The sequence below is a fragment of the Xanthomonas hortorum genome (assembly GCF_024339125.1).
In the GTDB taxonomy this organism is placed as follows: domain Bacteria; phylum Pseudomonadota; class Gammaproteobacteria; order Xanthomonadales; family Xanthomonadaceae; genus Xanthomonas; species Xanthomonas hortorum.
This window is the reverse complement of the sequence record NZ_CP101417.1, coordinates 2,338,667-2,454,009: the sequence shown is the minus strand read 5'-3', so window position 1 is coordinate 2,454,009 and position 115,343 is coordinate 2,338,667. Positions and strand designations below refer to the sequence as shown.

Here is a 115,343-nt window from a genome sequence, read left to right as displayed (position 1 = left end):
CGGCCGAGCGCGATGGCTACCGTCCGCCGATCAAGCTGGGCGTGCTGCTGCCGCTCAGCGGCAATTTGGCGACCGCCTCGGCGCCGGTGCGCGACGGCCTGCTGGCCGGTTACTACGCCGAAACCCGCCGCCGCCCGGAACTGCGCTTCTTCGATACCGCCGGCACCGCCGCCGGCGCCAATGCCGCCTACGACAAGGCCGTGAGCGCCGGTGTGGACTACGTAGTCGGCCCGTTGGGTCGCGACGAAGTCAGCGCGGTGTTCGCACGCGGCCAACTGGCGGTGCCGGTGCTGGCACTCAACCGCCCCACCGACAACAAGGCACCGCCCAGCGGCAGCGCCGGGTTCTCGCTGGCGCCGGAAGACGACGGCATCATGGCGGCCGAGTACCTGCTTTCGCGCGAGCGCCGCAACGTGCTGATCGTCGGCACCAGCGACGACAACGGCAAGCGCACCATCAAGGCCTTCCGCGACCGCTTCACCGAACGTGGCGGCAGCGTGGCCGGCAGCATCAGCGTGGCCGAAGTACCGGGCGATATCGGCGCGCAGCTGCGCAATTACGGCACTGCCGATGCGGTATTCCTGGCAGTGCGTGGCAATACGGCGCGGGCGCTGGCGCCGCAATTGGCCTTGAGCGGATTCGCCAGCAAATCGCGTGTGGGCACCTCGCAGTTGGTGGCCGGCACCGGCAAGGTCGAAGACGACCTGGCGCTGGACGGCATCATCTACCCGAGCGAAACCTGGACCGCCCTGGGCGTGTCCGGCCTGCCGGCCTCCACCCAGGTCGCCAGCACGCTGCCCAGCGCACGCGGGCCGGGCGCACGCCTGTTCGCATTCGGCTACGACGCCTGGAAGATCAGCGCGTATCTGGAAAAGCTGGCCACCGGCGCCGACGGCGGCCTGCGCGGCGCCACCGGCACCTTGCATCTGGATGGCTTCGGCAACGTGTTGCGTACACCGGCGTGGTCCACCTTCAACGGTGGCCGCCCGGTGCCGATCGCCGACGGCCGCTGACGCCATGCCGGCAGCACGTCAGCAACGTGGTGCGGCGGTGGAAGCATTGGCACGCGCGCTGCTGGAGCAGGCCGGCCTGCGGCTGGTCGTGGCCAATGCCAACTACCGCGGCGGCGAACTCGATCTGGTGATGCGCGACGGGCAAGCGCTGGTGTTTGTGGAAGTACGTTATCGGCGCGACAACCGCTTCGGCGGCGGCGCGGCATCGGTGGACCGGCGCAAGCGCCGCAAACTGGTGCTGGCCGCGCAAGTGTTTCTTGCCTATCACCCGGCACTGGCAAGCTTGCCGTGCCGCTTCGATGTGGTCGAAGCCAGCGGCGAGCCGCCGGTGCTGAACTGGATCCGTGACGCCTTCCGCGCCGACGACTGCTGACAACGACCCACGCGCGATGCCCACCATCCTCACCCACGCTGCGGTGCCGCTGGCGCTCTGGTGCGCCAGCGAACGCGGCCACCTCTCGTCACGTTTGCTCGGTGCCGGCATCGTGGCGGCGATGTTGCCGGATGCCGATGTGCTGGCGTTTGCGCTGCACATCCCGTATGCAGATGTGTTCGGCCATCGCGGTGCCAGCCACTCGTGGGTGTTCGCCACGGTGATTGCATTACTCGGTGGCATTGCGCATCGCGTGTTGCGTGCGGATGCGCTGCAGGCCGCAGCGTTCTTGTTTGCCTGCACCGCATCGCATCCTGTGCTGGATGCGATGACATCCGGCGGCCTCGGCGTTGCATTGACCTGGCCGTGGAGTGATGCGCGCTGGTTCGCGCCGTGGCGGCCGATTCGCGTGTCGCCATTCGCCAACGGTTTCTTCAATGCGCGCGGCCTCAGCGTCCTGCTCTCCGAGCTGCGCTGGGTCTGGCTGCCGCTCACCGTCGCAGTGCTGGGATGGAAATGCATCCAGCGCGCGACACCACAGGATCACCCGTCATGACCGATGTGCTTCCCACCGTGCTGGCCGAACTGCTGGCCGCACGACTTGGACCCGATGGCTGGTTGACCGGCGACGATGCGCGGCGGCGTTATGGCGAAGACGATTCGCGCCGCTGGGCATTGCCCGCCGCCGTCGCCTTGCCGCGCGATACCGATGAGGTGGTCGCCATCGTGCAGGCCTGCCGCGCGCATGGCGTGCCGATCGTGGCGCGTGGCGCGGGCACCGGCACCACCGGGGCCGCGGTGCCGTTTTCCGGCGGCGTGGTGGTGTCGATGGCGCGCATGAACCGCATCCTTGCGCTGCGTCCGGCGGATCGCTGCGCCATCGTGCAACCGGGCCTGCTCAATGGCGACTTGCAACAGGCATTGCAGCCGCACGGCTTGTTCTGGCCACCGGATCCGTCCAGTGCGGACATCTGCAGTGTCGGCGGTAATCTCGCCACCAATGCAGGCGGCCCGCGCGCAGTGAAATACGGCGCCACCCGCGACAACGTGCTCGGTTTGGTGGCAGTGACCGGCACCGGCGAGGTGATCCGTTGCGGCGGTGCGTATACCAAGAATTCTACCGGCTACGACCTCACGCATTTGCTGGTCGGCAGCGAAGGCACCTTGGCCATCATCGTCGAAGCGACGTTGAAGCTGACGCCGCGCGCAATCACACAAGCCGGTTTGCGCGCGCTGTATCGCGATGCGGCCACCGCTGCAGCCGCGGTGTCGCGCATCATGGCGCAACCGACCACGCCGACGATGCTGGAATTCATGGATGCCAGCGCAATCGCACTGCTGCGCCGCAACGGCAGCGATGTGCCCGAGGCAGGCGCGATGTTGTTGATCGAAGCCGATGGCGATCACGACACCTTGCCTTATGCATTGCAGGCGTTGCACGACGCCGCCAACGGCGAGGGTGTGTTGAGCCTGGACGTGGCCGCCGATGGCAGCGCGCGCGACAAGTTGTGGGCCGCGCGACGCGCGCTGTCGCCGGCATTGCGCACGATCAAGCCGGGCAAGATCAACGAAGACGTGGTGGTGCCGGTGTCGCGCATTCCCGAACTGGTGGCCGGTGTGGAAGCACTCGCTGCGGAATTCGCATTGCCCATCGTCGCCTTCGGCCACGCAGGCAACGGCAACCTGCACGTCAACATCATGTACGACCCGGCCGATGCCGACGAAGACGCACGCGCACACGCCGCATTGCCGCGCCTGTTCGCATTGGTGCTGGCGCTGGAAGGCACGCTCTCCGGCGAGCACGGCATCGGCGTGGCCAAGCGCGATTTCATGACACAGGCTTTCAGTGCACCGACACTGGCGGCGATGCGCGCGATCAAGGCCGCGCTGGATCCGGATGGGATTTTGAATCCGGGGAAAGTGCTGCCTTCTCTAGAAAGTTCTTCGTAGCTGTCTATAGCCCTGGCCGTGCTGACGTCGGGCGATCGTCGCTTGATTCAAAGCGGTTTCTCTGGCTAGCTTGGCTGCCAAGCGATTGCACTAGAGAATACCTATGATCGCCACCAGAAAAAAAAACGATAGAGCCGCTTTCACACTGGGAACGGCCGCGCGATGGATAGCAACATCTGCATTGCTGTCGTTGGCAGGCTGTTCGTCGCCGGAGGCTGGCGCTGTCGCTTCAGGCCAGCCAAGCACTTCATCAACAAGAGCCAGTTCGGACTGCTCCCGCATTGCTGCAACCAAAGATCGACAAGCATGCCTGTTGGCCTTGCCGGAAGCTGACTGCAAGCTATTGGGCGCAACGTGCATCTCGTTACGTGAAACTCGTTCGATCAACGAAAAATTGACAAGAATCGAAAGGGAAATCCTCGACAAGGCGCGCGTGCGCTACGCCAGCTATGCCACTGACGATCCCGCTTATCTGGATGATCTGCAAAAGAATTTCAATGCTGCGTCTAAAGCCTGGCGCACTTATCGAGATGCCTATTGCCAGGCCGAGCCATTGGTGCAGGGCATGTCTCGCAATGAACAAGATGCCCTGACTGCAGACTGCAGCATAAACGCCACTCGGCTACGTATCGAGCAACTGGAACAGTTGATAAAAGCCATTCCTTAGGGGACGAAGATGACACAAGGATACCGCTACGACGCGTTAAGTCGTCAAAGCTTCGAAGTGCTTGCATACAACGCTGTGGGCCGTGCCAGCGAAGTGAATCTTGGCGCCGCGTACGCCTTGCAACACAGCACCGGAAATTCAGGCTGGTCTGTAGGCATTATGCAGTGGGACTTCGGTCAGCCTGGGCGGGGAGCTGCCGCCGAGGAGATGCTTCGCCACTATGCAGAGTGGGCCCCGCCTCAACAGCAGTTCAACCACGTAGAGCAAACGAACCTTCTGCAGCGCCTGCAGACCCCTGGACAAGTAGGTAATGACCTTTCGACCGCAGAGCAGGATCGACTCAATGAGTTCCTCAGGTCAGACGACGGCCGGACATTTGTTCAAGGCCTGAACGATCAGCAGGTGGACCGAAAATGGGAAGCTGTTGGCCAGCCCCTTTCGCAGATAATTTGGCTGCAGGATCTCAATAGGGATCATCCCGAGAGCGCTGCCGCAATTGTTGCCGTGACCAGCAAACTTTACAACCAAAACCAAGCCCGTGGAGCATTGCTTGTCGAAAGCCTCCAGCAATCGGATGGCATGACTGCGGATGCGGTGCGCGAATGGATCGGGAATCAAGGCATTAATGGGTTAAATCCCGCTGCCAGGGCAGCGATCGTGTCCGGGCGCGATGCGACGCTTCGGGGGGTTGGCCTCGTCAACGCATTGGAACTCGGACAAGGACAAGGTAGCGAGGAATGGCAATCTAAGGTCAGGGAAGCCGACAACCCGGCCTTGGCCCAAGGGTTCAACAATGAGCCTAGCTTGCAGTTGTTTGACGCGATGTTACGAGATCCGGTGAATGGCTCCCGCATCCTCGACCGGATGGATGAAAGAACGTCTGGTCCCATCCTGACAATTACAGGTAGAAATGAACTGGCTAGAGAAGAAATTTCTCAGGTGCGAGTTGACCGCGAAGGTAGCTTGTCTGTCACCAATCCTTCAGGGGAGATCCATACTTGGGAGGGCAGAGCGTGGTCTTCTGCACTTGAACCTACCGACCCTCATTATCACCAGGGCGCACACCCCTTTGGACCGCCTGCACCATTTGCCATTGACTCACCAGCTCTCCCACAAATATTTGGACAGTGCGTGGAACATGTTCATGCGCTAGACCGCTCGATGGGGCGGTTACCAGATGATCGGAGCGATCGAGCAGCCGCATGTCTGGCTACTGAAGCAATGGCAAATGGTCTCACGCGTGTGGACCACGTAATACTTAGTACGGCCACCCCATCTAGGCAGGCGGGTCAATATCTTTTTGCGGTACAGGGAGAGCCAAGCAACCCTGCGAGTATGCGAGCTCATGTGCCAACAGAGGTTGCGATCAATACACCAGTCGAAGTATCCATCCAGCATGGTCTGGATATTCATCGGGAGCAGTTAAGCAAGCAGCAGAGCATGCAACGTGAACAGGCACAAGAACAGGAGCGCCCAGGGCCAGTTATAGGATAGATGTCCGCATAATTTTTCAGGCAACCCTAGCTGCCACGTCATTCCAATCGCATTTCAAAAATCGAAGTTTATGCGCGATTTCGATGCCGCTTCTTAAATTTGGCGGGCGCCACATTGCAGCACGCTCAACGCGTCACACCGATAAAGCGCAAACCCACACCCGGCTCGGTCACGATGTACTGAGGATCGGCGGCATCGTCGTGCAGTTTCTGGCGCAGCTTGCCGACCAGGATGCGCAGGTAATGGGTGTCTTCTTCGTGGGTGGGGCCCCACACTTCGCGTAGCAGTTGCGGCTGGGTGACCACGCGGCCGGCGTGCTTGAGCAATAGCGCGAGCAAGGCGTATTCCTTGCGACTCAACGGTACCGCTTCGCCCGCCAGCGTGACCTCGCGCAGGCCTAGATGGATATGCAGGCGGCCGTCGTCGAACACGCTTTCTTCCACCGTGCTGCCGGCGCCGGCCTGGCGTAGCAGCGCGCGGATGCGTGCCATCAATTCCTGCACGCCGAACGGCTTGGTGACGTAGTCGTTGGCGCCGGCATCGAGCGCGGCCACCTTTTCGGTTTCGCCGGCGCGCACGGTGAGCATGATCACCGGTACGTTGGACCACTGGCGGATCTCGCGCAGCACTTCGTGGCCGTCGCGATCGGGCAGGCCGATGTCCAGCACCACCAATTCGGCGCCTTGCCCGGCCAGCAGGGCCAGGCCTTCTTCGGCGGTGCCGGCCTGCAGCACGCGATAGCCCTGTGCGCGCAGGCTGATGTCGAGAAAACGGCGGATCTGCGGCTCGTCGTCGACGATCAGCACGCGGGCGGGCGGGATGGCAGTGGGGTCAGTCGGCATCGGGGCGAGGTGGCGCGGCAGGAACGAGCAACGGCAGCGTAATGCGGATCGTGGTGCCGTGACCATCTGCGCCGGCCAGCGCCTCCACGCTGCCGCCATGCGCGCCGATCATGCCCTGGCAGATGGCAAGGCCCAGGCCGGTGCCATTGCGACCGCGGTCGCCACGCTCGACGCTGTAGAACATGTCGAAAATGCGTGCGCGCTCGTCTTCGGGAATGCCCGGTCCCTGGTCGCCGATATCGATCTGCAAGGCGCCGGCCTGCAGCCGCGCCTGCACAGTCACCGCGATGCCCGGTGGCGAAAATTTCGCCGCATTCTCCAGCACGTTGAAGATGGCCTGTTCCACCAGTGCCGGGTGCACCCAGATCGCCGGCAGGTCGGCGGCCAGATCCAGTTGCAGGCGCACCGCCGGCTGGTAGCGCTGCAGCCGGCGTGTGGCCGAGCCGAGCAGCTCGTCCACGCCGATCCAGTCGCGATTCAAGGTCAGCCCGGTGTGGCCGAGCCGGGTCATGTCGAGCAGGTTCTGGATGTAGCGATCCAGCCGCTCGCCTTCGAGCTGGATGGTGTCGAGCAGGCTGTGGCGGTCCTGCGCGTCCATCGCATCGCCGTAGTTGGCAAGGCTGCTGGCCGAGCCGATCATCGAGGCCAGCGGCGAGCGCAGATCGTGCGAGACAGACGACAGCAACGCCGAGCGCAGGCGCTCGGTTTCGCCACTGACGCGCGCGCCTTCCAGATCGGCGACCAGGCGCGTGCGCAACGCCGCCTGGCCGATGTCTTCCACCATCGCTTCGGCCAACCGGCGTTGCTCCAGGCCGGGCCGCTGTACGCTCTGGCGGAAGCGCAGCGCCGCCACACCCAGGCTGCCGCGCTCGTGCCGCACCGGCAGGCACCACCACTGCGCGCCGGCAAGCGTATCGGTGAAGCGGCCGGCCGGTTGACCGTGGCGCTGGGTCCACTCTGCCGCGCTGCGATCGAGCGTGCCGAAACTGGCGGGGGCGTCGCTTTCGCGTTGCTCCAGACGCAGCCAGGTTTCTGCGTCGAGCGCTGTCGCCAACGCGCGGCGTCCGGCTTCCAATACCTGCCCCAGATCGGCCGCGGTGCTGAGTTCGCGCGCCAGCGTCTGCAGTGCATTGGCATGCGTGTTGGCGGCGCGCAGTGCCAGCACCTGGCTACGCAGGCGCGAGGCCAGGCGCCCGGCCACCAGTGCGGCGATCAGGAACAGACACACCGTCACCACGCCCTGGCGCGCGCTGATATGCAGGGTGAAGCGCGGTTCGATGAAGAAGAAGTTGTAGGCGACAAAACTCAGCAACGCGGCAATCACCGCAGCGGCCATGCGCGTGCGCGAGGCCACCAGCACCACCGCCACGATGAACACCATCGACAGGTCGTCGATATCGGTCCAGCGCTGGATCACCCAGGCCACCGCAACGGCTGCAGCAGCCGCGATTGCCGCAAACGCCAGGTCGTAACGCTGCAGCCACTGGCGCGGATTGCGCCAACGCTGGCGTGCGCGTGCACGCGCATCGGCGGAGCTGACGATGACCAGTTCGTAATGCGCGCCACGCTGCAGCAATTGCTGGGTCAGCGTGCGGTTGAACATGCGCGCCAGCGGGCGCTCGCGGGTGCGCCCGAGCACAAGGGTGGACACGCCGTTTTGCGCGGCGAAATCCAGTAGCGCCTCGGCGACGTTGGCGCCGTGCAGCAACGCGGTGTCGCCACCTAACCGACGCGTCAGTGCGAACGCGCGGTCGATTTCCAGCTGCCACGCGGCATCGGCCACGGTGCGCGTCTGCACGGTGACCACCGTCCACGGCGCATCGCGGCGTTCCGACAATCGTCGCGCCACCCGCACCAGATAATCCGAGCTGCCACGCCCGTCGATGGCCACCACCACGCGGCGACGCAACGCAGCGGTGCCCGGCAATCCGCGCGCGGCCTGGGTGTCGCGCAGATCGCTGTCGACACGGTCGGCGGCAGTCTGCATTGCCAACTCGCGCAAGGCAGTTAGGTTGGATGGCGAAAAAAACGCCTGCAAGGCCTGTGTCGCCTGCTCGGGCAGATACACCTTGCCTTGCTGCAGCCGTTCGATCAGTTCGCGCGGCGGCAGATCCACCAGCACGATGTCGCGCAGGCGGTCGAACACCGCATCGGGCACCGTTTCGGACACGCGCACGCCGGTGATGCGCAGCACGATGTCGTTGAGGCTTTCCAGGTGCTGGATATTGACCGTGGTGTAGACGTCGATGCCTGCATCGAGCAGCTCGACGATGTCCTGCCAGCGCCGCTCGTGCCGGCTGCCCGGCACGTTGCGATGGGCCAGCTCGTCGATCAGGGCCAGCTTGGGCTTGCGCGCCAGCAGCGCGTCTAGATCGAATTCTTCCAGCACACGGCCCTGGTAACTGACGCGCGCGCGCGGTAGCAGCGGCAGGCCCTCCAGCAGCGCAGCGGTTTCGCTGCGGCCGTGGGTTTCGATCACACCGGCCACCACGTCCATGCCCTGCCGCAAGCGCTCGCGTGCGCGCGACAGCATGGCGTAGGTCTTGCCCACGCCGGGCGCCGCGCCCAGAAACACCGTCAGGCGCCCACCATGTTCGCGCTGCAGTTCGCCGATCAAGGCGTCGGCTTGTTGGGTACGGGCGTCGGGCATTGGGGCCGGGAGTGAGGCGTCGGGAGTGGGGATTTGTGGAGCCTACCGCGAGCGGATGGCTCTAGCGCTGTTGCCTTGCCCCATTCTCGATTCCCGACTTCCGATTCCCAGCCGCATCAAGCGCCAGATTCAGCGACAGAACATTCACTCGCGGCTGCCCAAGCAGACCGAACTGCGGGTGTTCGGTAGCGGCTTGCACCAGGGCGGCGACGCGTTGCTCCGGCCAGCCGCGTGCGTTGGCGACACGGCGCAGTTGCACCTGCACGGCGGCCGGGCTCAGGTGCGGGTCCAGGCCGCTGCCGGATTGGGTGAGCAACTCGCTGGGAACTGCCCCGGGCGCGATACCGTCACGTGCAGCAACTTCTGCACGCGTTGCCGCGATGCGTGCTTGCAGGTCGGGATTGGAACGCGCCTGGTTGCTGCCGGCGGCCGCAGTCGGGTCGTACTTGGCAGCCGAGAGGCGTGGCTGGAAATAACGCGCATCGGCGAACGGCTGGGCCACCAGCGCCGAGCCGACGACGCGCGCGTCCACACGCAACAACGAGCCGTGCGCCTGCGCAGGAAACAACGCGCCAGTGATGCCGGTGGCGATCAGCGAATAGCTCAAGCCCAGGCCGAGCAGGATGAACAACGCGAGCATCACCGAACCGCGTAGAGCGCCGTCGTCGCGCAACGGGAGCGACGTGGATAGGTTGGTATTTGAAGAAATCGTCATGACTCAGTTTCCTACAGCGGCGACAAGCGCCAGGTCGATCAACTTGATTGCGGCAAACGGCAGCAATATCCCGCCCACGCCATAGATCAGCATGTTCCGGCGCAACAAGGCCGTGGCGCTGGAGGGACGAAAGCGCACGCCTCGCAAGGCCAGCGGAATCAATGCCGGAATGATCAGCGCATTGAAGATCAGCGCCGCCAGCACCGCGTGGCGCGGGCTGGACAACTGCATCACGTTGAGCGCCGCCATCGAGGGAATCGCCGCAGCAAACAGGGCCGGCAGGATCGCGAAATACTTGGAGACGTCGTTGGCCAGCGAGAAGGTGGTCAGCGCACCGCGCGTGATCAGCTGCTGCTTGCCCACTTCGACCACCGCCAGCAATTTGGCCGGATCCGAATCCAGATCGACCATGTTGCCGGCTTCCTTGGCCGCCTGCGTGCCGGAGTTCATCGCCAGGCCCACATCGGCCTGGGCAAGCGCCGGTGCATCGTTGGTGCCGTCGCCCACCATCGCCACCAGCCGTCCACCGGCCTGCTCGGCACGGATGCGGGCCAGCTTGTCTTCCGGGCGTGCCTGGGCGATGTAATCGTCCACGCCGGCTTCGGCGGCGATCGCCGCGGCCGTGAGCGGGTTGTCGCCGGTGATCATCACGGTCTTGATGCCCATCGCACGCAGCTGCGCGAACTTTTCCTTGATGCCTTGCTTGACCACGTCGCTCAACTCGACCACGCCCAGTACATGCCGGCCTTCGGCAACCACCAGCGGCGTGGCACCGCCGCGTGCGACTTCTTCGATGCGCCCGTTCAATTCCGGCGACACCGTGACGCCCATTGCCTGCACATAGGCCACGATCGAGTCGCCCGCACCCTTGCGAATACTGCGCCCAGCGATATCGACGCCGGACATGCGCGTTTGCGCAGTGAACGCAATGAAATGCGCGCCGTCCGGTTCGACTGCGACCGCACCCTGCTGGCGCGCGAGTTTGACGATGGATTTACCTTCCGGCGTCGGGTCCGCCAGCGATGCCAGCATCGCTGCATCGCGCAGTTGCGCACGATCGATGCCGGCCAATGGATGAAACGCGGTGGCCTGCCGGTCGCCGTAGGTGATGGTGCCGGTCTTGTCGAGCAGCAACACGTCCACGTCGCCGGCCACTTCCACGGCCTTGCCGGATTTGGCCAGCACATTGGCCGACAGCGCGCGGTTCATGCCGGCGATCCCGATCGCCGGCAACAGCCCGCCGATGGTGGTCGGAATCAGGCACACCAGCAGTGCGATCAGCAGCAGCGGATCCAGCGTGACACCGACGAATCCAGCAATCGCCGGCAACGACGCCACCACGATCAGGAAGGTCAGCGTCATCGCCGCCAGCAACAAGGTGAGCGCGATTTCGTTCGGCGTCTTCTGCCGGTTGGCACCTTCCACCAAGGCGATCATGCGATCCAGAAAGCTGTGGCCCGGCTCGGCGGTGACCTTGAACACGATCTCGTCGGAGAGCACGCGCGTGCCGCCGATCACGCCACTGCGATCGGTGCCGGCCTCGCGCAACACCGGTGCCGATTCGCCGGTCACCGCCGCTTCGTTGATCGTTGCAACACCGCGCACGATTTCGCCATCGGCCGGGACGAATTCGCCCTCGGACACCATCACGTAATCGCCCGGGCGCAGCTCTGCCGCCGGCACACGCGTCTCGCGGCCACCGAGCGCGGTTTCCACGCGACGCGCCACCAGATCCTTGCGCGCACGCCGCAGCGATGCGGCCTGCCCACGCCCACGTGCTTCGGCGATGGCCTCGGCGAAATTGCCGAACAACACGGTGACAAACAGGATCGCCGTCACCGCCCAGCCGAAGCCGGCGTTGCCATGCCCGCTGGCGGTGATCACCGCCGCCAGCACCGTGCCGCCCATCACCACCGCCATCACCGGGCTGCGCAGCAGATGCTGCGGCGCCAACTTGAGGAAGGCGGCACGCATCGCCGCCATCAGCACGGCAGCATCGAACAACGCTGCGTCGCCGCGCTCGCGTTTTTCAGTCGTATCGATCGTAGACATTGCTCAAACTCTCAGGACGCCGCCAGGGCGAGGTGTTCAGCGATAGGACCCAGCACCAGTGCCGGCATGAACTGCAGCACGGTGAGCACCAGCACGATCGCCATCAGGGTCAACGCAAAGGTGGGGGTTTCGACCTGCAGGCTGCCGGCAGACTCCGGCGCGCGCCGCTTCACAGCCATGCGCGCCGCCACCATCAACGGCAGGATCAACGCCGGATACCGGCCCAGGACCAACACCACCGAGCAGCTCAGGTTCCACCAGTACGTCGCATCGCCCAGGCCTTCGAAACCCGACCCGTTGTTGGCGAAGGCCGAGGTGTACTCGTAGAACACCTGGCTGATGCCATGGAAACCGGGATTGGAATTTGCGGTGAAAGACGGCACTGCCAGCGCCACTGCCGTGAAGCCCAACACCACCAGCGGTTGCAACAGAATCAATAGCGCAAGCAATTGCACTTCGCGCGATTCGATCTTGCGGCCGAACAACTCCGGCGTGCGTCCGGTCATCAACCCAGCCAGAAATACGCTCAACAGCAGATACACCACGAACTGCTGCAAACCACAGCCGATACCGCCCCAGATCGCATTGATCAGCATGTTCACCAGCGTGACCAGGCCACTCAATGGCGCCAGCGAATCGTGCATCGCATTGACCGAGCCATTGGAAGTCTGCGTGGTCAACGCCGCCCACAACGCCGAGGCATCCGCGCCGATACGCACTTCCTTGCCTTCCATCAAGGCAGGCGAGTTCGCGCTGGCCGAATGCGCTTCGGACCACAGCAACAGTGCGGTGGACGCAGCCGACATCGTCAACATGGTGCCGAATACCAAGGCGGTGAGACGTTTGCGCCCGGTCAGATAGCCGACCATGAACACCACGCTCATCGGCAATAACACGATCGCCAACGTTTCGAGAAAATTGCTTAACGGCGTGGGGTTTTCCAGCGCCACCGAACTGTTAGGGCCGTACCAGCCGCCGCCGTTGGTGCCGAGTTGCTTGACCGCGACCATCGCGGCAACCGGGCCCACCGGAATGGTCTGCTTGGGCATGCTCGCACTGCTATCCAACGGTGTCGCAGTCGCCGCGCCCTGCAGCGTGGACGGCACACCTTGCCAGCCAAGCAGCACGGCCCACAGCAGGCACAGCGGCAACAAGACGCGCACGCTGGCGCGGATGACATCGGCCCAGTAGTTGCCAACGTCTGCTTCGGGCAGGGCCTCCAATCCGGAACTTGACTGCTGCCGGCCCTGGCGCGACATGACGATCTCCGGATCGTCCGGCCCGGCCATCCGTGGCGAGGTACTCGCCGGCGCGTTCGATGCCAGCGAGGCATTGGGCACGCTTGCGACAGCTCGCCCGCCGAACAAGGCACGCAAGGTCGCCACCGCCAACGCCAGGCCCATCATCGGCGTCACCACCTGCAGGCCGACGATGCCGGTCATCTGTGCCAGATACGACAACTGCGCCTGGCCCGAATAATGCTGCTGATTGGTGTTGGTGACGAACGACACCATGGTGTGCAGCGCGGTATCCCAGCGCATGTTGGGGATGCCGTCGGGGTTGAACGGCAGCCACGCCTGGGTCATGAACACCGCCCAGGTCAGCAGACCAACAACCAGGTTGCTGAGCAGGAACGCCACGGCATAGCCGCGCCACGACATGCCTTGCTGCGGACGGGTGCCGAGCAACGCATACAACGGCCGCTCGATCCAGCCGAACAGCGCATCGCCACGCATCGGGGCGCCACGCATCACCGCCGCCAGATAGCGGCCCAGGGGCCACGCCAGCACGATGGCCAGCGCGTAGACAAGGAAGGTTTCAATCATCGGAGCGCACTCGCATCAGAAGTCTTCGGGCCGCAGTACCACGTACAACAGGTACGCAGCGGCAACGAGCACGGCCACGCCGCACAACAGGGACAACCAGGCAGGCATGTCGGCTACTCCCCGAGACGCGCGCAACGCGGCGCGATGGATGCGATGTGCGACGGCGCATGCAGCGTGTGCATGCCAATAAGGCAAAACGCTGCCGCACCGTGCGCGCAGCGCCGATGGAGCAGACAGGTCAAGGGATGCATCGGGATCGTCCAGGGCGGAACCGCTCCGCCAACCTGCGCAGTGTCTTCCCGGCCTGCGTAAAGTCGCTATGGACCTACCAGGGCGGCGGCGTAAATTCCGCATAAATGCTGCGTGGCGATGGCATTTAATAACGCATCCACGCTTTTCAATCTTCTCAAGACAGCTGCGGTCACTGCCTTATCCACACTTTCCAAGCTCAGCTCAGGATGACCAGCTTTCGAATCATGGCGTTATGACGTTGTAGCAAAGCCTTGTTGGTCGAGGGCGCGGTGCCCTCGCCGCTCGCGGGACACGCCGCAAGTACGTCCATGTAGGCTCAGTGGCGGCATCCATGCCGCCACATGGTCCCGCAATCGGCGAGGGCACCGCACCAGGAAGTTTTCTGGCTGCTTTTTTAGAAGCCATCTGTTGTTCGGCTTTCGTTGGAAAACTGATCGGACTGCCCGTTGCCCGAACAGCGCAACTCACGCATTGCCTGCACTTTGCACACCGACCCTCTCGACTGGTCCTTGCCCGCCCACCGTCGCGGGACCTTACGCGGCATGGATGCCGCGTAAGAGCCTACACGGACGTACTTGCGGCGTGTCCCGCGACGGTGGGCGGGCAAGGGCCCTGCAGCCAGGCCACAGATCAGCCGCCCCGCAAATGATTTATCCACATCCTTCAACTACATCCAAGTAATCGGAATTTCAGGTTTCGAGCATCGCTTGGAAGTTATAAAGACAAAGAGTCCAACGTACGCCCTAAAAACTCACCTCACTGTTGCCGACCGAAACGCTACCGCAGCGGCACGTTCAACACCGATGGCGTTGCCACCGGCGAAGTAAACGTCACTGTGCCGCCGCCATCGCTTGCGTCGGTGTAACGCACGTCGCGCGTGTCGATCACCAACACCAGACGCTGCCCTGCCGGAATCTCCGCAGCGGCCGCTTGCAGCGACCAATCCAGCGTTACCGCACGACCCGGTGTGGCCCCTCGCAACGAATACGGCGCATGCGTGATCAGCTGCGCTACGCCTAGACCATCCATGCGATACAGATACGCGAACAAACTCACCTTCGACTGACTGGGCACCACGGTCACCCGTAGTGATGGGCTACCCGCCAACCGCCGCACACCGCTTGATGGCGCGCCAACCCACACTGCAGCGCCAGCACGATTCACTAACGGAATCGAAGTAGTCACCGGCAGGCCGATGCCCTGCAACAGACCACTGACCAGCACCACGCCCGAATCGGCCAACGTCGGCACATCGGTGGCGATGCGCGACTGCCAACCGCTGGCAGTGCCGCCGATCAAACCGCCGGTGGGGCTAAGCAGTCCTGCCGGTGCGGATAGCCCCAAGCGCGTGCTGCCCTGCTGCACCGACGCCCAGTCTGTGTATTCCAACCATTGCCCCGCACGCGGCGACAACCGCACCGGGGCCTCGGCATCCACCCCGTTACGCACTTGCTTGAGATGACGATCGAACCAACGCGTGGTCGCCGTATACACCTCGTTGGGCAGGCCCAACGCGCCCGGCAGTTCTGCCGTGGCGTGATCGCCCTGGCTGAGCAGCAACTGCTTGGGCCCGCGCAGCTGGTTGAAGAACGCGATGGTCTGATTCGGCGGGAACAAGCCATCGTTGAAGGCATTGCCCAGCAATACTGCGGTGCCACGCGCATTGAGCGCGGCCACATCGCTTGCAGGGCTCCGCGAGGCCGCCTGCGGCAGGAAGCCTTGCACCGCGCCGTCGTAATCGCCCACCGCAACCCGTGCGCCGATCTGCGCCAGATCCGGCCCGGGCCGCCCGGTCAACGCGCCGGCACCGACTAACAGCCCTACCCCTTGCTGGCTGACAGTGCGGTTGGAATACAGCGAGGCTTCCAGATCGGCCCAACCACTGAGCGCAGCCACCGCCTTGATGCGCGGGTCGCGCTCGGCCGCCAACAGACTGATGCCCGCCCCGTAGGAGATGCCCGACGCACCGATCGCGTTCGGGTTGGCCGGCGTATGCGCCAACGCCCAGTCGATCACAGCACTGACGTCTTCCACCGTGTCTGCGCCGGCAATGTCGATCTGCCCGGCCGAATCCCAAAAACCCCGCGAGGTGTAACTCACCACCACGTAGCCGTCGCTGGCCAGTTGGGTCGCACGCCCAAGGTATTCCAAGTTCGGCAACGACCAGCTGGCCGGCATTACGACCAGCGGAAACGGCCCGCTGCCCTGCCCTTGCGGCACCAGCACCAGCGCGCCCATCGGGGCGCCATCCCAGCCGGGAATGCGTTCGTAAGTCTTACTGAAAGCGCCCGCCACTGCTGACGCCGATGCCACCAGCAACGCCAGTGCGGCGATGCTCCCGATCCAAGGCTTGTTCATGCTGCTCTCTCCCACGCAAGGCCAGGCCGGAATGGCCCAGCGGCAACTGCCATGCATCCGTGGTTCGGGGGAGAACGTCGCGAACGTACCAGACGGTACGGTATGGCTCAAGGGCCGGGATTGGGGATTGGGGATTGGGGATTGGGGATTGGGGATTGGGGATTGGGGATTGGGGATTGGGGATTGGGGATTGGGGATTGGGGATTGGGGATTGGGGATTGGGGATTGGGGATTGGGGATTGGGATTGGGGATTGGGATTGGGGATTGGGGATTGGGGATTGGGGATTGGGGATTGGGGATTGGGCAGGCGGCAGGCGGCAGGCGGCAAATTTGGACCAGAAGAGTGGGCGGCATCGCTGCGTGCTTGTTGTGCTGCAGCCTGACTCGTGGCGCGTGCGCGCCGCACTTACGGGCCCGGCCCGCAAGTGGAAACAGCGTGCGCTTATCGTCTGGCTGATCCCGACCCGCAGACTTTGGCTGCGATGCAGCACGCCCGCGCAACGCCTCTTGCGCGAACAGCTCAGCCCACGAAGTGCTGATATCCGCGTTGCGGCGGCTGCCACGGGTTGCCGTCGGCGTCGTGGACCACCACGCCCGGCTTGGCGACGATCTGGCCGATGCGCGTGACCGCGACTCCGGCGAAGTCCATCGCCTGCACCACCGCGTCGCGGTGTTGCACGGCGGCGGTGAAGCACAGCTCGTAGTCGTCGCCGCCGCCGAGTTGCCAGCCGATGCAGTGCAGCGCGCTGATCCCGGCACTGCGTGGCATCGCCGGCAATGCCGCCAGCGCAAGTTGCGCGCCCACGCCGCTGCGTTCGCACAGATGTCCCAGATCGGCCAGCAGGCCGTCGGAGATGTCCACACAGGCATGCGCAAGCCCACGCAAGCGCAGCCCGGCCTGCACGCGCGGCTGCGGGCGCAGCAGGCGGCTGCGCCACTGCTCGTGCAACGGGTCTGTAGCCACACGGGTCACATCCAATTCCCCGGCTTGCCACAGCGACAACGCGGCCGCCGCCTCGCCCGGCGCGCCGGTCACCCAGACGTCGTCGCCCACACGCGCACCATCGCGACGCAGCGCCGCGCCCGGCGGCAGGCTGCCGATCGCGGTCACCGCACACGACAACGGCCCGCGCGTGGTGTCGCCACCGACCAAGGCGATGTCATGCGCATCGGCCAGCGCAAAGAATCCATCGGCAAACGCGTCGACCCATTCGGCATCGTCGTGCGGCAACGACAGCGACAAGGTGCACCAGCGCGGTTGTGCACCCATCGCTGCCAGATCGGAGAGATTGACCGCCAGCGTCTTCCAGCCCAGATCGTCGGCGCGCGTCTCGTGCGGAAAATGCACACCCGCGTTGAGCGTATCGGCGGTGATCGCCAGTTGCTCGCCGGGCGGCGGCTGCAGCAACGCCGCATCGTCGCCAATGCCCAACGGCACATCGGCACGCGCGGCGATGCGCGTGCGCAGGCGCGCAATCAGATCGAATTCAGGCATGGGGACGGGAATCGGGAGAAGGGAATCGGGAATCGCAAAGGCGCGTCAGGAGATGTCGGAAACGTTGCTCTTACGATTGCCCATTCCCGACTCCCCATTCCTGCGGCGCCTCAGGCGCCGCTCGCGCCCGACTCCACCTTGCGCCACTCCACCGACGCGCGATCCAGCACGCCGTTGACGTAAGTGTGGCCGTGCTCGGAGCCGAAGCGCTTGGCGGTTTCGATCGCTTCGTTGATCACCACGCGGTACGGCACGTCCTGCCGATACAGCAATTCGTAGGCAGCCAGCCGCAGCACCGCGCGCTCGATCGCGTCGACTTCTTCCACGCCGCGATCCAGATACGGGGTCAGCGCGGTGTCCAGCTCGGCACGGTTGGTCAGCACGCCTTCGACCAGGCTTTCGAAATACGCCAGATCGGCCACTTCGTGCGCCTGCTCATGCGCGAACTGTGAGATCACCTGCTTGGCGAACCCGCCGGAAATCTGCCACGCATACACTGCCTGCAAGGCACGTCGGCGTGCGCGCGAACGCAGCACCGGGTCGATGCCATCGCGACGGACGTGGCGGGCGTGTCCACCGGGCTTGCTCATGGCAACAACTCCATCAAATTGGTCAATTCCAGCGCCGCAAGTGCGCATTCTTCGCCCTTGTTGCCATGGCTGCCGCCAGCACGCGCCTCGGCATCTTCCACGCGCTCGACAGCGAGCACGCCGTTAAGCACCGGCACGCCGGTCTGCAACTGCACGCTCATCAGGCCTTCGGCACACAGGTCGGCCACGTGTTCGTAATGGCGGGTGTCGCCGCGGATCACACAGCCCAGCGCGATGATCGCCGCGTGCTGGCCGGATTGCGCCAGACGGTTGGCAGCGATCGGAATTTCCCAGGCGCCCGGCACGCGGACCACGTCAATGGCGTCCTCGCCGATGCCGTTGCCGGCCAGGCTCTGGCGCGCGCCGGTGACCAGCGCGTCGGTGATGCGGGCATTCCAACGGCTGGCGATGATCGCAAAGCGCGCGGTGGTGGGGCGGAGATCGCCTTCGTAGTGGGTCATGCGGGTCGGCAACTCGAGGGGGTAGGAAGTTTAACAGCTGCCGGGGCCTGGCCCGGCCGACGCGTGCAGGCCGGACCCGCCGAAGCAGACCCGGCCATGTGCCCCAGACGCGATGTTGGAAGCGGGCAGCAAAGGCTGGCGTAGCCGGCAGATGGCGCGGTCGATGCTCGAAACAGCAGGAACCGCTCGAACAACCCGGTTCCTGCGTAACGTGCGCACCCACCTGACGGCAGCTCACTGTCTGCCGTCAGCCACACTCAGGGCAGCGCAGCGGCCGGCACCGAACGCACGCCTTCGCCGGCATGGCATTCCAGATACTCCACCACCTCCAGCCCGAAACCGGCCAACCCCACCTGACGTCGCGGCGTGCCCAGCACGCGCAGCTTGCCCAGGCCCAGCTCGGCCAGGATCTGCGCGCCGGCCCCATTGCGCCGCCACTGGCTGACGTCCTTGGCGTTGGTTGCGGCTTCCGGTTGCTGGCGCAGCCGCGCCAACAACGATTCGCTATCGCGCGGCGCCGACAGCACCACCATCACGCCCTGCCCTTCGGCGGCGATCGCACGCAGCGCATCGGTGGCCGCCACGCCGAAGTCATCGCGCTGCCAGTGCAGCAGATCGGCCAGCGGGTTTTCCACCTGCACGCGCACCAGTGTCGGGGTGTGCGGATCGGCGTTGCCGCGCACCAGCGCAAAGTGCAGGTCGTGCGCTATGCGGTCGCGGTAGGTCACCAGCTTGAACGGCCCGAACTCGGTGGTGATCTCGCGTTCGTCCACACGCTCGACGGTGTGCTCGTTGGCCAGCCGGTAGGCGATCAGATCGGCGATCGAGCCCATCTTCAGCCCGTGCTCGCGCGCGAACACTTCCAGTTGCGGGCGGCGCGCCATGCTGCCGTCCGGGTTGAGCACTTCCACCAGCACACCGGCCGGTTCCAGCCCGGCCAGCATCGGCAGATCGCTGGCCGCTTCGGTATGGCCGGCGCGGGTCAGCACGCCGCCGGGCTGCGAGATCAGCGGAAAAATGTGACCCGGCTGGCTCAGATCCTGCGGCTTGGCATCCGGACGCACCGCGGTGCGCACCGTATGCGCGCGGTCGTAGGCGGAAATGCCGGTGGTCACGCCCTCGGCCGCCTCGATGCTGACGGTGAAGTTGGTCTGGAACTGCGCGGTGTTGTTGCGCACCATCGGCGCCAGGCCAAGCTGCGCGCAACGCTCGCGGGTCAGCGACAGACACACCAGCCCGCGCGCATGGGTCACCATGAAATTGATGTCCGAGGGCTTGACCAGCTCGGCCGCCATGATCAGATCGCCTTCGTTCTCACGGTCCTCGTCATCGACGATCACCACCATGCGTCCGGCGCGCAGCTCTTCGATCAATTCCGGAACGGGCGCGAAATTCATGCCGCACCCCGCGTGCCGAGCAGACGTTCGACATAGCGCGCCACCAGATCGATTTCCAGATTCACCGCCGCACCGACTGCGGTCTGCGCAAACGCCGTATTGGCCACCGTATGCGGAATCAAAGCGACTTCGAAACCGTCTTCGTCCACTTCATTGACGGTGAGGCTGACGCCATCGACGCAGATCGAGCCCTTCTTGGCGACATAGCGCAACACGGCTGCCGGCGCGGCAAAACGCCAGCGCTGCGCACGCGCATCGCCATGCACCGACTGCACCTGACCCAGACCATCCACATGCCCGCTGACCAGATGCCCGCCGAGGCGGTCGGTCGGGCGCATCGCGCGTTCCAGATTGAGCAGCGCGCCTTCCGGCAACGCGCCCAGCGTGGTCAGCGACAGGGTTTCGGTGGAGGCATCGGCCTGGAAGCTGCCGGCATCGAACGCAATCACGGTCAGGCACACGCCGTTGACCGCAATGCTCTCGCCCAATTGCACCGCTTCGAACGGCAGGCTGCCAGTAGCGAAGGTGAAACGCACATCGCCGCCTTGCGGCTGACGCGCAGCCAGATGGCCGACGCCTTCGATGATTCCGGTAAACATCAGCGCGCCTCCGTTTGCAGTGACAACGGAGCTAACGCAGTGCGGTGGAAAGTCGCGACCCAGCGCGACAGGTGATGCATGGACATAGTCGTTTCTCGCAAAAGTTGAGCGAAAAACGCCACAAGGCAAACAGGCGCGCGCGCAGCCGCAAGGCTGCGCGTTGGCCGTCTTCTTTCATCCGGACTATACCGTCGGCCCCGGCATCGCACCGGATCTGCTGACCTTGCGCTTCAAGAGTTTCGCGTGGATTCGCGTAACTCCGGTGCGCAAGCGCTCGCGGGCTCGCACGCTTGCGCATGCCTACCGCCGGTGGGGAATCGCACCCCGCCCTGAAGACGTTCGTGATTACCGGCGAACCGGCCAGCGCAGTCTAACAGGGCACCTTGGCGCGATGACTGAGCGTTAGTTAAGGCCGGCAGGACACTGCGTCATGTCAGGGAATCCCCCATAGCCAGGATTGTGAAGGATCTGTTAAATTGCGCCCCGCGACGGGAGACGTCGCTCTTTCCACCTCGCAACGGGGCGGAGACACGGACATCAATTCGGAGAGAACACCCAATGCGTCACACCCTGATTCTGGCTGCCCTGCTGGCCGCCACACCGCTTGCCGCGTCTGCTGAAGGCCTGAGCTACAGCTACGTCGAAGGCGGCTGGAACCGTACCGAAATCAACGTCAACGACGATTCGGACGACATCGATGGCGGCTACATTCGCGGCTCCTGGAAGATTGCCGAGCCGGTGTACGTGCTCGCTGGCTATCAGCGTGCCACCAAGGATTACAACCTCGGCGGCGGCTTCGAGATCGAAGGCACCCTGGAGCAGGCCACCTTGGGTATCGGCTACCGCCAGGAAATGACCGAGCGCGTCGAGTTCATCGCCGACATCAGCGTGCTGCGCAGCAAGGTCGAATCCGATCTGCGCCTGCGCGGCCGCTCGATCGACGATGCGTCCGACTCCACCAATCTGGGCTTTGCCAACCTGGGCCTCCGTGGCAAGCCCTCGCCGCGTACCGAAGCCTGGGTCAAGGCTGGCTACATCGACGGCAACGACGTCGACCAAGGCGAATTCGTCGGCACCCTGGGTGGCCAGGTCAACTTCACCCCGACCTGGGGCCTGGTTGCCGAAGCGCAGTTCATCGACGACGCCAACCAGTACCGGGTCGGCGTGCGTGCAAGCTTCTGATCGACACGTCGCAGATGCACTTAAGGCCCCGCATGCGGGGCCTTTTTTGTGTGTGCAATTGAACGCATTGCGGGCAAAGAAATCCATCGTCAGGCGTATTAGAGCAACAGCGGTGTTGATGCTGTAGAGCGGCTAACGATGCTTCTTGAATGCTATATCGATGGCGGTAAACGGGTAGATCAACGCCTGGTCGGTCGAGGGCGCGGTGCCCTCGCCGCTCGCGGGACACGCCGCAAGTACGTCCGTGTAGGCTCGGTGGCGGCATCCATGCCGCCACACGGTCCCGCAATCGGCAAGGACACCGCACCAGACAGTTTGCTGATTGCTTTGCTGAAAACCATGCACACCGACCACCTCAACTGGTCCTTGCCCGCACACCGTCGCGGGACCTTACGCGGCATGGATGCCGCGTAAGAGCCTACACGGACGTACTTGCGGCGTGTCCCGCGATGGTGGGCGGGCAAGGGCCCTGCAGCAAACCCACAGATCATGCGCTCTGCAACTGATCTATCCGCAACGTCTAATCACTTCGAGACAACTAAACTCTTGAGTCATGGAATCGTTTGATGAGGCCAAAAGCTTCGCTAATCGAGGGCGCGGTGCCCTCGCCGCTCGCGGGACACGCCGTGAATCCGTCCCTGGAGGCTCGGTGGCGACATCCATGCCGCCACACGGTCCCGCAATCGGCGAGGACACCGCACCAGACAGTTTGCTGATTGCTTTGTTGAAAGCAATGCGCACCGACCCTCTCCACTGGTCCTTGCCCGCCCACCGTCGCGGGACCTTACGCGGCATGGATGCCGCGTAAGAGCCTACATGGATGTACTTGCGGCGTGTCCCGCGATGGTGGGCGGGCAAGGGCCCTGCAGCGAGGTAGCAGATCAACGCTCCACAACTGATCCGCGCAACGTTCTTACGAAACGAGAGACTTCGCGCTGGCAAACCGGAGTCATTGCGGCAACCAGGAGCTTGTACTTCATGCAAGGCACGTCGCACCCGCAATCCAAAAACCATATCAAGCGAAACGTGCAAGGTGATCCGCCCCGAAACATCGAGCGCGCTATGCAGCACTTACTCGGCAGCAGGCGGCACGTAACGCAATCGTAGATCCTGACCGAGCTGGCGCACGTCGAGCAGTTGCAAGGGATGACGCTGCGCCATTGTCTCGATGCTGAGTCCGGCGAGCAGCGGTCTGGCGGTATCGCCTAGTAAAACCGGCGCCATGTAGACCAGCAGTTCGTCGACCAGGCCGGCGCGCAGCAATGCACCGCTCAGCGTCGCGCCGGCTTCCACATGCACCTCGTTGATCCCGCGTTCGGCGATCGACGCCAACACGGCAGACAGATCGAAGCGGCCCGCGTGCAGCGGCATCGCAACGAACTGTGCATCGCCGAGCGACGGCGGCAGCACATCATCGCCATGCACATAGAGCGTCGGTGCATCACCTTGACGAATGTTCTCGCACGCCAACGTGCGCAAACCGGCATCGAGCACCACGCGTAACGGCGGCACGAAAGGCGTGTCGTCGCCCAGCCGCACGGTCATGGATGGATCGTCCGCCAGCACCGTGCCTGCGCCAGTGAGAATCGCGCCGGCACGTGCACGCCAGCGCTGCACATCCGCACGCGCATCTGCGCCGGTGATCCATTTGGACTCGCCGCTGGCCAGCGCGGTTCGCCCATCCAGACTAGCGCCGAGCTTGACCCGCAGCCACGGCCGGCCACGTTCCACCCGCGACAAAAACCCCTGATTGAGCACGCATGCCTGTGCTTGCATGACACCGCTAAGCACCTCGATCCCGGCCTCGCGCAACAACGCGAAACCGCCGCCGTTGACCTGCGGAAACGGGTCGGCCATCGCCGCGACCACACGCCTCACCCCTGCGGCGATCAGGGCCAATGCACACGGCGGCGTGCGCCCGTAATGCGCGCACGGCTCCAAGGTCACATAGGCGGTGGCACCGCGCGCCAGCGCGCCAGCTGCGCGTAGCGCGAACACTTCCGCATGCGGGCCGCCGGCGCGCTGATGGAAGCCTTCGCCCACGCACACGCCATCGCGCACGATCACGCAGCCAACCATCGGATTAGGACGCGTGGTGTACGCACCACGCTCGGCCAAACGCAGTGCCTGCGCCATCCAGCGGTGGTCGTCGGCCGTTGCGCTCATTGCAGTACCGTTTGCGGTTCGATACACATCACCACGATCTGCATCGGCCCCAGCAGTAATTCCGCATGCCTCTGCCAGCCCAACCGCTGATAAAACGGCACCAGCACCGGTTGGCAATACAGGTACAACGCACTCACGCCCAATTGCGCGGCGGCTTGCACGCAATGCGCAACCAGCGCTTCGCCGATGCCCTGCCCGCGCGCCTGCGGCTGCACGTACAGCGATGCCAGCCACGGCGACCATTGCCGGATACGCGCGTCGTCGTTCTCCAGCAGGCTCACCGAGCCAAGCCACTGCGCCTGCTCGAGCGCCACCCACGTCGTCGGGATCACGCCATCGCGGGTGTGGCTGCGCAACTCGCGCAATGCCTCATCGAAATCCCAGTCCGGCAACAGACTGCCGAAGGCCTGCAGATGCGCCTGCGCGATCGCCGGCAGATGCTCCGGCGCGTCGGCCACACAGGCGATGCGTAACGCGTTCACCGCTTGTCGGGCTTGCCGGCGCGCTCCAACGCCGCTTCCAGCAGCGGCAACTGCTCGATGCCGACCGGAAGTTCGCGCTCGAGCTTTTCGATTTCCTCGCGGAAATCGGCCACGTCCTGGAAGCTGCGATACACCGAGGCAAAGCGCACATAGCCCACGTGATCGAGCTTGCGTAGCTCGACCATCACGTATTCGCCCACCCGCAGCGAGCCCACTTCGCGCTCGCCGGACATGCGCAGCTGATGCACCACCGCACGCACGGCCGCCTCGATCTGTTCTTCGGACACCGGACGCTTTTGCAGCGCGCGGTCGAAACTGGTGCGCAACTTGCGCGCATCGAACGCCTCGCGCCCACCGTCGCTCTTGACCACGGTGGGCAGCTTGAGTTCGATCGTCTCCAACGTGCTGAAACGCTCGCCGCAGGCCTCGCACTCACGGCGGCGACGAATCGTCGTGCCGTCTTCGGACACGCGCGAATCGATCACGCGGGTGTCGTTGTGCTGGCAAAAGGGGCAGTGCATCAGGGCGCCGGGAGTGGGAAGTGAGGATTAGGGATTGGCAACAGCAGGAGCAAGGACGCGCTTGCCGCGCATCCCCAATCCCGAATCACCAATCCCGGCACCTCAGCCATACACCGGATACTTCTTGCACTGCGCGGTCACCGCGTCGCGCACCTTCGCCAGCACCGCTTCGTCGGCGGGAGCGTCGAGCACGTCGGCGATCCAGTTGGCCAGATCGATACTGTCCTGCTCCAGATAGCCGCGGGTAGTGATGGCCGGGGTGCCCAGGCGCAGGCCCGAGGTGACGAACGGCGAGCGCGGGTCGTTGGGCACTGCGTTCTTGTTGACGGTGATGTGGGCCTTGCCGAGCGCGGCTTCTGCGTCCTTGCCGGACACGTCGCGGCCGATCATGTCGACCAGCATCAGATGATTTTCGGTGCCGCCGGAGACGATCTTGTAGCCGCGCGCGATCAGCGTGCTGGCCATGGCCTGGGCGTTCTTCACCACCTGCTGCTGGTAGGTCTTGAACGCCGGTTCCAACGCTTCCTTGAACGCAACCGCCTTGGCTGCGATGACATGCATCAGCGGGCCACCCTGGATGCCCGGGAACACGATCGACTGTAGTTTCTTCTGCAGTTCCTCGCTGGCGCCCTTGGCCACGATGATGCCGCCGCGCGGGCCGCGCAGCGTCTTGTGGGTGGTCGAGGTGACCACGTGCGCATGCTCCATCGGGCTCGGATACACGCCGGCAGCGACCAGGCCGGCCACGTGCGCCATGTCCACGAACAGATACGCACCGACACTGTCGGCGATGGCGCGGAAGCGCGCCCAATCGATCTTCTGCGAATACGCCGAGAAACCCGCCACGACCATCTTCGGCTTGTGTTCGGTGGCCAGGCGCTGGACTTCGTCATAGTCGATCAGGCCCTGCTCGTTGACGCCGTACTGCACGGCGTTGAACAGCTTGCCGGAGACATTGACCTTTGCCCCGTGGGTCAGGTGGCCGCCATGCGCAAGGCTCATGCCCAGTATGGTGTCGCCGGGCTGCAGCAGCGCCAGATACACCGCCTGGTTGGCCTGCGAGCCGCTGTGCGGCTGCACGTTCGCATACATATCTTCCGTGGAGCCCGCTCCGAACACCTGCTTGATGCGCTCGATCGCCAGCTGCTCGGCGATGTCGACGAACTCGCAGCCACCGTAATAGCGCTTGCCCGGATAGCCTTCGGCGTATTTGTTGGTCAGCTGGCTGCCCTGGGCTTCCATCACCAGCGGGCTGCAATAGTTTTCGCTGGCGATCAGCTCGACGTGATCCTCCTGGCGGCCGGCTTCGTCGGCGATGGCCTTGGCCAGTTCGGGGTCGTAGGTTTCCAGTCGGACGTCGCGCGAGAACATGCAGAGCTCCGGGGCAGCTGTTGCCAGTAGGGGCGCAGATTGTAAGCCCCCGCATGGACAGGTGACCAATTGCGATGCTGGCGCGCCCCACGCGCACCATGGCGCCCGCGCCTTCAAAAGACAAAGGCGCACCGGAGTGCGCCTTTGTGTGATGGTCCGCCCGCTTGCCGGGCCGGACCAAGCCGATCGCCAACACGCCGATCGCCAACGCTTAGTTGTTGAGCACCAGATCGGCGATCACCCCGGTTGCGATGGCCACCAGCAGGAAGTTGCCGGTGTTGTCGCGCTGCCAGCGATAGCCGCGCGGCGGGTAGCGCAGGTTGTAGCGGTCGTAATCGTTGACCACGTAAATCGGACCCTGATAGCGGTGACCACGCACATAGGCTGGACGGCCGTAGTAGACCGGCGCCGGTACGTAGGCATACCCGCCACGGTCGTAGTGGCGATCACGGTAACGCGCGTCGCGATAGCCCTCGCGGTAGCCGTTGCCGTAGTAGCGGCGGTCCTGGCGCCAGTCGCGGCGGTCGGCCTGGCGGTCGTCCCGCCACTCACGACGGTCGTTGCGATGATCGTCGCGACGATCATTACGCCAGTCGTGGCCATGATCACGGCCGCGGTCATGGCCGCGGCGATCGTGGTCGCGGTCCCAGTCTCCGGCGAATGCGGCCGGTACCACGGAGCCAAGCGCCAGGATGGAGGAAAGCACAACGGTAACGATGCGTTTGCGGTTCATGACAGCTCCTGTTTGCGATGTCGCAGTTGCATTAGTGCGCTCGGCGCCTTAACGCTTTCTTGCTGGAATCGGTTACGAAAACGCCCATTCAGGTGACAAGTAAGCTGCCGTTTAGCCGCAACCCTGCTCCCGCGTGCCAAGGCAGTTGCCCGTATAATCGGCGCAATCCCTTTTCCGCTGCCTCCGGCCTCGGCCGGCGGGCTGCCTGCGTCCACGGAGTCCCCATGTCGCAATACATTTACACCATGAACGGCGTCAGCAAGACGGTGCCGCCGAAGCGCCAGATCATCAAGGACATCTCGCTGTCGTTCTTCCCGGGCGCCAAGATCGGCCTGCTCGGCCTGAACGGCTCGGGTAAATCGACCGTGCTGAAGATCATGGCCGGCGTGGACACCGACTTCAGCGGCGAAGCGCGCCCGCAGGCCGGCATCAAGGTCGGCTATCTGGCCCAGGAACCCGAACTCAACCCCGAGCACACCGTGCGTCAGGCGGTGGAAGAAGGCGTCGGCGAAGTGCTGCAGGCCCAGGCCGCGCTGGACAAGATCTATGAAGCCTACGCCGAGGAAGGCGCCGACTTCGACAAGCTGGCCACCGAGCAGCAGCGCCTGGAAGCCATCCTGGCCGCCGGCGATGCGCATATGGTCGAACAGCAACTGGAAGTGGCCGCCGACGCGCTGCGTCTGCCGCCGTGGGAAGCGCTGATCGGCCCACTGTCCGGTGGCGAAAAGCGCCGCGTGGCGTTGTGCCGCCTGCTGCTGCAGAAGCCGGACATGCTGCTGCTCGACGAACCGACCAACCATCTGGACGCCGAGTCGGTGGAATGGCTGGAACAGTTCCTGGCGCGCTACACCGGCACCGTGGTGGCGGTGACGCATGATCGCTACTTCCTGGACAACGCCGCCGAGTGGATCCTGGAACTGGACCGCGGCCGCGGCATCCCGTGGAAGGGCAACTACACCGACTGGCTGACCCAGAAGGACGAGCGCCTCAAGCAGGAAGACAACCAGGAAAAGTCACGCCAGAAGGCGATCCAGAAGGAACTGGAATGGTCGCGGCAGAACGCCAAGGGCGGCCGCACCAAGGGCAAGGCCCGTCTGGCCCGCCTGGAAGAACTGCAGTCGGTGGATTACCAGCGCCGCAACGAGACCAATGAGATCTTCATTCCGCCGGGCGAGCGCCTGGGCAATGCGGTGCTCGAATTCAAGAACGTCACCAAGAAGTTCGGCGACCGCCTGCTGATCGACAATCTGAGCTTCCTGGTGCCCGGTGGCGCGATCGTCGGCATCATCGGCCCCAACGGTGCCGGTAAGTCGACCCTGTTCAAGATGATCACCGGCATGGAGACCCCGGATTCGGGCGAGATCGTGCTCGGGCCGACGGTGAAGCTGGCCTACGTGGACCAGAGCCGCGACAAGCTGGAAGGCAACCACAACGTGTTCCAGGAAATCGCTGGCGGCCTGGACATCCTCAACATCAATGGCGTGGAGATCCAGTCGCGCGCCTACATCGGCCGCTTCAACTTCAAGGGCCAGGATCAGCAAAAGATGGTCGGCTCGTTGTCCGGCGGTGAGCGCGGTCGTCTGCACATGGCCAAGACGTTGTTGCAGGGCGGCAACGTGCTGCTGCTCGACGAACCGTCCAACGATCTGGACATCGAAACCCTGCGTGCGCTGGAAGATGCGCTACTGGAATTCCCCGGCAACACCTTCGTGATTTCGCATGATCGCTGGTTCCTGGATCGCATCGCCACGCACATCATCGCCTTCGAAGGCGACTCGCACGTGGAGTTCTTCCAGGGCAACTACCGCGAGTACGAAGAAGACAAGAAGCGCCGCATGGGCGACGACGCCGGTCCCAAGCGTCTGCGCTTCAAGGCGCTGAAGTAAGCAAGAGCGGCCAACAAAACGGCTGCGCCCGCCGCCAGGCGACTGCTCGCTACATTTTGTCAGCCACTCGTAAGACAAGGGCGCCGAAAGGCGCCCTTTTTACGTGCGGAGTGCAGTGGCATATCGCGTCGACAAACCGCGTGGTCGAGGATGGAGCGCACCGTCGGTCGCTGCGTTACAGCTCGTAAGACAGCACGTCTTCGAAGCCAAAGGTGTCGAAGTTTTCGATGCGCGAGGGATACAGGCGGCCGACCAGGTGATCGTATTCGTGCTGCACCACACGCGCATGGAAGCCTTCGGCCTCGCGTTCGATCGGGCTGCCATCCGGCGCAAAGCCGCGATAGCGAATGAAGCGATAGCGAGGGATCACCGCGCGCAATCCGGGAATGGACAGGCAGCCTTCCCAGCCGTTTTCCATCTCCTCCGACAGCGGTTCGATCTGCGCATTCGCCAATGCGGTGCGCGGCACCGCCGGCGCTTCGGGGTAACGCTCGCTGGCCTCGAAACCGAACACCATCAATTGCAGATCCACCGCGATCTGCGGTGCGGCCAGACCCACACCGCGCGCATCGTCCATGGTCTCGAACATATCGGCCACCAAGGTGCGCAGCTCGGCGCTGCCCAGGTTGGTGACCGGTGGCGCCACGCGCAGCAGGCGTTTGTCGCCCATGCGGATAATCTCGCGAATCATCTAGCTGCTCCCGGAAAACGTGACGGGATTTTAGAACCTGTTCGGTAGGCGTAGGTGAGGTTGGGGATTGGGGGTTGGGGATTGGGGGTTGGGGATTCGCAGCTGGGACGTGGATACCGCTGCGTTGGCACTTCGCGTTTTGATCTCAGTTGGCTGCCTGGCTCGGTTTCCTTCTCTCGGCGGAGACGGGCTTCGCTCGTACCCTCATCCGCCCCTGCGGGGCACCTTCTCCCGATGGGAGAAGGAATGCGTCTGGCCCGGCTGGTTCGCGTCAAAAATCCGACCAATCCGGGCCCGGCCACTGCTGCAAGCTCCAACAAATATCCCATGGCAAGCGACTGACTGACTGTTTCAGGTCACTGCTTCGCATTCAGGGGCTTGCATGTCAAAAGATTGACACAAGTCACGTATTCATGATTCAGTCATGAACAGACTGAAACGGAAGGATCCCCCGAATGCCGGTGTCTGCACGGCATCCCTTTTCCCCTGTTGGACTCAAGGAAACCCCAACGATGATGAGCTTTCGCAAGCCCGGATGGATGCTGTCCGGCGTGTTGTGTGTTGTCTGCCTGCCGGCCCTGGCCGTCGCGCAAGAGGCCGCAACCAGCAGTTCCAAGGTCGGCATCGACCCCGCCACCGGCAAGCTGCGCCCGCTGACCGACGCCGAGAGCGCGGCGCTGGATCAGCAGGCTGCGTCGTCGGCCCGCAGCAGTGCTGCCCGCACCACGGTTCCGCAGACCGAAGCCGCCGCGCGCGCGACCGAGCGACGCCTGCCCAACGGCACCGTGGCGCGCAAACTGCCGGCCACGCAGATGAGTTCGCTGGCCGCGACCCGTCAGGCCGATGGCCGCATCGTCATCGAACACAGCAACGACGCCGACACCCAACCCGCCCACGCCGAGCACGGAGCGCTGCCGCATGAATAAGCCCTTGTTGCTGTTGTCTCTGGCCGTGGCCGCCGCCATCGCGCCGCTGCACGCAAGCGCCGCCAACGTCACGCTGATCAATGGCGATGCCGGCACCAGCGTCGGCTTGAACGATCCCACCACCGCAGCGCCATTGGGTGGCAATCCCGGGCGCTCGGTGGGCGAACAGCGCCGCATCGCCTACCAGTACGCCATGGACCTGTGGGGTGCGGTGCTGCAGAGCAACGTCGAGATCAAGGTGTATGCCTCGTTCGCGCGGCTGACCTGTACCGCCACCGGCGGCACGCTGGGTCAGGCCGGCCCGAATTGGATCGTCAACGATTTCCCCGGTTCCAAGCCCAATACGCTGTATCCGTCCGCGTTGGGCGATGCGATCGCCGGGCAGGATCTGGTGCCCGATCCGAACGATCCGGCCGACGTGTTTTCGCAATTCAACGGCGACCTGGGCAAGGAAGATTGCCTGGCCGGCTCGGGCTGGTACCTGGGTCTGGACGGCAAGACGCCCGAAGGCCAGATCAACTTCCTCAACGTGGTGATGCATGAGATCGGCCACGGCCTGGGAGCGGCGGGCTTCCTCAACAAGACCACCGGTGTGCTCGGCTCGGGCACCGGCCTGACCGACGTCTACACCGCGCAAGCCTACGACAACGTGCAGAACAAGCGGTTCGACGACCCCACCATGACCAACGCATTGCGTGCAGAAGCGATGCGCACACCGGGTCGTACGGTGTGGGCCGGCACGCGCGTCAACCGCGAGGCGGCGTTGATCCTGGATCCGCGCACCTTGCTGCGGGTGACCGCACCGGCCAGCGCAGCCGGCAAGTACGAAGTGGGCTTTGCCAGCTTCGGGCCGCTGGCCAGTGCGGCCAATTTCCCGGCCAAGTCGGTGGTGACGGTCAACGATGGCGTGGCGGCACCGTCGGCCGGCGATGGCTGCGAGACGCCGTTCGCCAATGCGGCCGCTGTGGCCGGCAAGGTGGCACTGATCGACCGTGGCACCTGCGCGTTCGCGATCAAGGTCAAGAATGCCCAGCTCAACGGCGCGGTGGGCGTGATCGTCGCCAACAACGCAGCGGGCGTGCAGACCATGGGCAATGCCGCGCCGCCGATCACCGACATCACCATCCCGGCGATCATGGTGTCGCAGGCCGATGGTGCGCGTCTGAAGAGCAGCACCGCAGTGGTCGCAGCGTTGTACGAGGATCCCGAGCTGTTGCAGGGCACCGACAGCGAAGGCCGTACACGCTTGTACGCGCCCAGCGTGGTGGCCGGCGGTTCGACGTTCTCGCACTTCGATACCGATCTGCAGCCGAACGCGTTGATGGAACCGTTCGACACACCGGAAGTGCAGGCGCAGCTCAACATCGACCTGACCCCGGCGATGTTTGCCGATATCGGGTGGACCTTGAACCGAGGGCTGGCCAAGCTCGGCAGCTGCAACACGCTGGTGCCGACGCTGGAGACCGGCGGGTTGATTCCCGGCGCGAACATCTCGGCCGAAAGCAGCCTGTGCAAGACCCAGAACGCGGGCAACCGTCTCGGTTACCTGACCTGCATGGACGAGCACGCGCGCGAATTGCAGAACCAGGGCGCCATCAGCCGCGTGCAACAGGCGTCGGTGTTCGTCTGCGCCACCAAGGTGCGCCCGTAATCAGCAAGATTCACTGCATGTGATGCGAGCGGCGCCGAAAGGCGCCGTTCGTTTATCTGCATCACGCTGATTCCGGTACCGGCGGCAGACCGAACACATCGCGCAGATAGCGCAGGTAGCCGGGGTCGTCGCACATGCTCTTGCCGGGCGAATCGCTGAGCTTTGCCACCGGCTGGCCATTGCAGCGGACCATCTTGATCACGATCTGCAGCGGCGTCGGTCCCAGGTCGTTGGTGAGGCTGGTGCCCACGCCGAACGCCAGCCGGCAGCGGGTGTGGAAGTGCGCGTACAGCCGCATCACCTTGTCGATGTTGAGGCCATCGCTGAACACCAGCACTTTGGTCGCGGGGTCGATGCGGTGCGCCTGAAAGTGCGCGATGACCCGCTCGCCCCAGTCGAACGGGTCGCCCGAATCATGCCGCATGCCGTCGAACAACTTGCAGAAATACAGGTCGAAGTCGCGCAGAAACGCGTCCAGCCCGACCACATCGGACAACGCGATACCCAGATCGCCGCGGTACTCGCGCGCCCACGATTCCAGCGCCGCCACCTGCGAATCGCGCAGCCGCGGCCCCAGCGCCTGGAAGGCCTGCAGATACTCGTGCGCCATCGTGCCCAGCGGGGTCAGGCCGTAATGCTTGGCGAAATAGACGTTGCTGGTGCCGACGAATTGTTCGCCCAGACCGTCGCGCAGCAACGGCAGCAACTCGCCGTGCCACTGCTGCGAATAGCGCCGACGAGTACCGTAGTCGGCGATCTTGCAGCCGGCGGGCATGCTGCGCAGGCTGCTCACCTTCTCGCGCAGGCGGCTGCGGCCTTGCTCGAAATCCGGCTCGGAGGTGTTGCGGAACCACACCTCGTTGATGATCGCCAGCAACGGCACTTCGAACAGGATGGTGTGCAGCCACGGGCCACGGATGGTCAGCTCGATCTCGCCCGGATGGGTGGTCGAGGCCGACAGCTGCAGATACTTGCGATCCAGATGAAACAGCGCCAGGAAGTCGGCAAAATCCGGCTTGATGAAGCGCAGGCTGCGCAGGTAGGCCACTTCGTCCTCGCGTAGCCGCAACCGGCACAACGCATCGATCTCGCGCGAGATCTCCTCGATGAACTGCGCCAGATCCACACCGGGCGTGCGGCACTTGAAGCGGTAGTCGACCTGCGCGGCCGGGTGTTGATGCAGCACCGCCTGCATCATGGTGAATTTATACAGGTCGGTGTCGAGCAGCGAGTGGATGATCATGCCGCCGGATTATGCCCGTAGCGGCGATCGCGCTGCGTGCAAGCCAATCCGATGCCCTGGGCGCCGCCGCGCTGCAAGGGCAGCGCAGCGGCAGTGCGCTGGGCGATCTGCTTCGGCGATACCTAGGCAATGGCGCTCGGCACTGTCCCTGGACGATGCCATGCGCAATCGCTCAGCGCGCCAGCACCTGCTGCGCCGGCTTGCCCTGCACGGTGAAGTCGCTATCGCCCGGCCCGCCGGCCTTGGGATCGGTGTACCAGCACCACAGCGCGATGCCTTCCACGCCATGCGCCTGCAGCACCTTGCGCCACTGCTGCAACACCTGCAGTTGCAGCCGCGTATCGACCGCGGCGGCACGTTGTTCGGGGCTTTCCCAGGGCGCGGCCAGACTGCCGCGCGCCGAGCGCAGGCCCAACTCGGCCACCCACACCGGTTTGCCCACGCGTTGACCCAGCTGCTGCAGGCGCTGCGCAGCGGCGTTCATTTCTGCCGTGCGCGTGGCGGCCGCTTCGGACAGCCGTGGATACAGGCTGGTGCCCACCGCATCGAACAACGCCCAGTAGCGGAAGCTCTCGGCATGCTCCATGCCGTCGGCCACGTACAACACTTTGCCGCGATAGACCTTGCGCACTTCCGCCACCAGGCCGGGCCACTGCGGCGCGTCCTGCAGCTTGCGCAGTTCGGTGCCGATCACCAGCGCTTCGGCGTGTTCGTCTTCGGCCAGTCTGGCCAGCGGCAACAGCGCGTTCTGATACGCGGCAAACCAGGCCGCCTGATCGGTGGGCTCGGTATCGCCCGCCCAATGGCCGGGAATCCACACGTGCACCTTGAGCGTGGTTTGCAACCCCGCGCGGTGACCTTGGCGCAATGCGGCGCGCATGGCTTCCACACTGCTGTCGCTGCCGAGTACCGGGTCGTTGGACTGCGGATTGGCTTGCCACACAAACGCCACCAGCAGCGCCTTGCTGGCACCGGTCTTGGCCAGTGCATCCAGCGACTGCGCCGCAGACGCGCTCTCCCACGGCGCATTGGCCGACACCTTGACGTTGGCGCCCATCCACGTCGATGCGTCCGCGTTGCATCCGGTTGCCAGCATGCACACGCCGACCAACAACACGCTGCTTAGAACGCGTTTGAACATGCGGCAGAGGCCTCGCTGGTCAACGGTGTCGTAGGATGCGCGCACTCCGTTGCAGCACCCAGAGTTGCCGTGCGCTTGCCCGGCTGCACGACCGTGTCCGTCGTCGCAGCGCCGGACGACGCGCCATCGGCAGCAACACGCGTTGCCGCAGTGGCATCGACCCTCGCCATGGCGGCATCTGCCGGCTGCACCACAGCGGCATTCGCTGCTGCAGGCGCCACTGTGCGACTCGCCGGTAGCGACACCGGCGCGGCCATCACCAGCGCCTCGCCCTGCAACAACGACTGCGCATCGGCAGGCGCTGCACGCAGCCAGCTACCCCAGCCCTGCGGCTGCACCCACGCCGCACCGACCAGGCCAAGCAACAACAAGCCGGCCGCCTGGCTGCGCTGATCGGCACGCAGCGCGCGCAACAACAACGCCGCCGGCACCCACAGCAGCAACAAGGCATCGAAGCCGGCCCAGCCGAAGGCGAACGACAACGCCGCCACACAGACCACCGTGCCGGCACTGGCCACCACGCCGCGCGTGAGCGCGCCACTACGGCTGCGTGCCAGCAACGCCAGGATCGGGAAGCACACCGCCGCCGCCACGCCCCAACGCACGGCCGGCAACCAGCCTTCTGCATGCTCCGCCAAGGGCAACGGCAGTGGATGCGCACCCTGCGCGATGCTGGACAGCGTCGGCCACGGCGCATTGAACACGGTCAGATTGACGTAGGCCCACATGCCCACCAGAAACGCGAACGGCAGATAGCACACCAGATAGAACGAGCCCGGCGCCTTGCGCAGCATCTGCGGCGGCATCACCAGCAGCAGCCACGGCGCCACCATCGTCGACAGCGCCAGGGTCTGCAGATCCAGGCACAGCAGGATGCACAGCCAACCGGCAATACGCAGGTAAGTGAAGGCCTCTACCGGCGTCTGCAAGCGCCGCAGGGTGCGGCACAAGCCATAGAACGCGAGCAGGCCCACCGCCTGGCTACCACCTGCGGCGATCGGCAGCAGAAATAGCGGGTTGCAACCCACCAGTAGCGTGAGCCCGCTGGCCCAGCCACGTCCGAACACGCCGGCCAGATCGCGCCACAGCAGCGACAGGAACAGCGCATTGGCAGCCACCGCCACGAACGGCCACACCTGGAACGGCAGGTTCCAGCTGTGCAGCCCAAGATCGATCGCCCACGACAACAACCCGGTCGCCGGCAAGCCTGCACCCGGCGCCATCGCCGGTGCGGCCGTGCCCACCGACTGCACCAACAACGGCTGGCTCAGCAGCGACAACGCCACCACGGCGACCAGAAACGCTGGTAGCCCGCTGTCGCGACGCGGTGTGACCGATTCACTCGTCGAGTGCGGCGCGACGCTCGTTTTCCGAATGCTTGCTGAGGCCATGAGTGGTCTTCTCCCAATAGAACGGATTGTGGATCAGCTGCCAGAGACCCTTGTAAGCGGCGATCGACTGCAACACCCAGTAAAACGGCACCGTCAGCGCATACGGTGCCAGCTTGAAGTAATCGCGCTTGAACGCAGCCACCAGCGTGACGTAGATGAAAAACGCATTGGCCAGCAGCAGATTGACCAGCGAGATCGCGGCCAGCCACGGCGGAAAGATCGCATCGAACACGCGCGCACCGCTCACCACGCTGATCAGGCACAACGCCCACATCACCGGCACGCCCAGCGCGATGAAGAAATTGCCGCCAATGAAGAACTGAAAGCCCCAGAACCCCTTGAACCCGGTGCTGCGATACAGATGCACCGGGTCGCGCATGTGCACCAGCCAGGTCTGCATATAACCCTTGAGCCAGCGCGAACGCTGCCGGATCCAGTTGGGAATGCTGACGTTGGCTTCTTCGAACGTGGTGGAGTTCACCACGTTGACCCGGTAGCCGTTCTGGATCAGCCGCACGCCCAGATCGGCGTCTTCGGTGACGTTGTACGGATCCCATGCGCGCACCTGGCGCAACACATCCAGACGGAAGTGATTGGAGGTGCCGCCCAGCGGAATCGGGATGCGCAGATATTCCAGCGCCGGCAGGTAGAAGTCGAACCAGAGCGTGTACTCCAGCGTGAACATCCGCGTCAGCCAGTTCTCGTCGGCGTTGTAGTAGTTCAGCCGCGCCTGGATGCACACCACATCCTTCTCGGCCTTGCGGAACGCCGCCACCACGCGCTTGAGCTGATCCGGCTCGGGCTTGTCTTCGGCGTCGTAGATGGTGAGCAGTTCGCCACGCGCAAAATGCAGCGCGTAGTTGCAGGCCTTCGGCTTGGTCTTGGGCTGCGACGGCGGCACCCGGATGATTTCGAAGAACGCTTCCAGCCCGAGTTTCTTGGCCGCATCGATGGTGTCGAAGTCGTCCGCTTCCAGTACCAGCTTCACGTCGAGCTTGCTGATCGGGTAATCCAGCTTGCGCAGCGCGTTGGCCAGGATCGGCAGGACTTCCGGCTCCTTGTACATCGGCACCAGCACGGTATAAACCGGCAGGTCGTCATCGCGCAGCGCGGCCACTTCGTCCTCAGTGACCTTGATATCGATGCGGTGGCGCGAGCCGAACCACACCAACAGCAGCTTCAGTCCGAAGGTCGCCAGAAAGCCGAACGCCACCAGCACGTTGAGCGTGATCAAGGCCGGCACCGGAAACAGCACCATCGCGATCACCAGCACCGCAGCGATCGCCCACAACGTGTAGTTCTGCCCGCGCGTGACCACCTGGCGTGCCGAATAGGTCGGCGCATGCGCGGCGAGCAGGTTCAGTGCGTTGTCGGTGAGCTGCTCGTCGGCGTAACGCTGCAGGCTCCAGATGATGTCGAACTTGGCAGTACCGACAAACCGCACCTCTTCGCCGTAGTGCGCACGCGCCCAGGCAAACAACGCCGGGTCGGGATCGGCCACCGCCAGCACCAGCACGCCGTCTTCGCGCCGCCACGGCAACAGCAGACGCTGCGCGTAGCTTTCCAGATCGCCGGGGGTGAGCAGGTCCGGATCCGGCGGCTGCTGCACCAGGTCGATGAACTCAAGACCGAAGTGCGCGGCGACGATGGCGTAGAACCGCTGCGCCGGCACACCGCGCTGGGCCAGGATCACATCGCCCAGACGCGAGTTCCAGCGTTGCTGCAAGGCCAGCGCCGAGCGCAGCTGTTCGTCGGTGATGACGCCTGCCGTGACCAGCGCGCGACCCAACAGACCGCGTTCGCGGCCGATGTCCGGTGCCCGTCCCAGCGCTTCCATTTCGCAGGTGACCGTCATTGTCATGTGTCCTTAGAACCGCCACCAGGCGGCCACGAATGGCCCGCCTGCAGCAGCGGTATTGCGGCCCATCACCGGCTGTTGATACCCCACCTGCCACTGGCTGCCGCCCGGCGCGGTGTACAGCGTGGACAGCTGCAGCTTGGTGAGGTCGTAGTTGGTGCCGGTGGCGACGAAGCCGGAATCAGCCGGAGTTCTGCCTTCGATAAAAGCGTCGTTACGACCGTTGCCCAGACCCTGAATCACGTTGAGCTCGCCGAGCAACAACCAGCTCGGGGTCAGGCTCAGACCGGTGGACGCATCCACCCGCACTTCGTCGGAGGCGGCACTGCCGCGCAGGCGCACTGCTCCGCCCAGATCGACGTAGCCGTTGCGGCCGCCCAGCGTGTAACCCCGCCCGCGGCTGTAACGCAGCTCCAGGCCATAGTCGCCAAGGCCCAGCGCCGGGTCGCGGCCCGGATTATTCGGATGGTAGGTCTTGCTGCGGCCATATGCCGGGATGCTAACCAACGCCTGCACCGAACTGCGCCAGACATCGTCCTGCGCGCTCGGAAGCGCGTAGCGTAGGCCGATTTCCTGATCGGCAAAACCGGTCGTGCTGGTGCGCGTACGGCCATCTCCGCCGTAATTGCTGAAACCGACGTCGGTGAAATAGAAATTGCCGATAAAACTGAGCTTGTCGGTCAGGCCATGCTCGACGTAGACATTCAGCTGGTCCTGGCGGCTACGCCCGTTTCCATCGAATTGTTGGCCGTCACCGAAGGTGGTGCGGTGATGGCTATCGTCGAACCAGCCACGGCCATCGCTATGCAGCGCCTTGACGATCACCAGCGTGTCGCCCTGCGGCTGGGTCCAGGCACCGGCCAACGCCGTGCCTGGCAACGCGGCCAGCGCACAACCCAGCGCAAGCGCCGAGGCAGATGCCAGCGGCAAACGGCGGAGGTTGCGGGTGAGGCGCGGCGGTGAAACAGCCGAGCCGGAGTGCGGCAAGGCGAGGCACGACTGACGTACCCGCAAGCGCGGGTCGTTCTGTAAAGACATTTGTACGATTCCTGATGGGGGACCCGGAAGGGACAGGAAGCTAGGGGTTGATCACACTTCTAGGCGAAACGTATCACAGTTTCGGCCTGCCGCCATCACTGATTTATCACAAATTTAACACTGGCGAACTCATCTCTTTTGCAACAAACGCGGTACCTGCGCGGCGGCGTGGGTCCAGATGGCAAGCCAGACGCCCAGCCGGGTCGCAAGCCCGCGTTGACCGGCCTCGAACTTGCGGAAATAGCGCCACAACCCGCGGTGCTTATGCCATTCGACGAAGAACGGACGCGCCCGGCTGGAGACGCCGCGCACGTGCACCACCTGCAGATCGTTGGCCACCGCGACCAGCGCACCGGCCTGGCGCGCGCGCCGGCACAGGTCCAGATCTTCGGCGTGCAGGCGGTAGTCCCCATCCCAGCCGTCGACTCGGTCGAACAGGCTGCGTTGCATCAGCATCAAGGCCCCGGAAATGGCGTCCACGGGCTGCAAGGCCAGCGCCGGGTCGGCCGGCACCGCCAGCTGGGCGGCGGCACGCGGTGCACGCAGCATTGCGGCAAAGTCCGGATCGCGGCGGCGCACTGCGGCATCCGGCCGCCCCTGTTCGTCCACCTGCTCCACGCCCAACAGCACCGCCGGGTGCCCGTCCGCGCGTGCGCGCAGCTGCACCAGGGTGTCGGGTTCGACCATCAGGTCCGGGTTGATGAAGACCAGCCAGGGCGCCTGCGAGTCGCGGGCGCCTTGATTGCAGGCGGTCGCAAAGCCGGGGTTGTCCGGATTGGCGATGAAATGCAGCCGCGCATCGGCCAGCGCATGCCGCTGCACGACCTCCAGGGTGTCGTCGCTGGACGCGTTGTCGACCACCCGGATTTCGCTGATGCCCTCGGCCGCGCGCAACCGCGACAGGCAGGCATCGATGGTGCTGCTGCTCTGATAGGTAACGACAACGGCGGCGATCTGGACAGGTGTCATCCGGCAATTATCCCGTGCCAAGGCCGCGCAGCGCCATTGCCATCTCCATCGCCGTCGTCGCTGCCGCCGCTCCTGCAAGGCCGGCATGACGGCCGCCTGCTTGAGCAGGCATACTGCGCGCCCGAAAGCCGCCAGGCGGTTTTCGGTAGCGCCGCCTGCGGCGCACCCCCTACACCTGATCCATGAGATGACGGCCAGCGACCTTTCGGTGTTGCGCTGCCTTATCAATCCATGCGTCGCGACCGCCTGATGGCGCGCGCGATGCAACGACGGCCTGGCAGCGCCGTCTGTGTCGTTGCTGGCGTGCGCGCCGGGTCTGGTGCATCGGCCCCGCTCTTTTGGTCTATACCACTGACGCTTCCTGTCAGCGCTCTCTTGCCGAGCGTGTGCCCATGAGCACCGAGCATCAGGTGCATGGCATGAGCCTGGAATTGGCGCTGCCAGACTGGCCGATGTTGACCGCCGACGAGATCCATCGCGTGTTGCAGCGCGTGTCCGGCCACGCCGGTGGCGAGGTGATCCGCTGGCATAGCGCACGCCCCTTTTCCGCCGCTGCATGCGTGGACACCGCAACCGGCACGCTGATCGTCAAACGTCACCACTGCCGCGTGCGCACGGTCGCTGCGCTGCGCGAGGAACACGTCTTCATGGCGCATCTGCGCTGGGCCGGCGCGCCGGTGGTCGAGGTGCTGCACGATGCCCAGGGCCGCACCACATTGACGCAAGGCGATTGGGTCTACGAAGTGCAACGCGTCGGCGCCGGGGACGATCTGTACCGCGATGCGTTGTCGTGGACCGCGTTTCACAGCGACCAGCATGCGTTCGCAGCCGGTGCTGCCTTGGCACACCTGCATCTGGCAGCACAGGGATTCGACGCGCCGCCGCGCGACACCAGCGTGCTGGTCGCCAACTTCAGCGTGTTTGCGCAGGCAGACCCGATCCAGGCACTGGAACAGGCACTGTTGTCGCGTCCTGGCCTGGCCGCCGATTTTCAACAGCGGCCGTGGCGCAGCGATCTGGCCGCACATCTGTTGCCCTGGCACGCACAGGCATGGCCGTTGTTGTCGGCACCGGGGGCGATGCCGCCGCTGTGGACGCATGGCGACTGGCATGCCTCCAACCTGTTGTGGCGCACGCAGGACGGGGACACCGAGGTCAGCGCGGTGTTCGACTTTGGCCTGTGCGATCGCAGTTTTGCGCTGTTCGATCTGGCCACCACGATCGAACGCAATCTGATTCCGTGGCTGAATCTGGACAGCGGGCAACGCGCGCAACCGCAGCTGGACCAACTCGACGCACTGCTGGACGGGTACGCACAGCGCTGCCCGCTGGAGGCTGCGCAACTGCGCCTGCTCGCCGCCTTGCTGCCGATCGTGCATGCCGATTTCGCCTTGAGCGAGATCGAATACTTCGCCGGCATCTCCCGCTCGGCCGGCAACGCCGACATCGCCTATCACCGTTATCTGCTTGGCCACGCGGACTGGTTTGCCAGTGCCGATGGTCAGCGTCTGATCGAACACCTGCACGCACGTGCGCGCCGTCTGCCATGAGCGTTTTTCTTTCTTCTTTTCGAGTCTTGCGCATGCCTGTGTCCCCCACCACCCTGCTCTCTCGCTGCCCGCTCGCGCTTGCACTGGCGCTGTGTATCGCAACACCGGCGTTGGCGCAGCAGCAACCCGACGACGCAGCGGTCGAACTGGACGCAATCAACGTGCGTGGCGAGCGTGCTGATGCAAACACTGCATTGACCGGATTCGGTGCCACGCGCCTGCTGGATGCACCGGCCTCGATCGCGGTGTTCGATCGCCAGCAATTGCTCGATCGTCAGGCACGCGTGCTCAGCGAGGTCTTGCGCGCCGATGCCTCCGCAGGCGATGCGTATGCGCCGATCGGCTACTACGAAAACTTCGTGGTGCGTGGCTATTCGCTCAACGCCGCCAACAGTTACCGCATCAATGGCCTGAGCGCGGTGGGCGAGCAATCCATTGCGCTGGAAAACAAGCAGCAGGTGCAACTGCTCAAAGGCCTGGCCGGCCTCCAATCTGGAGTCAACGAACCGGCCGGGTTGATCGACTACCGCACCAAGCGGCCCGAGCATGTGCGCAGCGTGACCCTGGGCACCGACGAGCAAGGCTCGCGCTATGTCGCGGCCGATCTGGGCGACTGGTTCGGCGCCGAGCGCACGCTGGGTGTGCGCGTCAATGCCGCGCACGAAGACATCAACAGCTATGTCGACCATGCCGATGGCTACCGCAATTTCCTCTCGCTGGCCGGCGACTGGAAGATCAGCCCGCAATCGCTGCTGCAACTGGATGTGGAATACCAGCATCGGCAGCAACGCTCGGTGCCGGGTTATCAGCTACTCGGTGGCACGCAGGTGCCGCGCGACATCGATGTGCATCGTCTGCTCGGCTACCAACCGTGGTCGCGGCCGGTGGAGATGGACTCGCTCAATGCGCAGCTGCGTTACGCCTACCAACTCAACGACAACTGGCGCGCGACTACCGAGGCGTCGCGCAGCCGCTCGGTGATCAACGATTTCTCCGCGTTTGCCTGGGGCTGTTATGGCGCGGCCAGCTGCGCCGACATTACCACGCCCAACTTTTTCAGCGCGCAGGGCGAGTACGACGTTTACGACTACCGCAGCCCCGACGACACCCGCGTGCACGATCAGGTGCGCGCCACATTGGAAGGCCATGTGGTCACCGGCATGCTGGATCACCGTCTGAGCATCGGTGGCGATTGGTTACGCCGCACCATCGAGCGTTTCGGCTCGGTCAACGAATTCGTCGGCAGCGGCAGCATCGACCGCGACCCGGAGGTGTTTACACAAACCGACGTGGCACTGGACCCGAAGCAACGCCGTCTGGATAGCCGTCAACGTGCCTTGGTATTGGCAGACCGCATTGGTCTGGGTTCGCAATGGGAGTTGTCGCTGGGCGCGCGTTATGTGCGGCTGGACGAGCGCGCCTTCGATCGCGACGGACTGCTGGAACGACGCACGCGCAAGGACGCATTGCTGCCGCAGGCGGCGCTGCTGTTCAAGCCGCAGCAGCAGGTGGCGTTGTATGCCAGCTACGCCAAGAGCCTGGCAGCCGGCGGCACCGCACCATGGTTTGCCGACAACGCCGATGAAATCCTGCCGCCCACCAACGCGTATCAGCTGGAAACCGGCGCGAAGATCGAGCTCGATGGCCTGCGTCTTGGCGCGGCACTGTTCGACATCCGCCAGGCCTACCAGTTCACCCAACCGCAGGCCGACGGCGGCTTGCTCTACGTGCAACAAGGCCGCCTGCACAATCGCGGCCTGGAGCTGTCGGCCGACGGCGCAGCCACCGAACAACTCCGCATCTTCGCCAGCGTTGCGGCGATCCGTGCGCGTGCAGAAGACACCGACATTGCCGAGTACGAAGGCCATCAGGCGATCAACGTGCCCAAGCTGCGCGCCAGCGTGCAGGCCGACTACAGCGTGCCCGGTGTCGATGGTTTGGCGCTGCTGGCAGGCATGCAATACAGCGGGCGCAAGTTCGCCGATCGCCTCGGCAATGCCAGCGTGCCGGCCTACACGGTGGCCAATCTGGGCGCACGCTACGCCACTGCACTGGGCGGCTTGGCAACGACCTGGCGCTTGAACGTGGACAACGTGTTCGACAAGCGCTACTGGCGCGATAGCGGTGAATACCAGGGCGATGCGTATCTATTCCCCGGCGCGCCGCGCACTGCGCGATTGACGGTGCAGGTGGATTTTTAAAAAAGTGCTCCCCCATCCGCCCTGCGGGCGGCTTGCTCCGCAGGGGCGGGAAGAGAACAGCATCGGCGTTGTTGGTTTGGGTCTTTCTCTTGCGACATGCGGGCAGCTGTGATCTGACCCTGGTGTGCACTGCAGCTGCGATTCGCGCAGTGAACGACCTCCACCGGCTGCACGCACTGTCGCATTCGCATCTTCCGCCCTTGCCGCCACTGATCCACTTTCCATCAGGCTTTGCATGTCACTGCTCGAATCCATCGCCGTCGTGATCAACCTGCTCGGCGTCTGGCTGACCGCGCGGCGCATTCGCTGGTGCTGGCCGGTTGGCATCGTGGCGGTGGCGCTGTACGCCTGGCTGTTCTATCAGTGGAAGCTGTACTCGGACATGCTGCTGCAAGGCGTCTACGTGCTGACCCAGCTGTACGGCTGGTGGCACTGGCAGCGCGGCACCGCCGCAGACATGCGGATTCGCCCATTGCCGATGCCACACGCGGAGCTGTGGGTGTCGCTAGGCATCGGCGCACTGTTTGCCGCCGCGCTCGGGGCCTACATGCATCACCGCACCGATGCTGTGCTGCCGTGGCTGGATGCGGCGCTGGCCAGCTTCAGCCTGGTGGCCAGCGTGTGGGCCGCGCGCAAACGCATCGCCAACTGGGTGCTGTGGATCGTGCTCGATTGCATTTACGTGGGCGTGTTCGTCAGCAAAGCGCTATACCCCACTGCCCTGCTCTACGCCGGTTTCGTGGGGCTGGCGGTATATGGATGGCGTAGCTGGAAAACCCAACAGCAGCAGAACCCGGCAGGCATCGACTGAGCCATGTGCGGTTTGTGGGCGCGTTCTTCTTTACCATCGCAACATGCATCTCTTTCATCACACTGCCTTGCACATGCGCTGCACCCGTCATCGGTGGATCGCCGCATGAGCATGTCGCGCCAACACGCCATCACCGAAATCATTTCCGCGCAGATCGCCGCCGGCGAGTGGGGCCCGGACCAGCGCCTGCCGGTGGAGCGCGAGCTTGCAGAGCGCTTCGCCTGCACCCGCATCACCTTGCGCGAGGCCTTGCAGCAGCTGGAAGCCGAAGGCCGCATTTACCGCGAAAACCGCCGCGGCTGGTTCGTCAGCGCACCGCGCGTGCGCTACGACCCCACCAGCATCGCCGGTTTCATGCAGTACGTGGCCGCGCAAGGGCGCAAGCCGCGCACCGAGCTGCTGAGTGCCACTCGGCAGGCAGCCGGTGCCGCGTTCGCTGCGGCATTGCGGTTGGAAACAGCGTACGAAGAGGTCTTCGTGCTGCAACGTCGGCGCTGGATCGACCGCCGCGCGGTATTGCTGGAAACCAACGTGGTGCTGGCCGCGTGGGCACCGGGCCTGCTCGAACACGATCTGGCCGGTTCGCTGTCGAGCGTGTTCAACCAGAAACTGGGACTGTTTTTGAGCCGCGCGCACGTCTCGATGCATCCGGCCGGACTGGATGCCACGCAAGCCATGCTGTTGCAATCCACCACCGGCACGCCGTGCTTCCGGCTACAGCGGGTCAGCTTTGCCGAAGACGGCCGCGCGGTGGAGCTGGATATCGAATCCTGGCGTCACGACGCACTGGATGTGGTGGTGCGCACCGAGGCGCCGACGCGCTCGGCTTCTTAAGAGCGGCTAACAAAACGTACGTCATGCCAGCCTACTGCAGAGCGGCTGATCTGCGGGTTGGCTGCAGGGCCCTTGCCCGCCCACCGTCGCGGGACACGCTGCAAGTACGTCCATGTAGGCTCTTACGCGGCATCCATGCCGCGTAAGGTCCCGCGACGGTGGGCGGGCAAGGACCAGTCGCGATGGTCGGTGCATGGCTTTTAACAAAGCCGCCAGGAAACTATCTGGTGCGGTGTCCTCGCCGATTGCGGGACCGTGTGGCGGCATGGATGCCGCCACCGAGCCTCCATGGATGGGTTCACGGTGTGTCCCGCAAGCGGCGAGGGCACCGCGCACTCGACCCACTCAGCGTTTAATCTGAACTTCCGACACGTCTGACCTGAACTTCCGACGGCATACACCAAGATGCGGCCGACAACACCATTGCACTCACCGCACGGCGAGCAGTCGTCAGCTTGCAGGGGATAGCGCTCAACGAACCGCACTGTACGCGTGGTACATGCCGCACCGAATACCGGCTGCGCCCGCCTAGCGGTGAGCATGCCGCTTTGGCAGCTGCTCTACGCTTCAAATAGCCTGCGTTGTGGATCCGGCGGCGGCAAGTCGGCCAGCAACTGCGCGAGTTGATAGCGCTGTGCACGTAGCGGGTCGTGCATCAGGAAGTTGGCCAAGCGTGCGTGCCAGGCCGGCCAGCGGGTGGCCAGTGCATCCATGTCGCCATCGGCCGGGCGGCCTTCGTGCGGCGAGGCGACGAAGGCGGTTTCGCACAGCACATTGCGCCACCCCAGCCCGCCCATGCGCAGGCTCAGATCCACCAGCGCGGCGTACCACGAGCCGTAACTGCTCGCATCCAGGCCGCCGGCCTTGCGCCGCGCACTGCCGCGCAGCAGCACGGCGTGGCCGGTGGCCGAGGGCAGTTCCGGGTGCAGCGGTGGCATTGCGGCGCAGGCGGCGGCAAGCCGGTCCGGCGCGGCGGGCATGGGGTTGAGTTCGCCCAGTCGTGGCCAGCCACATGCTTCGCCCACATTGCTCCAGGGCGTGGCGGTGGCAATCGCCGCATCGCGCGCAAAGCAGGCGTTGAGCTGATTCAGCCACCCCGGCAGCGGGCAGGCATCCACACCCAACACCACCACATCGGCATCGCCGCAGCCGCTGAGCATTTCGTCCAGATGCGCCACCTCGCCGAGCATGCGCTGGCGGCGGGTGTGATGCGCCTGCAACGGCGTGCGCGCCAACCAATGTTCGATCACCGCTCGGCCGCGCGGGCCGGCCTGCGCATCGTCGGCCAACCACACCCGCGTGCCGGCGGGTGTGGCCGCATCCAGTGCGCCCAGGCAGGCATCCAGGGCCTCGTCGTCGGTGCCGACCGGCACCAGCACGACGGGCAGAACCGCACTCACTGCGGCTTCTGGCTGGGTTTCAGCGGCTCCATGGCCTTGAACTTCTGACCGTATTCGTCGGTGAGATTGCGCGCTTCCTGCGGGTTGCGCACGATCGACGGGGTAATCAAAACGATGACTTCGCGGCGGGTCGTGTCCCTGGTCTTCTGACCAAACAAGGCACCGACCACTGGCAACTTGCTGAGGAACGGGACCCCTGAACTACCGTCGCTGGTGCTGTCATCGATCAGGCCGGCCAGCATCATGGTGTCGCCACTCTGCACCGCAGCTTCGGTTTTGACACGGCGCGTATTGATATCGACGTTACAGGCAGCGCTGTTGACGGTCGTGGTGGTTGCCGCCGTACACGCTGCGGGCCGTGCACCGGGCGTGCTTATTTCCTGCACGATGTCCAGGAATACCATGCCGTCCTTAGTGACGCGCGGACGCACTTTCAGGATCACACCGGTATCGATGTATTGCACCGACGAGAAGCTGCTGTCGCTGCCCAGCCCAGTGTTGATCGATGTGGAATTGATCGGAATTCGCGAACCCACATTGAGCGTGGCTTCGGCGTTGTTTCGCACAAAAACCGACGGCGTCTGCAGCAGGCGGATATTGGTGACCTGATCCAGCGCGCTGATGACCGCAGCCGCATTTTTCCCCAGGAATGTCCAACCCACCCCGTTATTGGTGATGCTTCCCGCTATGTCGCCCCAGATATTGCGGCCCGCAGCCGATGGCAGTGCAGGACCGCCACCATTACCGTTGGCGTTGAACGGAGTTGTCACCGCATTTTCGAAGTACCAGTTCACACCGTACTGAAGCTGGCCAGTCAAATTCACCTCAGCCACCTGCGCTTCGATATGCACCTGCATCGGCATCACGTCGAGCTTTTCGATGACGTCGCGGATCGAGGTCCATGCCTGCGGCGTGGAGCGCACCAGCAAGGTATTGGTTTCGGCTACCGCCGAGACACCCACCTTGTCGCCGGACACCTCCAGCGTCACCGCACCATTGCCGTTGCTGCGCGGCGACAACTGCAAGCTGCCATTGCCCAGGCCCCCACTGCTGCTGCCACTGCCACTGCTGCCGCCGAAGCTGCTGCCGGAGGAGCTGCCATCGTTGCTTTCGCCGATGCTGCCGCCGGTGGTGCCGGAGCTGCCACCCATGCTGCTGTCGCGATTGCCGGCCACGCCGCCGAGTACGCTGGTTTCCGAACCCGGTGCCAGCGATGCATTCGAGTCGCTGCCATTGCCACGCCCGCCGCCAAACACTTCCGACAGGCGATCGGCCAGATCCTTGGCCTTGATGTATTTCAACTCGTACGAAAACAACCGCACGCCGCCACCCGCGCTGTCGATGCGGTCCAGCCAATGCTGGATCTGGTCCAGATAGCGCGGCTGCGGGGTGATCACCAGCACCGCGTTGGCGTTTTCCAGCGGCATGAAACGGAACATGCCGGCGCTGGGCGTCTTGCTCTGTTCGCCGAAGACCTTTTCCAGATCGGCGGAGACTTTTTCGGCCTTGCCGGACTGGATCGGGAACACGCCCACCGACATGCCCGACAGCCAATCCACGTCGAAGATCTGCACGGTGCGCAGGTAGTTTTCCAGCTCGGCGCGGGTACCGCCCAGCGTGATCACATTGCGCGAGTTGTCGGTGCCGACGATGGCGTTGGGCCGGGCGTAGGGCTCCAGCACCTTTTTCATTTCGCTGGCGGAAATGAACTTCAACGGCACCACGCGCACCTCGAAACCGCGCGCGGACGACGGCGATGCGGTACTGGGCGCGACGGTGCCGGCCAGCGCCTGGTCGGCCGGCACGATGTTGTAGCGGCCACCGTTGAACACCATGCGCGCGTTGTTCCAGCCCAGCACCATTTCCAGCAGGTTCAAGGCTTGCGCCGGCGAGACGGGATTAGGCGTGGCCAGGGTCACGGTGCCTTGCACGCCCGGCGCGATGACGTAGTTCTGGCCGAGCATGTCGCCCAGGATCGCCTTGACCACGGCCTGCACCGATTCGCCTTCGAAATTGAAGGTGGCGCTGCCGCTGCTGGCCATGCCCAGCGTGGGCGACGGCGCGGCGGCCGCGCTCTGGTTGATCATGCTGCCGCTGCCGCGACGGATCACCGGCACCGGCTTGGCGCTGGTGTTGCCGTCGGCAGCTTGCTCGGCGCTGGTCTGGGTGGCGCCGGCAGCGCCGACTTGCGGATCCAGGCGCGCGTCGCGGCGTACGTCCGGCGGCGGAGTGGTGGCACAACCGGCCAACAGGCCAATCAGCAGGGACACGGGGAACAGGCGCGGCGTCATGCGTTCACTCATTGGGTCTGACCGGGGGTTGAGCCGCTCTGGCGCTGCTGTTGCAGCTGGCGGCGTCGGGCTTCGATGCGTTCGCGGATGGCACGCATCTGATCGTCGGAGGGGCGTGGGGCTTCCTGGGCGCCGTCGCTGCGTTGCGGCGGCACCGTCGGCGGTGCCTGCCCACCGGGCTGCTGGGCAGGCGTGGCAGGCTGGGGCTGCGGCGGCTGCACCGCGGCGGCATCGGGCGATGGTAACGGTGGCGTGGCGCCGGGTGCAGCCGGCGCGCCGGCATTGGCGGTGGGCGGCTGCCCGCCCTGGCCGTTGAACACCTGCAGTTCCAGTGTCTGGGTGCCGCCCGGGCCTTCGATGGTTGCGCTGCGCGGCTGCAGTGCGAGCAGGCGCCAGCCCTTGACTGCATCGCCGCCGAGTTTGACCCGCACCGAATCGTGCGGGTCCAGGGTCAGCGTGGCCATCTTGAAGTTGTCCGTCAGCAGCACGCCGGTCAACCGCACCGTCGATGCGGCGCCGCTGCCGTCGTTGCCGGACAGGAAGAACGGATGCGGCAGGCGATCTTCCGCGAAGGCCGGATGCGCGGCGATTTCCGAATATTTCTCGAACGCGCCCAGCCGCTCCGGCGCCGGTGCCGGCAGGGTGGGCAGGCGCTGCACCAGCGCCGGATCGTCGGGCAGCAGCTCCACCCGCTTGCCCAGGCCGGCCACCGCCAGCACGCATACCAGCAGTGCCCAGCCGACCACGGTGGCCAGCAACCAGGTGCGCAGCCCGATCAGGTCAAGGCGCATTGCTGGCCTCCGCGGCGTCGGGGGCGGCGGGTGCGGCATCGGTATTCAGCGGTGCGGCGCTGGCGCCCGGGCGCAGATAGCCGGCCAGTTCGAAGGCGATATCCAGGCCGTTGCCGCTTTCATTGGGCGAGAGCTGGTAGCGCTGCGCCATCACGTTGAGGTTGTCCACGAACAGGCGCGGGGTGCCGTTTTCCAGGCTGTACAGCACCGAGGCCAGCTCAGGGGTGCCGCAGCGCAGGCGCACCTGCACCGCGACGCGGGTGAAGCGGTCCTTGCTCTCCGGCTGCAACGGCGAGCGGTTGCTGATGGCGCAGCTGCGGTTGCCGGGGCTGGCTTCCACCACCGCGCGTTCCAGCCGCTGCACCAACCCGGCCGAGGCCAGTTCGGCGGACGTTTCCGGCAAGAAGCCGGGGCGGCTTTCCAAGGTCTGGCGCGCCTGACGCAGCCGTTTGCTCACTTCCGGCGCCTGCTGCAATTGCACGCGCACGCGCAGCTCGCGCTCGCGCAGCGCTTGCAGATCGTCCTGCACCGCGATCATCGGCTGGGTGAACCATGGGTGCACCAGCACCAGATAGGCCACGCCGATCACTAGCAGCAACAGGCCCAAAGCGATCCAGCGATCGCGCTTAACGCTGCGTGGCATCGGCCGCCTCCTTGGCATCGGGGCCGGCCAGCTCGGCGGTGATGGTGAAGCGGTCCACATTACGACCGGCATCGCTCTGCAGCACGCCGGTCAGCGAGGGCGTGCGCCACAGCGGCGAGCCTTCCAGACGACGCACCAGCGAGGACGCTTCGTTGCTCAATCCGATCAACTGCAATTGCCCGCCTTCGACCGAGAATTTTTCCAGATAGGTGCCGCCGGGCAGACGCCGGCTCAGCTCGTCCCAGATTTCCACCGAGGTGGGGCGGGTGGCGCGTTGCTGCTGGAAGAAGGTGGCACCTTCGACCAGATCCAGCAATTGCTGGCGTTCGGCAGCGACCTGGCGCGCACGTGCGGCGTTGGCCTGCACCTTGGCACGCAAGTCGTCGGCGGCCTGGCGGCGGTTGTCCAGCAGCAGCCAACCGGCCACTGCCAGCAGCACCAATGCGGCGGCAGTGAGCAACAGGTTCCAGCGCTGCATCGGGTCGCTGCGGCGCAGGCGACGCGCCGGCGGCAGCAGGTTCACGCCTAACGGCAGGCCATGCGCATCGGTCACATCGATGCCCGACAACGCGCTGCTCCATGCGTCGGGCACACCGTCCGGCCCATCGATCATGCGGCGCGGCACCACCACCAGTTCGGCATCGAGCTGGCCGTCTTCGCGCACATCGAGCACGCGCGCGTCGAAATACACCTGGTCGGCGGTGAACGGGGTTTGCCGATCGATTTCAAAACGCGCCACATCCTGCAAACGCGCGGCGGCGGCGGCAGGCAGGCGCAACGGACGACGCAAGGCATGCGCGGCCGGCAACAGCCAGTGCCGCGGCAGTCCTTCCAGTGCGGTCGGCAGCAAGGCATTGACTTCCTGCGGCTGCACCGGCCACGGCAGGCTGGCGATGGTCTCGCTGCTGTGGTCGCGCTGGCGCAGCAGTTGCAGCGCGTCGCCGTCCGGTTGCAGCAACAGGCGTGACTGCGACAGACCCAACTGCCATTGCCAGCGCTGCGGCAACCAGGCCAGCAACGATTGCTGCCACCAACGCCAGAAGCCTCCGGCTCCCGGCATGGCGCGTACGCCGATACGACCCAAGGTATCCCGCCATGCGGTCATTGCACTGCTGCTCCTTCTTCCCAACGCAACACGGTATACGCCGACCCAGGTAATGCGGACGCACTGATGGACACGACCGCCCGCAATACGGCCTCGCGTCCCTGACTCAGTCGCGCCCGGCTCTCGATACTATAAGTGTCCGAGCCACCGAGCGTCGCCTCGCTGCCAGGCAAACCCGGCGGCGCATCACGCTGGGCCAGCAATTGCCGCGCATCCAGCCCCATCGCGGTCAACACAGGGCCCGGCGCAAAGCGCGCTTCAGGCCGCGAGCGGCCGCTGTACAGCGTGAGGTTGGGCAACAGCTTGCGATACAGCTCGCCATCCATGCCCAGCACCAGGCGCAACTCGCCCAGCGTTTCGAACGGGCCATCTTTTGCGCCGTACGGCAACCCGGCATCGGCGTAATCGCGATCTTCTGCGCCGCCGCCCGGCTGGCTCAACGAATCGCCATCGCGCCAATCGACGATGGCGCCGGCAATGCGCGCATCGCGGCCCTGCTCGCCACCGACTGCGCGCACCAATCCCGCCAGCAATGCAGGCTCGGCCATATTCAAATCCACCTTGCCGCTTTCGTCGGTAATGCGGATCTCCACCGTGGCATCGTCCATCTGCCAACGGTAGCGCCGGCCGTCTGCGCGCCAGCGCGCCTGCGTGTCGGTACTTTGCAAGCGAAACAACGCGTATTCCAGGCCGGAGCGCGCGTATTCCTGCGCCTGCGCGCCGTTGCGCAGCATGCTGCCCTGCAGTGCTTCCACCCGCGCGGTCAGCGCGAATGCGCCGATCATCGCGGTGAGCAAGGCGATCAACCACAACACCAGCACCAGCGCGGCACCGCGCATGCGGCTCATTGCCCCGCTCCCGGGTTGCTGGACTGCGGCAACGCCACCACCAACGGCGGCCACGCGGCATTGCCGCTACGGATCTCGATGCGCACCAGCAGCGGCAGCCGGTCGTGCCATTCCCATTGCGGCAACCACGCGCTCAGGCGGCCGCTCTGCGGATCCATGCCACGATAACGAAAGCTCACCTGCTGCACGCCTTCGGCGAGTGTTTCCGGCGGCAGCGTGGTGCCCTCTTCGATCGACTTGCCCGACTGCAGCATGGTCAATGCAATCAACAGATTGCGCTGCTCGCCATCGCCGGCCACCGACAGATCATGCAGATACGGCCCGCCACGGCCCAGATAATCCGGTACGTCGGCGGCAAAACGCATGCGCTGCGGCTCGCCGATGAACAACATCGGCTGCTGGCTTTGCGGGTCGATGCCCATCGCAATCGGCAACGCGGCCGCCAGCCGGCGACGCAGGAATTCTTCCACCGCGCGCACACGCTCGCTGCGCTGGGCGATCGCTTCGCCGCGCTGACTCACCGCACTGGCCGAGCGCAAGGTGGCGAACGCCAATGCCAGACCGCCCACCAGCAACATCGTGGCCAGCAGCACTTCAATCAGGGTGAACCCGGCGTTGCGCGAACGGCTCATGGGGCGCTGCCTGGCTGCGCCGCAGCGACCAGCCGCAAGGTGCGCCATTGCAGCACCTGATTGGGCTGCTCGCCCCAGCGCACCACCAGGGTCAGTTGCAGCAACGTATGCGCACCCGGTGAAACCGGCGCCTGCGGATTGCGCCGCGGTTCGTCGTACGGGCGCACATCCATCGACCAGCGAAAATGCCCGTCTTCGAAGCTGCCTTGTTGCTGCTCGGGCACCAGCGGTTTGTCCATGCCCTGCGCGGCCAGCAACGATTGCGCATGCAGCGTGGCGCGCGTGCTTTCGTCGGCCGCGCGCACCTGACGTGCAGCGCCGGATAGCGATCCCAGCAACAGGCTCAACGCCAATGCCAGCAGCGCAAAGGCGACGATCACCTCAATCAGTGTGTAACCGCGCTGGCGCTTCATGGCGCCGGCGTCCGCAATTGCCCGGAGCGCACTTCGCCGGTGATCCAGCCCACGTCCACACGCCAGGTAGCGTCCTTGACGCGCAGGTCGATGCGCCCGCCGGTAGAGGCGCCATCCGGGAAGAACTGGATGGCGCCCTGATCCTGCCGCGACTGCACCTGCCGCGCACCGGTAAAACGCACCTCCAGCGACGCCGGCAGATCGCCGTGATGGCCGCCGGGCGCTTCCCAACGGTGCTGCTGCGGGTCGATCAGAAAGCGCTGCGGGGTGCCGGTGGCGATTGCCTGGGTGCGTGTATAGCGCAGCTGCGAGGCGATCGCCTTGCCGGCGGTGCGCAGGCGCATGCCGTCGATCCCGCCATTGAGTGCGGCAGCGGCCAGCACGCCGGCCATCGCGATCAAGGCGATGACCAGCAGCATTTCCAGCAACGAACTGCCACGCGTGCGTCTGCCACCAGGACCGACCACTCCATGCGGATGACGCAACGGCTGACACGCAACGCGCATGGCGGAAGGCTTATTGGTACTTGATGTCCGCGTCGTAGCTGCTGCCGCCGGGGCGGCCGTCCTTGCCCAGGCTGATCAGATCGAACGGCTGGCCATCGCCGGGCACACGGTATTCGATGGTGTGGCCCCACGGGTCGTTGAGTTCGACCGGCTTGGCGTACGGACCCAGCCAGCCACTGCTGCCGCCCGGCTGGGTGACCAGCTCATCGAGCTTGCCCGGCAACTTGCCGGTGTCGAGCTGGAAATTCTCGATCTTGCCGGCCAGGGTCTGGATCTGCGATTTGGCCAGGTTGGCCTTGCCGCGATCGGCACCACCGAGCACACGGCTACCGACCAGGGTGAGCACCGCACCGATCAGCACGATGACGATGATGATTTCCAGCAAGCTCATGCCGGCCTGGGCTGCACGCGATGGACTACGGGTAATGGAGCGCTTGATCATGAACGATTTCCTTGCACGTCGATGAAAGATGCTGCCGCCAGAAGATGACACGGCGGGCATTGCAATGGTTCCCGCATGGGTGTCGTGCGGTCACCGGAAAGTTGTTGTGAATCCACCGCCACGTTATCCGATGGCATTGGTCAGGTCATACAGCGGTACCAGCACCGAGATGATGACAAGCCCCACCACCGAGGCCAGCACCAGCGTGATCAGCGGCACCAGGGCGGCCAGTGCGCGGTCGATGGCTTGCGCGGTTTCCAGCTCGAAGGTGTCGGCGGTCTTGAGCAGCATCGTGTCCAGCGCGCCGGACTCTTCGCCCACCTGAATCATCTGCAGGGCCAGCCGCGGGAAGCGCTTGCCGCGTGCCAGCGACATCGCCAGGCCATGCCCGTTCTTGACGTCGTCGGCAGCGGCGTCGACATCTTCGACCAGCGCCAGATTCGACATCACATTGCGCGCAATGCCGATCGCGGCCAACAGCGGCACGCCATTACGCAACAAGGTGCCTAGCGTGCGCGTCAGCCGCGCGGTTTCCAGGCGTGCGATCAGGCTGCCGACGACTTTCTGCCGCAGCAACCATTCGTCCAGCGCGGCACGAAACGCCGCATTGCGCCGCTTGCGATCCAGCCACAGCCCGAGCACGCCCGGCACCACGATCAACACCACCCACCAGTCGCGCACCAGCAGGCCCACGCTCAAAACGGCTTGCGTGAACCACGGCAAGGCAACATCCAGGCTTTCGTACATCTGCGCAAACTGCGGCACCACATAACCGAGCAGGAACAGCAACGCACAGCCGACCACCGCCAGCAGAATCGCCGGATAGATCAGCGCATTGATCACCTTCCCCCGGAGTGCGCGGCTGCGCTCCAGATAATCGGCCAGGCGTTGCAGGGTGTCCTGCATGCTGCCGCCGGCTTCGCCCGCGCGGACCATGTTGATGTAGAGCTTGGAAAACAGCCCATGCTGGCGTTCCAGTGCCGAGGACAGCGGCGCGCCGCCACGCACGGTGTCGCGCACATCGCCGATCACGCGCCGGCTTTTTTCGTCTTCGGGCAGATCCATCAGGATCGACAGCGCACGATCCAGCGGCTGGCCGGCACCGATCAGCGTGGACAGCTGTTGGGTGAACTGCACCAGCGCGGCGTTGTCGAACGGCTTCTTGCGCAGCAGCATGCGCAGCGACGGCGAGTCGCTTTCGCCGGTGGCCAGGCGTGTTTCCACCGGCAGATGGCCTTGCTCCTGCAGACGCAGCACCACTTCTGCATCGCTGGCCGCTTCCATCTGGCCATCGAGCATTTCGCCGTGCGCATCGAGCGCCTTGTAGCGGTACAGGGGCATCAGGCTGGAAGGCCGGGATTGGGGAATCGGGAATCGGGAATCGGTAAAAGCAGGATCCTGCGCTGCGTTGGCGCCACCGGGCGCAGCTGTGCGCGTGCGCGACGCGTTGCCGAGACCTTGCCCTGCTTATCTTCCGATCCTGAGCATCCGATGCTCGCTGTGGCTCCGTTGACTCTCACGCATCCTCCGTCACGCGCAGCACTTCTTCGATGGTGGTTTCGCCGCGCAAGGCCTTGGACAGGCCGTCTTCGTACATGGTGCGCATGCCGGCCTTGCGGGCCAGTTGTTCGATCTCGCCCATGCCGGCACGGCGCATCACCGCGCGCCGCAGCTCGTCGTTCATCACCAGGAATTCGACGATGGTGGTGCGGCCAAGATAGCCGGTCGGCGCCGCTGCCGAGGCGCGCGGGCGATACAGGTAAATCTCGCCCTCCGGCTGCAGGCGGCGCAGGTTGAAACGCTCAACCTCCTCCGGCGATGCCAGGTAGCGTTCGGCATTGGGCAGGTCGAGCTTGCGCACCAGGCGCTGCGCAAGGATGCCGTTGATGGTGGAGGTGAGCAGGTAGTCTTCCACGCCCATGTCGAGCAGGCGGGTGATGCCGCCGGCCGCGTTATTGGTGTGCAGCGTGGACAACACCAGATGGCCGGTGAGCGCAGACTGGATCGCGATGCGCGCGGTTTCCAGATCGCGCATTTCGCCGATCATGATGATGTCCGGATCCTGACGCACGATGCTGCGCAGCGCATTGGCGAAATCCAGCCCGATCTGCGGCTTGGCCTGGATCTGGTTGATGCCTTCGATCTGATATTCCACCGGGTCTTCGACGGTAATGATCTTCACGTCCGAGGTGTTGAGCTGGCTCAATGCGGTGTACAGCGTGGTGGTCTTGCCCGAGCCGGTCGGGCCGGTGACCAGCATGATGCCGTGCGGCTGCTCGAGCACCTTGCGGAACTGCGGCAGAAAGTCTTCGGTAAAGCCCAGCTTGTAGAAGTCGAACACCACTGTTTCACGATCGAGCAGACGCATCACCACGCTTTCGCCATGCGCGGTAGGCACGGTGCTGACGCGCAGATCCAGCTCCTTGCCCTGCACGCGCAACATGATGCGGCCGTCCTGCGGCAGCCGACGTTCGGCGATGTTGAGCTTGGCCATGATCTTGACGCGGCTGATCACCGCGGCGGTGAGTTTGGCCGGCGGGCTTTCGCCTTCCACCAGCACGCCGTCCACGCGATAACGCACCTTGAGCCGGCTTTCGAACGGTTCGATATGGATGTCGGAGGCGCGCAGTTCCACCGCGTGCTGGATCACCAGATTCACTAGCCGGATCACCGGCGCTTCGGAGGCCAGATCGCGCAGCGCTTCGATATCGTCGCTGCTGTTGGCATCGCCGTCGGCGGTTTCCACGATGGTGCCCATCGCGCTGCGACCCTGGCCATACCAGCGCTCGATCAGATCGTCGATCTCCGAGCGCAACCCGACCTGCAGAAACAGCGGGAATCCGGTCGCAAGACGCACCGCATCGATCGCGTAATCGTCGTACGGATCGGCGATCCACAGATCCAGCCGGCCATCGCGTTCGCCGACCGGGCACAGATGAAATTGTTTGAGAAAACGCAGCGATAAGCCCTGCACTTCGGGCAGCATTTCAGGCGGGGTATCGCCGAGTTGGCGTGCGTCCACCAGCGGCAGGCCCAGCACGTCGGCGCAGGTCTCTGCGTGATCGCGTTCGGACACCAGGCCCAGACGGCCCAGCAAGGCCAGCAGGCCCATACCGGATTCGGTCTGCAACTGGCGCGCGCGCAGCAGATCGGTGTCTTTCAGACGACGGCGTTCAAGCAATGCTTCGACGATGCGCGTCTCCGCACTTCGATGCTCAATTGGATCGACGGCAACCGCGTTCACACTCGTCTCCACTGGTCCGGCGCCGACTGTAGCAGTTTGCCGCGACGATCAACCGTACGCATCTGAATCGCCCTGAAAAACGATGCCCCCGGTGATTGGCCGGGGGCATCGGTCACACTATTTCACCGCTTACTGTCGTGCAACGAGCGTCAGCTTCGCGTAGTCCTTCGCACCGACCAGCTTGATGTAGTAGGTGCCTGCCTTGGGTGCAGTGAAACGCACGGTTTCGCTGTTGCCCGGGCGGGTCGACTTGGCATCGTAGGAGGTAGCGGTGGGCTCGGCTTCGAAGCTCACGTACACCGACACATCGCCGGTGCCGCCGTAGGTCATGAAGCTGAGCACCGCGCCGGCCTTGGCGTCGAAGCTGTACAGCGTGGAGCTGCCGGCAGCGCCGCCCAGCCCAGCCAACGGTGCCTTGTTGGTCAGCGCGATGGCGGTCGGTGCGCAGCTCTCGGTGGCCGGGTCGCAGGGTTCCACCAGCACCGCTTCCAGCGCGGCCTTGGCATCGACGATGCCGCTGCCGATCGGGGTGCTGGCCGGCGGGGTCACCGGGAAGCGACGGCTGGTCTGCTTGAGCAGGGTTTCCACCGCGGCCGGGGTCAGCGGGCCATCGCCTAAACCGATCGACGCGCTCTGCACCAGCGCCACGACGCCGGCCACGTGCGGGGACGCCATCGAGGTGCCACCTAGGCCCATATAGGTATAGGTGCCCGAGGTCGGCGTCGTCGCACCGGTGTAGCCGGCCTGCCAGATGTAGCCGCCCGGATTGCCGTCCACGCTACCGCCGCCGCCCGGACCCGACAGGTCGACCTTGCTGCCGTAGTTGGAGTAGTAGGTGATGCCGCCGGTGATGCGCGTGGCGCCCACAGTGATCGTGTTGTTGCAGCTGGCCGGCGAATGGTTGGCCGCATCTTCGCCGCTGTTGCCGGCCGCCACCACCACGGTGGTGCCGCGCGACACCGCGCCGTTGATCGCCACCTGGGTGGCCGGATCGCAGGGTTCGCCGCCACCCAGGCTCATGTTGATGACTTCGGCCGGGTTGGTGTTGGCAGGCACGCCATCCACCGCACCGCCCGAGGCCCATACGATGGCATCGGCGATGTCGGAGGTGTAGCCGCCGCAACGGCCGAGCACGCGCACCGGCAGGATGGTCGCCTTCGGCGCCACGCCAGCCATGCCTACTCCGTTATTGGTCGCCTCGGCCACGGTGCCCGAGACATGGGTGCCGTGCCAGGAGCTTTCCTGTGCCACCGAGCCGTCGTAGCAGACGTTATCGGCTTCTTCCCAGTCGCCGTAATCCAGCGCGCCGGGCACGCGGGCATCGGTCGGGCGACGCGAGACTTCAGCGTCGGTGATGAAGTCGTAACCCTGCAGCAGGTTACCGGCAAAATCCGGATGGCCGGGCAGGATGCCGGTATCCAGCACCGCCACCACCACGCCGGCACCCTGCGAGAGGTCCCATGCGGCCGGCGCGTTGATGCCGCCGTTGGGGTTGCTCAGGTGCCACTGGTACTGCGCATACAGCGGGTCGTTGGGCACCAGCTGCGGGCTCACGTCGGTCGCGGCAACACTCTTCTTGATCTCGACCGGGCGCAGCATGCGATCGATCTGCACGTCGGCCACCGACGGATCGTTCTTGAGCTCGACCACCACCTTGTCCACCTGTGCGGCAGTCAGCGTGCTGGACAGCTTGATCAGGTCCGAGCCGATGCCGAGCTTGCGCACATACGTCGCCTTGACGGCGGCTGCGCTGGCGCGCGCACCACTGCTGGCGCCAACGCGGCCGACAGCGGCCTGCACGGCGCCGAGCTTGCTGGCGCGATCGGTCGCAGCGGCCGTGTTGTCCTTGTAGCGCACGATCAGGCGGCTACTGAATGCGTCGCCGGCCGCTGCTGCCTGGGTCGGTTCCTTGACCAGCAGTTGCGGGGCGGCAGCGAGGGTGCCCGATGCACCGAGCGCCATCATCAAGATGGCGCCGGTCAGCGGGTTGAAACGGAAATTCTTGTCGATCACGGTGAAGTCCTCTTCGTGTGTTTCGTCAGTCAAGTCAGGCTTGGAACGACCCTCGAAACTGCTGCGCAACCGCGGACGGCACGCTGCGTTTCGTCAGCCACTCCTGGTACGGCCATCACTCCATGCGAATCCGTTGGCCGGCCCAGCCACGGTCCTTACCCGCCCCCTCAGGCCTTGCTCTACCGCAGCGGCGCAACTCGGCGCCGCTGCGTTTCATGCCGCAGCGCGTTACCAGCCGAAACCGGCACCCACGCCGATCGAGCTGTCGTCGCCGCTGAGTGCGCCGCCAACCGTCACCGTGGCGCGCGGGCTGATCGCACGTTGGTACCCCACCGACAACGCCGACTCGCCGTTCTGGAAACCGACGCCGGCACCGACGCGGTTTTGCGAGGCGATACCGGCCACGCTGGCGGACATGTTCAACATCGCCGAGCTCATCGCGCCCTGACGATCCAGGCGACGGTTCTGCCGACGCAGGCGGTCTTCGATATCGCCCTGGTAGCTTTCAAAGCTGTCGGCCATCGCGCTGTAGCGGCTGTCGGTATAGCTGTTGGCAGCGGCAACGCCGTTGTCCAACTGGCCCTTGTTGACCGCATCGGTGGCACGCGTACCGGCCGCCACATTGGCCACCTGGCGCTCGCCGCCGACGCTGCCCACCGACACCGTGTTGGCACGATCGGCGACCGAGCCCTGGCCGAGTGCAACCGCACCCTGTGCACTGGCGCGTGCACCTTGGCCAATCGCCGTGCCCGAGGCCGCACTGACCTGCGCGCCTTCGCCCATTGCCACTGCATTGGTGGCCACTGCCGCAATCTGCGTGTTGGCGCCGACCGCCGTGCTGCCATCGGCATTGACGCGTGCATTGCTGCCGATCGCAGTGTCATTGGGGCCATGCGCATACGCGCTGCCGCCGATTGCAGTACCGGTCACGTGGTTGGCCACTGCCGCCGTGCCGACGGCGGTGGACGTGGCGGCCGGCGTGATGCTGCCGACCACTGCTGCGGTCGGCGTGCCCTGCACGCTTGTGCTTGCAGCTGCGACATCAGCGACCGCGTCGATCTGCGCAGCCGCCGCAACCGCAGGCACCGATGCAGTGCGCAGCGACGCCGTGCGTGCAGCCGTGCTGCCCGTTGCGGTGCCACCACGTGCATCGAGCTCGTTGACCTTGCTGTCCAACGCGGTCAGTGCAGCACCGACGTTGTTGTAGCTGGCACCTTGAATCACGTAAGTCGGCGCAACGAACACGCCTTGCGCACCGATCGCCGCACCACCACCGAGGAAGCTGGCCGCATTGCTGAGCGACTGAAACAACTGCCCGCCGTTGATCGCATCGGTACTGGCAGTGGCGATCGCGCCGCTACCCACGTTGACGATGCGACGCGTGGCCGGACCACCGCGGCCATCGCCGCTGCCGACCGACACCACATTGGCGTCATAGGTACGCGAACCGGAGCCTAAGGCCACCGAATCAGCGCCGCTGGCACCGGCATTGGCACCGAGTGCGACCGCATTGCTGCCGCTCTGACGCACGAAGGAGTTGTAGCCTAGCGCCACGCCGTTTTCGCCGATGGAATTGGTCTGACGGCCCATTGCGGTGCTGTTGACGCCGCTGGCGCTGCTGTCCACACCCAGCGCACTGGCACCGGTCGCCGACGCCCGGCTGCCGGAGGCAATCGCAACACTGCGCGCGCCGCTGGCGCTGGCACCTGCACCGACCGCGCTGCTGCGATCGCCGGTTGCCGAGGCCACGCCTTCGCCGGTGGTTTGCACCATGCCATTGGTGGTCTGCACATCGGCGGCCAGGGAATCCAGCTGGCCCTTGTTGACCGCATCGGTGGCGGCCTGGCCGTCGCTGACATTGACGATGCGACGCGTTGCCGGACCGCCGCGGCCATTGCCGCTGCCGATCGACACCGTGTCCGCTTCATAGGTGCGCGAACCCGAGCCCAACGCCACCGAATCGGCACCGGTTGCGCCGGCATTGGCACCGAGCGCCACACCGTTGACCGCGCTTTGGCGCACGAACGCGTTGTAGCCCACAGCCACCGCGTTTTCGCCGATCACATTGACCTGACGACCGACACCGGTGCTGTTGATGCCGGTCGCCGAAGCATCCACACCGATGACGCTGGCACCGATGGCATCGGCGCGGCTGCCGCCACCCAATGCCAGCGTGTTGTCGGCCAGTGCTGCGGCGCTTTGACCCAACGCGGTGGCATTGACGCCATCGGCATACGAATTCCAGCCGATCGCGGTGGTGTAGTCGGCCGTGGCCCACGCCCCCGCACCGAATGCAGCAGCGCCGGTGCCGGAAGCACGCGCCGGGATGAACCCGAAGAACGTGCTGCCACCAACGGCCACGCTTTCTTCGCCGGTGGCTTCGCTGAATTCACCCACCGCCACGGTGCTGGCACCAGAGGCCAGCGCTGCGGCACCGACTGCCGTGCTGTAGTCGCTGGACGCAACCGCGCCATAGCCCAGTGCCGACGACAGCCTGCCGCTGGACTCGCTGTACCCGCCCAACGCGGTGCTACCGACATTGGAAGAAGCACTGCGGAAACCGACCGCAGTTGCCTGGTTGTCGGAGGCCACCGCTTCGCTGCCGAGCGCGGTGGTGTAGGTCGAAATCGCCTGCGCGCCGGCACCGTTTGCGGTGGCGCCAATGTCGCTGGCCAACGCATTGCTGCCGATGGCGCTGCTGTTTTCGCCGGTCGCCTGGGCATTGTTGCCCAGCGCCGCTGCGCCGATTCCGCTGGCCAAGGCGCTTACGCCGAGCGCCGTTGCGTTATCGGCAACCGCTTGCGCGCCTGCACCCAATGCGGTGGTACCGGTGCCGGTGGCATTGGCACCCTCGCCTGCAGCCAATGCGTTGTCGCCTTCCACATAGGCACCGGCGTCGCTGTCATCGCTGCCGCTGGCCTTGAAGTACTTGCTGGTGGATTCGGCGGTTTCGGCCACTGCGGTGAGCTGGTCCAGATTCACCGCATCGGTGCCTTGCGTACCGGCCGCCACGTTGGTGATCTGACGTTCGTTGCCGGTGCTGCCCACCGACACTGCGAAATCGCGATCGGCCACCGAATCGGCGCCCAGTGCCACGCTGCTTTCGCCGGTGGATTCGGCAAAATTGCCCAGCGCAGTGCTGTTGAGGCCCGGCGCCCATGCGGCGCCGCCGAGTGCGGTGGAGAAGTCGCCGGACGCCTCGGTCGGCAACAGGCCGAGCAATGCGCCACCGACCGACACGCTGTTGTAGCCGCTGGCCACACTGCCCTGGCCGGCCGCCAGACTGTAGGTGCCCGATGCGGTTGCATCGCCACCCACCGCCACGCTGCTGGAGCCGCTGGCGGTGCTGAAATTACCCAGCGCGGTGCTGTTGAAACCGGTCGCGCTGGAATAGCCGCCCAGTGCGGTGGAGTAATTGGCGCTGGCCTCGGCGCCGAAGCCGAAGGCGGCCGCGCTGGTGCCATCGGCAATGCTTTCCGCGCCGACTGCCGTGGCCGAGTCGCCACTGGCGCTGGCGAAATAACCCAGCGCCGTGGTTTCACTGCCAGCGGCCACGCTCAACGCACCGGCCGCCAGCGATCCATCGCCAGACGCATCTGCCGCTGCACCCAACGCGGTGCTCTGCGCACCTGCTGCTGCACTTTCGCCGCCCACCGCCACCGCATAGTCGCCGCTGGCCTGACTGTAGGCACCGCTGGACACGCTGCCAAACCCGCTGGCCGCCGCGTTGTAGCCCGATGCACTGGCAAACTGCGCAGTGGCGCTGGCGCCGCTGCCCACTGCCAATGCACCGGTACCGATCGCCTGGCTGCTGGAACCGAACGCGCTGCTGTAATCGCCCTCGGCAGTGGCGTTGGAACCGGCAGCAGTGGCGTCTTCGCCCTGCGCATCGGCCGTGCCGGCGCCGGTGCCGGTGTACAGACGCGCGGTGGTTTCTGCGGTTTCACCGACCGCGTTGAGCTGGTCCAGGTTCACCGCATCGGTGCCCTCGGTACCGGCGGCAACATTGGTGATCTGGCGCTCACCGCCTACAGAGCCAATCGACACCGTATTGGCGCGATCGGCAACCGCGCCAACACCCAGCGCAACGCTGTTGTCGACTGCGGTCCGCGCACCGTCGCCGATCGCAATGCTGCGATTGCCTTCGACGAAGGCCTCCGCGCCAATCGCCAGAGTGCTATCGCCATAGCCAACCGCGTTCGAGCCGAGAGCGATCGAACGCGCACCGGCCGTATAAGCGTTGTCGCCGATGGCGATGGAGAGGTCACCACCGGCAGAGGCGGTAATACCGAGCGCAACGCTGCGGTTGCCGTACGCGGTGCTTTCTGCACCCACCGAGGTGCTGGTGTCGCCCCACGCGACGCTGGCAAACCCCAGCGCGGTGGATTCGAGACCATTGGCGATGCTTTCAAACCCGATCGCAGTGCCGCCACGCCCGTTGGCCACGCTGGTCCCGCCGATGGCAGTGCCGTAGAAGCCGGTCGCCGTGCTGTCGGCGCCCAACGCGGTGGAGTACCGATCGCTGGCAACGCTGTTGAAGCCGATCGCAGTGGCGTTGTTGAAGTTCGCATTTGCGCCGCTACCAATCGCAGTGGTGCCCAACGCAGACGCCTGACTGCTCGAACCAAGCGCAACGCTGTCATCGCCCGACGCATTGCTGGATCCGCCCAGCGCGACAGTGCGCTCACCGAAAGCACTGCTGCCAGCACCAATGGCGGTGGATGCGGTACCGCCGGCAGCGGCATTGGAACCGAACGCAGCGCTGTCCTCGCCGAACGCCACGCTCGCTCCGCCGACCGCGGTGCTGGTGTCGCCAAACGCCACGCTCCCCGCACCCAGCGCGGTGGAATCGGCACCGTTGGCGATGCTCTCGTAACCGAGCGCGGTGGCGCCGCTGCCGGTTGCCAGACTGGCGCCGCCAATCGCCGTGCCAAACTCGCCCGATGCACTGCTGTCAGCGCCGAGCGCAGTGGCGTAATCGGCCACTGCAGTGCTGTTGAAACCGAGCGCAGTTGCATTGTCGACAGCAGCGATCGCGCCGCTACCGATCGCAGTGGTGCCCTGTGCCGTTGCGGAGCTGGTCGAACCGAATGCAGCGCTGTAGTCGCCGGTTGCCGATGCATTGGAACCGGCCGCAACGCTGTCGATGCCTTCGGCAATCGCGGTGCCGTCACCCGTGGCGACGAACGTGCGCGCGGTGGTGTCGGCAACCTCGGACACGGCAGTGAGCTGATCGAGATTCACCGCATCGGTGCCTTCGGTGCCGGCAGCGACGCTGGTGATCTGCCGCTCATCGCCGGCCGCGCCGACCGACACGGTATTGGCGCGCGTGGCCACCGAGTTGGCACCCAACGCCACCGAGTTGGCGCCGCGTGCGGTGCTGTAATAGCCCAGCGCCGTGCTCAATTCACCGCTGGCCCAGGATTCCGGGCCGACCGCAGTGGCGCCTTCGCCAGGTGCGTAGGCGAAGTAACCCACCGCCGTGGCTTCGGTGCCGGAGGCTTCGCTGAGCGTGCCCACCGCCGTGGTGTAGGTGCCCGACGCGATCGCACCGGCGCCGAGCGCGGTGGACGCTTCGCCACTGGCCTGGGTCTGTACGAAGAAACCCAGGCCCGGAATCAGATCGACCGGGCCACCGACCGCAGTGCTGCTGGTACCGCTGGCGCTGGTCTGCGTGCCCACCGCGGTGGCGTAATCGCCGGCCGCATTGGCAACAGCACCGAACGCGGAGGATTGCGCACCGGCGGCATACGCACCGACGCCGAACGACGATGCAGCAAATCCATCGGCATTGGCGCTGGCGCCGACTGCGGTTCCGCCGACGCCGGCACTGGTGGCGCCGGTCTCCACCGGCACCCCGCCGTTGGTGATCAACGGCTGGCCATCTTCGTCCACCGCAGCGCCGCCAACGGCCACGCTGCCCGGGCCATTGGCCTGTGCGTTATGGCCGAATGCTGCGCTGTTCTGCCCGGAGGCGAGCGCATTGGCGCCCACGGCGGTGGCGTTGTCGGCCACGGCATTGGCGCCGGTTCCCAGCGCGGTTGTCGCCGTGCCCACCGCGTTGGCCGCATCGCCGGCAGCCAGTGCGCTGTCGCCTTCGACATACGCGCCGACGCTGTCTTCGCCCGGGGTTGCCTTGAAGAACGTTGCGGTGTCGTCGGCCACATCGGCCACGTCCTGCAACTGCGCCAGGTTGACCGCGTCGGTGGCGTTGACGCCGGCGCTGACATTGGTGATGCGGCGCGTGGCCGGGCCGCCGCGGCCATTGCCGCTGCCCACCGACACCACGTCGTCTTCGTGGGTACGCGAGCCTGCGCCCAGCGCCACCGAGTTGGCACCGGTCACGCCGGCATTGGCGCCGAGCGCCACGCCGTTTTCGCCACTCTGGCGCACGAAACTGTTGTAGCCGATGGCCACCGCGTTCTCGCCGATGGCATTGGTCTGGCGCCCGATCGCGCTGCTGTTCACACCGCTGGCGCTGCTATCGGCACCGGCTGCCACGGCGCCGGTGGCGCTTGCATGGCTGTTGCTGCCGATGGCGGTGGTCCTGGTGGCGGATGCCGCTGCACCGTCGCCGACTTCGACCGACTGCGCCATCGCGGAAAGAGGAATTGCGATCCCGGCGCTACCCAGCGCCAGAGCGATCGCGGCGACCAGGCAACGGCTCTGGCGGCGGTCGATGAATGCGGCAGTGGTCACTGCTCCCGGGCTATCACCACTGGCCAGTTCCGATGCCACGGCCCACACGCCCAACGCTTTGTTCCAAACCTTGCGATAAATCCGATTCATCGACGCACGACTCCTGAAGTTGGGACTGGTTTGTTGGCGAACACCCACCATCGAACGGCCTTCCAGCCATGCGATTCCCCTGGTGATTGGCGCCATGTGCCTAACGGCGGTGGGCGGCTTACGCCTGCACCCTGGATAGTCAAAAAGTGAACGCTACCCAACCATAGAACTGAGCGAAGTGTTAACAGCGCTCAAATCAGGCGTCAAGTTTTTGACGAAAAGCGAAGTTAAGTGTGTTTTCCATCACACTTCTGTTTGCTTTTATTATTTTTTTGATAAATCTTTGGAAAACAGCGACCTAGATCGTGTCTTGCAAGACATTTCAAAGCTGAATACGCATGTCCAAAGCAGACAAAAAAGCCCGCTGGCGGGTCGCCAGCAGGCTTGGTTGCGCAAAATCGGATGCGAAATGCGTCAGCGGGCAGACCAGCGCTCCCCACGCTGGCAAACCGGTGCCACGCAGGCGCGGTACCGGCCGCTTTTCAGCTGGATTGCGCCAGGGAAATGACGGAATGCGGCCGGTACGCCCTGATGTGTCAGATCACTGACGCGCCAGTAGGCTCACCCCATCGAATTCGGTGCCGTCGAGCTTGAGGATGTAGGTGCCGGCGCGCGGCGCGGTGAAGCGCACGGTCTGGCTGGTGCCACTGCGTGTGGAGGCACCGTCGTTGTCGGTGGCGCTGGGCTCACGCCCGAACGCCACGTACAACCCTGCCTGCCCGCTACCACCGAAGCTGATGAAACTCAGCACCGCACCAGCGCTCGCTTCGAAGGTGAATACCCCGGCATCGCCCGCCAGGTTGGACAGCCCGCGCTCGGGCACGCTGTTGCGCAGGGGTTGCGCATCCACTTGGCACCCCACGTCTCCTGCGTCGCAACGGCGCAGCGCGCGATCGATGGCAGCCCCCGCATCCACGATGCCGGTACCGGCCGGTGTGGCAAGCGGCAACTGCACCGGGAACGCACGCGCACTGCGCTTGAGCAGGCGCTCCAGTGCGGCCGGCGTCAGCGGCGCTTTGCCGTCGGCGATCAACGCGCTTTGCACCAACGCCGCAGTGCCGGCCACATGTGGCGACGCCATCGAGGTTCCGGCAAATCCTGGGCCGATATAGGCGAATTGACCGGAGTTGGGCGTGGTTTTCCCGGTGTAACCGGTCTGCCAGATCCAGCTGCCGATCGGGCCGTCGTACAAGGTGTCGGTTGCCAGATCGCGCGCGCCGCCGCCGGGTGCGGCCAGATCGATCAAGCTGCCGAAGTTGCTGTAGTACGCCAGGCCACCGGTCAGGCGGGTGGCCGCCACCGACACCACGTTGGCGCAGTTGGCAGGTACTGCGCTGGAGACGTCGGAGCCATCGTTGCCGGCCGCCACTACCACTGTGGTGCCGCGCGACACCGCAGCATTGATCGCCGCCTGGGTGACCGAATCGCAAGGCCCGAAACCACCCAGGCTCATGTTGATGATTTCGGCCGGGTCGCGATTGTCCGGCACGCCCTCTACATGGCCGCCGGAGGCCCACACGATGGCGTCGGTGATGTCCGAAGACGAACCGCCGCAATGGCCGAGCACGCGCACCGGCAGCACCTTGGCTTTGTAGGCCACACCGGCACCGCCAATGGCGTTGCCGGTGGCTTCGGCAATCGTGCCGGCCACATGCGTGCCGTGCCAGGAACTGTCGCGAGCGGCTGAAAAAATACCGCATTCGCCGTCGGTTGCTTCCCAATCGCCGTAATCCAGCGCACCCGGCACACGTGCATTGGTGGGGCGGCGCGAGACACCGCTGTCGCTGATGAAGTCGTAGCCCTGCAGCAAATTGCCGGCCAGATCCGGGTGCGCCGGCAAGATGCCGGTGTCGATCACCGCCACCACCACGCCTTCGCCTTGGGCAGTGGCCCAGGCTGCCGGCGCGTCGATGCCACCCACCGGATCGGTGAGATGCCATTGATTGGTTGCCAGCAGCGGGTCGTTGGGCAAGCTGCCGCCGCTGCTCTGCAACGGATACATGCGTACGTCGATCTGCGCGTATTCCACCGCAGGATCGGCCTGCAGTTCGCGCACCAGGCGGTCGGCATCGCTGCGGCTGAGTTGTGCGGGCAGCTTGATCAACTCGCTGCCCACTGCCAACGTGCGCACATACGTGGGCACGGCCGCCTTGCCGCTGCGTGCCGCCGGTGCCAACTGCACTGCTGCGCGCGATGCCGCTGCAGTGATCGTGGCCACCGATGCATTGCCAACGCTGCGTGCAGTCACTTTGCCGCTGCGGTATTTGACGATGATGCCGTCGACCGGCGCATCGCGCATGGCTTGCTGGCGTTGCGCAGTGCTCACACTGGAATCCAACGTGGCGGCAGTGGCAATGCCGCTACCGAGCGAGAAGACCGCGCTGCAGGCGATGGCAAGAGTCCGGGAACGATGGTTCTGAATCACGATGAAGTCCTCTTCAAGATGAAATGCGACAATGAGTGAGTGAGCACGCAGTTGCCGCACACAGCAGCAGCTGCGAGATGCAATGCAATGCGCGTTACCAGCCGAAACCGGCACCCACGCCGATCGAGCGGTCGTCGCCGCTGAGTGCGCCGCCGACCGTCACCGTGGCGCGCGGGCTGATCGCACGTTGGTAACCCACCGACAACGCCGACTCGCCGTTCTGGAAACCGACGCCGGCACCGACGCGGTTTTGCGAGGCGATACCGGCCACGCTGGCGGACATGTTCAACATCGCCGAGCTCATCGCGCCCTGACGGTCCAGACGGCGGTTCTGCCGACGCAGGCGGTCTTCGATATCGCCCTGGTAGCTTTCGAAGCTGTCGGCCATCGCGCTGTAGCGGCTGTCGGTATAGCTGTTGGCAGCGGTAACGCCGTTGTCCAGCTGGCCCTTGTTGACCGCATCGGTGGCACGCGTACCGGCCGCCACATTGGCCACCTGGCGCTCGCCGCCAACGCTGCCCACCGACACCGTATTGGCACGATCGGCGACCGAGCCCTGGCCGAGTGCAACCGCACCCTGCGCACTGGCACGTGCGCCCTGGCCAATCGCCGTGCCCGACGCCGCACTGACTTGCGCGCCTTCGCCCATCGCCACCGCATTGGTCGCTACCGCGGCGATCTGCGTGTTGGCGCCGACCGCCGTGCTGCCATCTGCATTGACGCGTGCGTTACTGCCGATTGCGGTGTCGTTGGGGCCATGCGCATAGGCGCTGCCGCCGATTGCAGTACCGGTCACGTGGTTGGCCACTGCCGCCGTGCCGACGGCGGTGGACGTGGCGGCAGGCGTGATGCTGCCGACCACTGCTGCGGTCGGCGTGCCTTGTACGCCATCGCTTGCGGCAAGCCCGCTTGCCGTTGCAGTCGCTAAAGACAGCGCGCTGTCGGTCGTCCGGTCGGCAGCCATCAGCGTCGACTGCACGCCATCGTCTGTCGCCGCATCTTCAAGACTGCTGGCGGCTGTCGGGGTTTGCGCAACAGGTGCAACCGTCGTCGCCGTTGCTGTCGCCCGTGCGACGCGCGCAGCGGAGGAACGTGCCGCAACGCCCGTTGTCCCCGTCGCGTTACGCGCATCCAGCTCGCTGACCTTGCTATCCAACGCCGTCAATGCCGCACCGACGTTGCTGTAACTGCTGCCCTGGATCACATAGGTCGGCGCGACGAACACGCCTTGCGCACCGATCGCCGCACCGCCACCAAGGAAGCTGGCGGCGTTACTTAAGGCGCCGAACAACTGCCCACCGTTGATCGCATCGCTGCTGCCGTTAGCGATTGCACCAGCACCCACATTGACCATGCGACGCGTGGCAGGACCACCGCGGCCATTGCCGTTGCCCACCGACACCACGTTGGCCTCGTAGGTGCGGGAGCCGGCGCCCAAGGCCACCGAATCGACACCGCTGGCACCTGCATTGGCACCGAGTGCGACCGCGTTGCTGCCGCTTTGCCTGGTAAAGGCGTTGTAGCCCATCGCCAGACTGTTGTTGCCCAGTGCCGTCGATTGCACGCCCAAGGCCATTGCGGCGCTGCCCGTATCGCCGATGAACACGCCCACGCTGGCATCGCGCCCGATCGCGATTGCATCGGGCGCCTCGGCCCTGGCGTTGGTTCCCAACGCGATATTGTCGCCAGAGAAGATCGACGTCGTGGCACCGCTGCCGATCGCGATACTTCTGCCGGAGACGGCACGCGCGTCGTAGCCGACCGCAATCGCCTCCGCACCCTCGGAGGACGACAGCGTCCCCAACGACACGGTGCGCGGCGCAAACGAGGCAGCGCTATGGCCGATCGCCACCGCGTCGGTATTGGTATCGTTGGAGAAGACGTTGGCGTTGTAGCCCAGCGCGATGGCGTAATCGCCGTCGCTGCGCGCACCTGCGCCGATGGCAACGCCACCGACGCCGAGGGCGCCTGCAGGCCGCAAATTGGAGCTGATCAGCGACATGCCGCCGACAGTCACACTGCGCTCGCCGGCGGCAACCGCCAGGCTGCCCACGGCCACGCTGCTCTCGCCGATGCTGGAGGCATTGAAGCCGACCGCGGTGGTCAGACTCGCGTTGGCCAGCGCACCGAAGCCGAAGGCCGACGCCGCCGAACCACGCGCTGTCGAGAACGCGCCCACAGCGGTGGCAACATCGTCCTGCGCCCGCGCACTGAATCCCGCCGCCATCGACTGCTCGCCACTGGCCACTGCCCCCGTGCCGACCGCGGTGGCGAAAGTGCGCGCGGCAACCGCCCCGCTCCCCAGCGCCACGGCACCGCGCGCCTGTGCCAGGGTGGCCTGTTCCTGCGCGCCCACGATCGAGCCAGAGGCATCGAATACCGGCACAGAGGCGACACCGCCCACTGCCACCGCCGATGCATCGGCCGCGCTGGCGTTGTGCCCGACAGCGACCGTATCGCGGCCCAGCGCCAGACTGCCCGAGCCCAGCGCATTGGCGCCATCGCCGATCGCGTTGCTTGCGCTCCCCAACGCGATCGCATTCAGGCCGTCCACGTAGGCAGCGGTTTCATCCCCATCGGTTTTGCCAATCGCCAGCGTGCTGTCGAGACGGTCGGCGACGGCACGCAAGCTGTCGAGCTGGGCGAGATTGACCGCATCGTTGGCCTCGGTGCCTGCCGCAACGCTGGTGATCTGACGCGTCAGCCCCGCCTGCACATCGCCAACCGAGACCGTGTTGCTGCGGTACGCGTAGGAACGCGCACCCAACGCCACGGCGCTGGCGGCCGAACGATTCCACGCATCGTCGACCCAGTCACCCACACGTGCGCCATAACCAATCGCCACCGCATCGGTGCCATTGGTCTGTGCATCCGCACCGATCGCGGTGTTGTTGCCGTTGAACCACGAGGTGCTGGCACGCGCACCCAGCGCGATGCTGTTCTCGGCATAGGCCACGCTATCGTGCCCCACCGCCACCGAACCATCGCCGCTCGCCAACGAAAACCCACCCAGCGACACCGTGCCCGGCGCAAACGAACCGGCGCTGTGCCCGATGGCCACCGAATCGGTGTTGCCTGGCTGATTGGGGAAGATGTTGGAATCGTAGCCAATGGCAATCGCATAATCGGACTGGCTCTGCGCCCCTGCACCCAGCGCGATGCCGCCTGTTCCGGTGGCGGCGGTGATCGAACCGAAGTTGCTGATGCCACCGACCACCACGCTCTGCATGCCGCTGGCCAATGCGGTATCGCCGACCGCGATACTGCTGCTGCCTTCGCTGCGCGCTCTATAACCGAAAGCGGTGGACGCATCTCCGCTGGCACGCGACAAATAGCCGCCTGCGCTGGAGAGGAATCCACTGGCAGTGGACAAACCGCCGATCGCAGTGGCCCCATCGTCGAACGTCTGCGCGCGGTACCCCAGTGCCGTGCTCTGCACACCGTCAGCACCAGCACCACTGCCCAACGCCGTGGAAAACGGATCGCTGGCCAGTGCACCACCACCGATGGCGGTAGAGCCCACACCGGATGCCTGGGCGGCTTGTTCGCGTTGCCCGATGACAAAACCGGACGCGTCGTAATCGTAGACCGTTGCAACGCCGCCAATGGCGGTAGCCGATTCTCCTGCAGCCGAGGCGTTATGCCCGATCGCCGTCGCATCGCGCTCCAGTGCCAGGCTTCCGCCGCCGAGTGCGCTGGTTCCATCGCCCAGGGCATTGCTTGCGTTGCCCAGCGCCAAGGCGTCCTGACCCTCTGCGAACGCCGGCACATCCGTCTCGGCGTTCGGTATGGCCGAGGTCTGCGTGGTCGCGGCTACGGGATCTGCATTACCGGCCGCTGTTGCAGTCCCGGTGTCGCAATGTTGCTGACCGTTGGCCACCGTGCAGCGCGTGATCGCGGTCGCTTGCGGGGATGCGGCCTCGGCAACTCCGGCCATGCCGACGAGTACCAGCATCATCGCCGCCGCCAGCCCACCGCTCGCTTGCAGATGCACTCGACTGAAGGGTGGGTTTATCAAATCGCAGACACGTCGCGCCGTTCGGCGATGAGCACACTGCTCACCACCGGCATTCAATTGAATTCGCTTCATTAACGCCTTACTCCCCATTGGCCTGGTATGTAGAAACCGACCACCGCACGACTGCGTCGCACGGTCCCCCTGAGGTTTATCGAAAACGCACTCGCTTACCTTCTGCATCGGGAAAATCCCGCGCAAAAGAATCAGCGATAAAGACGTGAATTTGCAGCGGAAACCGTGCGAATCAGAGATTCATAACGTTGGATGAATTTATTGAAAAACCAAAAATTCAGATGAGATTAACGTCACACAAGCGACATCATCGAACGCACCAACTAAATACCTAGTATTTTTTATAGTTACTTAAAGTAAACCACGTATCGACATTCAAAAAATGTAGCAGCGACGCACCCGACTGCGATGCGATCACGCGCGGCTGCAGCTGCACTGATCGGGAGTTATCAATAGCGAAGGTCATGCCTCAGCTGCAACGCCCGCCGGACATGCGCAGTCCCGATGCACGGGCGCTCGATGGAATGAGGAAACCTTGCATGCGCCTGCCGCAGACAAGCCGGCTTGCATCGCTTGAAAGCGGGTCTGACCATGCCCAGCTCGATCGGCGTTCGATGCGCTCTTCTGGACGACGCGCATCGCGGGCAGGATCAAGCAACCCGCGAAAACCGCGTGCAGATGCATGCACTCAGCAGCAGAAACGACGACGGCCGTGTGCATCGCTGCACACGGCCGTCGAATGAAGCGGTTGCTTCGAGCGCTCTAACTCACGCCGCGGAGCTGCACAGCATCAACCACACCACACGCGCGCATTGCGGAACATCCGCAACCACGGCGAGTCCTCGCCCCAGTCGGCCGGGTGCCAACTCAGGTTTGCCGTGCGCGGGGTGCGCTCGGGGTGCGGCATCAGGATGGTGGCACGGCCGTCGGTGCTGGTCAGGCCGGTGATGCCGTCCGGCGAGCCGTTCGGATTGAGCGGGTACTGCGATGCCACTGCACCGTCGCCATCGATGAAACGCAGGGCAACACGCACGGCCGCCTGATCCACCACGGTGTCGAACTCGGCGCGCCCTTCGCCATGCGCCACCGCCACCGGAATCCGCGAGCCAGCCATGCCGCGCAGGAACAGCGACGGCGATTCCACCACTTCCAACAACGCGGTGCGCGCTTCGAACTGCTCACTGCGATTGCGCAGAAAGCGCGGCCAATGCTCGGCACCGGGAATGATGTCCTTGAGCTGGCTGAGCATCTGGCAGCCGTTGCACACGCCCAGCGCGAAGGTATCGCTGCGCGCGAAGAAGTCGGCAAACGCATCGCGCAAGGCCGAACGCTCCAGGATCGAGGTGGCCCAACCGCGTCCGGCACCCAGCACGTCGCCGTAGCTGAAACCGCCGCAGGCCGCGAAACCGGAGAACTGCGCCAGATCCACACGGCCTTCGATCAGGTCGCTCATATGCACGTCGAACGCACGGAAACCGGCGCGCTCGAAGTTGTAGGCCATCTCGATCTGCCCGTTGACGCCCTGCTCGCGCAGGATCGCCACCTTGGGCCGCGCACCGGTCGCCACGAATGGCGCGGCCACGTCTTCAGACGGATCGAACACCAGCTTCGGACGCAATCCCGGCGCCTTGAAGTCGCGTGCCAGCGCGCGCTCTTCGTCGGCGCTGTCCGGGTTGTCGCGCAGTTTCTGCATGGCGTGCGTCACCGACCACCAGGCATCGAACAATTCTTCCCAACGCCACTCAGCCAGCACCCGGCCCTGTCCGCTCACGCGGATGCGCGGCGCACCGGTGGGGCGTGCAATGCGCTGCGCGCATTCGGTCAAGGCATGCCGCTCGACCAGATCGGCGAACGCGGCGCGATCCTCGCTGGCGATCTGCACCACCGCGCCCAGTTCTTCGTTGAACAGACTGCGGAACGCATCGTCGCCCCACGCATCGAGCGTGATATCCAGACCCTGCCGCGAGGCGAACGCCATTTCGCACAGCGCCGCAAACGCACCGCCATCGCTGCGGTCGTGATACGCCAGCAACAAGCCGCTCTCGCGCGCCGCACGGATCAGTTCGAAGAAACTCCGCAGCCGCTGCGGATCGTCCAGATCCGGCACTTCGCCACCGAAGGCCGGCAGCGCCGCCTCATCGGCATACACCTGCGCCAACACCGACCCGCCCAGGCGCTGCTTGCCGCCACCCAACCCGATCAACCACAGCTCGCTCTCTTCGTCGCTGCGCAACAACGGCGTCAGTTGCGTGCGCACATCGCCCACCGGTGCGAACGCACTGATGATCAGCGAGACTGGTGAAACGCTCTTGTGCGTGACGGGATTGGAGATTGGGGATTGGGGATTGGCAACAGCCGAAGGCTCTGGCGTTTGGCCAATCCCGAATGCCGAATCACCAATCCCGGCTCCTTGCCACTGCGCCTGCATCGACAGCGAGTCCTTGCCCACCGGCACGCTCAATTCGAGTGCCGGGCACAGTTCCATGCCGATCGCACGCACCGCGTCGTACAACAAGGCGTCTTCGCCGGCGTGACCGGCGGCGGCCATCCAGTTGGCCGAGAGCTTGATGCTGTCCAGCGTCTGCACCGGTGCGGCGCACAGGTTGGTGATCGCCTCGCCCACCGCCATGCGCGCCGACGCCGCAGCGTTCAACAACGCCAGCGGAGTGCGCTCGCCGATCGACATCGCTTCGCCAGCAAACGTCTCGAATCCAGCCATCGTGATCGCGCAATCGGCCAGCGGCAGCTGCCACGGCCCGATCATCTGCTCGCGCGCGGTCAGCCCGCCAACGCTGCGGTCGCCGATGGTGACCAGAAAGCTCTTGGACGCCACCGTGGGATGCGCCAAGACGCGCAAGCCGGCCTGCTGCAGGTCCAGCGTGGCGGTCTGCAGCACCGGCCACTGCGGCGCGGCCGGATGCACCGCATCACGATGCATCTTCGGCGCTTTGCCGAACAGCACGTCCATCGGCAGGTCGATCGGGAGCCGGGATTGGGGATTCGGGATTGGGGATTGGTTGAAAGCAACGGCGGACCCGGCAACTGACGAATCGCTTTTGCGAATCTCCAATCCCGAATCACCAATCCCGTCCCCAAACACGCCATACCCAACCACCAGCCGCTCCTCGGCCGTGGCCACGCCCACTGCTGCAAACGGGCAGCGTTCGCGGACGCAGATCGCGGCGAATTCGTCCAGGCGCGCCTGCGGCACACCCAGTACATAGCGTTCCTGCGATTCGTTGCACCACAGTTCCAGCGGCGACAGCGAGGGGTCGTCGGTGAGTACGCGGCCCAGGTCGATGATGCCGCCTACGCCGGAATCGTGCAGCAACTCGGGAATGGCGTTGGACAGGCCGCCCGCGCCCACGTCGTGGAACCAGCGGATCGGATTGTCCGTGCCAAGCGCCACGCAGCGGTCGATGACCTCCTGGCAGCGGCGTTCCATCTCCGGGTTTTCGCGCTGCACGCTGGCGAAATCCAGCGCCTCGGCGCTGTCGCCGGCCGCCACCGAACTGGCGGCGCCGCCGCCCAGGCCGATCAGCATCGCCGGCCCGCCGAGCACGATCACCGCATCGCCCGGCTGCAGGCGCAGCTTCTCGACCTGAGTGCGGTCGATCGCGCCCAGGCCGCCGGCCAGCATGATCGGCTTGTCGTAGGCGCGGGTCAGACCCTCACCTTCGGCGAGCTCAAAACTGCGGAAATAGCCGAGCAGATTCGGCCGGCCGAATTCGTTGTTGAACGCGGCGCCGCCGAGCGGGCCCTCGAGCATGATGTCCAGCGCCGGGGCCATGCGCGGATTCAGCGCGCGCGGCGCCTCCCAAGGCTGCGGCAGGGTCGGGATGCGCAGATGCGACACCGTAAAGCCGGTCAGACCGGCCTTGGGCTTGCCGCCGCGGCCGGTGGCGCCTTCGTCGCGGATCTCGCCGCCCGCACCGGTTGCCGCGCCAGGAAACGGCGCGATCGCGGTCGGGTGGTTATGCGTTTCCACCTTGATCGCAAATGCCGACGGCAACACCGCTTCGCTGCGGTATTCGCCGCTGGCCGGATCCGGGCGATAACGCGCGGCCGGCACGCCCTCCACCACCGCGGCGTTGTCGCTATAGGCCGACAAGGTGTGCTGCGGGGTCTGCTGGTGGGTGTGCTTGATCATGCGGAACAGCGAGCGTTCCTGCGGCTTGCCGTCGATGCTCCAGCTGGCGTTGAAGATCTTGTGCCGGCAATGCTCGGAGTTGGCCTGGGCGAACATCATCAGCTCGACGTCGGTCGGGTCGCGGCCCAGCGCGGCGAAGCGTTCGCGCAGGTAATCGATCTCGTCCTGCGCCAGGGCCAGGCCCAGCGTGCGGTTGGCCTGCTCCAGCGCATCCAGCGCCACGTGCTGCAACTGGCCACGATCGGGCTCGTTGAACAGCGCCTCGGCGGCGGCGGCCGAACCGAGCAGCGATTGCGTCATCGGGTCGTGCAGCAGCTTGGCCACGGCGGCCTGGTCGGCATCGTTGTCCGGCCAGCCGGCCAGATCGATGCGGGTACCGCGCTCCACACGCTGGATCGGTTGCCCGGCCCCGCGCACCAGTTCGGTGGCCTTGCTCGACCACGGCGACAGCGTGCCCAGACGCGGCACCACATAGCGCGAGGAGGCGTCTTCGGCGCGCGGCGCGGGCGCCGCTTCGGCCTGCAGAATCCGCTGCAAGGTGCCCTGGTCGGGCGCTTGCCCGGCCTCGACGCGGATGAAGTACACGTGCCAGGCGCCAGTGATGCGCAGCGCGGGGACGAGGGTTTGCAGGCGGGTTTCGAGCCGAGCGCGGCGGAACGGCGAAAGGGCGGAAGCGCCCTCGAGGACCATCATGTCCGGGGAACCGTGTCAGAAACGGGGCTGCAGATTGTAACGGAGGTTGAGGGACTCAGCGCCCGGCCGAGCGTGGGCCGGCCGGTGATCGGCTGGGTAACACCCGCCCTGCAACGCAAAAGGCCGGAATGCATGCGCATCCCGGCCTTTTGAGCGATCACGCTGGCGGCCGAAGCCACCAGCGCCGAAGCGGCATCACAACGCCGCTTGCAGAGACATCAGCGGCTTCCGCCCGCCGTGGTGACGGCGCGCTTTTCCAGCGCCTCACGCAGCTGCGCTGGCGGCAGGTAGCCACCGAGCTGGGTGCCGTCGGGGGCGAAGATCGCCGGGGTGCCGTTGACGCCCAGGCGCTGGCCCAGCGTGTACTCCATCGACACCGGGTTCTTGCAGTCCTTGGAACTCACCGACTGACCGGACTTGGCATTGGTCAGCGCCTGCTTGCGGTCGGCCGAGCACCACACCGCCACCATGTCCTTGTAGTCCTGGCTGCCCAGGCCCATGCGCGGGAAAGCGACGTATTCCACCGCGATGCCCTGCTTGTTCAGCTCGGCGATCTCGCTGTGCAGCTTGCGGCAGTAGCCGCACTCCACGTCGGTGAACACAGTGACCGCGTACTTCGGATTCGCCGGCGCAAACACAATGCGGTCGGCCTTGGGGATGGTTTCCAGCTGTTTGCGGCGATAGGCCAGCAGACCGGCGCTGGCGGCAAACTGCTTGTTCTGGATGTCGAACGGCTGCGCCTGCATCAGGTAGCGGCCGTCGTCGCTGACGTACAGCACCTGCCCGCCCACCACCACTTCGCGGAAACCGGGAAACGGCGCGGCGCCGATGTAATCGGGCTTGAAGTCCGGGTCCAGCGCCTTGAGCGCCGTGCTCACACGCTGATCCACATTGCCGGTGGCGGCAGGCGCGGCGGCTGGCTTGGCGCCGGCATTGCTTGCCGCAGGCTGCGACGATTGTGCGCAGGCGGTAAGACTGATCGCGCCCAGCAGCGCGGCGATGGCAAGACGATACATTCACGCATCCAGTGGAATGGGGTACCCGGATTCTCGCACAGCGCAGATGAAGCAAGGCAACGCCCGGCTCAGTTTATTGGCGACCCGAACGGCCAGTTCGTTGCGGGGATCGGCGCGCGGGTCGTGGCGATTGCGCATTGACCGGCTCGCTGGCAGCCCCTTACCTGGCGAGATGCATCACCACCGGCCTGCCGCAGTACCCGTTCACCCGCGAGGATGATGCTTGGCGTGCAACTTTTGCAGATGCTGGCGCGCCACCAGCGTGTAGATCTGGGTGGTCGACAACGAGCTATGGCCGAGCAGCATCTGCAGCGCGCGCAGGTCTGCGCCGTGGTTGAGCAGATGGGTGGCGAAGCTGTGGCGCAACCCGTGCGGGCTAACCGTGTCCGGGTCGATCCCGGCCACCGCCGCATAGCGTTTGACCAGCGCCCAGAACTGCTGGCGGCTGGGCGGCTGACGCGCGGCGTCGATGAACAGCGGCACCTGCCCATCGACCGGCGCCACCGGCTTGTGGCTGGCCAGCAGCGGGCGCGCCTCGTGCAGATAGCGCTCCAGCCAATGCTGGGATTCCTCGCCCAACGGCACCAACCGATCCTTGCTGCCCTTGCCGGTCACCCGCAGCACGCCTTGCCGCAGATTCACCCCCACCGCCGGCAGGTTGACCAGCTCGCTGACGCGCAGGCCGGCGGCATACATCAGCTCCAGCATGGCGCGATCGCGCAGGCCCAGCGGGCTGTCGATGTCGGGAGCGGCCAGCAGTGCTTCGATCTGACTTTCGGTCAGCGCCTTGGGCAAGCTGCGCGGCAAGTGGGGCGGATCGATCAGCGCGGTCGGGTCGTCGCTGCGCAGGCCCTCGCGCAGACACAGCCCGTAGAACGCCCGCAGCGTCGACAACAACCGCGCCGTGCTGCGTGGCGAATAGCGCGCCTCGGAGCGCCAGCGTAGATAGTCGAACACCGCAGCCCGATCGACGCCCAGCAGCCCGCCGCCGGCCCCGTCGCGCCAACGCGCCAGCCCTTCCAGATCGCGCCGATAGCTGTCCAGGGTCTGCCGTGCCACCCCGTTCTCGGCCCAGAAACGATCCAGGAAACGCTCGATGGCGGCAGCGTCGGCTGCCTGCAGGGGCGGCAGCTGTTGGGCGAGTTGGCGACGTTCGGCAGGACTGCTGGCAGACATCGCAACAGCATAGAGCCTGTCGCGCAGGATCCGATGCGATACGTTGGCGATGATTGAAGTGTTGGCAGCGCGCTCCTTGGCGCAACGGGCCGCCGTTGCAGCACGCACGCACTTTGCGCAGTCGCTTTGCCGGTTGCCGGCAACACCTCAGGGCGACCGCGTGACGCAGTTCGCCAGCCACTTGCTCGCTCTTATCTTCAGCACGGCACTGCCGCAACGCGGCGTTGCTCGATCGCCCGTGCCGGCTATGCTCGCGGCATGACCTCGATTCCCTCGCCTCGCACTGCACGCGCCCCTGCCTTGGTCTGCTGGCGGCTGCTGGCCATGTGTTACGACGCCTGGCCGGTGCTGGCGCTATGGATGCTGATTTCCACCGCTTTCACCCTGGGCTTCACGCTTGCCGGGCATTCCGCACGCGAAAACATCGCCCCTTTCAGCGGTTGGCAATGGCTGTTGTGGCTGTGCTGCTGGATCGCCGCCGGCATCTACGCCACGGTGAGCTGGCGGCGCGGCGGCCAGACCCTGGGCATGCGGCCGTGGCGGCTGTCGCTGATCGGCCCGCAGGCCTCGTGGCGCGCGCTATGGATCCGCTATGCGGTGGGTACGTTGTCGCTGGCCCTGGGCGCACTGGGATTCTGGTGGGCGTGGGTGGATCGTGATCATTTGACGTGGCACGACCGTGCCAGCGGAACCAGGCTGCAGCGGGTTCCCAAACAGAAGAACTGAGCACCGATCACTCGAAGCACATAGCTATCACCACAGGCCGCAGATGCAACGCGGCGCGACTAAGAGCAGCTGATAAAACGTAGCGAGCGGTCGTCAGGTGGCGCGGATGGCGCGCAGGAAACTGAGTGCACATGCCCCGACTCCGAGCACCGGCCGCGCCCGCCTGGCGGTGAGCGCAGTCGTTTATTTAGCCGCTCTAACTACTGCGCCTGCGGAACAACCACGCCGACACCCCCAGCATCACCATCGGCGGCAGTGCATAGGCGATGCGGTAATCCAGCTTGAGCGCACCGGCCATGCGGCCGAAGAACAGTTGCAGCAGCCAGAAGCCCAGCGCGAACAGGATGCCCAGGAACAGCCGCTTGCCCAGACCGCCGCTACGCAGCGAGCCGAACGAGAACGGAATCGCCGCCAGGCACAGCGCCAATACGTTGAGCGGATAGAACCAGCGGCTCCAGTACTGATCTTCGTAGTCGCGCGCGTCCAGGCCATTGCGGCGGCGGTACTCGATGCTCTGTTCCAGATCGCGCGCGGACAGGTTGCGCGGCTTGGCCAGCCCCGCCGCCAGCGCCGCCGGGCTGAGCTGCGATTGCCACGGCAGCTCGGGGAAGGTTTCGCGCTGCACCGAGCGCTCCTGGAAGGTATCGCGGCGCACCTGGCGCAGCGTCCAGGTGCCATTGCGATTTTCTGCCAATGCCGCATAAGTCAGCTGCTGCAGGCGGCCGCTGGCATCGAGGTGATACAGCCGCACATCGTGCAGATCCAGCGCGGTACCGCCGCCATCGAGCAGCTTCTCTTCGCCGCTCAGCGCATTGAGGAAGGTATAGCCTTCGCGCGCCCACAGGCCCGAATAGCGCGCCATTGCCATATCGCTGTTGTAGCGGGCGCTGGTCTTGAGCGTATCGGCCTGGTTCTGTGCCCACGGCCCAACGGTCTCGCCGCTGATCACCATGCCGGCGGTCAGCAATGCCATCGCCGCGACCACCGAGGCCGACATCCGCTTGCGCGACACGCCCAGCGCACGCAAGGCGGTCAGCTCGGAGGTGGCCGCCAACTGGCCCAGACCCATCAACGCACCGATCACCGCCGCAGTGGGGAACAAGGTGTAGGCCCGCCGCGGCACCGTGTAAGCCACATAAGCGAACGCATGACCAAAGGTATAGCTCCCCTGGCCAATGTTCTTGGCCTCGCTGGCAAACGCGTTGACCAGATCCAGCCCCAGCAGCACGGCCCAGGTCAGCAGCACGGTGAACAGCACCGCGCGCCCGACGTACCAATCGTGTACCCGTGGCATCAACCTCATGCGCGCACCCTCGGCCGACGCACGCGGCCATCGCGTGCATACGCCCAGATCGCCACTGCCAGCAATGGCAGCGTCAGCCACCACAGACCGAGCGCGGCCGGCGTCTTGCCATTGGCGATCCACTGGGTGCCGACGATCATCAGGTTGGTACCCACCATGTACGCCAGGAACGCCAGCATGATCCGGCCGTAGCGCTGCTGCCGCGGCGCACTGCGCGATAGCGGCAGGGTCAGCAGCGCGAACGCCAGCGCCAGCAGCGGCGGCGCCAGACGCTCATGCAGCTGCGCGCGCGCGGCCGGGCGTTCGTCCGACAGCAGCTGCGTGGTCCACATCACTTCCGGATCGTTGGCGTCGTGGACCTGGCTGCGGTCGGGCAGGGCCACGTCGTTGCTGGCGAACTTCATCAAGCGGTAGTCCAGGGTGTTGCCGGCGGCCGGGCCTTCGATGCGGTAACCGTCCTCCAGGCGCAGGTAGCGGTTGGCCTTGCCTTCGAAGAACATCGCACCACGCTCGGCGGTGACCACATCGATACGATCGTCCTTCTGGCGCTGCATGAACACCTTGCCCAGGCCCTTGCCGTCGGCCGAGATCGTGGTCAGGTAGACCACCCCACCGCCGGACAGCGGGGTGAACTTGCCCGACTCCAGGCCGGCCATCAGCACGCTGCGGTTGGCGTCTTCCAGCATGGTCTCGGCGGTACGGCTGGCCCACGGGCCCAGCCACAGCGAGCACAGCCCGATCAGCACCACCACCGGCACCACCAGCATCAGGATCGGGCGCAACATGCGCCGCGGGCCGACGCCAATGGCGGTGATCACGGCCATTTCTGAATCGCGGTACAGCCTCGCCAGTGCCAGCAGCAGGCCGAGCATGAGCGCCAGCGGCAGGATGATCGGCAGGTAGGCCACAAATTGCAGACCCACCTGAGACAGCAACAAGCGAGCGGGGATGCGGCCATCGGCGATATTGCCGAGGATATCCACCAGCACACCGCCCACGCTGACGACCAGCAGCACGATCAAGGTGGCCAGGAAGCTCTGGGTGAAATCGCTAAGCAGGTATCGATCGAGCTTCGGCATGGGGTGGGCTTGTTTTAAACTCTCGGATTCGTTCGCGGCATCGCCAGCCTAGTCAGGTTGGCGTAAACAGTCCGCGATTGTACGGATTTGCCTACGGAATCTGATCAATGGCCCTGCAATTCACCCTGAACCAAGACGCGCCGGCAAGCGCCCACGTCGACTGCATCGTGGTTGGCGTGTTCGCCGACAAGACCCTTTCGCCCGCCGCCCAGGCGCTGGACAGCGCCAGCCAGGGCCGTTTGACGGCACTGGTCGCACGCGGCGATGTGGCCTCCAAGACCGGCAGCACCAGCCTGCTGCACGACCTGCCGGGCGTGGCCGCCCCGCGCGTACTGGTGGTCGGGCTGGGCGATGCCGGCAAGTTCGGCGTGGCGCCCTACCTCAAGGCGATCGGCGATGCGACCCGCGCGCTGAAGACCGGCCCGGTCGGCACCGCCCTGCTCACCCTGACCGAATTGCCGATCAAGGCGCGCGATAGCGCGTGGAACATTCGCCAGGCGATCGTCGTCAGCGACCACGCCGCTTACCGCTACACCGCCACGCTGGGCAAGAAGAAGGTCGACGAGACCGGCTTGACCACGCTTGCGATCGCCGGCGACGACACCCGCGCACTGGCGGTTGGCGTGGCGACCGCCGAGGGCGTGGAGTTCGCCCGCGAGCTGGGCAACCTGCCGCCGAACTACTGCACCCCGGCCTACCTGGCCGAGACCGCCGCCGCGTTTGCCGGCAAGTTTCCCGGCGCCGAAGCCGAGATCCTGGACGAGACGCAGATGGAAGCGCTCGGCATGGGCTCGCTGCTGTCGGTAGCGCGCGGCTCGGCCAACCGCCCGCACCTGATCGTGCTGAAGTGGAACGGCGGCGGCGATGCGCGCCCCTATGTGCTGGTCGGCAAGGGCATCACCTTCGACACCGGCGGCGTCAACCTCAAGACGCAGGGCGGCATCGAGGAAATGAAATACGACATGTGCGGCGGCGCCAACGTCATCGGCACCTTCGTGGCCACGGTCAAGGCCGAGCTGCCGATCAACCTGGTGGTGGTGGTGCCGGCGGTGGAAAACGCCATCGACGGCAATGCCTATCGCCCCTCCGACGTGATCACCAGCATGTCCGGCAAGACCATCGAGGTCGGCAATACCGACGCCGAAGGCCGCCTGATCCTGTGCGATGCGCTGACCTACGCCGAGCGCTTCAACCCTGAAGCACTGGTGGACGTGGCCACGCTGACCGGTGCCTGCATGGTGGCACTCGGCCACCAGACCGCCGGCCTGATGAGCAAGCACGACGACCTGGCCAACGAACTGCTGGCCGCTGGCGAGCACGTGTTCGACCGCGCCTGGCGCCTGCCGCTGTGGGACGAATACCAGGGCCTGCTGGATTCCAGCTTCGCCGACGTCTACAACATCGGCGGCCGCTGGGGCGGCGCGATCACTGCCGGCTGCTTCCTGTCGCGCTTCACCGAAAACCAGCGCTGGGCGCATCTGGATATCGCCGGCGTGGCCAGCGACGAAGGCAAGCGCGGCATGGCCACCGGTCGCCCGGTGGGACTGTTGACGCAGTGGTTGCTCGACCGCGCAGCCTGATGTCGCCACGCGCTGCACTGGCCCTGATCGCTGGCTTCGTGCTGGTGGACGGGGCCGCCAGCGCGTTACCCGGCTGGTGGAACGGCGATGCCGCCGACCTGGTGCGGTTTGCGCTGCTGCTGGTGCTGATCTTCGTCTGGCTGGCGGCCGACAGCCGCCAGCACGGCTATCGCCGCCCGATGTGGCTCAACATCGGGATGGTGCTGGCCTGGCTGGTGTTCATCGTCATCTATCTGTATCGCTCGCGGCCTGCCGGCCGACGCCTGCGCGCCACAGGCGGGTTTCTGCTGGCGATACTGGCGTCCGGCCTGCTGTTCACGCTCGGCTGCGTCGTTGCCGAATCTGCTTTCCCTTCCGTTTCGTGATCTGACCATGCCCCGTGCCGACTTTTATCTGATCGCCAAACCGCGCTTCCTCAACGAACCGCTGCGGCTGGTCTGCGAGCTGGCGCGCAAGGCCTACGACGCCAATCTCTCCACGCTGATCCTGGCGCGCGATGCCGAACAGGCCGAAGCGCTGGACGACCTGCTGTGGGCGTTCGACGACGAGGCCTATATTCCGCACCAGATCGCCGGCACCGACGAAGAGGACGAACTCGCCCCGGTGCTGATTGCCGCCCCCGAGTTCACCGCGCCCTCGCGCCCGCTGGTGATCAACCTGCGCGACGACCCGTACCTGGGCGCCTGCGACCGCGTGCTGGAAGTGGTGCCCGCCGATCCCGCCGCCCGCGAACCGCTGCGCGAACGCTGGAAGCAGTACAAGGCCCTGGGCCTGGAACTGACCAAGTACGACATGTGAGAGGGGCGGGGATTGGGGAGTTGGGATTGGGGATTCGCAGGAGCGGTTTTGCGCGCATCCACAAGTCCTTTCCAACGACGATCCCAACAGCCAATCTCCGTTCCACAGCGCCACCGCTGAGGTTGATGCAATGGATTGCCAATGATCTCTGCTGGCACCACGCATCAACAAATCCCGAATCCCGAATCAACGAATCCCAGCCCCTCTATGACCACCCTAGCCTCCAGCTACGACCCCTCTTCCTTCGAATCGCGCCTGTACGCGCAGTGGGAGGCCGCCGGTTATTTCGTGCCGTCCGGCAAGGGGGAGCCGTATACGGTGTTGCTGCCGCCGCCGAACGTGACCGGTACGCTGCACATGGGCCATGCGTTCCAGCAGACGCTGATGGATGCCCTGGTGCGCTATCACCGCATGCGCGGCTTCGATACGTTGTGGCAGGTGGGCACCGACCACGCCGGCATCGCCACCGAGATGGTGGTGTCGCGCAATCTGGCGCTTGAAGGCAATGGCGAAACGCGCGACTCGCTCGGGCGCGAGGGCTTCATCGCCAAGGTGTGGGAATGGAAGGCCGAATCCGGCGACACCATCGAGCGCCAGATGCGTCGCCTGGGCACCTCCAGCGACTGGTCGCGCAGCACTTTCACCATGGACCCGCAACCCTCGGCCGCAGTCAATGAGGCGTTCGTGCGCTGGTACGAACAGGGCCTGATCTATCGCGGCCAGCGCCTGGTCAACTGGGACCCGGTACTGAAAACCGCCATCTCCGATCTGGAAGTGGAAAACGTCGAAGAAGACGGCTTTTTGTGGTCGATCCGCTATCCGCTAGCGGACGGCGTGACCTATGAGCACGTCGAGCACGATGCCGACGGCGTCGAGACGCTGCGCGAAACCCGCGATTATCTGGTGGTGGCCACCACGCGCCCGGAAACCATGCTGGGCGATACCGCCGTGATGGTGCACCCGGACGATGCGCGCTACGCCACGCTGCACAACGCCCGCATCGTGCTGCCGCTGACCGGCCGGCAAGTGCCGGTGATCACCGACGATTACGTCGACCGCGCCTTCGGCACCGGCGTGGTCAAGGTCACGCCGGCGCATGATTTCAACGATTACGCGGTGGGCGTGCGGCATGACTTGCCGTTGATCAATCTGTTCACCGTCACTGCAACGATCAACGACAACGCGCCGGAGCGTTACCGCGGCCTGGATCGCTACGACGCACGCAAGCTGGTGCTGTCCGAACTGGAAGACCTGGGCGTATTGGTCGAAACCAAGCCGCACAAACTGCAGGTGCCGCGTGGCGACCGTACCGGCCAGGTGATTGAGCCCTATCTCACCGACCAGTGGTTCGTGAAAATGGACGCACTGGCCAAACGTGGCCTGGAGCTAGTCGAAAGCGGCCAGATCAAATTCGTGCCGCCGAACTGGATCAACACCTATCGCCATTGGATGGAGAATATCCAGGATTGGTGCATCAGCCGTCAGCTGTGGTGGGGGCATCGCATCCCGGCGTGGTTCGACGAGGCAGGCAAGTGCTATGTCGGCCATGACGAAGCCGAGGTGCGCGCGAAACACGGTTTGGGTGCCGACGTCGCGCTGCATCAGGACAGCGACGTGCTGGAAACCTGGTTCTCCTCGCAACTGTGGCCGTTCTCCACGCTGGGCTGGCCAGATGCGAACGCGATGGCCGAGCGCGGCTTCGAGCGCTATCTGCCGTCGTCGGTGCTGGTCACCGGCTTCGACATCATCTTCTTCTGGGTGGCGCGCATGATCATGGCCACCGACAGCTTCACCGGCCAGGTGCCGTTCCGCGATGTCTACATCACCGGCCTGATTCGCGATGCGCAGGGCCAGAAGATGTCCAAGTCCAAGGGCAACGTCCTCGATCCGCTGGACATCATCGACGGCATCAGCATCGAGGCGCTGGTCGCCAAGCGCACCACCGGCCTGATGAAGCCCAAGGATGCGCCCAAGATCGAAAAAGCCACGCGCAAGGAATTCCCGGACGGCATCATCGCGCACGGTGCCGACGCGCTGCGCTTCACCATCGCCGCACTCGCCACGCATGGTCGCGATATCAAGTTCGATCTGGGCCGCGCCGAAGGCTACAAAAACTTCTGCAACAAGCTGTGGAATGCCACGCGCTTCGTGCTGATGAACACAGAAGGCGCGCGCTTCAGCGGCGTGCCGCAGCCGCGCACCGAAGCGGAGCAGTGGATCCTGGCGCGTCTGGACAAGGTCACCGCAGAAACCCACGCGCTCTACGCCAACTACCGTTTCGACCTGCTCACGCAATCGCTGTACGAATTTGCCTGGAATGCGTTCTGCGATTGGTTCGTGGAACTGGCCAAGCCCGCACTCAACGGCACTGTGCAGGACAGCACGCTGGCCGCTGCAGGCAGCACGCCGGAAGCGATTGAGCACGCAGAAGATGCCGCCAGCACGCGTCACACCCTGCTCTATGTACTCGAAGCCTTGCTGCGTCTGCTGCACCCGCTCACACCGTTCGTCACCGAAGAACTGTGGCAGCAAGTCGCACCGCGCCTGGGCATCACCGCCGCGACGATCTCGTTGCAGGCGTTTCCGCAGGCCGGCGATATCGACACCCACGGCTATGCCAGCGCAGAGGCCGATGTCGAATGGCTGAAGTCGATGGTGTCGGCGCTGCGCCGCGTACGCAGCGAACTGAACGTGCCGCCCTCCAAGCAGGTGCGCCTGCTGTTGCAGGCCGGCACGCAGGACGATCGCACTCGCGTTGCCCGCTTCGCCTCGCAGCTGTCGTTCTTGCTCAAGCTAGAAACGATCGACTGGCTGGACGCCGGTCAGGAGGCACCGCCATCGGCCGCCGCCATCGTCGGCGAGCTCACGCTGCTGGTGCCGCTGGAAGGCCTGGTCGACATGGATGCCGAACGCACGCGTCTGGACAAGGAAATCAAGCGTGTGGAAGGGGAAATCGGCAAGTGCAACGGCAAGCTCGGCAACGCCACGTTCGTGGAAAACGCACCGGCCGCGGTGGTCGAACAGGAACGCGCGCGCTTGAACGACTGGACCACGCAGTTGACCGGTCTGCGCGAGCAACGCGCCAAGATCTAGCGCAATAGATCACCTGACTGCGCCGCTACCAGGCGACCGCAGTCGGTATTCGAAGGACAACCGATCAGTTGATCGATGGTCGAGCGCGCGGTGCCCTCGCCGCTCGCAGGACACGCCGCAAGTACGTCCATGTAGGCTCGGTGGCGGCATCCATGCCGCCACACGGTCCCGCAATCGGCGAGGGCACCGCACCAGGAAGTTCGTAGGTCGCTTCGTTGAAAGCCTGCCTGTTGTTCGTTTGCGTTGCGACGCTGGTCGGACTAGCCGTCATTGCTGGTAGGACTAACCGTCATTCGCGCTGTCATCCAAAAACGCGCGTCATACGCTGCTTGCAACCATGCACGCCGACCATCTCCACTGGTCCTTGTCCGCCCACCGTCGCGGGACCTTACGCGGCATGGATGCCGCGTAAGAGCCTACACGGACGTACTTGCGGCGTGTCCCGCGATGGTGGGCGGGCAAGGACCCCGCAGCCAAGCCGCAGATCAGCCGCTTTTACAAGTGATCTATCCACACTGCTCAATCAGTCCGATACAACCGGGATTCCGGTCGTATCGGCGTTATAAATGCAGTTGGAGCTCAGGTCGAAAGCTTGGTTAGTCGAGGGTACGGTGACCTCACCGCTCGCGGGACACGCCGTGAATCCATCCCTGGAGGCTCGGTGGCGGCATCCATGCCGCCACACGGTCCCGCAACCGGTAAGGCCACCGCGCCAGAGAGTGAGTCGGTTGCTTTCTTAAAAGCTTGTTGGTTGGTCGGCTTGCGTTGAAAAGCAAACAGAAAACACGGTGATCGAACAACATGGACCGTGCATTGCTTGCACCATGCACAGCGACCATCCCCGACTGGTCCTTGCCCAGCGATGTCGCGAGACATCGAGACATCAATGAGGACATCGCGCAAACGCACAACGCCCGCATCGCTGCGGGCGTTGTGGGAGCTCATGCAATGCTGCAGTCATCGCAGCATTGCCTAGCGCAGACGCGTTACAGCTTGCCTGCGCCGGCCTTTGCCTTGACGTCTGCAGCCACCTTGTTCGCAGCCAGCAGGTTGTAGGTATACGGCGGCTTCCAGCCGATGTTGCTGTTCCACGAACAGGTCAACGCCTTGCCATTGATCAACGACCCCTGGTCGCGATACACGCTGCCCTTGTAATCGCCGGCAATCTTGTCGCAACTGCTCACGCCGCTGATATCGAACGCATTGTTCTCCGAGAAGATCTTCGACTCCTTGCCCACGCCATGCGCATGCGAGAACGGATACACCTTATTGCCGGTGCTACCGACGTGGTAGTTGTTGTACAGATGCACCTGGCCGAAACGCACCCGCGGCGCGCGTGCCGAGATGTTCTCGAACAAGGTGTTGTGGATGGTCACCTTGAGCTTGCCGCTGTCGGTGCCGGAGGCGCTGTCGCTGGAGCCGATCAGGCTGTTCTTCTCGTGCGACTTGAACGCCGAGTACGAGATGGTGACGAAGTTGGCGCCCTTCTTGACGTCCATCGCACCATCGTGATGCTGCTTCGGGCGCCCGTTGGCGGTGCCGTTCTGATCGTCGGTGCGGCGACCATCGGTAAAGGTGACATGGTCCACCCACACGTTGGTGGCCGCTTCCACGGTCAGGCCGTCGTATTCGGAATTCCAGTTGCCGTTGTCGCCGTCGTCGTCATCCCACTTCGGCTCCGGATCCCACGGATTTTCGATGGTGAGATTGCGCACGATGACGTCGTTGGCCTTGACGTAGAAATAACCCTCGCGGATTTCCGCGTTGGTGCCAACGCCGATCAGTGTGGTCTTGGTCGGGATGTCCAGGCGCGCACGGGTCTTCATGTCCGCAGTCTTGGTGTAGGCCTTGCCTTCGCTGATGTCGATGACACCCTTGACCTTGATGATGCGGCCATTGCTGCCGGCCTTGGCTTTCAACGCAGCCTTCAACTGCGCTGCCGTGCTGACGGTGTAGATGTCTGCAGCTGCGGCTTTGGAGCCGCCTTTGGTGCCGCCGTTCTGGGTCGCCCAGCCGGTGGTGGCCACTTCCAAGGATGGATCTGCAGCGTGCGCTGCGGGGGACAACAACGCAGCGCCCAGAACGACGCCCACAACGGTACGACCAACGACTGTCGATGCTTTCGACATGGTGATGAATTCTCTTGAATGAGTGACGCGATGGCGCGCCGCATGAGACGACGCGCTCCCCGATGCAATCGCCCAGGCCATCAAGGCCAGTCCCCTAGCGATCGCAACTCGATCCTAATGCTTATGAAAACTATTGAATAGTCTATTTTTGAAAATTATTTTTATGCTTGCGTGTACTTCGCATACATCGCACACACGCAAATGCAGCACCCGTTTTGCAGGCGCTGCATTCGATGTTGCGTTGGTACCGCTTACAGCTTTCCGGCGCCGGCCTTTGCCTTGACGTCTGCAGCGACCTTGTCGGCCGACAGCAGGTTGTAGGTGTACGGCGGCGTCCAACCGATGTTGGTATTCCACAAGCACGACAGCGCCTTGCCATTGAGCAGCGAGCCCTGATCGCGGTACACGCTGCCGCCGTAATCGGCCGCGATCTTGTCGCAGCCGCTCACACCGCTGATATCGAACGCATTGCGCTCGGAGAAGATCTTCGATTCCTTGCCCACACCATGCGCGTGCGAGAACTTGTAGACCGGATGAGTGGTGCTGCCAACGTGGTAGTTGTTGTACAGATGCACCTGGCCGAAGCGCACCCGCGGCGCACGTGCGGAGATGTTTTCGAACAAGGTGTTGTGGATGGTCACCTTGAGCTTGCCGCTGTCGGTGCTGGAGGCGCTGTCGCTGGAACCGATCAGATCGTTCTTCTCGTGCGATTTGAAGGCCGAGTAGGAAATCGTCACGAAGTTGGCGCCTTTCTTGACGTCCATCGCGCCATCATGATGCTGCTTGGGGCGGCCATTGGCGGTGCCGTTCTGATCGTCGGTACGGCGACCATCAGTGAAGGTGACATGGTCCACCCACACGTTGGTGGCACCTTCCACCGTCAAGCCGTCGTACTCGGCATTCCAGTTGCCGGCGCTGCCGTCATCTGGATCCCAGACCGGTTCCGGATCCCACGGATTTTCGATGGTGAGATTGCGAATGATGACGTCGTTGGCCTTGACGTAGAAATAGCCCTCGCGAATTTCCGCGTTGCTGGTGATGCCGATCAGCGTGGTTTTGGTGGGCACGTCCAGACGCGCGCGCGCCTTCATATCCGAGGTCTTGGTGTAGGGCTTGCCTTCACTGACATCGATGATGCCGCTGATCTTGATGATGCGTCCGTTGCTGCCTACGCTGGCCTTCAGCGCGTTCTTCAGCTCGGCGGCATTCTTGACCGTGTAGATGTTGGCAGCGGCCGCTTTGGAGCCGCCTTTGGTCCCACCGTTCTGTGTTGCCCAACCAGTGGTTGCAACTTCCAGTGCAGGATCGGCGCAGGCAACGCCAACGACCAGCAACGACCCGACAAACAGCGACGCGGCGGCCGCCGTTGAAAATTTCGGCTTCATCTTGATGTCTCCCTCGGATAGGTTCGATGCGCCGCGCGGCGGCACACCCCTCGTCTAGCAGGCGCGGAACATACTTTTCATCTATGTAATGTTCAGTTCCGCGAAACCGATACTAGGAGCATCGCAATCGCTTGTATCTAGCCGATGTATCGATGTGGATGCGCAGTCACGCAAACGGTTGCGAGACACCCAAGAGAAGACAAAACGCTGCACTCAAGACACGCAGAGACAGCGACAAGGACACTGCAGCGCAGCATGATTCGAATCGCAATGCAGATGGACGCAGGTCCAGTACGGTGTGCCGCTGCGATCACGTGCTGCGTGTTTTCTTCGACGTACATGCGTGTTGCGATGCGACGTATCGACACCGCAACGCGTGCACTGCGATCGGACTTATGCGATCAGCGTAACCAAAAAAGAATTGGAATATGGCGAAAATATCGCCATCGATCAGCGCGGCGCGCGGCGCTGCGCGTTGGACGATGCGCACGACGGGCAATCAATCAAGTGCAGCAGTTGCGCGCATCGCAATGCCATCGATTGCAACCACGCGGCAGCCTGAGTCAGAGCGACGGCAAGCGATTGATCGCGGGCGGCGACATCGTCGGTGGCGGCATGCGGTTAACGGCATCCGATCGCAAGCGCAGCCTGTTGCTGCGATGGACATTGCGCACGCGAGCTAGAGCACAACAGCAATGGATGCACGCGGGCATCAGCACAGACCGGATCAACCGTCGCCAACGCAGTCCATCGACGAATGCGGTCAGCAACTACCAATGGCGCTCAGGAGAACCCTTCGAAGAACAACTCGATCGCCATCACCAACGCATCCTCGCGCCCGGTGTTGGAGGGGTAGTAGCGTGGGCGCCGCCCGATTTCGTTGAAGCCTTCGGAGTGATACAGCGCGATCGCCGAGGGGTTGGACGGGCGCACTTCCAGAAACGCACGCCGCGCGCCGCGATCGCAGGCACCCTTGATCAGCGCGCGCAGCAACACGCGGCCATGGCCTTGCGATTGGGCTTCTGGTGCGATGCAGACGTTGAGCACGTGCGCCTCGTCGGCGGCAATGCTGATCACCCCATAGCCGATGACCTGGCCACCCTGCTCCATCACCCAGCCGGGGTAGCCGGCCTGCAGGCAGTCGCGAAAGATGTTGCGCGTCCACGGAAACGGATAGGCGCGATGCTCGATCTCCATCACCACGTCCAGATCGCTCTCGCGCATCGCGCGCAGCGCTGTGGGCAGGGGTGCGTTCAATGCGCTCACGCCGGGTCCTGACGCCGCCGTAGCGCACGCAACTGCGGCCACAGCGCGCGCTTGGCTGCCGGGTTGCCACGCAACTCGGCCAGCGGCCAGGTGGCCATCAAGGCCTGGGTATTCGGGTCGCCGGGGTTGCAGCCGGAAGCGCGCAGCAACGCGATCTGCAAACGATCCGGCAGGCCGACACGACTACGCCGCGGCGGCGCGGCCGACGGCGCGGTATTGGGCGCACGTGGGGCCTCGGCGGGTGCAGCCGGTACGGTGCGACGTGCGACAGGCGCCGCAGCGTGGGCCACCGATGGCGCCTGCACCGCACGCTCGACGCGCATCGGCGCTGTCGCCGGTGCACTTTCGACCACATCGGCCGGCGCAGGCAGCGCATCCACCGTGTCGCGGTCCAGATACACGGTGTGCCCCAACGCCTGCAGATACGAGACCTGCAGATCTGACCACATCGGCTCGGACGCCATCTCACTCATGACAGCACGCTCATGACAGGTTGCTCATCACAGCCGGGCTCATGGCAGCTCGGGGACGCGCCGCCAGCGCCGCCACAGCCACATCACCGGGCCGGACAGCGCATACAGCACACCGATCACCAGCAGCGAACGGGCCAGGTCGATCACCAGCAGCGCGATCACCACCGTGGCGATCGCCAGCGCCAGGAACGGCACGCGGTCGGCACGCGGCCCACGCGCACCGCCCTTGAAGCTCCAGAAGCGGATCCGGCTGACCATCAACAAGGCAGAGACAACCGTGATCGCCAATGCCAGATAGCGCAGCTGCTCGCCATCGAAGCCCAGGCTGTCGTCGGCAAACGCCCACACGAACGCCATCATCAAGCCGGCCGCCGCCGGACTGGCCAGGCCGATGAACCAGCGTTTGTCGACCACGCCTACTTGCGTGTTGAAGCGGGCCAGCCGCAATGCCGCGCAGGCCGCATATAGAAAGGCGGCCGACCAGCCGACCCGGCCCATCACGTTGCCGTCGTACTTCAGCGCCGACAGCGACCAGTGATACATCACCAGCGCCGGGGCCATGCCGAAGCTGACCAGATCGGCCAGCGAGTCGTACTGCACGCCGAATTCGCTGCTGGTATTGGTCAGGCGCGCGACCCGGCCGTCCAGCCCGTCCATCACCGCAGCCACGAACACCGCCATGGCCGCCTGGACGAATTGCCCATTGGCGGCTGCGATGATGGCGTAAAAACCGGAAAACAGCCCGGCGGTGGTGAACAGGTTCGGCAGCAGGTAAATCGTGCGCGAGCGCGGGGGAGGTCTCATTTCATCCATCCGACAAGTGTAGGGCCTGAGGTCCGTTCGGCGGTAGCGCGCCCTGCCCTTGACGCGTACGCCGGGCGGCATCACTTGCCAGCGCAGGCCGCGGATGCTGCAATCGCCGCGGGAATCATCCAGGGGAAGCCACATGCAGCTGTCGTCCGGGCTTTGCGCCCTGTTGATGCTGGTCAGCGCCGGCGCCGGCGCGACCGATCTCTATAAGTGGAAGGACGCCAAGGGCGTGACCCACTACACCGAAACCCCGCCGCCGTCCGGCCAGCGCTACGAATCGCGCCGGATCGACGCGCGCAGCGGCACCGCCGCCATCGCCGCACCAGAAACCGCCGCACCCGAATCGGCCGATTGCCTCACCGCACGTCGCAACCTGGAGCTGCTCAGCGGCAAGGGCGAGGTGACCATGGGCGCTGGCGCCGACGGCAAGCCCGGCACCCCGCTGGACCCGGACGCCCGCACCGCACAGCACAACCTCGCCGAAGCGGCCGCCAAGGCCTATTGCAAGCCAGCACCGACCAGCAGCGGCCCGGCCACCTGAGTCCAAAAACACGTGGCCGCCCTCTATTGGGTGGACGCTGCGCACCAACTGCCGTCTACGCAGGGCACACGCCGATTTCAGCACCGGCCGCGCCAGAACGCCGGCCACACGTCTTTGGGCCAAGAACACTTGGCCAGACCGATCACGCACAGGTCTTTCCCGCCCTGCCGAGACGGGGCAGCGCCCTCGCCGATGACCGCCAGGGCGCGACACTGGCAAACTATGGGCTTTCCGCCCAAGCGAAGCCCGATGCGTCTTTCCCAGTTCCACCTGCACACCACCAAGGAAACCCCGGCCGACGCCGAGCTGGTCAGCCACCGTCTGATGCTGCGCGCGGGCATGATCCGCAAGCTGGCCTCCGGGCTGTACACCTGGTCGCCGCTGGGCCTGCGCGTGTTGCGCAAGGTCGAGGCCATCGTGCGCGAAGAGATGAACCGCGCCGGGGCGGTGGAAGTGCTGTTCCCTACCATCCAGCCGCGCGAGTTGTGGGACGCCACCGGCCGCTGGGAAAAGTTCGGCGGGCAGTTGCTCAAGATCAAGGACCGCAAGGAACAGGAGTTCTGCTACAGCCCCACCGCCGAGGAAGCCGCGGCCGAGTTCGCGCGCCAGGAGATCAACAGCTACAAGCAGCTGCCGCTGAATTTCTATCAGATCCAGACCAAGTTCCGCGATGAAATCCGCCCGCGCTTCGGGGTGATGCGTGCGCGCGAATTCCTGATGAAGGACGCTTACTCGTTCCATCTCACCGACGAGGACATGGCGCGCGAGTACGACAACATGCGCGCGGCCTACACCCGCATCTTCACCCGCCTGGGGTTGGAATTCCGCGCCGTGCAGGCCGATTCCGGCGCCATCGGCGGTGACGCCTCGCAGGAATTCCATGTCATCGCCGCCTCCGGCGAAGACTCGCTGGCGTTCTCCACGGCTTCCGATTACGCCGCCAACGTGGAAACTGCCAGCGCCGCCCTGCCCGCCCCGCGCGCCGAGGCTGGCGAGGCGATGCGCCAGGTCGCAACGCCCACCCAGAAAACCTGCGAAGACGTCGCCCAGCTGCTGGGCATCGCGCTGCAGCGCACAGTCAAGTCGGTGGCGGTGATGACCGAGGCCGGCTTTGTGCTGGTGCTGGTACGTGGCGACCACGCGGTCAACGAGATCAAGCTCGGCAAGGTCGCTGGCCTGGCCGGTTACCGGATGGCCAATGAGGCCGAAATCCGCGACCACCTCGGCTGCGAGCCGGGTTTTCTGGGCCCGGTGAACACCGCGCGCCCGGTGCGCGTGGTGGCCGATCGCGATGTCGCAGCCCTGGCCGATTTCGTGGTCGGCGCCAATGTGTCCGGCGCGCATCTGGCAGGCGTCAACTGGGGCCGCGACCTGCCCGAGCCGGACACCGTGGCCGATGTGCGCAACGTCATCGAAGGCGAACGTGCGGCCGATGGCGGCGAGCTGCGGCTGGCCCGTGGCATCGAAGTGGGCCATGTGTTCCAGCTTGGCAGCCAGTACGCACAGGCATTGCAGGCCACCGTGATCGACGAGAACGGCAAGGTCGCGGTGATGAAGATGGGCTGCTACGGCATCGGGATTTCGCGCATCGTGGCTGCGGCGATCGAACAGAACCACGACGAGGCCGGCATCATCTGGCCCGCACCGATGGCGCCATGGCAGGTGGTGGTGTGCGTGATCAACCCGAAACAGGACCCACAGGTGATTGCCGCAGCCGGTGCGCTGTTGGACGAGTTGATTGCCGTAGGTATCGAAGCCGCACTGGACGATCGCGGTTTGCGTCCGGGCGCCATGTTTGCCGATATGGAACTATTGGGCATTCCGCATCGGGTGGTGGTCTCAGAACGCGGATTGGCGGCTGGCACATTTGAATATCGCGCGCGCACCGCCGAGGCAGCAGAAAACCTGGATAAGGCCGGGTTATTCTCCCGCCTGGAACGTTGATCAAACACCCCGAACCCGCTTCAAACAGATGAACACAAGGCGCCGAATTATTTCGGCGCATTTGTCACGCGGGTTTTCTGACATTATGATGGCCAGCGCTGCCACGGACCGGCATTCTTTTCTCTCTCATTTTCCGGAGTAGTGATGTCGATCGATCTTAGCGGCCTGTCGGCCAAGCAGTTGGGTGCACTGATCAAGAATGCGAAGAAGCAGCAGACGGTGGTTGCCAAGCGCACCCCGATCGCAAAGGTCCGCACCCAGCTGACCCGCGCCGCAAAAGCGCATGGTTATTCCATTGAAGAATTGTTTGGCGCTTCCGCCACTGCCAGCGCTGGTCCGGGTCGTCCGGCTGCCGCTGCCAAGCCGGGCCCGCGCGCCGGCCGCAAGCTGGGCAAGGTGCCGCCGAAGTATCGCAACCCGGCAAATCCCCAGGAAGCCTGGACCGGCCGTGGCAAGCAGCCGCGCTGGCTGGCCGAATTGACCGCCGCCGGCAAGAAAGTCGAAGACTTTCTGATCAGCAAGGTCGGCGCCAAGAAGACCCCGGCCAAGAAGACCTCGGCACGTAAAGTTGTCACCAAGCGCGCCACCAAGAAGTCCAAGGCCGCTTGATTCAAACCAATAAAAACGCCGGCATTGCCGGCGTTTTTATTGCGCGCGTTTCCTGCACCTCATAAATTCTTGCGGGCCGGAATCAACAGATTGCCGAACAGCAATCCGGCCATCAATGCCATCACGATATTGGTCACTGCCAATAGTGCCGCTTGCCCGACACTGACATCCTGTTGCTGCACCAGGGTGAGAAATCCGCGCAGGCTGGTACTACCCGGAACCAGCATGATGATGCCCGGCAAACGAATCAATGCACCGGGTCTTTGCACCACCCGCCCAAATAGATTACCGGCGGCAGTCAATGCCATGGCCGAGGCGAATACGCCGGCCGGGCCGCCCCAGGCATGCCCCGCATAACGCGCAATGACATAACCGGACATGGCTGCAGCCATGATCCAGGGATAATCGCGTCGACTGGCCTTGAACAACACTGCAAACGCATAAGCGGCCACCAGCAGCGAAGCCCATTCCACCCAACTGGCCTGCGGACGCACCGCGGCGAGCTGTGGCTGCAAGCCGACCAGCTGCGTCAGCGTCACGGCGATCACCGCACCGACGGTGAGCTTGAGCACCGTGGTCACCGCACCGGCCAGGCGCGCGGTTCCTGAGACCCAGTGCTGGCTGGCCAGCTCGTTGAAGGCATTGGTCAGCGACATGCCGGGCAGCAGCACCACCAGCGAGGCGATGATCACCGTATTGAGATTCAACGGGCCAAGCAGCGAGCCGACCACCGTCGCCACCACACCGGCCAGCAAGCCGGCCAATGCTTCTCCGGCCTCTTTGGTGGCCGGGCGTTTATCGGTGTATTGGGTCAGCAGCCCGATCGACATACCGATCGCGCCAGCGGTGGCGATATCCAGCCAGGGCAATTTCCACAGCCCGGCCACGCCGGCTGCAGCCAGCCCGAAGGCCAGCACCTGCATGGTCTTGCCACGCCGGTCGACCTCGCGGTCCAGCCGGCGCAGCGCCGTGTGCCCCTGCGCGATGCTCATGCGTCCATTGGCCACGCTGTCGGCGATGTAATCGGCCACGCTGAGTTTGTACAGATCGTTCTCGCCCGGTGCCAGCCGGATCACCCGCGTGATGTCGCTGGAGCCGATCGACTTGGTCGGGTCGCTGAAGCTCAAAATAATCCCGGTGGGATTGGACCAGGGCTCGCAGTCCAGCCCCAGCTTCTGCGAGAGCCCGACCACCGCGGCCTCCAGCCGCTGCGCGGTGGTGCCGTAGGTATGCAGGCGCCCGGCGATTTCCGAAACGAAGGCGACGCGCTGCGCGTAGGTGGCGCTGGCGGACGGTTGGACGAGGGTGGCGGCGGACATGCGTAGCGGGTCGGATCGGAGAAACGCCGTCTGGCGAGGCCGCCAGTGTATGCCGCAGTGCGCGTGGCCGGCGCCCCGATCGCCCATGCCGGAGCCGCAGGTGCGAAGCGTCCCCAACATTCGCTCACGCCGGGCGCGGTATGCTGGCGCCACGGACAGGCCACCCATGATCAAACCGCAACCTCCACGCATCGAACAAGACTCGCAGGATCACGCACAGGTCCGCCTTGCCGGCAGTTGGGTCCTGGCGACCGCATTGCCGCAGGCAGAACTGTTGCAGGCCGTGCCCGATGGCATTCGTCGCATCGACGCGCGCGGCATCGCGCAACTGGATTCGGCCGGCGTACTGCAGTTGCTGCGCTTCGCCAGTCGCATGGGCTTGAAGGAAGACGCGATCGATTTCCGCGATGAGCACCAGGCCCTGGTGTGCACCATCGAAGAACTCAACGACGAGCGCCCCAAACCCAAGCGTGATTACGGTTTTGTCGCCGCGCTGGACCGTCTGGGCCGCACCACGCATGGCGTGGGCCAGGGCATCCTGGAGCTGAACAGCTTTCTGGGCGAGAACCTGGTCAAGATCGCGCGGCTGATCCACGAGCCGCGCCGCTTCCGCCTCACATCCACCGTGCACCACATGGAACAGGTCGGCCTGGATGCGGTGCCGCTGGTGGTGCTGCTGTCGTATCTGGTGGGCGCGGTGATCGCGTTCCTGGGCTCGACCATCCTGCGCGACTTTGGCGCGGAAATTTATGTCGTGGAGCTGGTCTCCATCGCCTTCCTGCGCGAGTTCGCGGTGCTGCTGACCGCGATTGTCCTGGCCGGGCGCACCGCCAGCGCCTTCACCGCGCAGATCGGTGCGATGAAATCGCGCGAGGAAGTGGATGCCATCCGCACCCTGGGCCTGGACCCGATCGACCTGCTGGTGATTCCGCGTCTGCTGGCCTTGATCTTCACCCTGCCCTTGCTGACCTTCATCGCGATGATCGCCGGCCTGGCCGGTGGCGTGACAGTGGGCGCATTCGATCTGGATATTCCGCCGCAGATGTATCTGGCGCGCATGCACGACACCATCCAGTTGCGGCATTTCCTGGTCGGGCTGTCCAAAGCGCCGCTGTTTGCGCTGGTGATCGGCCTGATCGGCTGTCTGGAAGGCTTGAAGGTCAGCGGCACCGCGCAGTCGGTTGGCGAGCGCACCACCTCCTCGGTGGTGCAGACGATTTCCTTGGTCATCATCCTCGACGCGATCGCCGCGCTGTGGTTCATGAAGATGGGGTGGTGAGGTGAGGCAGGGATTGGATAGTCGAGATTCGGGATTGGGGATTCGCCAAAGCGGGCGCATGCAGCGTGCCCGGACTCATAGGGGAGACGCACTGTGACGAATCCCGAATCCCCAATCACCGATCCTGAGATCGATACCGACGACGACCAGCTGGCGATTTCAGTGCGCGGGCTGACCAACCGCTTCGGTAGCCAGGTCGTGCACGAGGAGCTGGACCTGGACGTGCGCCGCGGCGAGATACTGGGCGTGGTCGGCGGCTCGGGCACCGGCAAGTCGGTGCTGATGCGCAGCATCCTGGGCCTGCGCGAGCCGGACGCCGGCAGTATCCAGGTGCTGGGCGCGGACGCGCGCTCGGGCCGCTTCGCCGACCGCCAGCACATCACCCGCAACACTGGCGTGCTGTTCCAGGACGGCGCGCTGTTCTCGTCGATGACCGTTGGCGAGAACGTGCAGGTGCCGTTGAAAGAGCATCACGGCGAGTTCCCGGAGCGCTGGTATTTCGAGCTGGCGCTGCTGAAGATCAAGCTCGCTGGCCTGCCGGCCGATGCGTTGGACAAGCTGCCTTCGCAATTGTCCGGCGGCATGCGCAAGCGCGCCGGCCTGGCGCGTGCACTGGCGCTGGACCCGCCGCTGCTGTTTCTGGACGAGCCCACCGCTGGCCTGGACCCGATCGGTGCTGCCGCCTTCGACCGTTTGATCCGGACCTTGCAGCAGGCGCTGGGCCTGACCGTGTTCCTGATCACCCACGACCTGGATACGCTGTACGCCATCTGCGACCGCATCGCGGTGCTGGCCGATCGCAAGGTGATCGCCAACGCACCGCTGGCCGAAGTGGAACAGCTCGACCACCCCTGGATCCAGGAATACTTCCACGGCCCCCGCGCGCGCGCCGCGCGCGCAGCCAAGACCGACTCCACCGAGACCGCCTGAGCATGGAAACCAAAGCCAATTACGTCCTGATCGGCGCCTTCACCATCGTGGCAGGCCTGGCCTTGCTGCTGTTCGGGCTGTGGGCGGCCAAATATTCCTCCGACCGCACCTGGCAGCAGTACCGGGTGGTGTTTCGCGAGGCAGTGACCGGCCTGACGGTCGGTAGCCCGGTGCAATACAACGGCATCGCGGTCGGCTCGATCACCGAGCTGACGCTGGCGCCGAACGACCCGCGCCAGGTCGTGGCGCACGTGCGAGTGAACTCCACCACGCCGATCAAGAGCGATACGCGCGCCAAGCTGGCCATCACCAGCCTGACCGGCCCGTCGATCATCCAGCTCTCCGGCGGCACGCCCGAAGCACCGTCGCTGACCACCATCGACAAGAGCGATGCGCCGATCATCCAGACCACGCCCTCGGCGCTGCAGAACATCACCGACACCGCCAACCGCATCGTCGAGCGCATGGACCAGATGCTCTCGGACAAGAACGTGGCCAGCATCACCGCCACCTTGCAGAACCTGGAAAAGATCAGCGGCGGCATCGCCGATCGCGACGAAGGCATGCAGGCGCTGATCGTCAGCGCGCGCGATGCCGCACGCAATCTGGACACCACCCTGACCACCACCAACGGCACCATCAAGCGGCTGGACCAGAACCTGGTGCAGCAGCTGCCGGGCATCCTGGCCAAGCTCGACGCCACCCTGGTCAAGCTGGACTCGGCTGCCGGCAACGCCGACAACATCCTTGGCGAAAACCGCGCGGCCATCAATAGTTTCGCCAACGATGGCCTCGGCCAACTTGGGCCCACGCTGACCGAATTGCGCGGTCTGATCCGCGATCTGCGCCGGGTCAGCGACAAACTGGACAACAACCCTGCGCGCTACCTGCTCGGCCGCGACGCACCCAAGGAGTTCGAACCGAAATGACTGCCATGCGCCTGTTGCGTCCCTTGTTGTGCGTCTCGTTGCTGGCGCTGGGCGGCTGCTCGCTGCTGACCGGCGGCGACCAGAAACCGGCCACGATCTACGCGCCCACCGTGCGGATCACGCCGAACCCGTCCTGGCCGCAGGTGAGCTGGCAACTCTCGGTTGCCAAGCCCAGCGCCGCGCGTGTGATCGACAGCCCGCGCATCAACGTGCGCCCCACCCCGGGCGAGCTGCAGGTCTATCACGGCGCCGGCTGGGCACAGCCGGCCACCGACATGCTGGAAGACAGCGTGGTGCGCGCGTTCGAAGACTCCGGCAAGATCGCGGCGGTCGCCCGCATCGGCACCGGCATCCGCTCCGACTACAAGCTGGTAATCGACCTGCGCCGCTTCGAGTCGGACTATGCGGGCCAATCGCTGCCCTCGGCCACCATCGAACTCAACGCCAAACTGCTGCACGCCGCCGATCAGCGCGTGGTGGCCTCGCGCACCTTCCTGGTTGCACGCCCTTCTACGGGTACCGACACCGCAACGGTCGCTGCAGCCTTCGAGCAGGCGATGACGCAGGTCACCACCGAGCTGGTGGGTTGGACCTTGATCACCGGTCAACAGGACAGCCAGAACCTGCCGCGTTCGTTGTAAGCGCAAGCGACAGACCTGGAGCGCCTAACAAAACGCAGCGAGCTGTCGCCAAGTGGGCGCGGACGGCGCGCAGCAACCGGGAGTGTACGAGTGGTACATGCCGATTCCGAGCACCGGCCGCCTGGTGGCTGCCGCAGAGCGGTTGATCTGTGGCCTGGCTGCAGGGCCCTTGCCCGCCCACCATCGCGGGACACGCTGCAAGTACGTCCTTGTAAGCTCTTACGCGGCATCCATGCCGCGTAAGGTCCCGCGACGGTGGGCGGGCAAGGACCAATCGAGATGGTCGGTGCGCATGGTTTTCAATAACCCAGCCGGCAAACTTTCTGGTGCGGTGTCCTTGCCGATTGCGGGACCGTGTGGCGGCATGGATGCCGCCACCGAGCCTACATGGACGTACTTGCGGCGTGTCCCGCGAGCGGTGAGGGCACCGCGCACTCGACCGACCCAGCGTTTGACCCGGCTTCTGACTGCATCCAACAAGATGCAGCCAACGAAACCACTGCGCTCCCCGCCAGCCGAGCGCTCGCTACGTTTTGTTAGCCGCTCTTATCGCTGGACACGCGCATCGCAATCTGCCGAAAGGTCAGATTGATGCGCTCGCCGACTGGCTTTGCGGTGCGCGGCAAGGCGTGTTTGTAATGGCGCTGGGTATCGCCGCCCATCAGCAGCAGATCGCCGTGGCCCAGCTCCAGCGTCTGCTTCAACGCCGCATCGTCGCGATGCTTGAACGCAAACCGCCGCGTCGCGCCCAGGCTCAATGAGGCGATCAGCGGCTGCGCGCCCAGCTCCGGTTCGTCGTCGCTGTGCCAGCCCATCGCATCGTTGCCGCTACGGTAGCGGTTGACCAACACGCTGTTGAACGGATGCCCGGTTTCATCCTGCAGGCGCGTGCGTACTGGCTGCAACGCCTCCAGCCACGGCTGCGGCGCAAACCGGGTGCCCGAATAGCGATAACTCGCCTCCGCATCGCCGGTCCAACTGCTCAGTCGCGGCGAATCCACCATCCGCCCGAACATCCGGATGCGGTGCACTTCCCACCGCACATCCTGCAAGAGTGCCTGCATCAGCACATCGGCCTGCGCCGCCTGTAACCAGCCACGACACCAGGCGATCTCCGCTTGCGGCAGTGCAACCCGAATCTTCATGCGGCAAACGCTAGCACGCACACGCTGAGCGGCACCGCGCAATGCGGATGAATCGATCCGATTTGCCGCCGTCACATCGAATCCCGGAAAATGCGCGTTAGCCATCGAGCCAACGGGAGCGGAGCAATGTCGGAAGCGGGAGTCGGCGCACATGCGTCAGAGACGGTCGAGCGCGACGTGATGGAGTACGACGTCGTCACCGTCGGCGCCGGTCCGGCCGGGCTGGCATTTGCGATCCGGCTCAAGCAGCTCGATCCGAACATCAGCGTGTGCGTGATCGAAAAATCCAGCACCATCGGCGCGCATATCCTCTCCGGTGCGGTGATCGAACCGGGTCCGCTGGATGCCCTGCTGCCCGGCTGGCGCGACAACCCGCCGCCGGTCTGCGTGGCCGCCACCGACGACGAATTCTGGTTTCTCGGCAAGGACAGCGCACGCAAGTTCCCGGTGGTGCCGCCGGGCATGCGCAACCACGGCAACTTCATCGTCAGCTTAGGGGCGATGTGCGCCTGGCTGGCACCGCAGGCCGAAGCGCTGGGCGTGGAAATCTACCCCGGCTTTGCGGCCGCCGAAACCCTGCATGACGCCAACGACCAGGTCATCGGCGTGCGCATTGGCGACATGGGCGTGGCCAAGGATGGATCGCACAAGCCCGGCTACACCGCAGGCATCGACATCCGCGCCAAGGTGACCGTGCTGGCCGAGGGCGCCCGTGGCCATCTGACCAAGCGCCTGCTCAAACGCTTCGACCTCACTGCCGACGCCGACCCACAGGGCTATTCGATCGGCATCAAGGAACTGTGGCAGGTACCGGAAGGACGCGTCAGCCCCGGCAAGATCGTGCACACGCTCGGCTGGCCGGCCGACAACCGCACCTATGGCGGCAGCTTCCTATATCACCTGGACAACAATCAGATCGCACTCGGCTATGTCAGCGGCCTGGACTATAGCGACCCCAAATACCAGCCGTGGGAAGCCTTCCAGCAATGGAAGAACCACGCGCTGATCAAGTCGGTGCTGGAAGGCGGCAGCATTCTTTCGGCCGGCGCACGCGCGATCGTCACCGGCGGCTGGCAGTCTCTGCCGAAAGTGGACATGCCCGGGGCCTTGTTGATCGGCGACACCGCCGGCCTGCTCAACGTGCCCAAGATCAAGGGCACCCATCAGGCGATCCGCAGCGGCATGCTGGCCGCCGAACATCTGGTGCAATCGCAACTGGCCCCGCAAGGCTTCGACGCAAAGCTGCGCGCCTCCGATGCGATGGCCGAGTTGAAAGAAGTGCGCAATATCAAGCCCGGTTTCAAGAAAGGCCTATGGTTCGGCCTGCTCAACGCCGCCTGGGAAACCGCGCTCAAGGGCGCCTCGCCGTGGACGCTGAAGAACAAACCGGACTGGTCTGCGTTGCACAAGATCGGCGAGTACGAGCAACCCAAGCGCGACTACGGCACGCGCGAACTCGCACCACGCGATCGTCTGCAGGCGGTCTACTTTGCCGCCACCGAACACGACGAAGACCAGCCCGTGCATCTGAAGGTGCTCGACACCGACATCTGCGCCACCCGCTGCGTGCAGGAGTACGACAACCCCTGCACGCGCTTCTGCCCGGCCAACGTCTACGAAATGGTCGCAGATACCAACAGCCCCTCCGGCAAGCGCCTACAGATCAACGCCGCCAACTGCGTGCACTGCAAGACCTGCGACATCAAGGACCCCTACGAGATCATCACCTGGGTCACACCGGAGGGTGGTTCCGGGCCGAACTACCAGAATCTATGAGTACACCAGGTCGCTCCATGCAGTCACGCGTACGCACGCAGTTATTCGCACTGCTGCGCACGGGATTTCGCGCAATTCCCCTGAGTGAAGCAACACGCGACCGCTGGCGCAGTTGGTTCCTGGACCGACATGCCGACTGGGCACCCGAGCCTGTACGCGGGCGTGCAAACCATGGCCTCTCGCGACGCCCCGCAGCACGTAGTGACGAACCGGCGATCGGTCATGTGCCTTATCGCACGGGTGCATTGCCAGAAATACTTCCGGCAACCCTGGTTGCGTTCTATCTGCCGCAATTCCATCCCATTCCAGAGAACGACGCGTGGTGGGGCAATGGCTTTACCGAATGGCGCAACGTCAGCCGCGCGCTTCCACAATTTGAAGGCCATCAACAGCCCCGGCTTCCCGCTGATCTTGGCTTCTATGATCTTCGTACTCCTCTCGTTATGCGCGAGCAAGCTCGCCTTGCACAGGAGTACGGCCTTGGTGCTTTTTGTTTCTATTTCTACTGGTTCGCCGGCAAGACTTTGCTGGAAATGCCGATCACCCAATGGCACGAAGACACCACGATCACCTTGCCGTTCTGCCTTTGCTGGGCAAATGAGAAATGGGCGCGTCGTTGGGACGGGCGTGGCGACGACATCCTGATCGATCAAGCACACAGCGCGGACGACGATCTGGCCTTTATCGCACACGTCGCAACATACATGCGCAACCCGAAATATCTGCGCGTGGATGGCTGCCCGTTGTTGCTGGTCTATCGGCCACATTTGCTGCCCGAGCCTGCCGAGACCGCAACACGCTGGCGCAGTTGGTGCCGTGACAATGGCATCGGTGAAATTCATCTTGCCTATGTGCAAGGCTTCGAACGTCCCGATCCGCGCGACATCGGATTCGATGCGGCAGTCGAATTCCCTCCCAATATGAGTACGCCACCTTCGGTCACTGCCAGGCAGCGATTGGTGAATCCGGACTTCAATGGCGACGTGCTCGATTGGCGAGAACTTGCGCGCGACATGGAACAACGACCGATGCGCGATTACACGCTATATCCAGGTGTAAACCCAGGCTGGGACAACGAACCGCGCCGCTCGGGAAAGGGACGCATCTACCTGCATGCATCCCCGCGCCGATATCGTGATTGGCTATCACGCACTGTGCAGCATCGCCTCGTCAATGTGGCGCCTGCACACCGCATGGTGTTCATCAATGCATGGAATGAGTGGGCCGAAGGCGCGGTACTCGAACCAGATGCACGCCTGGGATATGCGTGGCTGGATGCAACACGACAGGCGCTGACGCGCGCACCTGAAATTGCAACGAAGGCACGTTCGCTGAGCGCATGCGTGGTGTTGCACGCCTGGTATCTCGATGTACTGGACGAGATGCTCGATGCAATCGTGGCGTGCGGAACTCCGCTGCGCATCATCATCACGACCGACCTCATGAAGGTCATCGAAGTCAATAAGTGCATACAGCGGCGCGGTATCCAGGCCGAGGTGAAAGGCTTTGAAAATCGTGGCCGCGACATCCTGCCTTTCCTACACGTGGCCAACCGGCTACTCGATGAGGACGTGCAGCTGGTTTTGAAGCTGCATACCAAGAAATCGACCCATCGCGATGACGGAAATGCATGGCGGGACGAGATGCTCAACGCATTGCTGGCGCCACAGAGGGTCGATGCGATCGTGAACGCATTCTCCACCGATCCGCTTGTCGGTCTCGCGGCACCTGACGGTCATCTATTACCGGTAATCGATTTTATCGGAGGCAACGCTGACGCACTGGATTATCTTGCTGTTCGCACGGGCATGAATGCACCGGACGCAAATAGCTTATTTGCTTCCGGCAGCATGTTCTGGGCAAGGCTGGAGGCGTTACGCCCATTGCTGGATGCGCATCTTCATGCGAGCGAATTTGAAAGCGAACAGGGGCAAATCGATGGCAGCCTTGCACATGCGATCGAGCGCTTCGTTGGTCTTGCAGTGACCCATTCGGGGCATCGCGTCACCACGATCGAACAAACACTGGGCATCATCACAACACCATCAGCCCAGCCTTACCGGTATGCACGCAAGGCGCCTTGACGGCGCCCTGCGAATTGCAACGCAACTATTCTGCGGTTTGCACAACGAATGCAACACCGGTTTTGGCGCGCAGCTCCTCCAACTCCACACCTTCTGCGGCCTCCACCAACACCAACCCACCATCGGTGACATCGAACAATGCCAGGTCGGTGATGATGCGATCGACCACGCCCACGCCGGTCAATGGCAAGTCGCATTCGGGCAGGATCTTGTGGCTGCCGTCCTTGGCCACGTGTTCCATCAGCACCACCACGCGCTTGACCCCGGCCACCAGGTCCATTGCGCCACCCATGCCCTTGACCATCTTGCCGGGCACCATCCAGTTGGCCAGATCGCCGCGCTCTGTGACCTGCATCGCACCGAGAATTGCCAGATCGATGTGCCCGCCGCGGATCATCGCGAACGAGTCGTGGCTACCGAAATAGCTGGCGCCAGCGCGCGCGGTGACGGTCTGCTTGCCGGCATTGATCAGGTCCGCATCCACTTCGTCTTCGGTGGGAAACGGGCCGATACCGAGCAGGCCGTTCTCCGATTGCAGCCACACGTCCACGCCATCGGGAATGTGATTGGCCACCAGTGTCGGCAGGCCAATCCCCAGGTTGACGTAGGCGCCGTCGGTCAATTCGCGCGCCGCGCGTGCGGCCATCTGATCTCGGGTCCAGGCCATCACTGCTGTCCTTCGCGCACGGTGCGCTGTTCGATGCGTTTTTCCGGCGTGGCGTTGAGTACCAGGCGGTCGACATAGATGCCGGGCAGATGCACATGGTCCGGGTCGATCGCGCCCAACGCCACGATTTCCTCGACCTCGGCGATGCAGACGCGACCAGCCATGGCGCAGGCGGGATTGAAATTGCGCGCGGTCTTGCGAAACACCAGATTGCCGGCCGTATCCGCACGCCATGCCTTGACCAAGGCCACATCGGCCTGCAGCGCGGTCTCCAGCACATAGTGCTTGCCGTTGAATTCGCGGGTTTCCTTACCGTCGGCAACAATAGTGCCGTAGCCTGTCGCTGTGTAGAACGCCGGGATTCCCGCACCACCTGCACGCAAACGCTCGGCCAACGTACCTTGCGGATTGAACTCCAACTCCAGTTCACCGGCCAGATACTGCCGCTCGAATTCCTTGTTCTCGCCCACGTAGGACGAAATCATCTTGCGGATTTGCCGGGTGGCTAATAATTGGCCAAGTCCGAATCCATCGACCCCGGCGTTGTTGGAAATCACGGTCAACCCGCTGACTTCGCTTTCGCGCACTGCCGCGATCAGCGCTTCCGGGATTCCGCACAAGCCAAAGCCGCCCACCGCCAGGGTCTGGCCGTCGGCCAGCACCCCGTCCAGCGCCGCCTTGGCATCGGCGTAGCGTTTGCCGCTTGCCTTACCACGTCCACTATTGCGCATCACCGCCCTCGCCTCGCTGATGTGAAGCGGCCATTCTAGCCGCTGACTGTTCCCTGTCCCCGTTCGCAATTCCGCCACACCCAAGACACGGCGCAGCCGCTAAACTCGGACGTCCCCCACCCCAGGAATTGCCCATGACGCTACCCGCCTTCAAGGCCTACGATATTCGCGGCCGCGTGCCGGATGAACTCAACGAGGACTTGGCTCGCCGCATCGGCGTGGCGCTGGCGGCGCAGCTGGATCAAGGGCCGGTGGTCCTGGGCCATGACGTGCGCCTGGCCAGCCCCGGCTTGCAGGAAGCGCTCTCGGCCGGCCTGCGCGCCAGCGGCCGCGAGGTGATCGATATCGGCTTGTGCGGCACCGAGGAAGTTTATTTTCAGACCGATTACCTGAAGGCCGCCGGCGGCGTGATGGTCACCGCCAGCCATAACCCGATGGACTACAACGGCATGAAGCTGGTGCGCGAGCAGGCGCGACCGATCAGCTCAGATACCGGCCTGTTCGCGATTCGCGACACTGTCGCCGCCGATACCGCCGCACCGGGTGAGCCCACTGCGAGCGAACAGAGCCGTACCGATAAGACCGCCTATCTGGAGCACCTGCTCAGCTACGTGGACCGCAGCACGCTCAAGCCGCTCAAGCTGGTGGTCAACGCCGGCAACGGTGGCGCCGGTCTGATCGTCGATCTGCTCGCACCGCATCTTCCCTTCGAATTCGTGCGCGTCTTCCACGAACCCGATGGCAACTTCCCCAACGGCATTCCCAACCCGTTGCTGCCGGAAAACCGCGCTGCCACCGCCAAGGCGGTGCAGGAACACGGCGCCGATTTCGGTATTGCATGGGATGGCGACTTCGATCGTTGCTTCTTCTTCGACCACAGCGGCCGCTTCATCGAAGGCTATTACCTGGTCGGCCTGCTGGCGCAGGCAATCCTGGCCAAGCAGCCGGGCGGCAAGGTCGTGCACGACCCGCGCCTGACCTGGAACACTGTGGAGATGGTTGAAGACAGCGGCGGCATTCCGGTGCTGTGCAAGAGCGGGCATGCCTTCATCAAGGAAAAGATGCGCAGCGAAAACGCCGTTTACGGCGGCGAAATGAGCGCGCACCATTATTTCCGCGAGTTCGCCTACGCCGACTCCGGCATGATTCCGTGGCTGTTGATTGCCGAGCTGGTGTCGCAGTCTGGTCGTTCGCTGGCAGATCTGGTGGAAGCACGCATGCAGAAGTTCCCTTGCAGCGGCGAGATCAACTTCAAGGTGGACGATGCCAAGGCCGCGGTTGCGCGCGTGATGGAGCATTACGCGTCGCTGTCACCCGAGCTGGATTACACCGATGGCATCAGCGCGGACTTCGGCCAGTGGCGTTTCAACCTGCGTAGTTCCAACACCGAACCACTGCTGCGTCTGAACGTGGAAACGCGCGGCGACGCCGCCCTGCTGGAAACGCGTACGCAAGAGATTTCCAACCTGCTACGTGGTTGATTCACCCTCCCCCACCTTGACGCACTGGAGTTTCCCCCGCTCATGAGCGACGTCCTTCCGATTATCCTGTCCGGCGGTTCCGGCACGCGCCTGTGGCCGTTGTCGCGCGAATCGTACCCGAAGCAGTTCCTGCCGCTGGTCGGCGAGCACAGCATGCTGCAGGCCACCTGGCTGCGTTCGGCTCCGGTGGCCGCGCACGCGCCCATCGTGGTGGCCAACGAAGAGCACCGCTTCATGGCGGCCGAACAATTGCAGCAGCTTGGCGTGAAGCCGTCGGCCATCCTGCTCGAGCCCAAGGGCCGCAACACTGCTCCGGCTATTGCTGTGGCTGCACTGGAAGCCACCCGTAACGGCGGCGATCCGCTGTTGCTGGTTCTGCCGTCCGATCATGTGATTCAGAATGAAGTTGCTTTCCAGGCAGCGGTCACCTTGGCGGCCACTGCGGCCGAGCAAGGCAAGCTGGTCACTTTCGGCATCAAGCCCACCGCGCCTGAAATCGGCTACGGCTACATCAAGGCAGGCGCAGGCACCGGTGTCAGCGCTGTGGAGCGCTTCGTCGAGAAGCCTGATCTGGCAACCGCGCAAGGCTACCTGGACAGCGGCGAGTACTATTGGAACAGCGGCATGTTCCTGTTCCGCGCATCGCGCTACCTGGAAGAGCTGCGCAAGTTCCAGCCCGCGATCGCCGATGCCTGCCAGAAGGCATGGGAAGGCGGCAAGCGCGACGCCGACTTCACCCGCCTGGACAAGGATGCGTTCGCGTCCAGCCCGTCGGATTCGATCGACTATGCGGTGATGGAAAAGACTGCCGATGCGGTCGTCGTGCCGCTGGATGCCGGCTGGAATGACGTTGGCTCATGGTCCTCGCTGCTGGACGTCTCCGAGCAGGATGGCCAAGGCAATGCGCATCACGGCGATGTCATCCAGCTCGATTGCAAGAACACTTATGCGTATGGCTCGCGCCTGATTGCCATGGTCGGTCTGGAGAATGTGGTGGTGGTGGAAACAGACGACGCAGTGCTGGTCGGCCACCGCGACCGCATCCAGGAGGTCAAGGAAGTGGTCAGCCAGATCAAATCGGCCGGCCGTTCCGAGGCGACCTGGCACCGCAAGGTCTATCGTCCGTGGGGCGCCTACGATTCGATCGACATGGGCCAGCGTTTCCAGGTCAAGCGCATCACGGTAAAGCCGGGCGCCACGCTCAGCCTGCAGATGCACCACCACCGCGCCGAACATTGGATCGTGGTGAGCGGAACCGCCGAAGTCACCCGTGGCGAAGAAGTACTGCTGCTGACTGAAAACCAGAGTACCTACATCCCGCTGGGCGTGACCCATCGCCTGAAAAACCCGGGCAAATTGCCGCTGGAACTCATTGAAGTCCAGTCCGGCAGTTACCTGGGTGAAGACGACATCGTGCGTTTCGAAGATACCTACGGGCGCACCTGATCGGTCGCTTGCAGGACTCTGCAACACATAAACAAACAGCCGGGGATTCCCGGCTGTTTGTTTTTGCGGCTTGCACTGGTCGATGGAACTATCGCCACCGACCAGAGTCGCCGATTTACTGTTTGGCAGCGGCGATTTCGGCAATCACGCGCTGCAAGCCAAGCTGCCATTCCGGCAATACGATGTCGAAATCGCGCTGCAGTTTTTCGATCGACAACCGCGAATACGCCGGCCGCTTCGCAGGCGTCGGGTAGTCGGCGGTGGTGATCGGCACCACGCGCGGTGCGCGCGACAACAGGCCGGAGCTGACAGCCTCCTCAAAGATGGCTTCGGCAAAACCATGCCAGCTAGTCTGTCCTGCAGCCGTGAGGTGCCATGTGCCCGAGGTGTCGGGTTTGCGTTGGCGCAGCAACTGCGCTGTGACATCGGCAATCAGAGCTGCGGGCGTCGGGGTTCCGATCTGATCGGCCACCACGCGCAGCTCATCGCGCTCGGCGCCGACACGCAACATCGTGCGCAGGAAATTCGCACCATGCGGTGCATAGACCCATGCCGTGCGCAAAATCAGATGCTGCGCACCGGAGGCGCGGATGGCGTCCTCGCCAGCAAGCTTGGTTTCGCCATATACACCTAGCGGCGAGGTCTGCGCATCCTCCAGATAGGGTGCGCTGCCCTGGCCATCGAAGACGTAATCAGTCGAATAGTGCACCAACGGCACGTTACGGGCAGCACACCATGCCGCAATGACGCCAGGCGATAGCGCATTCGCCCGCATGGCGCTATCGCGATCCTGCTCGGCGCGATCTACTGCCGTATAGGCTGCAGCGTTGACCACACGCGAAGGGCCAATCCGGTCCAGCAAGGCTGGCAAAGCTTCCGGTGCGTCGAAGTCCGCCGTCTCGCACGCGCTGCCATCAGGCAACTGGCCACTGCGTGTCGTCGCCTGCACCGCGCCATCGGCCGCCAGTGCGCGCAGCAGTTCAGTGCCTACCTGCCCGTTCGCCCCAAACACCAGAGTGATCACGGCGTATACACCGGCAATCGATCAACTGGCACGTCGCTCAGGAACGGCGCATTGGCATCCTTGGCGGATAGCAAAGGGTCGCTGATCGGCCAATCGACACCGATCGCCGCGTCATCCCAACGCACGCCAGCGTCGGCTTCTTTAACATACACGTCGGTACATAGATAACTGAAAACGGCGCGCTCGGACAACACCGCAAAACCATGCGCAAAGCCTTCCGGAATCCAGAACTGCTTCTTGTTCTCTGCGCTCAATACCACCGCAGCCCATTGACCGAAATTCGGCGAACCATGACGCACATCGACAGCGACGTCATACACCTCGCCTTCGAGCACGCTGACCAACTTACCTTGCGGGCGCGGCCACTGATAGTGCAGACCACGCAGCACGCCCTTGGCAGAGGTGGACACGTTGCTCTGCACGAACTGCGTCGGCAGGCCGTGTTGGCCAAAGCGCTCTGCATTCCATGTTTCAAAGAAATACCCGCGCTCATCGCCGAACACTGCCGGCTCGATGACAACGCAACCCGGTAGACGCGTTTCGATTACTTTCAAGGCACTACTCCTCTTACAGCCAACTCATGTAGATACTTGCCATAGTCATTTTTCAGCAGCGGTGCAGCCAGGCGCTCCAACTGCTCGGCATCGATCCAGCCCTGACCGAATGCGATTTCTTCCGGGCAGCACACCTGCAGGCCCTGGCGCATCTGGATGGTCTCGATGAAATTGGCCGCTTCGTGCAATGACTGGTGCGTACCGGTATCCAGCCATGCGTACCCGCGCCCCAACGGTTCAAGATGCAAGTCGCCGGCATCGAGATAGCAACGATTGAGATCGGTGATTTCCAGCTCGCCGCGCGGCGACGGTTTCAGGGCAGCGGCATAATCGCTGGCCTTGCCATCGTAGAAGTACAAGCCGGTGACCGCATAGTTGGAGCGTGGCTTTTCCGGCTTTTCGGCAATGTCGATGACCTTGCCCTGCTGATCAAATTCGGCAACGCCGTAGCGTTCCGGATCGTTGACCCAGTAGCCGAAGACGGTTGCTCCCTGCTCGCGCGCATCGGCGCGGCGCAAGGTCTCGGTCAGGCCATGCCCATGGAAAATGTTGTCGCCCAGCACCAGGCAACTCGGCTTGCCGTCGACGAATTCACGACCGATCAGATAGGCCTGCGCCAACCCGTCCGGGCTGGGTTGCACTGCGTACTGGATGTTGACGCCCCACTGCGAGCCATCGCCCAGCAGCGACTGAAACAGCGCCTGCTCATGCGGCGTGTTGATGATCAGAATGTCGCGGATACCCGCAAGCATCAGCACGCTCAGCGGGTAGTAAATCATCGGCTTGTCGTACACCGGCAACAGCTGCTTGCTGACGCCCTTGGTGATCGGATACAGGCGCGTGCCTGACCCGCCTGCCAAAATGATGCCTTTACGTTGTGTCATGAGGTACTCCTGTTGAGGCCCGCGCGCATGCGCAGGCTCTTGCAAGGGACGCGCGTTATGCCGCAGCGCCGATCCGTTCGAGCCGATAGCTGCCATCCAGCACGCCCTGCACCCACGCCTGGTTGGTCAGGTACCACTCCACCGTCTGCGCGATGCCTTGCTCGAAGGTATACGCCGGCTCCCAGCCCAACTCGTCCTTCAACTTTGAGGCATCGATCGCGTAACGGCGATCGTGTCCGGGACGGTCGGTGACATAGGTGATCTGGCTGGCGCGCGGCTTGCCGTCTTCGCGCGGACGATGCTGATCCAGCAGTGCGCAGATCGCCTGCACGACTTCGATGTTCTGGCGCTCGGAATTGCCGCCCACGTTGTAGGTCTCGCCGACCCGGCCCTTGGCCAGCACGGTGCGGATCGCTTCGCAATGATCGCTGACGAACAGCCAGTCGCGCACCTGCTTGCCGTCTCCGTACACCGGTAGCGGCTCGCCGGCCAGCGCCTTGGCAATGACCAATGGAATGAGTTTTTCGGGGAAGTGGTACGGACCGTAGTTGTTCGAGCAGTTGGTGGTCAGCACCGGCAGCCCGTAGGTGTGGTGGAACGCGCGCACCAAGTGATCCGACGCTGCCTTGGAGGCCGAGTACGGCGAGTTCGGGGCGTAGGGCGTGGTTTCGGTGAACTTGCCGGTCTCACCCAGCGTGCCATAGACCTCGTCGGTGGACACATGCAGGAG

Annotated in this window: 89 protein-coding genes, 4 other RNA genes, 2 pseudogenes and 1 riboswitch (2 of these 96 running past the window's edge); of the genes and pseudogenes, 32 read left to right on the top strand and 63 right to left on the bottom strand. The window is 64.6% G+C overall.

Annotated elements, in window-relative coordinates:
- The 6 genes from NMB96_RS10340 to NMB96_RS10315 all read left to right on the top strand — a co-directional run.
- Positions 1-1,013, top strand: the 3' portion of a protein-coding gene (locus NMB96_RS10340; protein ID WP_023902717.1) for a penicillin-binding protein activator. 718 nt of this gene lie to the left of the window's left edge; only the last 1,013 of its 1,731 coding nucleotides appear in the window; the start codon falls outside the window, past its left edge; its stop codon occupies positions 1,011-1,013.
- Between the two features lie 4 nt (positions 1,014-1,017).
- Positions 1,018-1,386, top strand: coding sequence for a YraN family protein (locus NMB96_RS10335; protein ID WP_006451851.1), 369 nt, complete (start codon positions 1,018-1,020; stop codon positions 1,384-1,386).
- 16 nt (positions 1,387-1,402) lie between these two features.
- Entirely contained in the window at positions 1,403-1,942 is a 540-nt protein-coding gene (locus tag NMB96_RS10330; RefSeq protein WP_023902716.1) for a metal-dependent hydrolase, read from the top strand.
- Positions 1,939-3,336, top strand: coding sequence for an FAD-binding oxidoreductase (locus tag NMB96_RS10325; RefSeq protein WP_043888955.1), 1,398 nt, complete (start codon positions 1,939-1,941; stop codon positions 3,334-3,336). The genes NMB96_RS10330 and NMB96_RS10325 overlap by 4 nt, the downstream gene beginning before the upstream one ends.
- Before the next feature lie 103 nt (positions 3,337-3,439).
- Complete coding sequence (locus NMB96_RS10320; protein ID WP_023902713.1) at positions 3,440-4,003, top strand: lysozyme inhibitor LprI family protein; 564 nt, start codon at positions 3,440-3,442, stop codon at positions 4,001-4,003.
- Between the two features lie 9 nt (positions 4,004-4,012).
- Positions 4,013-5,497, top strand: a complete 1,485-nt coding sequence (locus tag NMB96_RS10315; RefSeq protein WP_255086830.1) for an XVIPCD domain-containing protein — start codon at positions 4,013-4,015, stop codon at positions 5,495-5,497.
- 125 nt (positions 5,498-5,622) lie between these two features.
- On the opposite strand, the gene NMB96_RS10310 is transcribed toward NMB96_RS10315, so the two are convergent.
- The 10 genes from NMB96_RS10310 to ribH all read right to left on the bottom strand — a co-directional run bounded on the left by NMB96_RS10310 (position 5,623) and on the right by ribH (position 18,739).
- Positions 5,623-6,339 carry a response regulator gene (locus NMB96_RS10310; protein WP_023902711.1) on the bottom strand — a complete coding sequence of 239 codons (717 nt, stop codon included), beginning with the start codon at positions 6,337-6,339 and terminating at the stop codon, positions 5,623-5,625.
- Positions 6,329-8,989 carry a sensor histidine kinase gene (locus tag NMB96_RS10305; protein WP_023902710.1) on the bottom strand — a complete coding sequence of 887 codons (2,661 nt, stop codon included), beginning with the start codon at positions 8,987-8,989 and terminating at the stop codon, positions 6,329-6,331. Before NMB96_RS10305 ends, NMB96_RS10310 begins: the two co-directional genes overlap by 11 nt.
- A 61-nt stretch (positions 8,990-9,050) precedes the next feature.
- The gene (gene kdpC, locus NMB96_RS10300; RefSeq protein WP_023902709.1) at positions 9,051-9,704 is read right to left on the bottom strand and encodes a potassium-transporting ATPase subunit KdpC; all 654 of its coding nucleotides are present in this window, start codon (positions 9,702-9,704) and stop codon (positions 9,051-9,053) included.
- 3 nt (positions 9,705-9,707) lie between these two features.
- Positions 9,708-11,756 carry a potassium-transporting ATPase subunit KdpB gene (kdpB, locus tag NMB96_RS10295; RefSeq protein ID WP_255086829.1) on the bottom strand — a complete coding sequence of 683 codons (2,049 nt, stop codon included), beginning with the start codon at positions 11,754-11,756 and terminating at the stop codon, positions 9,708-9,710.
- 11 nt (positions 11,757-11,767) lie between these two features.
- Positions 11,768-13,582, bottom strand: coding sequence for a potassium-transporting ATPase subunit KdpA (gene kdpA / locus NMB96_RS10290; protein ID WP_023902562.1), 1,815 nt, complete (start codon positions 13,580-13,582; stop codon positions 11,768-11,770).
- 15 nt (positions 13,583-13,597) lie between these two features.
- The gene (locus tag NMB96_RS10285) at positions 13,598-13,690 is read right to left on the bottom strand and encodes a potassium-transporting ATPase subunit F (RefSeq protein ID WP_006452907.1); all 93 of its coding nucleotides are present in this window, start codon (positions 13,688-13,690) and stop codon (positions 13,598-13,600) included.
- Positions 13,691-14,611: 921 nt separating this feature from the next.
- Positions 14,612-16,192, bottom strand: a complete 1,581-nt coding sequence (locus NMB96_RS10280; protein ID WP_183086889.1) for a CocE/NonD family hydrolase — start codon at positions 16,190-16,192, stop codon at positions 14,612-14,614.
- A gap of 521 nt (positions 16,193-16,713) precedes the next feature.
- Positions 16,714-17,688: a thiamine-phosphate kinase gene (thiL, locus tag NMB96_RS10275; RefSeq protein WP_023902705.1), complete on the bottom strand. Its 975-nt coding sequence runs from the start codon at positions 17,686-17,688 to the stop codon at positions 16,714-16,716.
- Between the two features lie 110 nt (positions 17,689-17,798).
- Entirely contained in the window at positions 17,799-18,278 is a 480-nt protein-coding gene (nusB, locus tag NMB96_RS10270; protein ID WP_023902704.1) for a transcription antitermination factor NusB, read from the bottom strand.
- Positions 18,275-18,739, bottom strand: coding sequence for a 6,7-dimethyl-8-ribityllumazine synthase (gene ribH / locus NMB96_RS10265; RefSeq protein ID WP_006452210.1), 465 nt, complete (start codon positions 18,737-18,739; stop codon positions 18,275-18,277). Before ribH ends, nusB begins: the two co-directional genes overlap by 4 nt.
- A 177-nt stretch (positions 18,740-18,916) precedes the next feature.
- Here ribH and NMB96_RS10260 point away from each other — a divergent pair.
- Positions 18,917-18,992: non-coding RNA, sX9 sRNA (locus NMB96_RS10260), on the top strand.
- A gap of 4 nt (positions 18,993-18,996) precedes the next feature.
- On the opposite strand, the gene ribB is transcribed toward NMB96_RS10260, so the two are convergent.
- A complete protein-coding gene (ribB, locus tag NMB96_RS10255; RefSeq protein WP_006452211.1) occupies positions 18,997-20,136 on the bottom strand; it encodes a 3,4-dihydroxy-2-butanone-4-phosphate synthase in 1,140 nt (379 codons plus the stop codon).
- Complete coding sequence (locus NMB96_RS10250) at positions 20,133-20,735, bottom strand: riboflavin synthase (protein WP_023902701.1); 603 nt, start codon at positions 20,733-20,735, stop codon at positions 20,133-20,135. The genes ribB and NMB96_RS10250 overlap by 4 nt, the downstream gene beginning before the upstream one ends.
- A 162-nt stretch (positions 20,736-20,897) precedes the next feature.
- Positions 20,898-21,076, bottom strand: a riboswitch (FMN riboswitch).
- Between the two features lie 217 nt (positions 21,077-21,293).
- Here NMB96_RS10250 and NMB96_RS10245 point away from each other — a divergent pair.
- Positions 21,294-21,917 carry a hypothetical protein gene (locus tag NMB96_RS10245; protein ID WP_183086890.1) on the top strand — a complete coding sequence of 208 codons (624 nt, stop codon included), beginning with the start codon at positions 21,294-21,296 and terminating at the stop codon, positions 21,915-21,917.
- Positions 21,918-22,110: 193 nt separating this feature from the next.
- Here NMB96_RS10245 and NMB96_RS10240 read toward each other — a convergent pair.
- The 7 genes and pseudogenes from NMB96_RS10240 to NMB96_RS10215 form a co-directional block, all read right to left on the bottom strand.
- A pseudogene (locus NMB96_RS10240) lies at positions 22,111-22,307 on the bottom strand (hypothetical protein); the annotation flags it as partial.
- Between the two features lie 194 nt (positions 22,308-22,501).
- Positions 22,502-22,701, bottom strand: a pseudogene (locus NMB96_RS23380) (hypothetical protein); the annotation flags it as partial.
- 287 nt (positions 22,702-22,988) lie between these two features.
- Positions 22,989-24,083, bottom strand: a complete 1,095-nt coding sequence (gene ribD, locus NMB96_RS10235) for a bifunctional diaminohydroxyphosphoribosylaminopyrimidine deaminase/5-amino-6-(5-phosphoribosylamino)uracil reductase RibD (protein ID WP_255086824.1) — start codon at positions 24,081-24,083, stop codon at positions 22,989-22,991.
- Entirely contained in the window at positions 24,080-24,565 is a 486-nt protein-coding gene (locus NMB96_RS10230) for a GNAT family N-acetyltransferase (protein ID WP_255086823.1), read from the bottom strand. Before NMB96_RS10230 ends, ribD begins: the two co-directional genes overlap by 4 nt.
- On the bottom strand, positions 24,562-25,086 hold the full coding sequence (gene nrdR / locus NMB96_RS10225) for a transcriptional regulator NrdR (protein ID WP_255086822.1): 525 nt from the start codon (positions 25,084-25,086) through the stop codon (positions 24,562-24,564). Before nrdR ends, NMB96_RS10230 begins: the two co-directional genes overlap by 4 nt.
- Positions 25,087-25,188: 102 nt before the next feature.
- On the bottom strand, positions 25,189-26,457 hold the full coding sequence (glyA, locus tag NMB96_RS10220; protein ID WP_255086821.1) for a serine hydroxymethyltransferase: 1,269 nt from the start codon (positions 26,455-26,457) through the stop codon (positions 25,189-25,191).
- A 211-nt stretch (positions 26,458-26,668) separates the two neighbouring features.
- A complete protein-coding gene (locus NMB96_RS10215) occupies positions 26,669-27,190 on the bottom strand; it encodes an RcnB family protein (protein WP_255086820.1) in 522 nt (173 codons plus the stop codon).
- A 224-nt stretch (positions 27,191-27,414) separates the two neighbouring features.
- Here NMB96_RS10215 and ettA point away from each other — a divergent pair, with 224 nt between their 5' ends.
- Positions 27,415-29,076, top strand: a complete 1,662-nt coding sequence (gene ettA / locus NMB96_RS10210; RefSeq protein ID WP_023902654.1) for an energy-dependent translational throttle protein EttA — start codon at positions 27,415-27,417, stop codon at positions 29,074-29,076.
- A 175-nt stretch (positions 29,077-29,251) separates the two neighbouring features.
- On the opposite strand, the gene def is transcribed toward ettA, so the two are convergent.
- Positions 29,252-29,767 (bottom strand): peptide deformylase, encoded by a 516-nt coding sequence (gene def, locus NMB96_RS10205; protein ID WP_006452558.1) that lies wholly within the window; start codon positions 29,765-29,767, stop codon positions 29,252-29,254.
- Positions 29,768-30,279: 512 nt separating this feature from the next.
- On the opposite strand from def, the gene NMB96_RS10200 reads away from it, so the two are divergent.
- Positions 30,280-30,693: a post-PEP-CTERM-1 domain-containing protein gene (locus NMB96_RS10200; RefSeq protein ID WP_043888946.1), complete on the top strand. Its 414-nt coding sequence runs from the start codon at positions 30,280-30,282 to the stop codon at positions 30,691-30,693.
- On the top strand, positions 30,686-32,344 hold the full coding sequence (locus tag NMB96_RS10195; RefSeq protein WP_183086891.1) for a PA domain-containing protein: 1,659 nt from the start codon (positions 30,686-30,688) through the stop codon (positions 32,342-32,344). The genes NMB96_RS10200 and NMB96_RS10195 overlap by 8 nt, the downstream gene beginning before the upstream one ends.
- A 61-nt stretch (positions 32,345-32,405) precedes the next feature.
- On the opposite strand, the gene pncB is transcribed toward NMB96_RS10195, so the two are convergent.
- From pncB to NMB96_RS10165, 6 genes are all read right to left on the bottom strand, one after another.
- Positions 32,406-33,587: a nicotinate phosphoribosyltransferase gene (gene pncB, locus NMB96_RS10190; protein WP_006452555.1), complete on the bottom strand. Its 1,182-nt coding sequence runs from the start codon at positions 33,585-33,587 to the stop codon at positions 32,406-32,408.
- A 172-nt stretch (positions 33,588-33,759) separates the two neighbouring features.
- A complete protein-coding gene (locus NMB96_RS10185) occupies positions 33,760-34,728 on the bottom strand; it encodes a glycoside hydrolase family 113 (RefSeq protein ID WP_255086819.1) in 969 nt (322 codons plus the stop codon).
- Positions 34,710-36,017 (bottom strand): hypothetical protein, encoded by a 1,308-nt coding sequence (locus NMB96_RS10180; RefSeq protein ID WP_043888945.1) that lies wholly within the window; start codon positions 36,015-36,017, stop codon positions 34,710-34,712. Before NMB96_RS10180 ends, NMB96_RS10185 begins: the two co-directional genes overlap by 19 nt.
- A 49-nt stretch (positions 36,018-36,066) precedes the next feature.
- Positions 36,067-37,974, bottom strand: coding sequence for a glycosyltransferase family 2 protein (locus tag NMB96_RS10175; RefSeq protein WP_023902648.1), 1,908 nt, complete (start codon positions 37,972-37,974; stop codon positions 36,067-36,069).
- Between the two features lie 12 nt (positions 37,975-37,986).
- Positions 37,987-39,015, bottom strand: coding sequence for a hypothetical protein (locus NMB96_RS10170; RefSeq protein ID WP_183086892.1), 1,029 nt, complete (start codon positions 39,013-39,015; stop codon positions 37,987-37,989).
- A gap of 129 nt (positions 39,016-39,144) precedes the next feature.
- On the bottom strand, positions 39,145-39,984 hold the full coding sequence (locus NMB96_RS10165) for a glycosyltransferase family 2 protein (protein WP_043888944.1): 840 nt from the start codon (positions 39,982-39,984) through the stop codon (positions 39,145-39,147).
- A gap of 392 nt (positions 39,985-40,376) precedes the next feature.
- Between NMB96_RS10165 and NMB96_RS10160 the strand changes: the two genes are divergently transcribed.
- The 4 genes from NMB96_RS10160 to NMB96_RS10145 all read left to right on the top strand — a co-directional run bounded on the left by NMB96_RS10160 (position 40,377) and on the right by NMB96_RS10145 (position 45,380).
- The gene (locus tag NMB96_RS10160; protein ID WP_183086893.1) at positions 40,377-41,534 is read left to right on the top strand and encodes a phosphotransferase enzyme family protein; all 1,158 of its coding nucleotides are present in this window, start codon (positions 40,377-40,379) and stop codon (positions 41,532-41,534) included.
- 32 nt (positions 41,535-41,566) lie between these two features.
- On the top strand, positions 41,567-43,735 hold the full coding sequence (locus NMB96_RS10155) for a TonB-dependent receptor (RefSeq protein WP_043888943.1): 2,169 nt from the start codon (positions 41,567-41,569) through the stop codon (positions 43,733-43,735).
- Positions 43,736-43,970: 235 nt separating this feature from the next.
- Entirely contained in the window at positions 43,971-44,546 is a 576-nt protein-coding gene (gene pnuC / locus NMB96_RS10150) for a nicotinamide riboside transporter PnuC (RefSeq protein WP_043888942.1), read from the top strand.
- A gap of 105 nt (positions 44,547-44,651) precedes the next feature.
- Positions 44,652-45,380, top strand: a complete 729-nt coding sequence (locus NMB96_RS10145) for a UTRA domain-containing protein (protein WP_043888941.1) — start codon at positions 44,652-44,654, stop codon at positions 45,378-45,380.
- Between the two features lie 409 nt (positions 45,381-45,789).
- On the opposite strand, the gene NMB96_RS10140 is transcribed toward NMB96_RS10145, so the two are convergent.
- From NMB96_RS10140 to NMB96_RS10070, 15 genes are all read right to left on the bottom strand, one after another.
- Positions 45,790-45,881: non-coding RNA, sX9 sRNA (locus tag NMB96_RS10140), on the bottom strand.
- Positions 45,882-45,940: 59 nt separating this feature from the next.
- Positions 45,941-46,780: a glycosyltransferase family 2 protein gene (locus tag NMB96_RS10135; RefSeq protein ID WP_255086818.1), complete on the bottom strand. Its 840-nt coding sequence runs from the start codon at positions 46,778-46,780 to the stop codon at positions 45,941-45,943.
- A complete protein-coding gene (gene gspD, locus NMB96_RS10130; RefSeq protein ID WP_255086817.1) occupies positions 46,777-49,083 on the bottom strand; it encodes a type II secretion system secretin GspD in 2,307 nt (768 codons plus the stop codon). The genes NMB96_RS10135 and gspD overlap by 4 nt, the downstream gene beginning before the upstream one ends.
- On the bottom strand, positions 49,080-49,862 hold the full coding sequence (gene xpsN, locus NMB96_RS10125) for a type II secretion system protein XpsN (protein ID WP_168957120.1): 783 nt from the start codon (positions 49,860-49,862) through the stop codon (positions 49,080-49,082). The genes gspD and xpsN overlap by 4 nt, the downstream gene beginning before the upstream one ends.
- Positions 49,852-50,505, bottom strand: coding sequence for a type II secretion system protein GspM (gspM, locus tag NMB96_RS10120; RefSeq protein ID WP_016901906.1), 654 nt, complete (start codon positions 50,503-50,505; stop codon positions 49,852-49,854). Before gspM ends, xpsN begins: the two co-directional genes overlap by 11 nt.
- Positions 50,489-51,610 carry a PilN domain-containing protein gene (locus NMB96_RS10115; protein ID WP_115039749.1) on the bottom strand — a complete coding sequence of 374 codons (1,122 nt, stop codon included), beginning with the start codon at positions 51,608-51,610 and terminating at the stop codon, positions 50,489-50,491. Before NMB96_RS10115 ends, gspM begins: the two co-directional genes overlap by 17 nt.
- Positions 51,607-52,458, bottom strand: coding sequence for a type II secretion system minor pseudopilin (locus NMB96_RS10110; protein ID WP_104549260.1), 852 nt, complete (start codon positions 52,456-52,458; stop codon positions 51,607-51,609). Before NMB96_RS10110 ends, NMB96_RS10115 begins: the two co-directional genes overlap by 4 nt.
- Positions 52,455-53,090, bottom strand: a complete 636-nt coding sequence (locus tag NMB96_RS10105; protein ID WP_023902635.1) for a type II secretion system protein J — start codon at positions 53,088-53,090, stop codon at positions 52,455-52,457. The genes NMB96_RS10110 and NMB96_RS10105 overlap by 4 nt, the downstream gene beginning before the upstream one ends.
- Positions 53,087-53,503: a type II secretion system protein XpsI gene (gene xpsI, locus NMB96_RS10100; RefSeq protein ID WP_023902634.1), complete on the bottom strand. Its 417-nt coding sequence runs from the start codon at positions 53,501-53,503 to the stop codon at positions 53,087-53,089. The genes NMB96_RS10105 and xpsI overlap by 4 nt, the downstream gene beginning before the upstream one ends.
- On the bottom strand, positions 53,500-54,009 hold the full coding sequence (xpsH, locus tag NMB96_RS10095; RefSeq protein WP_255086816.1) for a type II secretion system protein XpsH: 510 nt from the start codon (positions 54,007-54,009) through the stop codon (positions 53,500-53,502). The genes xpsI and xpsH overlap by 4 nt, the downstream gene beginning before the upstream one ends.
- A gap of 10 nt (positions 54,010-54,019) precedes the next feature.
- Positions 54,020-54,451, bottom strand: a complete 432-nt coding sequence (gspG, locus tag NMB96_RS10090) for a type II secretion system major pseudopilin GspG (protein WP_043888939.1) — start codon at positions 54,449-54,451, stop codon at positions 54,020-54,022.
- A 123-nt stretch (positions 54,452-54,574) separates the two neighbouring features.
- Positions 54,575-55,792, bottom strand: coding sequence for a type II secretion system protein XpsF (gene xpsF / locus NMB96_RS10085; protein ID WP_023902633.1), 1,218 nt, complete (start codon positions 55,790-55,792; stop codon positions 54,575-54,577).
- Positions 55,793-55,967: 175 nt separating this feature from the next.
- Positions 55,968-57,695: a type II secretion system ATPase GspE gene (gene gspE, locus NMB96_RS10080; protein WP_168957125.1), complete on the bottom strand. Its 1,728-nt coding sequence runs from the start codon at positions 57,693-57,695 to the stop codon at positions 55,968-55,970.
- Between the two features lie 129 nt (positions 57,696-57,824).
- Positions 57,825-59,708, bottom strand: coding sequence for a S8 family serine peptidase (locus NMB96_RS10075; protein WP_023902631.1), 1,884 nt, complete (start codon positions 59,706-59,708; stop codon positions 57,825-57,827).
- A 228-nt stretch (positions 59,709-59,936) separates the two neighbouring features.
- Entirely contained in the window at positions 59,937-66,497 is a 6,561-nt protein-coding gene (locus tag NMB96_RS10070) for an ESPR-type extended signal peptide-containing protein (RefSeq protein ID WP_255086815.1), read from the bottom strand.
- A gap of 178 nt (positions 66,498-66,675) precedes the next feature.
- Here NMB96_RS10070 and NMB96_RS10065 point away from each other — a divergent pair, with 178 nt between their 5' ends.
- Positions 66,676-67,005 carry a hypothetical protein gene (locus NMB96_RS10065; protein ID WP_255086814.1) on the top strand — a complete coding sequence of 110 codons (330 nt, stop codon included), beginning with the start codon at positions 66,676-66,678 and terminating at the stop codon, positions 67,003-67,005.
- A gap of 33 nt (positions 67,006-67,038) precedes the next feature.
- On the opposite strand, the gene NMB96_RS10060 is transcribed toward NMB96_RS10065, so the two are convergent.
- The 5 genes from NMB96_RS10060 to xerD form a co-directional block, all read right to left on the bottom strand.
- On the bottom strand, positions 67,039-68,796 hold the full coding sequence (locus tag NMB96_RS10060; protein ID WP_425520925.1) for a S8 family peptidase: 1,758 nt from the start codon (positions 68,794-68,796) through the stop codon (positions 67,039-67,041).
- 220 nt (positions 68,797-69,016) lie between these two features.
- Positions 69,017-72,880 (bottom strand): YadA-like family protein, encoded by a 3,864-nt coding sequence (locus NMB96_RS10055; RefSeq protein ID WP_255086812.1) that lies wholly within the window; start codon positions 72,878-72,880, stop codon positions 69,017-69,019.
- An 862-nt stretch (positions 72,881-73,742) separates the two neighbouring features.
- Positions 73,743-77,795 (bottom strand): phosphoribosylformylglycinamidine synthase, encoded by a 4,053-nt coding sequence (purL, locus tag NMB96_RS10050; RefSeq protein ID WP_255086811.1) that lies wholly within the window; start codon positions 77,793-77,795, stop codon positions 73,743-73,745.
- A 218-nt stretch (positions 77,796-78,013) separates the two neighbouring features.
- Positions 78,014-78,811, bottom strand: coding sequence for a DsbC family protein (locus tag NMB96_RS10045; RefSeq protein WP_006448516.1), 798 nt, complete (start codon positions 78,809-78,811; stop codon positions 78,014-78,016).
- A gap of 204 nt (positions 78,812-79,015) precedes the next feature.
- The gene (xerD, locus tag NMB96_RS10040) at positions 79,016-79,987 is read right to left on the bottom strand and encodes a site-specific tyrosine recombinase XerD (protein WP_043888934.1); all 972 of its coding nucleotides are present in this window, start codon (positions 79,985-79,987) and stop codon (positions 79,016-79,018) included.
- 258 nt (positions 79,988-80,245) lie between these two features.
- Here xerD and NMB96_RS10035 point away from each other — a divergent pair, with 258 nt between their 5' ends.
- A complete protein-coding gene (locus NMB96_RS10035; protein ID WP_255086810.1) occupies positions 80,246-80,713 on the top strand; it encodes an RDD family protein in 468 nt (155 codons plus the stop codon).
- Positions 80,714-80,780: 67 nt separating this feature from the next.
- Here NMB96_RS10035 and NMB96_RS10030 read toward each other — a convergent pair.
- From NMB96_RS10030 to lptF, 3 genes are all read right to left on the bottom strand, one after another.
- Positions 80,781-80,846, bottom strand: a non-coding RNA gene (locus tag NMB96_RS10030) — sX9 sRNA.
- Positions 80,847-80,909: 63 nt separating this feature from the next.
- Positions 80,910-82,016 (bottom strand): LPS export ABC transporter permease LptG, encoded by a 1,107-nt coding sequence (gene lptG / locus NMB96_RS10025; RefSeq protein ID WP_255086809.1) that lies wholly within the window; start codon positions 82,014-82,016, stop codon positions 80,910-80,912.
- Positions 82,013-83,095, bottom strand: coding sequence for an LPS export ABC transporter permease LptF (gene lptF / locus NMB96_RS10020; protein WP_006448521.1), 1,083 nt, complete (start codon positions 83,093-83,095; stop codon positions 82,013-82,015). Before lptF ends, lptG begins: the two co-directional genes overlap by 4 nt.
- Before the next feature lie 107 nt (positions 83,096-83,202).
- Here lptF and NMB96_RS10015 point away from each other — a divergent pair, with 107 nt between their 5' ends.
- From NMB96_RS10015 to NMB96_RS10000, 4 genes are all read left to right on the top strand, one after another.
- Complete coding sequence (locus tag NMB96_RS10015; RefSeq protein ID WP_183086897.1) at positions 83,203-84,675, top strand: leucyl aminopeptidase; 1,473 nt, start codon at positions 83,203-83,205, stop codon at positions 84,673-84,675.
- Complete coding sequence (locus tag NMB96_RS10010) at positions 84,675-85,040, top strand: hypothetical protein (protein ID WP_023902616.1); 366 nt, start codon at positions 84,675-84,677, stop codon at positions 85,038-85,040. The genes NMB96_RS10015 and NMB96_RS10010 overlap by 1 nt, the downstream gene beginning before the upstream one ends.
- A gap of 7 nt (positions 85,041-85,047) precedes the next feature.
- Positions 85,048-85,473: a DNA polymerase III subunit chi gene (locus NMB96_RS10005; RefSeq protein WP_023902615.1), complete on the top strand. Its 426-nt coding sequence runs from the start codon at positions 85,048-85,050 to the stop codon at positions 85,471-85,473.
- Between the two features lie 207 nt (positions 85,474-85,680).
- On the top strand, positions 85,681-88,566 hold the full coding sequence (locus tag NMB96_RS10000; protein ID WP_023902614.1) for a valine--tRNA ligase: 2,886 nt from the start codon (positions 85,681-85,683) through the stop codon (positions 88,564-88,566).
- Positions 88,567-89,552: 986 nt separating this feature from the next.
- On the opposite strand, the gene NMB96_RS09995 is transcribed toward NMB96_RS10000, so the two are convergent.
- The 5 genes from NMB96_RS09995 to pssA form a co-directional block, all read right to left on the bottom strand.
- Positions 89,553-90,695 (bottom strand): pectate lyase family protein, encoded by a 1,143-nt coding sequence (locus NMB96_RS09995; RefSeq protein WP_255086808.1) that lies wholly within the window; start codon positions 90,693-90,695, stop codon positions 89,553-89,555.
- A gap of 251 nt (positions 90,696-90,946) precedes the next feature.
- A complete protein-coding gene (locus NMB96_RS09990) occupies positions 90,947-92,080 on the bottom strand; it encodes a pectate lyase family protein (RefSeq protein ID WP_255086807.1) in 1,134 nt (377 codons plus the stop codon).
- Positions 92,081-92,863: 783 nt separating this feature from the next.
- On the bottom strand, positions 92,864-93,346 hold the full coding sequence (gene rimI, locus NMB96_RS09985; protein ID WP_023902533.1) for a ribosomal protein S18-alanine N-acetyltransferase: 483 nt from the start codon (positions 93,344-93,346) through the stop codon (positions 92,864-92,866).
- Positions 93,343-93,819: an alanine acetyltransferase gene (locus tag NMB96_RS09980; RefSeq protein ID WP_255086806.1), complete on the bottom strand. Its 477-nt coding sequence runs from the start codon at positions 93,817-93,819 to the stop codon at positions 93,343-93,345. Before NMB96_RS09980 ends, rimI begins: the two co-directional genes overlap by 4 nt.
- 39 nt (positions 93,820-93,858) lie before the next feature.
- Positions 93,859-94,632, bottom strand: coding sequence for a CDP-diacylglycerol--serine O-phosphatidyltransferase (pssA, locus tag NMB96_RS09975; protein WP_255086805.1), 774 nt, complete (start codon positions 94,630-94,632; stop codon positions 93,859-93,861).
- Between the two features lie 133 nt (positions 94,633-94,765).
- Between pssA and NMB96_RS09970 the strand changes: the two genes are divergently transcribed.
- From NMB96_RS09970 to NMB96_RS09960, 3 genes are all read left to right on the top strand, one after another.
- Positions 94,766-95,170, top strand: a complete 405-nt coding sequence (locus NMB96_RS09970; protein WP_255086803.1) for a DUF4124 domain-containing protein — start codon at positions 94,766-94,768, stop codon at positions 95,168-95,170.
- Positions 95,171-95,419: 249 nt separating this feature from the next.
- The gene (locus NMB96_RS09965; RefSeq protein WP_255086802.1) at positions 95,420-97,114 is read left to right on the top strand and encodes a proline--tRNA ligase; all 1,695 of its coding nucleotides are present in this window, start codon (positions 95,420-95,422) and stop codon (positions 97,112-97,114) included.
- A 144-nt stretch (positions 97,115-97,258) separates the two neighbouring features.
- Positions 97,259-97,723 (top strand): H-NS histone family protein, encoded by a 465-nt coding sequence (locus NMB96_RS09960; RefSeq protein ID WP_023902528.1) that lies wholly within the window; start codon positions 97,259-97,261, stop codon positions 97,721-97,723.
- A 59-nt stretch (positions 97,724-97,782) separates the two neighbouring features.
- Here the strand turns inward: NMB96_RS09960 and NMB96_RS09955 are convergent, their stop codons facing one another.
- Entirely contained in the window at positions 97,783-99,042 is a 1,260-nt protein-coding gene (locus NMB96_RS09955; protein WP_043888908.1) for a threonine/serine exporter family protein, read from the bottom strand.
- A gap of 49 nt (positions 99,043-99,091) precedes the next feature.
- Between NMB96_RS09955 and NMB96_RS09950 the strand changes: the two genes are divergently transcribed.
- From NMB96_RS09950 to NMB96_RS09935, 4 genes are all read left to right on the top strand, one after another.
- Positions 99,092-100,321 carry an MlaE family ABC transporter permease gene (locus NMB96_RS09950; RefSeq protein WP_172839259.1) on the top strand — a complete coding sequence of 410 codons (1,230 nt, stop codon included), beginning with the start codon at positions 99,092-99,094 and terminating at the stop codon, positions 100,319-100,321.
- A gap of 93 nt (positions 100,322-100,414) precedes the next feature.
- Positions 100,415-101,251 carry an ABC transporter ATP-binding protein gene (locus tag NMB96_RS09945; protein WP_168957140.1) on the top strand — a complete coding sequence of 279 codons (837 nt, stop codon included), beginning with the start codon at positions 100,415-100,417 and terminating at the stop codon, positions 101,249-101,251.
- 2 nt (positions 101,252-101,253) lie between these two features.
- Positions 101,254-102,180 (top strand): MlaD family protein, encoded by a 927-nt coding sequence (locus NMB96_RS09940; RefSeq protein ID WP_023902524.1) that lies wholly within the window; start codon positions 101,254-101,256, stop codon positions 102,178-102,180.
- Complete coding sequence (locus NMB96_RS09935) at positions 102,177-102,821, top strand: ABC-type transport auxiliary lipoprotein family protein (RefSeq protein WP_023902523.1); 645 nt, start codon at positions 102,177-102,179, stop codon at positions 102,819-102,821. The genes NMB96_RS09940 and NMB96_RS09935 overlap by 4 nt, the downstream gene beginning before the upstream one ends.
- A 22-nt stretch (positions 102,822-102,843) precedes the next feature.
- Here NMB96_RS09935 and NMB96_RS09930 read toward each other — a convergent pair.
- Together NMB96_RS09930 and NMB96_RS09925 are read right to left on the bottom strand one after the other, a co-directional pair.
- Positions 102,844-102,920: non-coding RNA, sX9 sRNA (locus NMB96_RS09930), on the bottom strand.
- A gap of 437 nt (positions 102,921-103,357) precedes the next feature.
- Complete coding sequence (locus NMB96_RS09925) at positions 103,358-103,966, bottom strand: alpha-ketoglutarate-dependent dioxygenase AlkB family protein (protein WP_255086801.1); 609 nt, start codon at positions 103,964-103,966, stop codon at positions 103,358-103,360.
- Between the two features lie 126 nt (positions 103,967-104,092).
- Between NMB96_RS09925 and NMB96_RS09920 the strand changes: the two genes are divergently transcribed.
- Positions 104,093-105,742, top strand: a complete 1,650-nt coding sequence (locus NMB96_RS09920; protein ID WP_255086800.1) for an electron transfer flavoprotein-ubiquinone oxidoreductase — start codon at positions 104,093-104,095, stop codon at positions 105,740-105,742.
- Complete coding sequence (locus NMB96_RS09915) at positions 105,739-107,826, top strand: glycoside hydrolase family 99-like domain-containing protein (RefSeq protein WP_255086799.1); 2,088 nt, start codon at positions 105,739-105,741, stop codon at positions 107,824-107,826. Before NMB96_RS09920 ends, NMB96_RS09915 begins: the two co-directional genes overlap by 4 nt.
- A 25-nt stretch (positions 107,827-107,851) precedes the next feature.
- On the opposite strand, the gene NMB96_RS09910 is transcribed toward NMB96_RS09915, so the two are convergent.
- Together NMB96_RS09910 and NMB96_RS09905 are read right to left on the bottom strand one after the other, a co-directional pair.
- Entirely contained in the window at positions 107,852-108,493 is a 642-nt protein-coding gene (locus NMB96_RS09910; protein WP_255086798.1) for a CoA transferase subunit B, read from the bottom strand.
- Complete coding sequence (locus NMB96_RS09905; protein WP_255086797.1) at positions 108,493-109,224, bottom strand: CoA transferase subunit A; 732 nt, start codon at positions 109,222-109,224, stop codon at positions 108,493-108,495. Before NMB96_RS09905 ends, NMB96_RS09910 begins: the two co-directional genes overlap by 1 nt.
- 134 nt (positions 109,225-109,358) lie before the next feature.
- On the opposite strand from NMB96_RS09905, the gene NMB96_RS09900 reads away from it, so the two are divergent.
- Positions 109,359-110,705, top strand: coding sequence for a phosphohexomutase domain-containing protein (locus NMB96_RS09900; protein ID WP_255086796.1), 1,347 nt, complete (start codon positions 109,359-109,361; stop codon positions 110,703-110,705).
- A 42-nt stretch (positions 110,706-110,747) separates the two neighbouring features.
- The gene (locus NMB96_RS09895; RefSeq protein ID WP_210762245.1) at positions 110,748-112,151 is read left to right on the top strand and encodes a mannose-1-phosphate guanylyltransferase/mannose-6-phosphate isomerase; all 1,404 of its coding nucleotides are present in this window, start codon (positions 110,748-110,750) and stop codon (positions 112,149-112,151) included.
- A gap of 115 nt (positions 112,152-112,266) precedes the next feature.
- On the opposite strand, the gene rfbD is transcribed toward NMB96_RS09895, so the two are convergent.
- The 4 genes in view from rfbD to rfbB are tightly spaced (at most 55 nt apart) and all read right to left on the bottom strand, a layout consistent with a single transcriptional unit that may run on beyond the window.
- Entirely contained in the window at positions 112,267-113,175 is a 909-nt protein-coding gene (gene rfbD, locus NMB96_RS09890) for a dTDP-4-dehydrorhamnose reductase (RefSeq protein ID WP_255086795.1), read from the bottom strand.
- The gene (gene rfbC, locus NMB96_RS09885; protein WP_205392493.1) at positions 113,172-113,729 is read right to left on the bottom strand and encodes a dTDP-4-dehydrorhamnose 3,5-epimerase; all 558 of its coding nucleotides are present in this window, start codon (positions 113,727-113,729) and stop codon (positions 113,172-113,174) included. The genes rfbD and rfbC overlap by 4 nt, the downstream gene beginning before the upstream one ends.
- Positions 113,726-114,613 (bottom strand): glucose-1-phosphate thymidylyltransferase RfbA, encoded by an 888-nt coding sequence (gene rfbA, locus NMB96_RS09880; protein WP_255086793.1) that lies wholly within the window; start codon positions 114,611-114,613, stop codon positions 113,726-113,728. The genes rfbC and rfbA overlap by 4 nt, the downstream gene beginning before the upstream one ends.
- Positions 114,614-114,668: 55 nt before the next feature.
- On the bottom strand, positions 114,669-115,343 hold the 3' portion of the coding sequence (gene rfbB / locus NMB96_RS09875) for a dTDP-glucose 4,6-dehydratase (protein WP_255086792.1). 381 nt of this gene lie beyond the right edge of the window; only the last 675 of its 1,056 coding nucleotides appear in the window; its start codon lies beyond the right edge, outside the window; its stop codon occupies positions 114,669-114,671.

What these genes read in the sequence shown, in the direction of transcription:
- purL (WP_255086811.1), bottom strand. Translation starts at nt 77,795, where the DNA reads ATGATGGTCCTCGAGGGCGCTTCCGCCCTTTCGCCGTTCCGCCGCGCT.
- NMB96_RS10280 (WP_183086889.1), bottom strand. Translation starts at nt 16,192, where the DNA reads ATGAACAAGCCTTGGATCGGGAGCATCGCCGCACTGGCGTTGCTGGTG.
- NMB96_RS10320 (WP_023902713.1), top strand. Translation starts at nt 3,440, where the DNA reads ATGATCGCCACCAGAAAAAAAAACGATAGAGCCGCTTTCACACTGGGA.
- NMB96_RS10325 (WP_043888955.1), top strand. Translation starts at nt 1,939, where the DNA reads ATGACCGATGTGCTTCCCACCGTGCTGGCCGAACTGCTGGCCGCACGA.
- NMB96_RS10250 (WP_023902701.1), bottom strand. Translation starts at nt 20,735, where the DNA reads ATGTTTACCGGAATCATCGAAGGCGTCGGCCATCTGGCTGCGCGTCAG.
- NMB96_RS10000 (WP_023902614.1), top strand. Translation starts at nt 85,681, where the DNA reads ATGACCACCCTAGCCTCCAGCTACGACCCCTCTTCCTTCGAATCGCGC.
- gspG (WP_043888939.1), bottom strand. Translation starts at nt 54,451, where the DNA reads ATGATCAAGCGCTCCATTACCCGTAGTCCATCGCGTGCAGCCCAGGCC.
- ribH (WP_006452210.1), bottom strand. Translation starts at nt 18,739, where the DNA reads ATGACCCACTACGAAGGCGATCTCCGCCCCACCACCGCGCGCTTTGCG.
- NMB96_RS09950 (WP_172839259.1), top strand. Translation starts at nt 99,092, where the DNA reads ATGCCGCAGTGCGCGTGGCCGGCGCCCCGATCGCCCATGCCGGAGCCG.
- NMB96_RS10335 (WP_006451851.1), top strand. Translation starts at nt 1,018, where the DNA reads ATGCCGGCAGCACGTCAGCAACGTGGTGCGGCGGTGGAAGCATTGGCA.
- NMB96_RS10110 (WP_104549260.1), bottom strand. Translation starts at nt 52,458, where the DNA reads ATGAGCCGCATGCGCGGTGCCGCGCTGGTGCTGGTGTTGTGGTTGATC.
- xpsF (WP_023902633.1), bottom strand. Translation starts at nt 55,792, where the DNA reads ATGCCCCTGTACCGCTACAAGGCGCTCGATGCGCACGGCGAAATGCTC.
- NMB96_RS10035 (WP_255086810.1), top strand. Translation starts at nt 80,246, where the DNA reads ATGACCTCGATTCCCTCGCCTCGCACTGCACGCGCCCCTGCCTTGGTC.
- NMB96_RS10185 (WP_255086819.1), bottom strand. Translation starts at nt 34,728, where the DNA reads ATGTTCAAACGCGTTCTAAGCAGCGTGTTGTTGGTCGGCGTGTGCATG.
- lptG (WP_255086809.1), bottom strand. Translation starts at nt 82,016, where the DNA reads ATGAGGTTGATGCCACGGGTACACGATTGGTACGTCGGGCGCGCGGTG.
- nusB (WP_023902704.1), bottom strand. Translation starts at nt 18,278, where the DNA reads ATGAGCAAGCCCGGTGGACACGCCCGCCACGTCCGTCGCGATGGCATC.
- NMB96_RS09900 (WP_255086796.1), top strand. Translation starts at nt 109,359, where the DNA reads ATGACGCTACCCGCCTTCAAGGCCTACGATATTCGCGGCCGCGTGCCG.
- NMB96_RS10315 (WP_255086830.1), top strand. Translation starts at nt 4,013, where the DNA reads ATGACACAAGGATACCGCTACGACGCGTTAAGTCGTCAAAGCTTCGAA.
- NMB96_RS09960 (WP_023902528.1), top strand. Translation starts at nt 97,259, where the DNA reads ATGTCGATCGATCTTAGCGGCCTGTCGGCCAAGCAGTTGGGTGCACTG.
- NMB96_RS09915 (WP_255086799.1), top strand. Translation starts at nt 105,739, where the DNA reads ATGAGTACACCAGGTCGCTCCATGCAGTCACGCGTACGCACGCAGTTA.
- NMB96_RS10155 (WP_043888943.1), top strand. Translation starts at nt 41,567, where the DNA reads ATGCCTGTGTCCCCCACCACCCTGCTCTCTCGCTGCCCGCTCGCGCTT.
- lptF (WP_006448521.1), bottom strand. Translation starts at nt 83,095, where the DNA reads ATGCCGAAGCTCGATCGATACCTGCTTAGCGATTTCACCCAGAGCTTC.
- NMB96_RS10245 (WP_183086890.1), top strand. Translation starts at nt 21,294, where the DNA reads ATGCGTCACACCCTGATTCTGGCTGCCCTGCTGGCCGCCACACCGCTT.
- NMB96_RS10165 (WP_043888944.1), bottom strand. Translation starts at nt 39,984, where the DNA reads ATGACACCTGTCCAGATCGCCGCCGTTGTCGTTACCTATCAGAGCAGC.
- NMB96_RS09920 (WP_255086800.1), top strand. Translation starts at nt 104,093, where the DNA reads ATGTCGGAAGCGGGAGTCGGCGCACATGCGTCAGAGACGGTCGAGCGC.
- NMB96_RS10005 (WP_023902615.1), top strand. Translation starts at nt 85,048, where the DNA reads ATGCCCCGTGCCGACTTTTATCTGATCGCCAAACCGCGCTTCCTCAAC.
- NMB96_RS09935 (WP_023902523.1), top strand. Translation starts at nt 102,177, where the DNA reads ATGACTGCCATGCGCCTGTTGCGTCCCTTGTTGTGCGTCTCGTTGCTG.
- NMB96_RS09925 (WP_255086801.1), bottom strand. Translation starts at nt 103,966, where the DNA reads ATGAAGATTCGGGTTGCACTGCCGCAAGCGGAGATCGCCTGGTGTCGT.
- kdpC (WP_023902709.1), bottom strand. Translation starts at nt 9,704, where the DNA reads ATGACGATTTCTTCAAATACCAACCTATCCACGTCGCTCCCGTTGCGC.
- xpsI (WP_023902634.1), bottom strand. Translation starts at nt 53,503, where the DNA reads ATGAAGCGCCAGCGCGGTTACACACTGATTGAGGTGATCGTCGCCTTT.
- ettA (WP_023902654.1), top strand. Translation starts at nt 27,415, where the DNA reads ATGTCGCAATACATTTACACCATGAACGGCGTCAGCAAGACGGTGCCG.
- NMB96_RS10215 (WP_255086820.1), bottom strand. Translation starts at nt 27,190, where the DNA reads ATGAACCGCAAACGCATCGTTACCGTTGTGCTTTCCTCCATCCTGGCG.
- xerD (WP_043888934.1), bottom strand. Translation starts at nt 79,987, where the DNA reads ATGTCTGCCAGCAGTCCTGCCGAACGTCGCCAACTCGCCCAACAGCTG.
- NMB96_RS10105 (WP_023902635.1), bottom strand. Translation starts at nt 53,090, where the DNA reads ATGAGCCGTTCGCGCAACGCCGGGTTCACCCTGATTGAAGTGCTGCTG.
- NMB96_RS10175 (WP_023902648.1), bottom strand. Translation starts at nt 37,974, where the DNA reads ATGACGGTCACCTGCGAAATGGAAGCGCTGGGACGGGCACCGGACATC.
- ribB (WP_006452211.1), bottom strand. Translation starts at nt 20,136, where the DNA reads ATGAATTTCGCGCCCGTTCCGGAATTGATCGAAGAGCTGCGCGCCGGA.
- xpsN (WP_168957120.1), bottom strand. Translation starts at nt 49,862, where the DNA reads ATGCGCCTTGACCTGATCGGGCTGCGCACCTGGTTGCTGGCCACCGTG.
- thiL (WP_023902705.1), bottom strand. Translation starts at nt 17,688, where the DNA reads ATGCCTGAATTCGATCTGATTGCGCGCCTGCGCACGCGCATCGCCGCG.
- gspD (WP_255086817.1), bottom strand. Translation starts at nt 49,083, where the DNA reads ATGAGTGAACGCATGACGCCGCGCCTGTTCCCCGTGTCCCTGCTGATT.
- NMB96_RS09970 (WP_255086803.1), top strand. Translation starts at nt 94,766, where the DNA reads ATGCAGCTGTCGTCCGGGCTTTGCGCCCTGTTGATGCTGGTCAGCGCC.
- nrdR (WP_255086822.1), bottom strand. Translation starts at nt 25,086, where the DNA reads ATGCACTGCCCCTTTTGCCAGCACAACGACACCCGCGTGATCGATTCG.
- NMB96_RS09910 (WP_255086798.1), bottom strand. Translation starts at nt 108,493, where the DNA reads ATGGCCTGGACCCGAGATCAGATGGCCGCACGCGCGGCGCGCGAATTG.
- NMB96_RS10160 (WP_183086893.1), top strand. Translation starts at nt 40,377, where the DNA reads ATGAGCACCGAGCATCAGGTGCATGGCATGAGCCTGGAATTGGCGCTG.
- NMB96_RS10055 (WP_255086812.1), bottom strand. Translation starts at nt 72,880, where the DNA reads ATGATGCTGGTACTCGTCGGCATGGCCGGAGTTGCCGAGGCCGCATCC.
- ribD (WP_255086824.1), bottom strand. Translation starts at nt 24,083, where the DNA reads ATGAGCGCAACGGCCGACGACCACCGCTGGATGGCGCAGGCACTGCGT.
- NMB96_RS10060 (WP_425520925.1), bottom strand. Translation starts at nt 68,796, where the DNA reads ATGCGCGATGCGCCGGTCGACGGCATCATCGTCAAATACCGCAGCGGC.
- pssA (WP_255086805.1), bottom strand. Translation starts at nt 94,632, where the DNA reads ATGGATGAAATGAGACCTCCCCCGCGCTCGCGCACGATTTACCTGCTG.
- NMB96_RS09990 (WP_255086807.1), bottom strand. Translation starts at nt 92,080, where the DNA reads ATGAAGCCGAAATTTTCAACGGCGGCCGCCGCGTCGCTGTTTGTCGGG.
- def (WP_006452558.1), bottom strand. Translation starts at nt 29,767, where the DNA reads ATGATTCGCGAGATTATCCGCATGGGCGACAAACGCCTGCTGCGCGTG.
- NMB96_RS09940 (WP_023902524.1), top strand. Translation starts at nt 101,254, where the DNA reads ATGGAAACCAAAGCCAATTACGTCCTGATCGGCGCCTTCACCATCGTG.
- pncB (WP_006452555.1), bottom strand. Translation starts at nt 33,587, where the DNA reads ATGATCATCCACTCGCTGCTCGACACCGACCTGTATAAATTCACCATG.
- NMB96_RS10305 (WP_023902710.1), bottom strand. Translation starts at nt 8,989, where the DNA reads ATGCCCGACGCCCGTACCCAACAAGCCGACGCCTTGATCGGCGAACTG.
- NMB96_RS09895 (WP_210762245.1), top strand. Translation starts at nt 110,748, where the DNA reads ATGAGCGACGTCCTTCCGATTATCCTGTCCGGCGGTTCCGGCACGCGC.
- NMB96_RS10115 (WP_115039749.1), bottom strand. Translation starts at nt 51,610, where the DNA reads ATGACCGCATGGCGGGATACCTTGGGTCGTATCGGCGTACGCGCCATG.
- NMB96_RS10200 (WP_043888946.1), top strand. Translation starts at nt 30,280, where the DNA reads ATGATGAGCTTTCGCAAGCCCGGATGGATGCTGTCCGGCGTGTTGTGT.
- pnuC (WP_043888942.1), top strand. Translation starts at nt 43,971, where the DNA reads ATGTCACTGCTCGAATCCATCGCCGTCGTGATCAACCTGCTCGGCGTC.
- NMB96_RS10015 (WP_183086897.1), top strand. Translation starts at nt 83,203, where the DNA reads ATGGCCCTGCAATTCACCCTGAACCAAGACGCGCCGGCAAGCGCCCAC.
- NMB96_RS09980 (WP_255086806.1), bottom strand. Translation starts at nt 93,819, where the DNA reads ATGAGTGAGATGGCGTCCGAGCCGATGTGGTCAGATCTGCAGGTCTCG.
- NMB96_RS10195 (WP_183086891.1), top strand. Translation starts at nt 30,686, where the DNA reads ATGAATAAGCCCTTGTTGCTGTTGTCTCTGGCCGTGGCCGCCGCCATC.
- kdpB (WP_255086829.1), bottom strand. Translation starts at nt 11,756, where the DNA reads ATGTCTACGATCGATACGACTGAAAAACGCGAGCGCGGCGACGCAGCG.
- NMB96_RS10285 (WP_006452907.1), bottom strand. Translation starts at nt 13,690, where the DNA reads ATGCCTGCCTGGTTGTCCCTGTTGTGCGGCGTGGCCGTGCTCGTTGCC.
- NMB96_RS09965 (WP_255086802.1), top strand. Translation starts at nt 95,420, where the DNA reads ATGCGTCTTTCCCAGTTCCACCTGCACACCACCAAGGAAACCCCGGCC.
- NMB96_RS10310 (WP_023902711.1), bottom strand. Translation starts at nt 6,339, where the DNA reads ATGCCGACTGACCCCACTGCCATCCCGCCCGCCCGCGTGCTGATCGTC.
- NMB96_RS09955 (WP_043888908.1), bottom strand. Translation starts at nt 99,042, where the DNA reads ATGTCCGCCGCCACCCTCGTCCAACCGTCCGCCAGCGCCACCTACGCG.
- NMB96_RS10045 (WP_006448516.1), bottom strand. Translation starts at nt 78,811, where the DNA reads ATGTATCGTCTTGCCATCGCCGCGCTGCTGGGCGCGATCAGTCTTACC.
- rfbA (WP_255086793.1), bottom strand. Translation starts at nt 114,613, where the DNA reads ATGACACAACGTAAAGGCATCATTTTGGCAGGCGGGTCAGGCACGCGC.
- gspM (WP_016901906.1), bottom strand. Translation starts at nt 50,505, where the DNA reads ATGCCACGCAGCGTTAAGCGCGATCGCTGGATCGCTTTGGGCCTGTTG.
- NMB96_RS10170 (WP_183086892.1), bottom strand. Translation starts at nt 39,015, where the DNA reads ATGTCTTTACAGAACGACCCGCGCTTGCGGGTACGTCAGTCGTGCCTC.
- NMB96_RS10330 (WP_023902716.1), top strand. Translation starts at nt 1,403, where the DNA reads ATGCCCACCATCCTCACCCACGCTGCGGTGCCGCTGGCGCTCTGGTGC.
- NMB96_RS10145 (WP_043888941.1), top strand. Translation starts at nt 44,652, where the DNA reads ATGAGCATGTCGCGCCAACACGCCATCACCGAAATCATTTCCGCGCAG.
- kdpA (WP_023902562.1), bottom strand. Translation starts at nt 13,582, where the DNA reads ATGATTGAAACCTTCCTTGTCTACGCGCTGGCCATCGTGCTGGCGTGG.
- glyA (WP_255086821.1), bottom strand. Translation starts at nt 26,457, where the DNA reads ATGTTCTCGCGCGACGTCCGACTGGAAACCTACGACCCCGAACTGGCC.
- NMB96_RS10070 (WP_255086815.1), bottom strand. Translation starts at nt 66,497, where the DNA reads ATGAATCGGATTTATCGCAAGGTTTGGAACAAAGCGTTGGGCGTGTGG.
- NMB96_RS09995 (WP_255086808.1), bottom strand. Translation starts at nt 90,695, where the DNA reads ATGTCGAAAGCATCGACAGTCGTTGGTCGTACCGTTGTGGGCGTCGTT.
- NMB96_RS09905 (WP_255086797.1), bottom strand. Translation starts at nt 109,224, where the DNA reads ATGCGCAATAGTGGACGTGGTAAGGCAAGCGGCAAACGCTACGCCGAT.
- NMB96_RS10010 (WP_023902616.1), top strand. Translation starts at nt 84,675, where the DNA reads ATGTCGCCACGCGCTGCACTGGCCCTGATCGCTGGCTTCGTGCTGGTG.
- xpsH (WP_255086816.1), bottom strand. Translation starts at nt 54,009, where the DNA reads ATGCGCGTTGCGTGTCAGCCGTTGCGTCATCCGCATGGAGTGGTCGGT.